Here is a 115,343-nt window from a genome sequence, read left to right as displayed (position 1 = left end):
AAAGTCTTTTGAGTAGAACGGCCATGAAGGCCAGATGAATGAACTGCAAGCTGGTGTTAAGTTTGCGCTCACAGTTCTTCCACAGCCGTCGATTCTTCTCCAGCCAGGCAAAGCTGCGCTCGACGATCCAGCGTTTGGGGATAACCTTGAACGTGTGCAATTCACTACGCTTGGCAATCTGCACTGTCATGTGCTCGCCCAGGATGTCCTTGACGCTCTGGACAAAAGGCTGACCGACGTAGCCGCTATTACACAGCAGACTTTGGATTTGTTTCAAGCTCGGTTTGCAGCGCTTGAGAGCCTGCAGCGCTCCTTTGCGATCAGTCACTTCTGCCGTGGTTACTGCAACCGCATGCGGCAAACCCTGGGTATCGACCGCGATAGACGCTTGATGCCCGATACTTTCTTGCCTGCGTCATAGCCCTTCTGGCCCGCCGTGTCCGTGTTCTTCACGCTCTGCGCGTCCACGATCAGGAACGTGCTGCAAGCGTTGCGCCCCAACTTCTCTCGGGCCGCGCCAACCTGATTTTTTTAACGCCCGCCCCAACAGGCTGACGCCATCCTAGTCGGGCTCGCTCCATTTACGCCAATAGGCATATACGCTTTGCCACCTGGGAAACTTGTCGGGCAGGTATCTCCATTGACAGCCAGTGCGCAGCAGATACAACACCGCGCAGTAATGGCTCTATCTCTCGGCTGATGTCGCTGGCGTATTTTGGTCTCTTCATCCATCTATTATCAGGGGTGAGAAACAGATTGCAAACAGGTTCTTAGAACAATGCGAGCGCCCGGCCAGTTTGTGCTGGTATGGTGATCACGTCCCAATCATGCCTATTGTATATAAAATCTTTGGCAAACCTGACCGGGATGTGGAGTACGTATGCTGGAGCAACCAGAACAAGATGCAACCCCGGCATAATAATCTCGATGTAAATGATTTGGCGGTGCATTGGCTTAGGGAAATTGGCCTTGTCAAGTCTGATCATCACTGATCTGATAATTTCCAATTCATGTTTTTTACAGCTAGCCGCAGATAAGGTAGAAAAAGCATGATTTTGACATGCCGGGATTTAAGCGTAAAATTAAATTATTGAAGTTTAATTGGATGATATGCTTTACGGGCTGGACGAATCCTGAAAACAAAATAAAATGATTTGTTTATACCGGAGCAGTCGCAACAAGTTTATTCCCTGCGGTGTTTGTTAAGGTTTGCGTTCTTTGAACCAATTCTTTGTATCTGGCTGCCAGCCAATGGTCGCTGTTGTGCGCACCCTGTTTACAGAGCGCGCCTGATGCGGCCGGCGGGCGGCCACTCTTGAACCTGTGGTTCAAGATAGCAGCCTGACGGCACTCGCGGGGATCCTCTTAGTCAGAAGTTTTGATTCTCTTCAAGTTTTACCTGTAAAAGCATGCGTTTCTGGCTGATGAAATCCGAACCATCGGAAATGAGTATCGATGGACTGGCTGCAAGGCCGGAACAAACCGTTGCTTGGGATGGCGTACGCAATTATCAGGCACGTAATTTCATGCGTAACCAGATGCAGGTTGGTGATCTGGTTCTTTTCTATCATTCGAGCTGCCCCGAGCCGGGGATTGCCGGTATCGTGAAAGTTTCCCAGCTTGCCTACCCTGATGAAACACAGTTCGATCCCGTCAGTAAGTATTTCGATCCGAAAGCTACACGCGAAAATCCACGCTGGTTCAATGTTGAAATCCGGTTTGTCAGAAAAACCCGGCTGCTTTCCCTTAAAGAGTTAAGAAGCTACCCTGAACTGGCAGGAATGCGCATCCTGCAAAAGGGCAATCGGCTGTCCATTACCCCTGTTGATCCGGCGGAATGGAAGTTCATCGAGGCAAAGCTGTAAGCAGTGATGCTGCCATATATTTGCCTGTTCCCGACATTTTCAAGCTTGCTTAAAATCACCGACGAGGCATCCCTGGCATGGAAGCATGGCCGGTTTACCTGCTGACAGGAGGGATAGTCGGTTTTCTTGCCGGGTTGCTGGGTATTGGCGGTGGCTTAGTGATGGTGCCGGTGCTAGCTTCTATTTTCATAGCTTTGGATTTCCCGGATGACCGTGTTTTGCACATGGCGCTGGGAACGACAACAGCAATTATTACCCTGACCTCAATTTCCAGTTTGCGCGCCCATCATGCCCGTGGTGCAGTGAACTGGTGGGTTGTGCGCTATATTTCTCCTGGAATTATCGTTGGCGCACTGACTGGCTCGACTGTGGCCAGCCAGCTTTCAAACCAGATATTGAGTGTTGTCCTTGTTTTCTTTATCAGTTTTGCTGCTACACAGATGTGGTTTAACCTCAAACCGGGCTCGAGTTATGCATTGCCGGGAAAAATCGGCATGTTTGCAGCAGGCAGTGTAATCGGTGCAATATCCGGCCTGGTGTCTATTGGGGGAGGGATGCTGACAGTACCTTTTCTTGTGACTTGTCAGACGAGGTTACATCATGCTATTGGAACGGCTGCTGCAGTCGGGTTTCCGGTAGCGTTGGCTAGTGCAGCAGGTTACGCTGCCAATGGTTTGTTACAAAAACAGCCACTGCCGGATTATTCATTAGGATATATTTATCTGCCCGCGCTAATTATGGTGGCGTTGGCGAGTATGGTAACTGCACCGCTGGGAGCCAGAACAGCACATATTCTTCCTGCGGCATTACTTAGGAAAGTTTTTGCAGGGCTGCTTTATTTGCTGGGCATTAAACTTTTACTGGATTTCTGGAATTAACGGATTTTTAATCATCAGAAAATTTTTCAGACTATGACTGACACTTTGATAAAAAGCTGGCTATTGGATATCCCTGAATATTTTGAGCGGAAGATGTTGCATGATGAACTGAATGCGGATGTATATGAGTTGGTCAATATTCCGTTACAGCTTTCTCACCTGGTTTTACTCTCAGATCGACAGTGGGTAAGTAGGGAACGCGGATTGGTTATTGAGTTGTGTAAACATTTCAACATCAGGATTCTCAATGGTGCTTTTGATCAATTGAGCGTTGAGCTGGGTGATTTTCATCTGCGCTGGGAGCGGCATACAGAATACTCTACCTATACGTTCTACAGAGAGGGTTCATTTGATGAACCTTTTGCCCAACCAGCTATTGCGTATGTTCCACAGGGATGGCTGGCGAAATTACCTGGAGAATTGCTGGTTGCAACGCATATTGTGTTGGAAGATCGCAGGTGCCCCGGTCGTAGCATGAGTGAGCTGGCCACTCTGTTTTCGTCCAATACCGTCATCGGCTCTAAAGTTTCTGCGGGCAGTGCCAGTGTCTGGAGCGATAACCAGATCCATCCGGACGGGTTTACTCGTTTTCTGGTGCATGATGATAATTTGCGCAGTCGCCAGGTTGGCAGGCTGGTACAGCGGCTGCTGGAGATTGAGACTTATCGCATGCTTACCATTTTGCCATTGTCTATGACGCGCGAAATTATTCCTCAGCTGGAGCAATACGGAGATCAGCTGATAGGATTGATGACGGCCAACAATACACCCAACTCGATTGAAGATGAACAGCAGTTGCTGGTGAAATTGACCGCTCTGGCCACAGAGATCGAAAAGATATCAGCTCAATCCAGCCACCGTTTTAGCGCATCACATACTTATCACATCATCATGCAGCAACGAATTACCGAGTTGCGTGAGGAGCGCATTGAAGGCCTGCAAATGCTGTATGAATTCAGGAAGCAGCGGGTTACTTCAGCCATGAGCACCTTTGATCTGGTGCGATCCAAACTTGATACGCTGTCATTACGGGTGGAGCGGGCCACTTCCATGCTGCGTACGCGGGTGGATATTTCGATGGAATCGCAGATTCGTGACCTGCTCAAATCGATGGACGCCCGGGCGCATCTGCAACTGCGTTTGCAGGAAACCGTGGAGGGGTTGTCAGTGGTTGTGTTGAGCTATTATCTGCTGGGCATCACGGGATATGGTCTGCGGGCCGCTAAAGCAGCAGGGTTAGATATCGATATAGAACTGATGACTGGTATTGCGATTCCAATTGTTTTGACAATCGTGTTTCTTGCTATCCGGAGATTTCGTCGGATAGTGAGTAAATCTGCCTCAAGATCTGCTTCCAGTAGCGGAAAAAAAGGTGCTTGATGTAAAACTTCCGGAAGGAGAGAACAAATGGATGATAGCAAAAGGAAATTGACGACCAGTGCCGGTGCACCAGTGCCGGATAATCAGAATGTCATGACTGCCGGACCACGTGGCCCGATGTTGCTGCAGGATATCTGGTTTCTGGAAAAACTTGCACATTTTGATCGTGAGGTAATTCCCGAGCGCCGGATGCACGCCAAGGGCTCCGGTGCTTACGGCACCTTCACCGTGACACACGATATTACCTGTTACACACAGGCAAAAATCTTTTCACAAATTGGTAAGAAAACTGAATTGTTTGTCCGCTTTTCCACGGTGGCGGGGGAGCGTGGCGCTGCTGATGCAGAGCGGGATATTCGCGGTTTTGCCATCAAATTTTATACCGAAGAAGGTAATTGGGACTTGGTGGGGAACAATACGCCGGTATTCTTTCTGCGTGATCCGCTAAAGTTTCCGGATCTCAACCATGCGGTGAAACGGGATCCCCGTACCAATCTGCGCAGTGCGCGTAATAACTGGGATTTTTGGACATTACTACCGGAAGCGCTGCACCAGATTACCATTGTGATGAGTGATCGCGGTATTCCTGCGACATATCGGCATATGCATGGTTTTGGCAGCCATACTTTCAGCTTCTTCAATGCTCGGCGGGAACGATACTGGGTGAAGTTTCATTTCAGAACACAGCAGGGCATCAAAAATCTGACGGATGCCGAGGCGGAAACACTGATCGGCAAGGATCGGGAAAGCCATCAGCGTGATCTGTATGAAAGCATTGAACGTGGCGAATTTCCACGCTGGACATTATTTGTGCAAATCATGCCGGAAAGTGATGCGGCTGGTCTTTCCTGCAACCCGTTTGATCTGACCAAGATCTGGCCGCACAAGGATTATCCGTTGATCGAAGTGGGTGTGATGGAGTTAAATCGTAATCCGGAAAATTATTTTGCCGAAGTCGAACAAGCGGCGTTCAATCCGGCGAATGTCGTACCGGGAATCGGCTTTTCACCAGATAAAATGTTACAGGGACGACTGTTTTCTTATGGCGATGCGCAGCGCTATCGCTTGGGCGTCAATCATTATCAGATTCCGGTCAATGCGCCGCGTTGTCCTTTTCATAACTATCATCGTGACGGCGCTATGCGCACTGATGGTAATTACGGCAGTACGCTGGGATATGAGCCGAACAGTTATCAGGAATGGCAGCAACAGCCCGGGTATACAGAACCTCCTCTGGCACTGGAAGGTGCAGCCGCTCACTGGAATCATCATGAGGATGAAGATTATTATACCCAGCCGGGCAATCTGTTCCGGCTCATGAGTCCCGCGCAACAGCAGATACTGTTCGATAACACTGCGCGTGCTATCGGTGAAGCCTCCCGTGAAAGCCAGCTCCGGCATATTATCCATTGCCTGAATGCGGATAGAGCTTATGCTGAAGGCGTTGCCAGAGCGTTGGAAATTCCGATGGGTGAAGTGGGGTAGATCTACAATAGATCTGCGATTGGTACCGTGAGGATACTCGTGCTGTTCAATATAAACGCCACAGCCAGAGCGCCAATGCCAGTATCAGCCCGAGTAGGGCGACTGCCAGATTGACCAGAAGCCCCCATTTCGCTGTATAGCCCGGTGGGAATTCATCCGGTGTAAGTGTTCGAAGGACAACTGCATACTGGCGAGCAGAATGGGCAGAGGTAATTGCGCCTAGAACAATAAAGGCCAGACCCAGCCATAACATGCCTACCAACTGGCCGGGGCTGATAATTCCCGGTGAAATGGCAAGTGTAAGCTTGCCTGCACGCTCCACCACGAAACCAAATGCAATTAGTGACAGGCTGGTACGGTTCCAGGCAAGCAGGGTGCGCTCGGCAGCAAATAATACTCTCGGATCTTTCAGATTTGACATGATTTTCTCCCCGGCAGCCTGATTCTGTTACCAGTTATCACATGGCTGTTCATGATGTAGTATATTTTGCTGATCTGGCATTCACTAGATTCCATTCAATTGCCCGGCTGCGCCAGTGATCTTCGATTGCCTGGACAAATTCCCGATTAACCAGCTTGGCCCGGTTTTTGCACCAGAGCGGCGAATCACAGCGGATAACAATACCTTCAACCTTACCGCTGCGGTAGCGGCTTTCTGCATTCTCCAGCAATTGAATCAGCTGATCTTGCGTTACCCTCGCACTTTTTAGCAGTGGTACCGTGGTGAAATTTAATTGCCGGGCCAACTGATTACGTCGTTCAACGCTCCAGAATTTGCCTGCTTCTCGATCATAAACATCAAACAGCAGGAACCAGTCCGGTAGCTTGTTGTAATCGAGTGAATGCCGGGCTGCACACCATTCCCCAAACAGGATCAGTTCCGGTGTCAGAGTTTGTTTAAGGACTTCTCCATGCTGACCAAGCCAGCTGTTCAGACGAGAAAACTGGCCAGCGAAAGGTTGTGGCAGATACTGACCACGGTTCTGCGCGCGCAGTTTGCCACGCTCATCCAGAGAAATACCCAGATTGGCGCCATCCAATTTTTCCTCAATCAGCACCTCATCCTGTAGCAGCATGGCAACTTCGGAATCGGATAATAGTTTGTCATCCCTTGGTTGGCCTTTCCCCAGCCAGAGCAGGTGAGGGGTATTAGGGAAACGGAAGAATTCGGTCATGGTTATCTCCTGTTTGCCTTTTCCGTGTGTTTGGCGCGAGACCAGTCTTCAATAATGGGTTCCAGTGACAGACCAGCACGTATCAACGCATGTTCCCAGTCATGCCAGTCGGTATCACCGGCGAAGGCGATAGCGCTTTCTCCATAGTGCTTCATGGCTTCCAGTGCGGCGGCGACCATTTTTCGATCAGCCAGGTCGTGTACCACTGAGTCCAGTGGTGGTTGCAATATGGCATGGCCGTCAGCATCATATTGAATATCCACATTATCCACGGCCAGTGTGCTCCATTTATGGATGACAACCTGAATCCCGTAATCGTTGAATCCGAGCTTGTTGTCATATTCCTCCTTGATCTTTCCGGCTGAATCCAGCACCAGTCTCGCCGGGCTGTTTTCAAATTCAACCAGCCATTGCCATACCCGGAACCGCAGTGCGGGATCTTCCGGTGTCGTATCGATATCTTTCGGCATAACAGGATTCACCACACTGGCAAGGATCAATATATTGGTATCAACCACATAACGCTGCTTCATTGATTAATTTTGCTCCTGCTGGCGGGCAAGCATTAATCGGGCCTGTTCGCGTGTTTCGCCCAGTGCATCGCCAAAGAAGTGTTGTGGCCAGTTATTTACCCGGCCAAATTCATCAACTTTCAATTTTCGTAATATTGCGTTATCTGCCACTCTTTCCACAAACAACATGGCAATCTGTTCTGCTGATGTTTCTTTCCGTGCAATCAGCGTTTGCATTCGGCGAAACAGATGTTCCGAGTGTGTTTCCACGATAAATTGAATATGGCGTGACCGGCTCAGCGCTACAAAGAATTCTGCCAGTACGGATTGTGCCAATGGGTGCAGATGGATTTCAGGTTCTTCCAGGATCACGGTGCTGCCTGAAGGCGCAAAATAGCCTGCGGTCAGCACAGGGAGGATCAGTGGGATACCAATGCCGACATCGCGCAGATTAGCGGCAATGCCATCCTTATGCACTACAATTTCGTAACGGGAAGAACGACCTAGCTGTTTGATGGCCAGTTTTTCTGCTACTTTCATTCGGGCCAGCCAGTAAGAAATCCCATCCAGAATTTCATTGTGTTTGCCATCCTTGCTCAGTGTGCCGGACAGCAGGACATCGATAGTGCGATGGCCGTCACTTTCAATTTGGCCGGGCGTTGTTTTGTTCCAGACGTAATCGCGTTCTGGTTTACGCCGTAGTGGACCCAGATAACAAATATTTTCCAGCTCACGCCGGATGACAAGGCTCAGATCTTCAGCAATAGCGCCATTGCTGCCCAGTGTGGCGATCGCCTCGGCAGGAAGTGCAATAGAGCGTTCAGGGGCGAAATTCCTGTCTTTAGCGCATGCTCGGGTTTCATCTGCAATAAAAATGGCATAGTTTTCTTTTTCCCTCCGTACTGCACGAAAACGGTGCGCACCGGTGGAGAGTGCCAGCTCTTGAATGGCGGCGGCGCCTGCTGCAGTTTGCCGATAGCTGCAGGAAAATCGCCCCTCGTTTACCCGCGACTGTTCATGTGTCTCAAAAGCAAATGTAATTGAAAATTCGCGTGGAGATTGCGTGCCACGTTTCAATACATCATCGAAGCTGCCAAAGTTAAACAAATCGCTGGTTTCATCACCTCCCAGGTTGAGGTGAACCGAGCGATCCGGGGATTGTATCGTTTGCTTCAATAGCAGCAGACTTTGAATCAGCGAAGATTTTCCGGATGAATTGGTGCCCAGTAGTACAGTCACCGGTTTTAGTGCGATCGTCCCGGTGTCTTCCCAGGCTTTGAAATTGATTAACCTTAAAGAAGTAAACATAGATTGAATTTATTTCCTGTCGTCATATTATGTTGATTTTATCGGATCCTGCACAGCCTGCTTATGGCTGCTGTTTTTAAAGTTTCTAAAACTGCCGAGTGATTCAGTAAAGTATCAGCCAAGTCTATAATGCAGCAATTGAATAACAGCGTACAGGTGGATTGAAAAATGGAACGTGGAAAACTGGAACTGCCGGAAAACGGTAAAAAATTGCTGCTGCATTCCTGCTGTGCACCTTGTTCAGGCGAGGTAATGGAGGCAATCATGGCTTCTGGGATTGATTTCTCTATCTTTTTTTACAATCCAAACATCCATCCACGCAAAGAATACGATTTACGCAAGGATGAGAATATCCGTTTTGCGGAAGAACATAGCATCCCGTTTATCGATGCTGATTATGACCGGGATGAGTGGTTCAAGCGGGCAAAAGGCATGGAAATGGAGCCGGAGCGGGGCGTCCGCTGCACTATGTGTTTTGACATGCGGTTTGTACGCACAGCACTGTATGCCTATGAAAACGGATTTGATGTTATTTCCAGTTCACTGGGTATTTCGCGCTGGAAGAATATGGAACAGATTAACGACAGCGGCGTAAGGGCCGCCGCGCAGTACCCCGGGGTTACCTACTGGACCTATAACTGGCGCAAGCAAGGGGGTTCCGCACGCATGCTGGAAATCAGTAAACGGGAGAAATTTTACATGCAGGAATACTGTGGCTGTGCTTATTCACTGCGCGATACCAATAATTGGCGAGAAAAAAACGGCAGGGAACGGATTCGGATTGGAGAGAAGTATTACGGGGATGTTACCGAGTAAATCCGCATTACCAGATAGCCGCTGGCAGATGCGGGACAATCCAATAATACATGGCCGATATGTGGTTTTTGTTTTGTAGCCTGGGTGTGGGCTGTGTGGTGATTAAGGGATCTCCGATCATGGCAGAACTTGATCAGAGCCCCTTAAAGTCTATTTTTTGCCAGAGCTGCTTTTCTGGCGCATTCTTTTATCCAGTTTCTGCATTTGCTCAGGCGTGAGCACCGCTTGCAAGCTGGTATGGGTTTCTTCCTGAATTACCTGTAATTTCATTTTTTCCTCCTTGAACACCGCTTCAACTTTCTTTTTCTCATTGTTGAGAATAGTTTCAACCTGAGAGCGCTGTGTGTCACTGAGCCCCAGCTCTTTTGCCATGCGATTGACCATTGAATGACTGTCAGCGGGCTGTGCTGCCAATATGGTCGTGGATGACAACAAAGCCACTAAAGCCAGCGTGATGATCGTGGTGTTTATGGTCATGTGAATCTCCTTGATAAGTTGCCACCCGGATGCTGTGCCGGGCGACAGGCAGAATGTCAGAATAATCCGGAAATAGTGCGTGCCAGACCATTCGTTAACTCAGGCGCAGCTTCTTCATATTCAAGATTAGCTTTATTAGCGATGCTGACGACGCGGGTGCGATATTTGTTCATTTCGCTGACTTTGGAAGAAGTCTGTCTTTTGGAACCCCCAACCCCCTGTTTTAGATCCTGCTGACGATCTTCGCGCACGATGACGCCATCTTCAGCGCGCTCAGCGATCTCAACATCGGTGATGGCCATAAAGGTAACGTCTTTTACTGCAGCCCCGGCGATGGTATCCACCAGGCCAAATGCCGCAGCCCCGGCGAGCCCACCAATCCCGGCACCACCCCAGCCACTAATAGCTGCGCCAGTTGCCGCACCTGCTGCTGCACCCAGTGCCGCACCACCCAGCCCGCCGTAGCCGGCTTTCAGTGCGGCTTCAGCCGCAGTCGGGCTGGCTTTCTCAACGCTCAGCACGTTGACTTGCAGCCAGTAATGCGCCGCTTTCGGGTTTTCTGTAATACGGTAACCTTTGCTTTGTAATGAATTGATAACAGATGGAGCAATATCGAAATTGGTTTTGTCAGAAGTATTGCGAATGTTCAAGTAGACAACTTTTTGTCCTGGCTCGATCGGATCCAGAAAAATAGTGTCGCTCATCTTGGTTTGCACATCCAGATCCTTTTTTGCAATGGATGTATGAACCGCAGCACAACCGCCCAATGTCAAAGAAAGAGCCATGATTCCGGCCAGAGTCCAGGCCGGTTTGCTGATGGAATAACCCATTTCATCTCCTAGTATTTAGTATTTGTGTGAAAGATTAAAGAGCAAACAAATAAACTGTTTTTATATATGGTTGAGATATGTGATTGCCACTTGCATATACTTTGCAATTAAACAATTTACCAGCCGTAATAAAAGGGAAGGTAGCGATTAAGGCCGTAATAGCCGCCATAATAGGGGCGGGCGTATCCGCCAAAATAGCTTCCATAACCATAATTTCCACCTGTCGTACAACCAGGTCCGACGCAAGCTGGTGCATGACTGGGCGCGATGCTGGATTTACCCTTTTGTGTGGCCTCTTTCAATGCGGAGGTCAGTTCTGCATCGCTGGGGACACTAAATGGCTTATTGAGAATTTCAGCATTGAATTGTCGTTGAATTTCACTGATATCTTGCGCCCATCCCGTAGTACTGCTGGTCAAAAGAAACAGCAATCCCACGTAAACAGCAAAATTTGATTGTCTTGTGCCCATTCTGCTATCTCCTTACGATAAAGTTGTCCTTAAAACGGAACTTGTTTCAGGTTCTTAAACGATTCTGGCTTTCCGGAATATCGAATATGGATTTTTAAGTACGAATTATGCAATTGTTGTTGCTTGATCAGTGATTTTTTTCGTTGTCAGCGGCGAGCTGATTTGAAAGGGGTAGAGTTGAGAATCGCCGATTTTTCTGTGGCAAGCAATCTGTTTACGAATTTTCATCCGGTTCCGGATCTTCAGCCCGACGTACGTCGGGTTGTGTTGTTGCCGGATTTGTTGGATTGATGGTATTTCCAGGAACTTTGGGAGTGGTACAAACCACATCCTCATTCTGCCCTCGATGACGCAGGGCATGATCCATCAAGACAATAGCCAGCATCGCTTCTACGATAGGCGTTGCCCGGATGCCGACGCAGGGATCATGTCTGCCGTGGGTTTCGACGATTGCGGGATTGCCAGCCTTGTCAATAGAACGCCGCCCGAGCCGGATGCTGGAGGTGGGCTTGATCGCCACGCTGACGGTAATCGGCTGTCCGCTGGAAATGCCGCCCAGAATTCCACCGGCATTGTTGCTCAGAAATCCTTCGGGCGTGATTTCATCCGAATGTTCCGTTCCTTTTTGCGTCACACTGTTGAATCCGGCACCAATTTCCACCCCTTTGGCTGCATTGATACTCATCATGGCATGAGCAATATCAGCATCCAGTCGGTCGTAAACCGGTTCACCCCAGCCAACGGGTACACCTTCCGCTATCACATTGATCCGGGCACCCGCTGAATCGCCTGATTTGCGCAAAGCATCCATAAATGTTTCCAGTTTGGGAACGTAGTCATCGTCCGCAACAAAAAACGGATTCTGGTTGATGGCCTCCCAGTTTTTAAAGGGAATGGTGATTGGACCAAGCTGCGCCATATAGCCCCGAATGACAATGCCATAGCGTTCATGCAGCCATTTTTTGGCAATAGCGCCAGCTGCCACCCGCACAGCCGTTTCCCGCGCGGATGAACGACCACCACCACGATAATCGCGAATGCCGTATTTTTGCCAGTAGGTGTAATCTGCATGGCCAGGACGGAACACATCCATGATCTTGCTGTAATCCTTGCTGCGCTGATCTTCATTACGAATCAGCAGAGCGATGGGTGTCCCCGTTGTGATGTTGTTAAATACGCCCGAGAGTATCTCCACCCGATCTCCCTCATGCCGCTGGGTGACATGTCGGGATGTACCAGGTTTGCGTCGATCCAGCTCCAGTTGAATATCCCCGGTGGATAACACCAACCCGGGTGGACATCCATCCACGATACAGCCGATCGCCGGGCCGTGGGATTCACCAAATGAAGTGACGCAAAACAGCTTTCCGATGATATTGCCAGACATGACAGATCCTTGGTTAAACAGGAAAATCATGAAGTCTAACACAAGCTAAAACGGAAAGATGAGATGACAATTGAGTGGTGGCGCGGTATCAGCGTGCCAATTCAGGGATGTGCAGGTAGAATTGCCCGAAAAGCCGATTGACAAATATCAGCATCACATATTGGGAGAGGGTATGGACTTTGCACAAGTCAAGGATTATCTGGTTAATTTACAGAACAGCATTGTGGCCGGATTGGAACAGGCTGATGGTGGCTCATTTCGTCGCGATTCATGGGATCGTCCGGAAGGTGGGGGGGGAACCAGTTGTGTGATTGAAGAAGGCAATGTGCTGGAGCGTGGTGGTGTCAATTTTTCACATGTGTATGGGAAAGGTTTGCCTGCCTCGGCCACGGCAGCCCGGCCAGAACTTGCGGGCAGGGCGTTTGAGGCAGCGGGGGTTTCACTAGTGCTGCATCCGCGCAATCCTTATGCGCCGACTGTCCACATGAATGTCCGTTTTTTTGCCGCCATCAAAGAAGGGGTTGAACCGGTCTGGTGGTTTGGTGGGGGTATGGATCTTACGCCGTACTATGGTTTTGAAGAGGATGCTATTCATTTCCACCAGATCTGCAAGCATGCACTTCAGCCTTCGGGTAGCGAGTATTACCCGCGTTTCAAGAAATGGTGTGATGAATACTTTTACCTGAAACATCGCAAAGAGCCGCGTGGAATAGGCGGTATATTTTTTGACGATCTCAACCAGCCGGATTTTGCTACCTGCTTCAACCTGACCAAAAGTGTGGGGGATCAGTTTCTGGCAGCGTATGTCCCAATCCTGCAAAAACGCTGCAATCTTCCTTATGGCGAACGCGAACGGGATTTTCAAGCCTATCGCCGTGGTCGTTATGTGGAATTTAATCTGGTATGGGATCGTGGAACGCTGTTTGGTCTGCAGTCAGGAGGGCGCACCGAATCTATCCTGATGTCACTGCCACCTGTTGTCAAATGGCGCTATGACTGGTCACCCAAAGCGGGCAGTCCGGAAGCAAAACTCTATACTGATTTTCTGATTGGCAAGGACTGGCTACCGCTTGACTGATGGGCAACTTCAAAAAAACAATATAATCTGACGGGATGTGACAATTGGCGCTGACCAGTTGATTGTCAAGATCGTAGCTATACGTCCATACGCCGTCTCCGGTCAGATTGCCCTTGGTGTCATGCGTGAGGGTGGCCCCTGCTGCTGTGGTGTACTGGTTGAGGCCGTTGGCGGTGTAGCTCTTGGTGCCGTTGGCATAACCCGTCCACTGGTACAGATCATTGGTCCAGCTTTGGCTTGCGATTTCCTGCGCCTGGTTACGGGTGTAGCTGTAGGTCTGATCCTGCGCGGTCCCTGTCAGGTTGTGAGTGAGGCTGGAAAGTGCACTCTGGGTGCTGTAGGCATAGCTGGTGGTAGTACTGTTACCCAGCGTTACCGTGGTACGACGGCTGAGGTCATCCCAGGCGTAAGTGGCCAGGTTTACGGTGCCGGTTTCCTTGATCGCCGTTGGGCGATTCAATGCATCGAATGTGGTCGTGACGTAGAACGCGGTCTCCGGCCAACTGAGTCAAGAAAAATAGAGGACAAACCACGTTTCTCTAGGGCTTGCCGCTACAGCCGTGGGAACCCAAAATCGTGGTCTATCCCCTTTTTATGAATAGTTCAGCCCCTTTTGCCCTGGAGGTGTCAGCGGGTCGATACACGGTCGTTCCTTGAAATTTCCATCGACTACCTCGCCACAGCTGCCGAAGCAATGCGGATTTCGAACAAAACCCTCGGGAATCTGGTGCTTAGCCCCAGGAAGAAGAGCACCACCGCTCTTCGTAACCTGGATCGCCTCGCCTGCTCCCTTTGCAGCATCTATTCACCAGAAGCCTCTTGTCGATGGTAGACCCAAACTCCAGCATCACTAATGACGCCAGGAGAATCCAGCCTTATACACTCAACAGTAACCGTATCCTCTGCTTGGTAATCAGCAAGAATCTCCGTTTCGACACAAGAAGCAGACTCAAAATCAGATTCCTCAATCAAGCCATCAAAATAAAAACGCACATTTATCTGCCGATCCTCGATAGAGAAGACCACAGCACGGAGATTCGCTGAAACCGCTCCTAACAAAGCTCTCTGTATGGATAAGCGCGCGTCAATTATCGCTTCTTGCATTGACGTCATGACTATGGCCTTGCTGGAACGATGTGAATTCCATCTTTAGAGTAATGAATCATTCCATTAGTTGTTGGAGAAGCATTACCAGCCTTGTCTATGTAGGTTCCGATGTTTTCACCAAAATTAACTCTTTCTTTTGAGCCGGGAGTACCCACAGGAATTTTCCCAACTTGTTGACCTGTTCCTGCCTGCTTCGCAAGTTTCGTAGGGTCACTCGTTAAGATATTTTTTCCTGGCTCGTAAGAGTTATGTCCAGGAAAATGCTTCTCTTGTGCGCTCCACTTAACCAGCGGTGCCGCACTTACCGCACTTACCGCCCTTCCTGCATTTCTGATTTCAGAGACGCCTGAGATCAGTATCGCAACCCGTTCCCAACCGGAGAGAGAATCACCGGTTATCGGTGATCTGCCTGTTGTTGCAGTGTAGATGTCAGCATAGACGCCTGCAGGTGTCAATCCTATCCCTATTTCTGCGAGTGTACCGGCATTCTCCCTTCCCCAGGAACCCAGTTTACCCATCAGCATACTGGCTTCGGCAGCAATTAATCCGCTTGGATCACTGAAGTTGATCGGATTATTCCCCACATAGGCGTAGAGGTTCAGATCATCCGCGGTGCCGATCGGATCGGTCTGCAGGAATCTGCCCAGTGCGGGGAGTAGAAGCGTGCCTTGTAGTAGTACAGGTTGAGTGAACCGAGGAACTGCTGGCCGGTGTAGCGGAAGCGGATACCGGTAGTGGTATTGGGTTCACCAAATGGGCCATAGCTGTGGATAGCGGTACTGGTGCCGGCACTGTTGGCAGTACCGATAACACTGCCCAGCTGATCCTGGTACAGCCAGGTCTTGGCAGTGGTAGTCGTTCCTTCATACCACACCAGCGGTTCATCAATGCCGGGGCCATGCACATAGCGGCGCAGGAGTGTACCGCCGCTGTTGTATTCAGCTACCAGCTCCACCCCATCGTAAGTGAGATCAGTAACGGTGCCCGCCAGGGTGGTTTGCCGCAGCCGGCCGGCACCATCATACGCCAGGCTGTTGCTTGAGCCGGTTTTATTGGCACTGATCAGCTGGTTGTCAAGATCGTAGGTATAGGTCTATACCCCATCCCCGGTCAGGTTGCCCTTGGTGTCATGCGTGAGCGTAGCGCCGGCAGCGATGGTGTACTGGTTGAGGCCGTTGGCGGTGTAGCTCTTGGTGCCGTTGGCATAACCCGTCCACTGGTACAGATCATTGGCCCAGCTTTGGCTTGCGATTTCCTGCGCCTGGTTACGGGTGTAGCTGTAGGTCTGATCCTGCGCGGTCCCTGTCAGGTTGTGAGTGAGGCTGGAAAGTGCACTCTGGGTGCTGTAGGCATAGCTGGTGGTAGTACTGTTACCCAGCGTTACTGTGGTACGACGGCTGAGGTCATCCCAGGCGTAGGTGGCCAGGTTGACCGTGCCGGTTTCCTTGATCGCGGTCGGACGGTTGAGCGCGTCATAGGTGCTGGTGACGTAGAACGCAGTCTCCGGCCAGGTGAGCCGGGTGCGGTTGCCTGCCGGATTATACTGGTAGGCGAGCGTCTTGCCGCCGGCAGTGGTGCTGGTCAGCCGTCCAGCATTGTCATAGACATAGCCGATGGTATAGCCGGTTTTGTTGGCAGCCGTCGTGCGGCCGAGCAAGTCGTAGGCGTAGGTGATATTGTCCGCAGTGGTCGGATCATGTTGGATCACTACACCGCTTCTATCCCAATTTTCTCCGAGTTGGCCCCACCTTGTCTTAATATCCCAAGCTAGAGTATAGTTCGACCTGCTAATATTTCATCCAGGCAGGAGAGTGCGCTGTGTCTGCACAAAACACGGCGTCACCGAAGGCGAACCCCCCGGAATCGCTCAGGTGTGGCTGTAAGGCTTGAGTAACTGCTTGTGATCGGCAATCTGGAGAGCGCTGAAACAGTTTCAGCCACCGAAGGGGCATGCGGAGGATTATCCGTAAAACTCTCAGGTAAAAGGACAGAGGGGGTAGTTGATATCTGTTGGCCGCTGCGATCATGAGTAGTATTGCGTGGATGCGGAAATAGTACAGGTAAAAACTTTCCTTTTACTTTTGAGAGAGAATAAATGCTGAAGACAACCCCTCTGAATGCGGCACACCGTGCCATGCACGCAAAAATGGTGGATTTTGGTGGCTGGGATATGCCCTTGCATTATGGTTCCCAGCTGGATGAGCACCATTTTGTCAGGCGTGATGCTGGCATGTTTGATGTCTCCCATATGCTAACAGTCGATCTTCGCGGCGAAAATGTTCGTCAGTTTCTGCGAGGATTGGTAGCAAACAATATCGATAAGCTTACTGTCCCTGGTAAGGCGCTCTATACCTGTATGTTGAATCCTGCTGGCGGGATTATCGATGATTTGATCATTTATTTCCTATCCGAATCCTGGTTCCGTCTGGTGGTTAATGCTGGTACGGCGGATAAGGATATTGACTGGATTACCTTACAGTCCAGTCAGCATGCCCCTGATTTAACCATTACTCCACGTCGCGACCTTGCCATGATCGCTGTGCAGGGGCCGAATGCTCGTGCGAAAGTATGGGCTGTTATCCCAGATTCCAAAGCAGCTTCAGAAGACCTGAAGCCATTCCAGTCAATAACGTTTGGCAGCTATTTCATCGCACGTACCGGCTATACCGGTGAGGATGGCTTTGAAATTACATTACCAGCTGATGAAGCTGCAGCTTTCTGGCAAGGGCTGCACGCGGCGGGTGTGGCCCCGGCCGGTTTGGGTGCGCGCGACACTTTGCGTCTGGAAGCAGGTATGAATCTTTACGGCCAGGATATGGACGAAACAGCCAATCCGCTCGAATCCGGGCTGGCTTGGACTGTAGACTTGAAAAGTGAGCGTAATTTTATCGGTAGACAGGCCCTGCTTGAAAGACCGGTTAATCAACAATTGGTAGGGCTGGTTCTGCTGGATAAAGGAGTGCTACGTAATCATCAGAAAATCATTACTCAGCATGAGGGAGCTGTTGGCGAAGGGGAAATTACCAGTGGTGGATTTTCGCCCACCTTAAATCAGTCGATTGCACTGGCGCGTATTCCGGTGGGAATTACTACAGGAGAGCAGGTACATGTTGTCGTACGGGATAAGCAGCTTGCGGCAAAGGTCGTTAAATACCCGTTTGTACGCAATGGCCAGGCACTGATCTGATTTTTTTGTAAAAGTATCAGCAGATAAAGCATCTTGAATTTTTAAACCTAAATTTTGGGGAGTGACGGATAAATGAGCGTTCCAGCAGAGCTGAAATATGCAAAATCACATGAATGGATCAAGTTGGAGGCGGATGGTACGGTAATAGTAGGTATCACTCAACATGCCCAGGAATTACTGGGGGATATGGTATTCGTTGAATTACCCAAAGTAGGGCGTACCTTGGCACAAAATGAAGATTGTGCGGTGGTGGAATCTGTTAAGGCGGCTTCAGATATTTATGCTCCACTCAGCGGAGAAGTTATTGCTGCCAATGCCGAGGTGGAATCATCCCCGGAAAAAATAAATGAAGACAGTTATTCAGCCTGGCTGTTTAAACTTAAGCCGGCCAATACTGCTGAAATTGATGAATTACTTGATGCCAGCGGATATGAAAAACTGCTGGAAAGTGATGCACATTAACAGGATGGTGAGAAACGTTGACGACGATGCGGTCAGGACAAGGTAAAAACAGGCAGAAAAGCGCAATTTATGTACGATAAATGGGCTTTGAGCTTGTTTCAACACGACCATGGCGATACAGATAGTTTTTCACTGCTCTGTTAAAGCTGTTTGCAGTAAATAGACAAGCAGACATAATCATTTAAGTTTTTTGGATAATACAGTTAATCATGCCATTTATTCCCCATACAGAAGAAGATGTAACAGAAATGCTTGCCAGCATTGGCGCTGCATCTATCGATGAATTATTCGATGAAATCCCCGCCGAGCTGAAAAACGGAAAATTAACCCGGGTACCGACCGGCATGAGCGAAATGGAGATTTCGCGCCTCATGTACGAACGTGCGCAGAAAGACGGGTTCTATCTCAGCTTTATCGGTGCAGGTGCTTATGAACACCATATTCCAGCAGCAGTTTGGCAGATAACAACCCGGGGAGAATTTTATTCTTCCTACACTCCTTATCAGGCAGAGGCCAGCCAAGGTACATTGCAGTTGTTGTATGAATACCAGACCATGATGGCATCATTGGTCGGAATGGATGTGTCCAATGCCAGTTTGTATGACGGGGCATCTGCTCTGGCCGAGGCTGCTCTGATGGCTGTGCGCCAGCACAAATCATCCAGACGTATTCTGATTCCTCAGACTGTGCACCCGATTTATCGCAGTGTGGTTCGTACTATTGTCAGAAATCAGGCGATCGAAGTAGTTGAGGTTCCATACGATCCTGCCACCGGACAGGTAGCTATTGATCAGCTTGACCAGTTTGCACAGGAAGAATTTGCTGCACTGATTATTCCTCAGCCCAATTTTTTTGGTGTGCTCGAACAGGTTGATATGCTGGCAGATTGGGCGCACGACAAGCAATCTCTGGCTATTGCAGTGGTTAATCCGACTGCACTTGCCATGTTGAAACCACCAGGAGAATGGGGGCGTCAGGGAGCGGATATCGCTGTTGGAGAAGGGCAACCTCTGGGAATTCCACTTTCCAGTGGCGGGCCATACTTTGGCTTTATGGCCTGCAAACAGGAATTGGTTCGGCAAATGCCGGGGCGGATCATTGGGCGGACTACCGATCTGGAAGGAAAAGAAGGGTTTGCCTTGACATTGCAGGCAAGGGAGCAGCATATCCGTCGTTCGAAAGCAACTTCCAATATTTGTACCAATCAGGGATTGATGGTAACAGCAGCGACAATTTACATGTCGTTACTGGGGCCTGAAGGATTGTATCGGGTTGCCGCCCAATCTCATGCAAATACTTTAGCGCTGGTAGAACAACTGGAAACACTTCCCGGTGTGAAGAAGGCATTCCACAGCCCGTTCTTCCACGAAGCAGTGCTTCAGTTATCTGTTCCGGCTGATAAGGTCTTGAGCAAGCTCAAGGCGCAAGGTGTACTGGGAGGTGTACTTCTTGAGAATCACTATCCGGATCTGAAGAACACGCTGCTGGTCTGTGCAACGGAAACCAAAATAGCGGAAGATTTGGATAAGTATACTGAAATGTTGCGACAGGTACTGAAGGCCTGAAATTAGAAGAAAACCAGAAGAGAGCAGCGTTGCTTGTTCTGTATTGAATCAATCTCACCCACATAAGATAAAACATGCTGATATTTGAACATTCCCGCAAAAATCGCCGGAATTATTCCCAGGCTCCGGCAACTCGGCCAATCAAGAACAATATTCCAGATAATCTGAAGCGCAAATCCGCTCCCTTGTTGCCTGAAGTTTCCGAGATGGACACGGTGCGCCACTATACTCGTCTATCCCAGAAAAATTTTTCGATAGATACGGAGTTTTATCCACTTGGTTCCTGCACCATGAAGTACAACCCGCGTGCCTGTAATGCACTGGCCATGCTGCCACAATTTTTGTCACGCCACCCGCTGGCACCTGAAGATACCGGTCAGGGATTCCTGGCTTGTATGTATGAGCTGCAGGAAATCCTAAAAGACGTTACGGGCATGTCTGCAGTCAGCCTGACTTCCATGGCGGGTGCACAGGGCGAACTGATCGGTATTACGATGATTCGTGCTTATCATGAAGCACGTGGGGATACCGAGCGCACCGAGATCATCATCCCGGATGCTGCGCATGGCACCAATCCGGCTACTGCTGTCATGTGCGGTTATAAAGTGATCGAGATTCCTACGGATCGCGATGGTGACGTGGATATGGAAGCCTTGAAAGCGGCAGTGGGCCCCAGAACGGCTGGTTTAATGCTGACAAACCCTTCCACCCTGGGCGTATTTGAGAAAAAAGTGGCAGAAATGAGCCGGGTTGTGCATGAGGCCGGTGGTTTGCTGTACTACGATGGGGCCAATCTTAATGCAGTACTGGGTAAAGTCAAACCGGGTGACATGGGATTTGATGTGATCCATATGAATCTGCATAAAACTTTCTCGACCCCGCATGGCGGTGGAGGGCCGGGTGCGGCTCCGGTAGGCGTGGCAGACTGTTTGTTGCCTTATTTACCGATCCCCATCGTGGCGCATGAGCAGGGCGTTTATCGCTGGTTGACGGAGAAAGATCGTCCTCAATCCATCGGACGCTTATCCGCACACATGGGTAATGCCGGAGTGTTGTTGCGTGCTTACATCTATGTCAGGTTACTGGGTGCAGAAGGAATGTTTCGGATTGCAGAATATGCAACACTTAATGCTAATTATCTGCTGGCTGAGTTACGTAAGCTGGGCTTTGAGATTGCTTATCCCAGCCGGCGTGCCAGTCACGAATTCATTGTCACTATGAAGGAAATCAAAGATAAAACCGGAGTGACCGCAATGCACCTGGCCAAGCGCCTGCTGGACAAGGGTTTTCACGCGCCAACCGTCTATTTTCCGCTGCTGGTGCCGGAATGTTTGCTGATTGAGCCGGCCGAAACTGAATCCAAAGAAACACTGGATCGCTTTGTTGTTGCGATGAAGGAGATTCTGGATGAGATAGACACGCAACCGGAAATGGTCAAGGCGGCACCTCATAACATGCCGTTGCGGAAAATAGATGATGTCAAGGCTGCTCGTGAACTTGATCTGGTATGGAATCCAGCGGGCTGATTGACCTCTTGCGCGTGATAACTTTGAATTGATATGCATACACTGATTTGTGGCTCTATCGCCTATGACACAATCATGGTGTTTGAAGACCGTTTCAAACGCCATATTCTTCCGGACAAAATCCATGTTTTGAATGTGGCGTTTCTGGTGCCTGAGATGCGCCGGGAATTTGGAGGATGTGCGGCAAATATTGCTTACAATCTGCAGATGCTGGATGGCAAGGCTTTGATTATGGCGACGGTTGGAGATGATTTTCAGCCCTATGCCTACAGGCTGGGAAAGCTCGGGCTGGCGCAGACTCATATCCGTCAGGTACAGGATACTTTTACAGCGCAGGCGTTCATCACTACTGACCTGGATGATAACCAGATCACCGCCTTTCATCCGGGAGCAATGAATTTTTCGCACCAGAATAGTGTGAAAGACGCTGCAGATATAATTCTTGGTATTGTCGCTCCGGATGGCCGGGAGGGAATGTTGGCTCATGCCCGGGAGTTTCATGAGGCGGGTATTCCATTCATGTTTGATCCTGGCCAGGGAATGCCGATGTTCAACGGGGACGAGCTGCTCGATTTTGTTGAAAAAGCAGATTATATTGCGGTTAATGATTATGAAGCTCAGTTGTTGCAGTCACTTACTGGCTATACATTGAACAAGCTGGCTACCCGGGTCAATGCACTCATCGAGACAAAAGGAGCAGAAGGCTCGGTGATTTATGCGCAAGGTAAGCAATTCCGGATACCGGCTGTTCGTCCGAAGAAAGTAGTTGATCCAACGGGCTGCGGAGATGCCTATCGCGCCGGGCTACTCTACGGCATTGCTCAGGGTATGGATTGGCAGGAAACCGGGCAACTTGCCTCACTCATGGGCACGCTGAAGATCGCTTATCGTGGCGGCCAGAATCATCGCTATGAGCGTGATGAAATCGGCCAGCACTATTTTGAATCTTTTGGCAGTCGCATATTTTAGCGGCTTGCCCAAGGCTGAAAAATACATTTATCAACCTGGTTCTTCCCGGATCAATTTGACTTATTATTTGCCATGGCCGTAACCAGGGTAAATAAGCTGGTCAAAAGTATCCGGTTTATCAGGTTGATGTTGCATATTGCTTCCGGGTTGCTGCAATCGCTATTTCTTCCGTATACCAGTACGGCCCGGCAGAATCATATGATCTGTAAATGGGCACAGAAATTTCTTCATATCCTTAATGTGAAGTTGTCTTCCGGTGGCTCTCTGCCTGCCTGTAATCAGCAAGGGGTGCTCTTTGTAGCGAATCATACCTCGTGGCTGGATATCATCGTTATTCTGGCTTTGTATCCCGTGCGCTTCGTTGCAAAGGCAGAAATCAGCACCTGGCCAGTGCTGGGCTGGTTATGCCGGAGTGTCGGGACACTGTTTATTGAACGTAAAAAACGTGGAGATACGTTACGAATCAATCAGCAAATAGATAGCATTCTGAAAGCTGGATACTCTGTGGCTATATTTCCCGAAGGTGCGACCTGTAACGGCGATGTGCTTCTGCATTTTCACGCCTCCTTGTTGCAACCAGCTGTAACAGCAGAAGCATTGCTTTGTCCGGTTGCGATTCGTTACAGGAACCGCGATGGTTCACGGAATACAAGCGTGGTCTATGTTACCGTAACGATATTGCAATCCCTGATGTTGGTATTGAATGAACCAGAAATTCTGGCCGAATTAAATTTCATGAACCCCATTTCCGGAGTTGATAAAAACCGCCGCGAACTTGCGCGTCTGGCGGAAAAGGCCATTGCTCAAGCGTTATCACTCAAGGTTATGCACACGGTACCTGAAATACCTTCCTGTCTTCCAACCGAATAGCTGTCAGGCAGCCTTGCCAGACGCATCCCGTATCCAGAGCAATCAGATTAGGCATTAGATGTAATCCTAGTGCAGACCAGTGCCCAAATACAATCGTTGTATCTTTGCTGGCGCGCCAGGGAATGTCAAACCAGGGCAACAGGCCTTTCGGAATAGCTGAAAGACTACCTTTGTAGGAAAAGTTCATGTTTCCTTCCGGTGAGCAGACGCGCATACGAGTCATGGCATTAATGATGACTCGCCAGCGATTCTCTCCCCGTAGCGTATCCTGCCAGCAATCAGGCGCATTACCATACATCGATCGGGAAAACTCCTGAAATTGATCGCTGTGGATGATTGCTTCAACCTCCTGTGCCAGTATTGCCGCTTGCTCAGTATGCCAGGCAGGTAACAGCCCGGCATGAACCAGAGCGTATTCATCTTCGTGATAGAACAGTCGCTGGTGCCTTAGCCAGTCAAGCAGTGTTGTTCTGTCCGGAGCATCCAGAACCGGTTGCAGGGTATCCCCGTGTTTCTGTTGGGCAGAACCCGCAGCAATTGCCAAAAGGTGAAGATCATGGTTGCCGAGCACTATCACGACAGCCTCGCCTAACGCTCTTAACATACGCAATAATGAAAGAGAATCCGGCCCACGATTGACGATATCACCCACCAGCCATAGTTTGTCCCGGGTGGAATTGAAGCCAGTCAAGTCGAGTAGTTCGAGGAAATGCTGGTAGCAACCCTGCAGGTCACCAATCGCGTAAGTTGCCATTGAGATCAGGAAAATATAGATTAATTAGCAGTACTTTATTCTACTTGATTGAAATTAAGCTAAATTTTTCCACCAACACCTTTGAATTTTTCAACACAAGTAGCAATTTTCTGGAAAAAACTTTGCTTTTTCGTGAGGTATTGCGGGTTCAGTGGGCTCATCTTGGGTAAGATGGCATTAAGCTCAGTTTCATTATCGCTGGCAAACTCACGCTTTAACGATGTTGCGATATAGCGACGAGCCGCCTCTGCATTCAGCTCCTCATCGCTGATCAGTTCTTACGCCTCACGCTGCTGCTGCGCTTGGGTAAACGTGAAGAAGGCATCAATCACACTGGCCTTGTCGCCAATCTGGTCCAGATCGATCTGATTGATGAAATCCACCAGCAGGCTTTCTTTAGCGCGGTTACCCAAAGCTGGCGCGAATCACCCGGCGCACTTCATCCACCAGGCCAGACTTACTCTTGGTCTTCTTGTTGTGCTCGAAAATCAGCTTCAGGATGTAATCCAGGTTGGTTTCCTGCGATTTGAGCAGGTCCATCTCAGTTGAAAAATGTTGCTTAACTGGGTTGTACGGTTTTACTTGAGCAGGTCAAACTGGCACGAGCCAGCGAAGCGGCGCATTTGCCGCTGCTGCTGGCCGTCTGGCCGAAGTTCGTATTTAAAGGCTTGGAGGCGTTGCATGGAGATAGTATAGTTTGGCCTATGAGCAATAACAATGACATTCGCCACGGAAGGCATTGCGTATTTCTGATGCATGTGCATTTGGTCTTTTTGACCAAATATCGCCGTGAAGTGTTCACTAAACAAATCCTCGACGATCTGCGCGACATCTTTGCCAGCGTTTGCGTAGCCTTTGAGGCTGAATTGGTGGAGTTCATAAAAGGCGTATCCAGCCGGATGATCCGCAAAAAGAACTATCCTGGCGTCCGCAAGAAACTATGGGGCGGAGCGCTGTGGCCGCCGTCCTACTTCGCCGGTAGCTGTGGTGGTACGCCCATCGAGATCGTGCGCCAGTACATCGAGCAGCAGCAAACGCCACATTGAAAAACCAGGGACGGCAACAAAGTCCTCGCTATCCTTTCCACCCTGAAATGGCGAGGTTTGCCGCGCACTTGATCAATACAAGGCTGGTGTAAATCAGCGTAGCCCCAGCACATCCTGCATATCGAACAACCCAAATTTTTGGGTAGCGAGAAAACGGGCTGCGTGCACGGCACCGGCAGCAAATGTTTTACGGCTGCTGGCTTTATGGGTGATTTCTAGGCGTTCGCCGATTCCGGCGAATAGTGCTGTGTGGTCGCCCACAATATCTCCACCGCGTATGGTTGAAAATCCGATGGTACTTGCCGCACGTTCACCAGTATGGCCTTCACGCCCGTAAATTGCTACTTTCTCAAGATCTTTTCCCTGAGTTTGTGCAATCACTTCCCCCATACGCAGGGCAGTTCCGGAAGGTGCATCCACTTTGTGACGGTGATGTGCCTCAATGATTTCCACATCGTAACCAGCAGGTAACGCCTGTGCGGCGACTTCAAGCAACCTGAACAGTATGTTGATACCCACACTCATATTGGGAGCAAATACGATGGCGATGTCTTTTGCTGCATCGCGAATGATTTCTTTTTCTTCTGCTGAAAATCCGGTAGTGCCGATTACCATGTGGATGCCTGATTGACGGCACACGGCAAGATGTGCCAATGTTCCGGCGGGGCGAGTGAAGTCGATCAGCACATCGCTGCCTGTCAGTGTGGAGGCGTAATCACTATTGATGACAACTCCACAGGGTGTTCCGGTTAAACCACCTGCATCTTGCGACAGATATGGACTGTCGGGTTGTTCAAGTGCTGCAGATAACCGCAGATCTTGCGCTTCGGCAATAGTTTCCATGATAGTCCGACCCATGCGGCCGGTACTTCCGGCAACGGCTATGTTTAACAGTGTCATTGATTATCCCTGTAAAAATTTGTCTGATTTTCTTTGAGGAAATCGATTGTTTCTTTTTTGTCAGATCCCTCGTTTTCTATGCCATCAACACCAGGAGGGGATCCAAATGTTTTTTCGGGGATGGAAAAAACCGGAGAAGGCTCGCTGAAGGCAGGGGGTTGCGGAAAATCTCCTTGAATATGGGATAGTCGGTCATTCTTAAAAAAAACAATCAGTTTCCGTTCTTCGGTTATACGGCCACCTGGCGCGAGACGATAGATGTAATCCCAACGGTCACCATGGAATACATCTACCACCAGCGGCGTGCCCAATGTGAATCGGACCTGTGAACGGGTCATTCCTGGTTTTAGCCTGGCTACCATTTCCTCAGTGACAACATTACCCTGCTGGATATCAATTTTGTAAGGGAATGGAGGAAGATAAGTGCAGTGTGGCAGGAAGGGAAGCAATAACAGCAATAACAGTCGTGGGAAGAATGCGTACATACCAGGCCAATATTTTTCAATCCATCCGGGATAGGATATTATGAACGGTTGGCTCCCCCCGGGGCAACGTAAAGTGTAAATAAAAAGTGACTGTAATACGTATTTTTGTAGTGCGTCAGGGAATTTCTCCTGACTAAAAAGAAATTATGATGAAGGTTTACGCTTTTCAATTGTCTCACAAATACAGTAATTTTTTGGGTAAATAACTTATGAGTAAATCAGAAAATTTGAAAGGTATAGATCTTAAGACAATGGGATTGAAGACAACACTCCCGCGTTTGAAGATATTGAATTTGTTTGAGAACAGCCCGATTCGGCATCTCTCGGCAGAAGATGTCTATAAAGAATTGCTGGGTGAAGGAGAAGATATCGGTCTGGCAACGGTTTATCGTGTTCTGACCCAGTTTGAGCAGGCCGGATTGCTTGAGCGTCATCATTTTGAAAGTGGCAAGGCAGTTTTTGAACTGGCCAGTGGCAATCATCATGACCACTTAGTATGCCTGCAATGTGGTCACGTTGAAGAATTCTTTGATCCCGAAATCGAAAAACGCCAGGTGAAAATTGCTAAGGAGCGGGGATTTGTGCTGCAGGATCATTCTTTGTCATTATATGCGGACTGTATCAAGGAAAACTGCCCGCATAACAAATAGACAGTAGCATTGCTTTGTATATTCCTAAATCTGTAAACCAAGGTAACGAGTAATCGCCCGCAGCGCTCAGGAAATTTTCATATCTGGTGCATGCCCGGTTCGTCACCGGCATCGCGATCGGTATTTTTGCCAGGTTTGATCACATGCTGATTGATTCATGGTGTAGAAAATCCATTTGCGCACTTTCTCTTGGCAACACAACCACATATCATATTTTTAATGTGAGGGGCTGTCAGTACTGCGCCCTTCTCCTGCTTCTTCATGGGTCACGCCGTCGCGAATATGGTAGATACGCTTGAAGGTCGGGATAATTTTTTCATCGTGTGTCACAACAATGATGGCAGTTTCAAATTGCCTAGCCATTGTGTTAAGTATACGGATTACTGCTAGTGCACGTTGTGAATCCAGGGGAGCGGTGGGCTCGTCAGCTAGAATGACAGGAGGGCGATTGACCAGCCCTCGTGCAATGGCTACGCGCTGTTGCTCACCACCGGACAGTTGTGCTGGCATGGCACGAGCACGATGCTGCACATCCAGTGCAGCGAGCAGTTCCAGTGCGCGTTTACGTGCCTCGTCATCGCTCACACCAGCTAGCATCGGCAAAAGCGCAACATTGTCAGTCGCATCCAGAAACGGGATCAGATAGGGTGCCTGGAACACGAAGCCAATTTTGTCACGACGCAAAGCGCGCAAATCACGTAGTTTCCAGCCATTATCGAAGATGGTTTCATTATCCAGGGTCGTGCGTCCGGATGTAGGGTCAATCACCGCGCCGAGACATTTAAGCAGCGTACTTTTGCCTGAGCCGGACGGACCAATCAGTCCGACCACTTCGCCAGGGGCGACTTGCATGTTGACGTTCTTGAGTGCGAATACAGCGGCTTCACCTTTACCAAAGCGCTTGCTCAAATTTTCGATGCGGATTCCTCTATTGCTCATGTCAGGTTTACCCGATTGCTTCTGCCGGATCAATCTTAAGTGCCATGCGGATGGCAACGATACTGGAAAGGATACAAATCACCAGTACAGCGAGGAATCCCAGCATGGAGTCAATTGGTATCAGCAGCACATATTTGGGAAATAAGGGGGCGGCGAAGGTGGCTGAAATTTTGCCGACGACAAACCCGATCACACCCAGCATCAGGGATTGTTGCAGAATCATACCGGCGATGGTGCGATTGCGTGTACCGATCAGCTTGAGTACAGCGATTTCGCGGATTTTATCCATGGTCAGGGTATAAATGATGAAGGCTACGATAGCCGCACTGACGATGGCCAGGATGATCAGAAATAAACCGATCTGTTCGGCAGAGGTGGCAATCAGCTTGCCGACCAGAATATCTTCCATTTGTACCCGGTCGTATACCGTCAGCCGTTTCCAGCGTCGGATTGGTTCAGCTACTTCTTCCAGTGTGAACTCCGGTCTAATGCGTATTAGTATTGCATTGACGTAGTTATTGGCAGTTTGCAAGGTAATAATTGCATCCGGCAAATCTGGTTTTCCGGGAAAGGAAAACGTCGGATTGGCTCTGGTACGGCGCCTTTGCATCAGGATGGCATCGTTATCTTTGAGAAATTGTGCTTCCTGTGCGTCCTTGAGCGGAATGAAAACCATCGGATCACCACTGGATGAGACCATTCGGCGTGTCAGGCCAACTACGGTGTAGTGGTTGCGACGGATTTTAAGGCGATCCCCCAGCCTGAAGCCGGTAGCAATATCTGCCACGGCCTCATAATGGCTGCGTGTAATCTGCCTGCCCGCAACAAGATGAGGTGGCCACCCTGGTGTTCCGGGGCCGCCTGCTGCGATGCCTGCAACCATTACTCTGACATCTTCATCCTCTTTTCTGACTTGCATGGTCAGATATGTGACATTGGCTGCCTGTGCCACACCAGGAATGGTACGGACACTGCGCCATAAATCATCGGGGACACTGGAAGGCTCGGCATAGGGGCCAAGGGTATCCTGCTGTACCACCCACAGATCTGCACCACTGGTGTCGATCAAAACTCTGCCATCATCCACCAAGCCACGATATACACCTGCCATGGTCAGTGTTACACCGATGAGGAGGCCGAGGCCAATGCCGGTAAAAATGAACTTGCCCCAATTGTGCAGAATATCGCGTACAGCCAGATTGATCATGGCGATACACCGGGAATCCGTTTTGCTATGCTGACCCGGCTGAAAGCGGTGAGTGTTTTTTCACTGTAGACGATAAATTGATCGCCTGCCGCCAATCCGTGTTTGATCTGGACATGGCCATTGAGATCAGCGCGTCCCAGTTTTATCCGGGTAAACTCAGGTTTACCATCAACCAGCTTCCAGACACCTGGTACGCCATCCTCGTTGCGAATGGCAGCATTGGGGATTGTTGGTGTGATGGGCAGTTTCGACAGGTAGACCGTCACCTCAGCCAATTCGCCCACTGGCGGCAATTGCGAGGGTGGCATGGCGAAGGTGATCTTTGCCAGTGTTTCTTCTGTGACCGTATCAGCCAGCGGTTCAACCCGCAGTACCTGTCCCGTAATGCTTCCAGTTTGCTGCGAACGCAGTATGAATTGAGCGGGCAGTCCCGGGGTTAATCCTTCGGCGTTGATCTGATCGAAGCGGGTATCAATCCACAAGTGTGCAGTATCAATGATTTCAACCGCAGGCTGGCCTGTCACCAGCGTAGTACCGGGATCTACGGCACGTATGGTTACCAGACCTGTCACAGGCGCTATCAGCTTGAGATCGTTGCGTTGTGTGTGCAGTGCCTGCAAATTGGCACGTGTACGACCAAGATTTTCGCGTGCTGCCACGGTTGCTGCTTTGGTGACTGCCAGTTCTTCCCGTTTGATGGCAACACTTTCCTCGCTGGTGCCATGAGCGGGTAACAGTTTTTCATAGCGTTTGAGCTGCGCTTGTGCATGGTGTTGTCTGGCTTGTGCCTGATGCAAATCAGCTTCGGCGCTTTTGATGGCGGCCTCCTGTGCATGGATACGATCATTCAGATCAACCGGATCCATCTCACCCAAAACCTGTCCAGCCTTGACTACATCTCCCACGTCTACATTCAGATGTTTAACACGCCCTGGCAAAATCGGTCCGATCTTGTAAGTGTAGCGTGCCTGCACCGTTCCAATACCGGACAGGGCAGGGACGATACTTCGTGATTCCACCGTGGTTACAGTGACCACAATGGGGGCCAGTGGCCCGGATTGCAGGGCAATATATGTAAACAGCGTCAGGAGTAATGTGATGACTGCGAGCAATGCTAGCGTGCGCCGCTGCAAGTGTGGGAATTTCATAGAGCCTTCCTGATGCCACGGCAATAGATGGCGAAAACACCCGGGGCATCACGGCGGATTCGTGCAACTTCACCCGCCAGCATGGATTGTATGACAAGTCCCTGGATTGTTCCGATGAACAGCATGGTTGCAGCCTCACTCTCCAGGGAGGGTGATAATTCACCGCAGGCCTTACCGTTTTCAATCAGCCGTTGCAAACGTTCTCTGTACCGTTTGATCAGGAGTTGTACAAGCTGTTTGGCTGGAGTCGCTTCTGCACGTTGTAGCTCGCCAAACATCATCCTTGGAACCCCGGGATACTCTGCCACAAACTCAATATGACTCATGAACATGGCTTCCATGGCGGCCAGAGGTGATGTAATGCTCTGAATAGAGTGATCAATCCGTTTTAACAGTCGCTCGACAACCCACTTCATGACTGCTTCCCAGATAGCTTCCTTGTTTGGGAAATGCCGGAACAATGCTCCTTGCGTCAGGTTCATGTGTTTGGCGATTGCTGCAGTAGTGATCTCACTGGGATTTTGCGAGCTTGCAAGCTCAACGACAGCTTCTACAGTAACTTCCCGTCGTTCATCAGCTGAGAGATATTTGGGATGAGGATTCATAAATATATAACCACATAAAAGATAGTAACTAATTACTATCTTAAATTGAGGCGTGAAAAAGTCAACCTGCTTTTGATCTGCATATTTCGATCATCCAGGGCTGCTGCGACAATTTGCCACATTTCCTTCATTTACTGAAACTGGCAGAATCCGCGTTCAATTACACACCAGAACAGGAGATTCGGAAGAGTTATGAACTATCGTGTCACTCCATTCGCATCAGCTATAGCTGTTGCTTTATCTTCCTTTGTTGTACAACAAGCACTGGCACAGACTACCTTGAATGAAGTTGTCGTTAAAACCGGCAAGATTCGTGATGCTGCTGCGTCAGTTGAAATCGGTTCAACCGAAATTGCTGCGCAGCATGCCGTTACCCGTGATACCGCTTCTTTGTTGCGGGATGTACCGGGTGTGCATCTCTATGGAGCGGGGGGTGTTTCCAGCTTGCCGGTGATTCATGGCCTGGCAGATGATCGTCTGCGTATCACAATTGATGGTATGGATTTCATTTCTTCCTGTGCCAATCATATGAATCCGCCACTGTCCTACCTTGATCCGGGTAACGTTGCAAAAATTCGGGTGTATGCCGGCATCTCGCCAGTCAGCGTGGGAGGTGACAGTATTGGCGGAACGATTGTCGCGGAAACAGCCGCGCCGCAATTTGCTGCACCCGGCCAGCGCTCACTCATCAAGGGTGAAGTTGGCTCTTTTTATCGCAGCAACAACAATGCCTTTGGAGGCAATCTGTCCGCAACACTGGCCAATGAATTTTTCAGCATCAATTATTCAGGCGCAATTACCACAGCAGATAACTACAAGGCAGGCGGCAATTTCAAGACAACAACGGCCACAGGGCGGCCAGGGCACACGCTTCCACTGGATGAGGTCGGCTCCACCGCCTACAAAAGCTTGACGCATACTTTGGGACTTGCATTGCGGGCAGATAATCATCTGCTGGAGGCGAAATTCGGTTATCAGAATGTGCCGTACCAGTTCTACCCCAATCAGCGCATGGATATGCTGGACAATGAACAAAAACGGATCAACGCGCGCTACCTGGGCGAGTACAACTGGGGAACGCTCGATGGTCGTGTTTATTACGAAGCAGTTGATCATTACATGAATTTCAGCGATGACAAGCAACTGGTTTACGGTACAGCATTGAACGGTATGCCGATGTCCAGCCGTGGCCGTACCCTTGGCCTCAACCTGAAAGGAGATGTTTACCTCACCGATGACGATTTGCTGCGTGTCGGCGCACTGTATCAGCACTACACTCTGCGTGACTGGTGGCCGCCATCCGGAACCGGTGCCATGTCACCTCTGAATTTTCAGAATATTAATCATGGCAAGCGTGATCGGCTGGGATTCTTTGCTGAATGGGAACGGCATTTCAATCCACAATGGACCACGTTGCTGGGTGCTCGTTACGAGCATCTGGAAACGGATGCGGACAATGTTCATGGCTACGGGAACATGATGGGTAACCAGATTCCCGATTCAGCTGCCTTTAATGCGCGTGGCCATAAACGTAATGACAACAACGTTGATTTGACAGCGCTGGCGCGTTACACACCGGGCAATATGGTTGATCTTGAGTTGGGCCTGGCGCGCAAGGTGCGCACACCGAATCTGTATGAGCGCTACACCTGGTCTACCTGGAGCATGGCCGCTATCATGAATAATTTTGTCGGCGATGGTAACGGTTACGTTGGCAACATGGACCTCAAGCCGGAGAAAGCCTATACCGCCTCCCTTACCATAGATCTGCACGCGGCTGATCGAGAATGGGAAATCAAGGCCACACCTTACTTCACTTATGTAAATAATTACGTTGATGCAATCCGGATTCCGGCAGTCACCACGAATAATCAATTCGTCGTCCTGCAATATGCCAATCACTCCGCCCATCTTTATGGAGTGGATCTTTCCGGCCGCACGGTATTGGTAAAAACCAGTCTCGGCGAGTTTGGTCTGCGCGGCCTGATGAACTACACGCGGGGAGAAAACAAGAAAACGGGTGACGATCTCTACAATATCATGCCGCTCAACGGCAAGCTGACGCTTACCCATCAGTACAGTAACTGGAGCAACGCCATCGAACTGGTTGGCGCCACTCGCAAAAATGATGTTTCCTCGGTACGCAACGAAATTCATACCAAAGGCTATTTTCTGACAAATCTGCGTACCAGTTACACATGGAAAAACGTCCGTGTTGATTTGGGCGTGGAAAATCTGTTTGACCGCCTCTACTATCTGCCGCTGGGCGGAGCGTATACCGGGCAGGGAATGACCATGGGAATTAATGGTATCCCTTACGGTATTGCTGTTCCCGGCATGGGGCGCTCAGTTTATGCAGGGCTTAACATCAAGTTCTGATTATATTTTCAGAGGTTCCAGGAAATATACATAATAAGCTGATTGCTGTGTCTGCTCTATGATCAAGTTTCTGGGGTTTGTTCCGTAGAAGAAAAGGAAATAATTACTTTTATGGAGAAAATAATATGGATTTGATTGATCAACTCAAAGAGCTATCAATTCGCGTCAGAAAGATAAAAGATACGGTACAAACTGAAGAAGCAACAAAGAATGCATTAATCATGCCATTCATACAAATACTTGGCTACAACGTATTTGACCCGAATGAAGTAACACCAGAATTAGTAGCTGATGTAGGGATGAAAAAAGGAGAAAAAGTTGATTATGCCATTCTGAAGGATGGCAAGCCGATTATGCTTTTTGAATGTAAGAAAAGCGGGAGTGATCTGAATATTGGTCATGCATCGCAATTGTTCAGATATTTTCATGCAACGGAAGCACGTTTTGGAGTGCTTACAAATGGTATTTTGTACCGCTTCTTCACTGACCTGGAACAAGCAAATAAGATGGATGAAAAGCCATTTCTTGAATTCAATATTCTTGACTTCAAGGATCAGTATGTAGAGGAGCTTAAAAAATTTGCCAAGCCTGCGTTCAATGTTGAGTTGATATTAAATACGGCAAGTGATCTGAAATATACAAGAGCGATCCACAATGTTCTAGCTGATTGGATGGTTGCCCCATCTGAGGATTTTGTCAGATTGGCATGCTCCGAAGTCATTAATGGAAAACGTATAACTCCTGCAATAAAGGAGCAATTTACTTTGATAACCAAGAATGCATTTCAACAACTTATTTCGGACAAAATCAATGAGAGACTCAAGCTGGCTATGGAACCATCAGAAGAGTTGAAGAAAGACAACATAATCTCTGATCAGGATTCAGATGGGATTATTACAACTGAAGAAGAATTTGAGGGGTATCGTATTGTCCGTGCAATTCTTCGGGAAACTGTCGATCCGAAGCGAGTGGTTATGCGAGATTCTAAAAGCTACTGTGCAATATTGCTTGATGACAATAATCGCAAGCCGATCTGTCGTTTGCGATTCAATAATCCTTCCAGGATGACGCTGGGGCTATTTGAAGAAAAAGAGGAGAGGATAGTGTCCGTAACAGATCTTTCAGATATTTATCAGTATGCTGATCACTTCAAGAAAACCGTTTTGGGGTATGACAAACCGGCTGAGTTATTACTTGAGGAGGGAGTAGCTACATAATCATAGATTGTTCATGCGTGCGGTGACGGTGAGCCTGGGGATAATGAAGATCGTGCAGGGAGCGTCTGCGTTGGAAATATTGGCCGTGGAATAGCTTTTCCGCTCACTGGATTGCTTTACGCCGCTGGCGTTTGCGAAGACAGTATTTTTTATTATCCCAGAGATAAATTTCTCTTTCATCAATAAATTCAGTTCTTTAGTCGCGAATGGAATGTGGCGAATAGTGACCCAGCCTCCGCCGTTTCTGCCTGTCTGGATAGCTTTATCCTTGCCGGATTTACTATATGGCTGTGGGGAAAGGAAAGCCAGGAAGTATTGAAGATTTGTCTGTTTTAATGGTGTGCTGAAAAGCTATGAAGCTATGTAATAAGCTCAACAATGGGCAAAATCTGCAATCTTCTCAATCGCTTTCTTAGCGTATCTTGCTTGTCTTTTTGTGGGAGAATCTGAATATGTATGTTTGGATCCTTTCTTTTACTTGGATAAACAGTGTTATTTCAGGAATTTTTAGAAGTGCTAACATTAATTGCGATTGGATCAGTAATATTAATGCTGCTGTTGGTTTTGCCAAGAAGGGCGAAAAGATACTTACTGAAATTACTTCTGATAATTTTTGTAGCTTCCTTATCCGCAATCGTAATAATCAGATTTTTAGCTTATTTCTTTAGAATATTGTGAATACAGTTCTTGTCACGATTATCCCGATTGCAATGTTTGGCATCCTCCGTTATCTATAGAAATTTTGTAGTTCACTGTTTATTTCCTGGTGCACTCTGCTCGCTATCACCACTGCTACTAGAGGTTACACTTCTTGCGATGAGTAAGTTTCTAATCTTTGGCTGTCAATGAAACGAAGTGAGTGTGCCGGATAATGAATTTCTCCAGTTCGATCGCGTAGAACACCATCAATCCGGCAGCGATGGATTTACACCATTCCAGCACTGACAAATCGGTTGATTTGAATATGGTCTGCATGGCGGGCAGGTGGGTATAAGCAATCTGCAGCAGCGTGCAAACAATAATGGTCAGCAGGATATAACGATTGCCAGTCAAACCTTTGATAAGCGTAATCGGGGCAAAAATATGGCGGCTGTTAAGCAAATAGAACATCTCTGCCATTACGATCGTGTTAACAGCGATCGTATGCGCTGTTTCAATCCGAGTGCCATTACCCAGCTCCCACAGAAAAAGGCCAAGTGCACCGATCATCATCAGCACGGATACCATTAGAATGCGCCACACGAAAAAACCAGACAGAAATGCCTCAGTCGGCGGGCGTGGGCGGCGACTCATGAGATTACGTTCTGCCGGTTCAAAAGCCAGTGCTAGTCCCAGGGTGCTGGCCGTTACCATATTGATCCACAATACCTGTGCTGGTGTAAGTGGCAGTGTGAGTTCGAACAAAATGGCGGCAATGATTACCAACGTCTGACCACCACTGGCCGGTAACATGAATAGTACGAATTTTTTCAGGTTGTCGTAAACGGCCCGGCCTTCGCGTACTGCAGAAACAATAGTGGCAAAGTTGTCATCCGCCAACACGATATCGGATGCTTCCTTGGCGACTTCAGTCCCCTTCATACCCATTGCCACGCCGATATCCGCACGTTTGAGTGCTGGTGCATCGTTCACGCCGTCACCGGTCATGGCCACTACCTGCCCGCTGGTCTGCAAAGCTTCTACCAGGCGCAGTTTGTGTTCAGGGCTGGCGCGGGCGAATATATCGATATTCATGACTACCTTACGCAAGGCATTATCGTCCATGGCAGCGATTTCTACTCCGGTAAGAGCCGGTTTGCCGGTGCCGATAGCCAATTGTGCTCCGATAGCGCAAGCCGTTTCTGCATGATCACCGGTAATCATTTTGACCCGGATGCCGGCGCGATGGCATTCCGCTACTGCCCGGATAGCTTCTTCACGCGGCGGATCAATGATGCCAACTAGAGCCAGTAGTGTGAATCCTGTTTCCATGTCGGCCATTTTTAGATTGTTTTCCTGTGGCGCCATACGTTTACAAGCTAATGCCAGCAAGCGTAATCCTTGAGCCGCCGTGGCGGTTGCCATTCGCTGCCAGTAGCCGGCGTCAAGCGGCTGTTCACCATTCTGCTGCAACTGGGTTGTACACATCTCCAGAATACGTTCCGGCGCCCCTTTGACGAAGATCCAGGGCTCATCATCACTGTCGCGGTGATAGGTGGCCATGAAGGCATATTGTGATTCAAACGGAATGATATCCAGGCGCGGCCAGGCAGTATTGGCAAGATGGCTGGAAAAACCGGTTTTCTCACCCAGCACCAGTAGAGCGCCTTCGGTGGGATCTCCTTCCACATGCCACTGATTGTGCTCCTTTTGTAACCGTGCATCATTGCACAACACGCCCGTGCGAATTGCCAGGGTAAGCGCCGGATAATGGGCGGGATCAATAACTTGTCCGTCAATGCTGCATTCGCCTGCTGGCGTATAGCCAACACCGCTGATATTGAATACATGGTCGGCGCAGATCACGTGCTGCACGGTCATTTCGTTGCGGGTCAACGTGCCGGTCTTGTCAGAGCAGATGACGGTTACCGATCCCAGTGCCTCGACAGCGGGCAGTTGCCGGATGATGGCGTTACGTCGTGCCATACGTTGAACCCCCAGTGCCAGTGTTACGGTCATGATGGCCGGTAACCCTTCTGGTATCGCCGAAGCGATCAACGCGATCGCCATCATGAACATCTCCTCTGGAGCATGGCCGCGCCAAATGGTGCCCAGTACGAAAGTCGCGACAGAAGCTGCAAGAATGGCGATGGCCAGTATGCGGCCAAAGTTATCAATCTGACGTAATAACGGAGTGGACAGACTCTTGATATCCGTGAGCATCTGATTGATTTTGCCCAGCTCGGTTGCACTGCCGGTAGAGACAACAATTCCACTGGCCTGGCCGAATACGACAAGGGTGCCGGAATAGACCATATCGGAGCGATCACCCAGCGGGGTATCGGGCAGGCTTGCTTCAATGTGTTTCTTTACTGGTATGGATTCCCCGGTCAGTGTCGCTTCATCAATCTGTAATTCCCTGATTGAAGTCAGACGAATATCCGCCGGCACTCGATCGCCGGAAGCTAGCAATACCATATCACCCGGTACTAGTTCAGTAGCGTCGATTTCATGGCGGGAATCATCCCTGATGACGGTTGCGCGGGGTGATAGCATGGCCCGGATGGAATCGAGCGCCGTTTCAGCTTTTCCTTCCTGAATGAAACCAATGAGGACATTGACTATGATTACAGCCAGCAGTACGCCACTATCCACCCAGTGATCCAGTAGAGCGGTGATGAGCGCTGCAGCAATCATGATATACAACAGGATGTTGTGGAATTGCATCAGCAGACGAATCAACGGCCCGCGTCGTTTGGGTGGGGGCAGGCGATTCGATCCGAATCGGGCAAGGCGCTCCCGGATTTCAGCAGCTTTCAGGCCATTGGGCCCGGTTTGCAGAATCTGCTCGATCTTTGATTGAGTCAGTGTATACCACTGCGTTTGTCGCAGCGCTTCGATATTCTTATCTGTAAATTGATTTTTCATAGCAGGGGAGAGAAGGGGCAGATCAGCAGAATGGACAAGTGTGCCCGCCGTGGGATGCTGGAAATTATAGTTGTCATCATGCCTCCTGTGCCTTGCAATCTGTAGACTGGTAACAGATTTTCTCCATAAAAATTGTAAATCCAACTCTTGGAACAAACAAACAGTACTCTTTTTCTCAGCAATATGATGCTTTCAGGTGATTGAATGATCTGGCTTCTGGAAAAATGGCGGCGGCGCCGGATTCTCAAACGCAAGCTGATTCCCGAATCTATCTGGCAGCCGGTAGTGGATCAGTTACCGTTCCTGTATGGATTAACTCGGGATGAACTCCATTGGTTGCGGGAATGGTCAACAATTTTTTTGCATGACAAAAAAATTAATGGCGTGCAGGGACTGGTCATGACAGAAGCGATGCGTGTGATGATCGCGGCACAAGCTTGTCTGCTGATTTTGAAACTGGATCCGGAATATTACGATGACTGGGTGGAAGTAATCGTCTATCCCGGCAAATTTATTCTCAATCGCGCCTATCGGGATGAAATTGGGATTGTACATACCAGGCGGATGGTGGCTGCGGGCGAATCCTGGCTGGCCGGGCCGGTGATTCTGTCATGGGAGGATGTGGCCCATGTTCATGATAAACACGGGCATAACGTGGTAATCCACGAGTTTGCACACAAGCTGGATATGCTGAATGGTTCTGCCAACGGTTATCCACCCCTGCACAGTGGGATGGATCCGCGCAGCTGGGCTGAGGTTTTCAGCCAGGCTTATGAAATTTTCTGCAGGCAGGTGGAACAGGCTGAGGAAACGGCTATCAATCCTTACGCAGCAACGGATCCGGCAGAATTTTTTGCGGTATTGAGTGAAGTTTTTTTTATCAGGCCGCATCAGCTGAAGCACCATTTTCCAGCGGTATATCAGCAACTGACCTGGTTTTATCGTCAGGATCCGGCAGCGCGGCAGACAGAACCGGCCTGAATGGGCCATTATTATTCAGATTTATCACTCAAGCTAGATGCCTATTTTAATTTGATCAGGGGAATTGAAGCGTATGGGTATATACAAATTGCTGGATTTAATCAACCGGCAAAAGGAATCGGGAGATACCTATCTGGAGTTCTTGCGGACGCCATCACTCAGTATGGGGATTTACACTCTGCCTGCGGGATCGTCTGATCTGCAGGAACCGCATGCCGAGGATGAAGTTTATTATGTGACACGGGGCCAGGCGAGTATGCGGGTGGGTAGCGACCATCGGCAGATTTCAGCTGGGAACATTATTTTTGTAGCTGCCAATGTTGATCACTGTTTTTATGACATAACAGAAGATCTGACCGTGCTAGTATTTTTTGCTCCAGCCGAATACACTAACCAAAAAACTGAATAGTGGATAGTTGGCTCTGTTGCTTGTTATGAAGTATCAGGAGCAGGGCAGGAGGAGCTGGTTGGAAGTACCTTTTGGTATTTCTCAAACCTATATTTTTGGTAACGTCACCCCTTGCTGAAACTGGTATTTACCCTTGCGATCCTTGTAGGAGGTTTCACATACTTCATCCGCTTCAAAAAAGATGACCTGGGCAACGCCTTCATTGGCATAAATCTTGGCGGGCAGGGGGGTTGTGTTGGAGAACTCCAGTGTGACATAACCCTCCCACTCTGGCTCAAATGGTGTGACATTGACAATGATGCCGCAGCGGGCGTACGTGGATTTTCCGAGGCAGATGGTCAGCACATTGCGCGGGATACGGAAATATTCAACTGTGCGTGCCAGCGCGAAGGAATTGGGCGGGATGATACAAATATCATTTTTTACATCAACAAACGAGTTTGAATCGAAACGTTTCGGGTCAACAATGGTTGAATTTAGATTGGTGAATAGCTTGAATTCATCCGAACAGCGGATATCGTAACCATAGCTGGATGTACCGTAGGAGACGATGCTGTGCCCATCTCTTTGTTTAACCTGACCGGGCTCGAATGGCTCAATCATACCGTATTCGGCAGCCATCCTGCGGATCCATTTATCTGATTTGATCGACATGCGTGGCCTTGATTAATCGTCTTCCATGATAATTTGTGTAAATACATCCGTGTAATCACGCGCCATGTCCGATATTTTGGCGGCGACCCGGCGTGCAATCGTGCGGTAGATGGCGGCAATTTGTCCATCCGGTTCAGCCACGACACTGGGTGTGCCGGCATCCGTGTGCTCGCGGATACGGATGTCCAGCGGCAGGGCACCCAGCAGTTCGACGTTGTAATCCTTGCTCATTTTTTCACCGCCCCCCGTTCCGAAAATTGGCTCGGTATGCCCGCAGTTCGAACAGGTGTGCAGGCTCATGTTTTCCACGATTCCTAAAATGGGAATGCCGACCTTCTCAAACATTTTCAGACCCTTGCGGGCATCCAATAGGGCAATATCCTGCGGTGTAGTGACGATGACCGCGCCAGTTACCGGAATTTTCTGGGCGAGTGTCAGTTGAATATCGCCCGTGCCAGGTGGCAGATCAATCAGCAGATAATCCAGATCTTGCCAGAGAGTGTCATTCAATAGTTGCTGCAAAGCCTGCGTTACCATCGGGCCACGCCAGACCATCGGAGATTCCACATCAATGAGGAGTCCAATTGACATCATCTGGACACCATAGGCCATCTTTGGCTCAATGGTTTTGCCATCCGGTGAATGTGGCTGCCCACTGACGCCGAGCATTTGCGGTTGTGACGGGCCATAGATATCGGCATCCAAGAGGCCTACCGTTGCCCCTTCGGCTGCCAGCGCCAGTGCCAGATTGACGGCAGTAGCGGATTTACCCACCCCCCCTTTACCAGAAGCGATTGCAATCACATTCTTGACACCAGGTAAAAGTTTGAGTTTGCGCTGTGCGCCATGGGCAATGATATTGCTGGTGACATTAACTGTGATTGATCCGATTCCGGGCAGGGTACGCAAGGCGTATTCAATCTGCTGACGGATGGTATCCAGCACACTTTTAGCCGGATAGCCAAGTTCAATATCTATTGCTACGCCGGTCTGATTGATCTGAATATTGTTGACAGTTTTGCTGGTAAGGTAATCTTTACCGGTCGTGGGATCAATGGTTTGCCCCAGCACCGTTTCAATTTGTTGTTGTGTGATCATTGATGAGCGTGCTCCCGCCACAAAAGTATTGATGTTAGCAAATATCGCGCCAGCTGGTTTGTTACAATCTTCTCTTATTATATGTTTTGAATAGATGAGTAACTGATGACCGCACGCAATATTCTGGTAACTTCCGCGCTGCCTTATGCCAATGGCAGCATTCATCTGGGGCATCTGGTTGAATATATCCAGACCGATATCTGGGTACGTTTCCAGAAAATGCAGGGGCACACTGTCTATTATGTCTGTGCGGATGATACGCATGGTACGCCGATCATGCTGCGTGCTGAGAAAGAGGGTATCTCACCGGAAGCATTGATTGCGCGGGTCCATGCAGAACATTTGCGTGATTTCACCGGTTTTTATATTGTTTTCGACCAGTATTACAGCACGCATTCCGATGAAACACGCCACTACGCCGAGGATATTTACCAGAAACTGAAAGCAGCGGGGCTGATTGCAATCCGTTCGATAGAACAATTGTATGATCCAGTCAAGAACCTGTTTCTGCCAGACCGCTTTGTTAAGGGTGAATGCCCAAAATGTGGAGCGGCTGATCAATACGGGGATTCTTGTGAAGCCTGCGGTGCGGCCTATACACCACCAGAGCTGAAAAATCCCTATTCCGCTGTTTCCGGCGCAACGCCTGTCCGAAAAGCATCAGAGCATTTCTTCTTTAAGCTGTCTGATGCACGTTGCAGTAATTTTTTGCGCAAGTGGACACGCACAGGCAACCACTTGCAGGCAGAAGCTGCTAATAAAATGGACGAATGGCTGGGGGAAGAGGGTGAGAATAAATTATCTGATTGGGATATTTCACGCGATGCACCTTACTTTGGCTTTGAAATTCCTGGTGAGACCGGCAAATATTTTTATGTGTGGCTGGATGCGCCGATCGGCTATATGGGCAGCTTCAAAAAGCTCTGCACCGAGCAGGGGATTGATTTTGATCAATACTGGAAGAAGGGCGCCACCACGGAGTTGTATCATTTCATTGGCAAAGATATTCTTTATTTCCACGCACTGTTCTGGCCGGCAATGCTGGAAAATGCCGGCTACCGCACGCCCACGCAAATTTTTGCGCATGGTTTTCTGACCGTGAATGGCGAGAAAATGAGCAAATCACGCGGCACGTTTATTACGGCGGAGAGCTATCTGCAACAGGGATTGAATCCGGAATGGTTACGTTACTACTATGCCGCCAAGCTCAACGGCAGCATGGAGGATATCGACCTTAACCTGGAAGATTTTGTTGCGCGTGTTAATGCGGATCTGGTCGGCAAGTACATCAACATTGCCAGCCGTTGCGCCGGATTTATCAGCAAACGTTTCGACGGCAAGCTGGTGACGGGTGAAGATTATCAACTGCTGCAACAAACGGTAGATGAACATTTCTCCGGCTGGCAGCCGGGCATCATCGAAGTGGCCTACGAGGCACGTGATTTTTCTGCCGCGATACGCCATATCATGAAGCGCACGGATGAAGTCAATGAACTGATTCACACGCTTGCTCCTTGGGAAATAGCCAAGGATGAAACGCGCGAACGTGAGTTGCACCGTGCCTGTAGCTTGGGGATTCAGATGTTCTACCTGCTCTCCTGCTATCTGAAACCGGTTTTGCCCTATACCGCAGAACGTATCGAGCATTTTCTCAATTGGCCAGCACTAAGCTGGCCCAAGCGGCAAGCTGAACAACCTTTATCCGTTATGCTGCTGCCGGCAGGCCACACTATTAATGCTTATCAACACCTTATCACCCGTATTGATCCCAAACAAATTGCTGCATTAACGGAAGCCAACCGACAAACCATGACAACCAGTAACGACACTCATTCACCCACGCGGCATGCTGAAGCACAACAACATGTAGCTCCCATTGCCGAAACAATTTTAATTGAGGATTTCAGCAAGATCGATCTGCGCATTGCCCGGATTCTCGACGCACAGCACGTTCCCGGTGCGGACAAACTACTGCAACTGACGCTGGATATAGGCTCTGAACAGCGTATCGTTTTCGCAGGTATCAAATCTGCCTATGACCCGGAACAACTCAAAGGGCGGTTGACTGTAATGGTCGCCAACCTTGCCCCGCGTAAAATGAAATTTGGGCTCTCAGAAGGCATGGTACTGGCTGCAAGCGGTGAAAGTGGCGGGCCTTTCCTGCTCGCCCCGGACAGTGGCGCACAACCAGGTATGCAGGTGAAGTAAGCGTTTCTGAGAAATGCCAATTGATTGTATGGTTATTAATACTCTCGTCTGCGACGTGTGACGATGCTCAGTAACCCCAAGCCTGTTAACAGTAAAGTGTATGTCTCTGGTTCGGGAACTTGTTGCATTATGCTAAAGGAAGCGTTTAAACCATAACGGGCTGCGAGGCTTGGGTTGCCTTCCAGCTGATCCCCGTAATTTGAGCCACCTGCGAAGACAGAGTAATCACCAGGATCAAGCTGGAATGTCTTCGACACAAAATGATTCGCTATTCCATCCCCACCTGGGATGAGGCCATTACCATAATCCACGGCCCCATCATAAGCGTGCCCGATATAGGTGAGGTAGCTTGGATCCAGCGCCTGCGGATCATCTTCACTAGTGATGCTCCAGTCAGCCAGTGCCACGAATGAGCCTTCGCTGCTTGCAGGGCGCAGGAGTTTGGAGCCTTCAGTGTTGTCATGATCAAGTTCGTGAGGTGAAACGTGAGCTAATCCTCGATATAGTGAGAATCCAGGCGTCAATCCCAGCATTGAAAGGGCTGCTTCACCTTTGTAGTTGGTGGTCATCGCGCTATCTTCCCGGAAACTGAGCATTACGCTGGCCGAGCTGGTAAGCGTAAACCGGAAAGGCAGTACTCCGTGACTATTCCCCTGATCGGAATCAGTCCCATCTATCCAGCCGTAGTTCCCTGTTACGAATTGATGAAGAATGGTGCTTGATCCGCCAGTGGTCGAATCGTAGATTCCAAAATCACGGCTGCTATAGCTGATATGAGCAGTGGCAGGTAGTGAGGTTATACCGGCGGCTAAAAGCAATGCATATTTGATTGTCTTGTTCATCTAAATTTTTCTTGATATTTGAATGATTGGCAAAAGAGGCTATACCCGGATATTTCATGCCTTGCATAGCCCGGCACCCAGTATCAAATAATCATTTGGAATAAACAATGTGGCATATTGTCGCACGTGACAAGTACAAAACACTGGATGAGCTGAAGATCTGTTTGAATGGAGGAAAAGTCAATGGCAACTGATTCCTTCCAGCCGTTGACAGATGGCTAACTGGACGAGTTCGACCAGTTTTTGCTGTATGAAGTCGATTCCGATAAAGTCATGATGCCTGGAGCTGCTCGACATCAGGGGAACGGGAAACATCATGCATGAATCCTGCCTCTGCCCTTACGGAAGTGGCGAAAAATACAAGGAATGCTGCGGAGCACCGAAGACATTGAGTTGAACAAATAATCCATTAATCAGATGCTTCGCATCTATGTGGGTGCTAATGGATGATTTGTGGCGTCCTGGCGTGAGTGCTCAACCCACTCGTAAACCATCTAATAAATTATTTGGGTTGAATCTTGAAAGTTAATGATCATTCAAGAGAATACTTCTGATTTGGTCAGCGAGACTGTGGTGCGCAATGTCCTGTTACTTTATTTCAATCTTCTCGTTCTGGTACTGCGCACATTGGGCAGGGTTGAGTTTTGTAACCCTGTCTGTCCATAAACGTTTTTAAAGTCTGATACGCTTCAAGTCCGTAGGAATTTGCCAGCATAAGCGCTATCCGTGTCTGGATTACAAACACCCTCAGACCTTCATGCTTCTCCTGATTGGGATTCGTAACCTCCGTTATGCTTCTGGCGGCGTCTTCGGGGCAGCTTCTTTGATACTTCAGTAGCAGTTCTTCAATATCTTGATAGTTGATTCTGGCCTTTTCAGCGACTATGAGCGTGTTTATCGTCTCTTTTGGCCCTTTTTCTCGTATAAGTTTAAGCATGATTATTTTCAGTAACTCCAGGAATGCGTGTGTGTTCTACGGGAGCGTTTGCATGTAGTTGAGTTTCTGTTCAGGCCGTACCACGCGCGAAGCTCCGCCGCCACATTTTCCAGTTTCTGTAATATCGTTTCATGTGACATACCAATATGTTTGACCACTCCATAACGATCGATAAGCCTGCTGCTATAGCATCGTTTTATACTTATTTTTTTCTATATGCCACTTGTGTCGTTAAACAGTCTGACGTGTATATATCCTGGAAATTTTACTGTTTTTATGCATTCTGGACAAAATTTTATTGTTTAAGGGAATTTTGAATCATTGAAACCATAGCTGCGAGCGTAATTAGCGTTTCTCTGATGAATCCTGGGTAGTGTAAGGCTTCTTTTGCTGGTACGCTTCGGAGTAGTGTTATCAGTAATCAATCCCTATTTGTGCCTGGATTCCGGATTGGAAGGCGTGCTTGATATCACGCATTTCCGTGACGGTATCGGCTGTCTGGCATAAAGCATCCGGTGCGGCCCGACCGGTAATGACAACATGCTGCATAACCGGGCGGTTCTGTAGATCAGTTAATACGGCACTAATGTCTAGCCAGCCAAACTTGAGCGGGTAGGTGAGCTCATCCAGTATCAGCAGATCAATGGAGGGATCATGCAGCATGGTTTGTACGACTGCCCATCCGCGTCGGGCAGTTTCCTTATCGCGCTCAAGATCTTGTGTATCCCAGGTAAAGCCTTCCCCCAGCACATGCCAGATGATATTTTTCTGTTGCTGGAAGAAAGCTTCTTCGCCGGTGTCGGAGCGTCCCTTGATGAACTGTGCGACGCCAACGCGCATACCATGCCCCAATGCGCGGGCAGCCATGCCGAAAGCGGAGCTTGATTTGCCCTTGCCGTTGCCGGTCAATACCAGCAGTAAGCCTTTGCTTTTGTCGGCACGGGCAATTGCGGCATCGACAACTGTCTTTTGGCGCTGCATCCGGGTGCGGTGGCGCTGCGCCTGATCTGCTTCAGAGTTCATTATTGGCTGATTGCATTAATTCGGGAATAACGTGATTGATGGATCAGCGCAAGAGGGATGTGTACTGCTGCTGCCGTACCGGCGTAAAACAGTAAAGATTGGAGATAAAGCGGGAAATAGTACAGTTCACGTTGCCAGAATTCAGTAAAAGTAGTTTCTGTAAACTGACCAGAGAAGAAATAGAATCCGCCGCTGGAGAATAATTCACATAGTATTGCACCGGTCAGAAGACTGAAGGATAGTGGCATCCATGCCCGCCATGAGAATTGATAGTGTGTGGCAAACCAGCGACCGGCTGCCCAGAGTGCGCCATAGGCAGGCAGCAGGAAAGTGTAAGCTGTGGTCAGACAGAATTCGCTTTCTGCAACAGTGAAGTAAGCTGAGGAATCGAGTATCCAGGTTAATGCGAGAAAACCGGGCAATGACCAGTTTGAACGAAGGTAGAAGCCAGCCAAAAAGAAGACGGCCCAGGAAGCTCCCGGCAGGTTGTGCAATGAGGCGAAGTGATATTCACGGGTGGCAATCATTAATATGATCAGGATGGATCCGATCAGGTACTGGTAGCGTAATGGTAGTGTCAGCATGTTTTATCCTAAGTTTTAATTGGATTCTGGTGGCGGTAAAAGTAACTTTTCAAAATTCGCTGAGTTGCTTCACGCCGCCGGTGTTCGTAATGACGATTTTGTTATTCTATGGTTGATAGCGCAGGGTGGCAAAGAAGCTGCGCCCCGGTTGGTTGAAGAATGCAGCGGTTTCATAGTCCTTGTCAAACAGGTTTTCAACTCGCCCTTGTATGCGCCACTGTGAATTGATCAGATATTCTGCCCGTAAATCGACTTTGACGTAATCATCCAGTTTTTGCTTATTTGCCAGATCATCGTAACGATTGGCTTCCGCAAGAAACAGTGCCCCCACCACAAAATTACCAAGCTGGCGACTGGCATCAATCCGGAAAGCCTGTTTGCTGCGTCGTGGTAGGATATTGCCTCGATTAGCACCTTTGGAGCGATTTTCCGGATCAAGAAAAGTGAGGTTGGTTTGAATCAGCCAGCCTTTGATTTCAGTGTTGAGGATGGCCTCCAATCCTTGTATGCGCGCTTTGTCTATATTATCTGGAGCGAATGTTGCCGCATTATATGAGACCAGGTTATCAATCCAGGTTTCATACAGATTGAGCGACCAATTACCCCAGTTGAACCGGCCGGTTGCACCCAGTTCCACCGTGCGGGCATCTTCCGGCTTAAGATGAGGGTTGCCAAATCCAGGGAAATACAGTTCATTGAAGGTAGGCGCTTTGAACGCACTGCCGAAGCCAGCGGTTAGCCTGACCCGTTCGGTCAGTGAGTAGCCCCAGGAAGCACCACCGGTTACCTGACTGCCAAACTGCTGGTTATCATCATGGCGTAAAGAAAGCTGCAGTTTATGCGCTGCAAATGAAAGCTGGTGCTGTGCAAATACCCCCCAGTTATAGCGTGAAGTGGTAGTAAATTTTTCCGAGCTGTTAATATGATCGTACAGATAATCCGTACCGATGGTCAGAAGCTGATTCGGGGTAATGGTTATGTCATTTTGCCAGGAGATCGTATCGCGCCGGGCATGGTAGCGCGTCCTGAACATTTTTCCCTTGAAATTATCAGAATCTTCATTACTGCGTCCTGCTGTTAATGTGATGCGCCAAGGCTCAAAAGGCGAATAACGTGCAGTTCCTCCAATCATCTGTTGTGCCAGTTTCGTTCTGTTTTGAAAGCTGCCATCGTATTCGATATGCCCGTCAGCATGTAAAAAACTGGCTTCAATATCCAATCCATTATCGAAATGGTAACCGGCGCGGGCCGAGCCGGAGATATTGCGGTAGCCATCCTTGTCCGGCTCAACAGTGAAGCATCCTGCGCTAAAAGAACCTTTGCAAGCATTGAAGCCATTGGTGTCCGATCCACTAATGCCGAGATTAAACCAGGCGCGTTCGCTACCACCGGAGAGGGTGGCTGAACCATTGATGGTTCCGTAGCTGCCCCCCCCAAAACTGAGAGTGGGTTTTAATCCTTTTTTTCCACCTTTGCGCGTGAAGATCTGGATAACGCCACCTACTGCTTCCGGACCGTACAGGCTGGAACGTGGTCCCCGGACGATCTCAATATGATCAATCAGCTCTACCGGGTAATTCTGGATTTCACTAAAACCGGAGGTGGCAGAGCCCATTCTGATGCCATCAACCAGAACCAGTACGTGGTCGGACTCTGTCCCTCGCAGGAGAAGTGTGGTCAATTTTCCAGGGCCACCGGTATTGGCGATGTTGATACCCGCGATGCCGTGCAGCAGATCTTGCATGGAACGTGCCTGCTGACGCTCAATATCGGTTCGTGTAATGACGGTAACCGAGGCAAGTGTATCTTCTGCAGCTTGATCAGTACGGCTGGCGGTAACAACAACCGGGTTTTCGAGATAGCTGATTTCTTCTGCCCATGAGACAGCGGAAAGACTGACTCCCAGCCATAGAGCCAGTACAAATGGAGCATAATTTCTGGACATTGTTTCCTTCGCGCACACCCGCGCGATGATCGGGTTATAAACAGATTGCGGAGAAACAGCAAGGAGCCTGGCATGATTGAATGCCAGGAATAAGATCCGGTGCCATGTATCGCCCTCCGCAATAACGTGATATTGCTTCAGGCCGGTCTCCGGACTTATGAGTGGATTTATTTCCTGATTCTGCGCCTTCCCGTGCCGGATGGCATAGTGGCGTGTGCAGAATATTAACTCATTTACCGTTGCGGGGGCAGTGTCGGCATGGCACTGGTTGATTCCAGCGCGCACCGGCTTCCCGTTTCATCCCTCGTGCAAATGCATCTGGGACACCTCAAGCAAGGGAGTGGAGACTATAGCAGCGCTATGGCCATGTCAAGAATGATCCTGGAGGATGGTTCCGGAACTGGCTGGTAATTTTTCTGCAGTGTGGGGAGAATTTTGCTGTTGGCATGCGGTTGATCAACTGGTTTTTGTTATTCATTTTTTCCAGTATTGTCACGTTGATGCTGCATGGTGGATGATACTGATTCCCGAGTGGATTGTTTCATCAACAGGGCAGCAAAGAGGATACCCAGTTCATAAAGCAGATATAAAGGAATTGCCAGCAAGATCTGCGACATGACATCAGGCGGGGTGAAAATCGCGCCGATGACAAATGCACCAACCAGAACGAAGCGGCGGATGGATCTCATTTTTTCTATTGAAACGAGACCGGTACGGATGAGGATCAGTACGAAAACCGGTACTTCAAATGTGATGCCGAAAGCCAGAAACATTGATAATACAAAGTTGAGGTATTCGCTGATGTCGGTCATGACAGCGACACCTTCTGGCGCGAAATAGACGATGAATTCAAATACCAGCGGTAGCACGGCGAAGTAGGCGAATGCCATGCCTGTGAAGAACAGGAGGCTGCTGATAAATACCAGCGGCAAAAACAGGCGTTTTTCGTGGCTGTACAGACCAGGTGCGACAAATGCCCAAATCTGATAGAGCGTGTGCGGCAAGGTGACGAGAAATGCTACCATTAGTGCAACTTTCATCGGGATGAAGAATGGAGTCACCACTTCTGTGGCAATCATTTGCCCGCCTTGCGGCAGTTTTTCCAACAGAGGAAAGGCCAGGAAACTGTACAGCTCTCGCGCGAAAAAGGCGCAGGGGAGAAAACCCAGAAACAGTACTAGCAGTGCCCGAATCAGCCGGGCACGTAATTCCACCAGATGCGAAATAAAAGTATTGTCATCATCCATCTGTTGCTGTGGTTTATCCTGTGATTAAATTGAGTGGCTTGATAAAAAAGAGGCTGTTGGCGGCTTGCAGTGGTTGAATCTCTGCAAAAACTAACTGCCCGGTTGCCGGGGTTCTTTAGGGGTTGATGAAGCAGCTGCCTCGGTATTTTCGGGCTCGATTTTCCCCCCTGATTCAACTGTATGAGATTCTTTTTCAGGCACGGCTGCGGGCCGGGTATCTGCTGTTTCCTGTATTTTGTTTATTTCGCTGCGCACCGAGTTCTCAAATGAATCGACGGTTTCGTGCATGGAATCCCTGAGTTTTCTCAGGCTGTCCAGCTCCACTTCTTCATTCAGATCACGTTTTACCTGCTCGACATAACGTCGGGCTCGCCCCAGAAAATAACCTGCTGTGCGTGCAACCGCCGGCAATCGCTCCGGCCCGATGACCACAAGGGCTACAATTCCAATGACGATAAGTTCAGTGAAGCTGATATCAAACATTTGTGGGTTCGAATATCGTTGAATGCTGCTTCGGGATTACCTGGAAAACCCTGTTTCGGTGATTGCGCAGAGCCATATTGTCAGATCACACTTTTGTCTGATCTTTTTCTTCTATTTCACTTTTGATCGAATGGCCGGTTACCTGTTGCTGTGAAGGAGGTGGCTGGGTATTTTCCTCTTCAGCACCCTTCATACCTTCCTTGAATCCACGGACAGCTCCTCCCAGATCGCTGCCAAGGTTGCGCAGTTTTTTGGTCCCGAATACCAGCACAACGATCGCCAGAACAACCAGCCAGTGCCAAATACTAAAACTTCCCATTATTTGCTCCTTAAGCGGATTAGCCGTGATGAATCATGGCGGGCAAGCGATCCTTTCCCCCGATAACGTGAAAGTGGAGATGGAAAATTTCCTGTCCTCCTACCCGTCCGGTATTGATAATGGTTCGGAATCCATCTGTGCATCCCTGGTCTGACGCCAAGCGGGGAGCTAGCCACAGCATCTTCCCGAGTAGCTGCTGATGACTCAGGCCAACCTCATTTAACGATGCGATATGTTGTTTGGGGATCAGCATAAAATGCACAGGCGCTGCCGGATGAATATCATGAAACGCTACGGTATCGTCATCTTCATGGATTTTAGTGGCTGGGATTTTGCCGTGTACGATTTTGCAGAATATACAGTCTTCCATATTATTCAGCCTTGGTTAACAGGTTGGTTTTGAGATCGTGATAATTTCTCTTCAATACCGGATACTCCTTCTCTTCGTTCCAGTTCCAACAGTATAGCTTCCGGCGAGATGTCGTGCCGGGCAAGCATGATCAAGCAATGAAACCACAAGTCCGCTGTTTCATAAATAATCTGTTTTTTGTCATTGTCCTTACAAGCCATGATAGTTTCAGCGGCTTCTTCGGCAATTTTTTTTAGCACCTTGTCCTCGTTACTGTTTAGCAGCTTTGCAACGTAGGAATGAGCAGGGTCGGCGCTTTTGCGTGCTTCAATCGTCTGAGTCAATCGCTGCAATATCGTTGAAGAGGTCATTGGGTATAAATTTGTGATGGGTCTTTAATAACCGGCTCTGTAACAATCCACTCCCCATTTTTCAATCGGCGGAAAAAGCAGCTTTGCCTGCCTGTGTGGCAAGCAATTCCCCCCTTTTGTTCCACACTGAGGAGGAGGACATCTTCATCACAATCCAGATGTATTGCCTTGATTGTCTGGGTATGACCAGATTCCTCACCTTTGTGCCACAGCTTCTTTCTGGAGCGCGACCAGTAAATCGCTTCACCAGTTTCGACAGTACGTTTGAGCGCTTCGCGGTTCATCCAGGCCACCATCAGAATCTTGCCGCCATTTTCATCTTGTGCAATTACCGGGATGAGGCCGTCAACTGACCAGTTTATTGTGTCAAGCCACTCGTCTGTCATTGGCTGCTCCTTGTGCGCCGCTGTTTTCAGGGCGATCTTAACAGTTTCAGGAATACTTGCAAAATGTGGGGGTGCCGTAGGAAAAATAGCATCCCTGGTAATTGTAGTGGCTTAGGAGTAAAGACTGTGTTCCATTTTCTCAGAACCTGTTCAATATCTCACTGAAGGGCGCATTACGGCGTTGAAATTGAACTCAAAATGCTCACATATACTTCAAGTATGCTCCGCTTGCTCATTCAATTTTGCCTTGTACTGCATCCCTTGATTGAGATCTTGAACAGGTTCTTACAAGCGGACTTCTATACCGTGTGATAACAGATATTCCTTGGCCTGGCGGATACTGAATTCGCCATAATGAAAAATACTGGCTGCCAGCACTGCATCGGCATGACCTTGCAAGATACCATCCACCAGGTGATCCAGGTTGCCTACGCCACCGCTGGCAATAACAGGCAAGTCCACTGCATCGGAGATCGCGCGTGTCAGAACAAGATCAAATCCAGAACGGGTGCCATCACGATCCATGCTGGTTAGCAGGATTTCTCCGGCACCCAGGGATTGTATCTTTTGAGCCCATTCAATCGCATCAGTCCCGGTTGGCTTGCGCCCGCCATGGGTAAATACTTCCCAGCGTGGAGATTCAGGGTTTCCGTCAGGCGCTTGCCTGGCGTCAATGGCGATTACGATACACTGAGAGCCGTAATGATCTGCTGATTCCTCGATCAGCTCCGGATTCAATATTGCGGAAGTGTTGATGCTGACCTTGTCAGCCCCCGCGTTCAGTAGCCTGCGCACATCTTCAGCCTTGCGGACGCCTCCTCCCACCGTTAGCGGGATAAAAACTTGTGAGGCGACCTTTTCCACAATATGCAGGATTAAATCGCGATTTTCCACACTTGCAGTAATATCGAGAAAGACGAGTTCATCCGCTCCCTGTTCGTTATAGCTGCGGGCAATTTCAACCGGATCTCCTGCATCCCGCAGAGAGACAAAATTGACACCTTTGACGACGCGCCCGTCCTTAATATCAAGACAGGGAATAATACGTTTGGCTAATCCCATTGGTCAAAATTATCAGAGATAAATTAGATAAAAAAGAAGGGGATAAAAAGTACAAAACCGGTAGATCTCTGTGAGTTATGTCAATCACTTTGCTGAATCCAGCTGATCTGCCAGGGCTTGTGCTTCCTTGAAATCAAGGGAGCCCTGATAAATTGCCCGGCCGGTGATGACGCCAGTGATTCCCTCGGACTGGACTTGGCACAATTTCCTGATGTCATCCAGGTTGGTCACGCCGCCACTTGCAATGACGGGAATTGTCAGCGCCTGAGCGAGCTCCACAGTAGCCTCGATATTGAGGCCGCTGAGCATGCCATCACGACCAATGTCGGTGTGAATAATTGCTTCGACACCGTAATCCTGAAATTTTTTTGCAAGATCAATAACGTCATGGCCGGTTACTTTGGACCAGCCGTCAACAGCCACCTTTCCGCCTTTGGCATCCAGTCCGACCATAATCTGGCCTGGAAACGCATAGCAGGCATCGTGCAGGAAACCAGGTATCTTGACCGCAGCCGTTCCAATAATTACGTAGCTGATGCCATTATCCAGATAGTATTCAACAGTTTCCAGATCGCGGATTCCTCCACCCAACTGGATTGGAATTCTTCCATCAATGGCTTCGACTATCGCGCGGATAGCTTCGCCATTTTTAGGTTTTCCGGCAAAAGCACCGTTCAGGTCAACCAGATGCAGCTGACGGGCTCCGTTATCCAGCCAGTGCAGTGCAACTGTTTCAGGGGTTTCTGAAAATACTGTGGCATCTTCCATGATGCCTTGCTTCAGGCGGACGCATTGTCCGTCTTTCAGATCTATAGCAGGAATAATCAGCATACGAAGTTATCGAAGTTAATGATCAGACTTGAAAAAATTGATAATACGATGGAAATGCTGGATAGGATGATGCTGAAACGTTGTTATGGTATCCATTTCAGAAAATTACTCAATAATGCCAATCCTGCGGAATGACTTTTCTCTGGGTGAAACTGGGTGGCAAAAATATTATCCCTGGCGACTGCACATGTGAATGGGGCTAGATAATTGGTACTGCCCGCCACAATTCTCGGTTCATCTGTAGCTACGTAATAGCTGTGAACAAAGTAAAAGCGTGTGCCAGTATCAATTCCATTCCACAGTGGATGCGCCATAGTCTGGTGAACCTGGTTCCAGCCCATGTGAGGAATCTTGAGTTTTGGCGTGTTGTTACCGGCAACCTCAAGCACACCTAATTTTTTCACACTGCCTGGCAAAATACCCAGTGCTGAGGTATCACCTTCCGCGCTTTCCTTAAACAACATTTGCAGTCCGAGGCAAATGCCGAGAAAAGGTTTATTTTGGGCTGCTTCGACTACTACTTCACGCAAGCCCTGATCATCCAGAGCCTGCATGCAATGAGGCATCGCACCCTGGCCAGGAACAACAACGCGTGAGGCAGATCGGATAACATCCGGATCATTGGTTACCGTGACAACCGCAGATGAATCGACATATTCCAGTGCTTTGGATACCGATCTCAGGTTGCCCATCCCGTAATCTACAACGGCAATCGAGTTCATGTTCGTGTCAGAATGTTTTGAGTGTTTTTTACCTACAGCACGCCTTTGGTGGATGGAATGAGGTCATCACAGCGCGGATCAATTGTTACAGCCATACGCAGTGCACGGCCAAATGCCTTGAAAATGGATTCAGCCTGGTGATGTGCGTTTTTACCAGCAAGGTTATCTATGTGCAGTGTCATCATGGCATGATTGACAAAGCCCTGAAAGAATTCCCGGATCAGATCGACGTCAAAAGAGCCGATAACCGCGCGTGTGAATATGGTGTTGAACTGTAGGCCAGGCCTTCCGGATAAGTCGATGACTACTCTTGACAAGGTTTCGTCCAGAGGCACATATGCATGACCGTAGCGAAATATTCCTTTTTTGTTACCAACGGCGCGATTCAGTGCCTGACCCAGTGCAATGCCAATATCTTCCACAGTATGGTGGGCATCGATATGAAGGTCACCTTTAGCTGCAACATTCAAGTCAATCATTCCATGGCGGGCAATCTGATCTAGCATGTGATCAAGAAAAGGAACGCCGCTATCTAATTCCGCTTTACCCTGGCCGTCCAGGTTGATTGCTACGGTAATTTGTGTTTCCTGGGTGTTACGAGTAACTTGAGCTTTGCGCATGAGTATTTAAATTTGAACGGGGTATTTTGCTCGGTCTTCCGGTTAATTTTCAGCGATCAAATCTTGCAGTGTATCGCAGAAATAATCATTTTCTTCGGGCGTGCCAACTGTTACACGGAGGCAATTTTTTAATAAGGGGTGGCTGTTGTCAAGGTTCTTCACCAAAATACGGCGCTGCTGAAGTTGCTTGAAAACATGGCTGGCGTTGTTGAGCCGAAATAAAATGAAATTGGCATCAGAGGGATAGGGTTCAACACCTTCCAGATTTTCAAGAAAGATTCTTAATTTGGCTCGAGTTTGTTTAATTATGTCAGCCTGATGCTGTAGCGTATCGTAATGTTGCATAATTTTTTCTGCGACAAGCTGAGTAATTACATTGACATTGTAAGGCAGGCGCAATTTCTCTAGATGATACAGCCAGTTCGACCTGCCGACCAGGAACCCGAGGCGAAGCCCGGCCAATCCCAATTTTGAAAGCGTTCGCATAACCAGTAAATTCGGATAGTCTGGGAGTTTTTCAATAAAACTTTTTCCTGCAAATGGATGATAAGCTTCGTCTATTACAACCAGGCCTTTGGATGCTTGAATTATTTTATTCAGGGCGATCTCATCAAACAGATTGCCGCTGGGGTTGTTCGGGTAGGCCAAAAACAGAATAGCTGGCTGGTGGTGTGAAATTGCCGTGAGCATCATGTCAATATCCAGCGAAAAATCTGGTTTTAACGGAATACCGACATATTCCATATTTGTGAATGTGGCAATCATTTTGAACATGGCAAATCCGGGTTCAACAGTCAGTAGCTTTGCTCCTGGTTTTGCAGCTGCCAGCATGATGATTTGAATGATTTCATCTGAACCATTTCCCAGCATGATTTCCATTCCATCTGGAATAGCTAGCGATGTTCGAAGCATTTCTTTGAGTGCTGCGGCATGCGGATCAGGGTAGCGGTTGATAGGCGCATCTGCTGTAATCCGGGTAATCTCTTCACCTAAAAAGGAGGGGAGCCGATAGGGATTTTCCATTGCATCCAGTTTGATCATATTCCCTGCAGGCGGGACATGATAGGCTGATAGCGCAAGAACTTCCTGGCGGATAATCTGGTCAGGTGACAAAGAGGTCATGTATCAAAAAGAAGGAGAGATGTCGTACAATCCTGTCATTTATTTGGGATTGTTATCATCTTTATCTTTTCCACCCAAATAAAAGAGAACTGCGCTGATGACCACCACCGGGAAAACGACGAAATAACTTATCGCATACAGCGTATCTTCATCGTGGCCAGTACTGTTGATAATTTTGTAACCATGCATTATTGCTACCAGGATTACACCAATCAGGCCGACCAAGCGGTGGTTGAGTAGTTTTTTGTTTGCAATTATGTTCAGCCCGAGCGCAGCAAAATGCCCGGCGAAATAGATGAAAGTATAAAAAATCAGTGCGCCCATCAGGAATACTCAAATAAAACCATCAAGTTTTGAAGTTGGTTAAACATTTCATGATCAATCGCATGTCGTGAAATATTTTGAAAGTATACAGCCAGAGAGAAAGGATTTTAAGAAGTTTATATGCAACGAGGGTTTGGGGGTTAATTGTCGCCCTGTTTATAGCCTTATTGAATCGGGCGAAACGGGATGAAGATGAATAACGAGTATGTGTTAATGGGATAGAAGTGACTTCAGAGATGAAAACTGAAAACCTCTTCAGGATTATTTTATAATCAAACCTACGCATAAATCATGGAGAAATAGGCTGATGATCAAGGTATTACTTGCAAATCCGAGAGGGTTCTGTGCTGGTGTTGACCGGGCCATTGAAATTGTTGAACGTGCATTGACGATGTATGGTGCCCCTATTTATGTAAGGCATGAAGTTGTTCACAATCGTTTCGTGGTTGAAGATCTGGAGAAAAAAGGAGCAGTATTTGTAGAAAATCTGGAGGAGGTGCCGGAAGGGAGCATGCTTATCTTCAGTGCTCATGGTGTTTCCCACGAAGTAAGAAGAGATGCAGCTGCTCGCAATCTGCAGATATTTGATGCTACCTGCCCGCTTGTTACCAAGGTGCACGTGGAAGTGGCCAAAATGGATCGAGAGGGCAAGGAGATCGTCATGATCGGCCATCAGGGTCACCCTGAGGTTGAGGGAACCATGGGGCAGGTCGAGAAGGAAAAAGGGAAGATGTACCTTGTGGAAACAGCGGAAGACGTGTCCGGACTACAGGTCGAGGATGAGGATAATCTGGCATATGTCACCCAGACAACATTGTCTGTTGATGATGCAGCGCGCGTGATTGAGGCGCTGAAACGACGCTTTCCAAAGATTGTTGGTCCGAAGAAAGATGATATTTGCTACGCCACGCAAAATCGACAGGATGCTGTCAAAAAGCTGGTTAAGCTCTGTGATCTGGTGATTGTGGTGGGTTCGCCAAACAGTTCAAATTCAAATCGCCTTTGTGAGGTGGCCAGAAACGAGAATGTAGAAGCATATATGGTTGATCAGGCAGCACAGTTGCAGGAGAGCTGGCTGGCCAACAAACAGTGTATTGGAATTACTGCGGGTGCATCTGCTCCGGAGATACTGGTTCAGCAGGTACTGGAGCGTCTTGAGCAGATTGCGACGGAGCAGTCGAATCAGAGTGTGGTGGTGGAAGAACTGGCGGGAGTCCTTGAATCCGTAACATTTCCATTACCAAAGGCTGAGCCAGCCGGTTTCAATAAGCGTGTCTGATTGAAATTATCCAGACAGATTCCATCCTTGCTGATAGGGCGTGGTGTCAAAAGGTTGAGCTCGTTGCATGATCTCGTTCGTTAATATTTCTGCACTGCCGGGGGCCATCGTGACGCCATAGCGAAAATGTCCACTGTTGACATAAAGATTTTTAAGGAATGGATGTGCCCCGATTACTGGAATATTACCAGGTGTGGCGGGGCGCAAGCCTGACCAGTGCCTTAGCGGCAGCATACTACTCAGCTTTGGTAATATTTTTCTTGCCCATTTGGATAATTTATCTTTCGCTTCCAGTGTAATGCACTTATCGAATCCGACATCTTCGATTGTACTGCCGACGAGTAAATGTCCATCACGCCGGGGGATGAGATAAAGGTCTTCTTGCAGTACAACAGAATGCAAAGGCTTTTCCGAAAATTTGTATAACAGCATCTGTCCCTGGATTGGTTTTATTTCAATATTCAACGCATACTCTCCAAGAATTTGTCTGCTCCATGCACCGGCTGACAGGATGTATCGATCGGCTGAGAGGTTTTTATGTGGAATCCGGATAGATCTGACTTCCTGTCTGGTTACATTCAACTTCTGAACCTCACAGTGTTCAATAATATTTCCACCGAGCTGTTTGACGCGTTTGCATAACGCTTGTGACAGACGTGGATTTCGAACCTGGGCAACGTCAGGAAGCAACAGTGCCTGATCAGTCTGCTGTTGGGTACAGATTTGGATCCGGGATGTCCAGGTATGGGTTGAAGGTGGAAATATCTGGTATGTCAACGGTGTCGCATGAGCGGCGCACCAGCTGACAGCTTCATCCAGATCATAGGGTGGAAGAACGAGAAGTCCGCATACGTGATATTCCGGGTTAATTCCTGTGGCCGTACCCAGTGCAGCAGTCCATTCCGGATAGAGTGATATGCTGAAAGTAACAAGTCGGTTTACAGTGTCCGGGTAGTTCCACGGGCACAAAGGAGACAGAATGCCCCCGCCCGCCCATGATGCCTCGCAGCCAACTTTGTGACGTTCAATGAGCGTGACTGATGCTCCTTCTTCAAGTAATCGGAGCGCAGTGGAAAGACCAATAATCCCAGCTCCAATCACTATGAAATCACTCATTATTCCTATTGCCAGGTGTTGTTTTATGAGAGATGAATAACGTGACCCTTGAATTGCTTGTTTCGTGATTTAATGAAGTTAAATATTCTTCAACTTCGGCGAAAACACATAAAAAACTGTACAACAGTACGATAACACGCCATAATTAATCCATAGAAACGGATGGTTGATATAGTTGCAATGGTTGCGAAAATCCTGGTTGTTCACGGTCCCAATTTGAATCTTTTAGGTAGAAGAGAGCCGTCTATTTACGGGCACACAACACTGGAAGATATTAACAGGAATCTGGTCGCAAGGGCGCAGGCAGCTTCTGTGGTGTTAGATACCTTTCAAAGCAACGCCGAGCATGAATTGATCGATCGTGTACAAGAAGCCATGAATGATGGTACTGGCTTTATTATCATCAATCCCGCCGCTTTAACACATACCAGCATAGCCCTGCGTGATGCCCTGGCTGCCGCAGATCTGCCTTTTGTCGAAATTCATCTTTCCAATATCTATACTCGCGAACATTTCCGCCGTACATCCTATTTTTCGGATATTGCTGTTGGGGTTATCAGTGGATTGGGTGCTGCAGGATATGAGCTGGCACTGCAATTTGCTTTGGCCAGACAGTAGTGTAAACGGGACATTACTCAAATATATTTGTCCTAAATCAGTTAAATTATTTTTTACCCGGTGATCAGTACAAATGACAAAGCAGACTTGATCAATTGATTTACAAGCCAAATCAGTTACCAGCCATCATCACAAGACGTAAAACTTCTATCCCTGAAGATAGATCAGGGCACTTATGAAAGGGACCTGCCCCGGAGGACAAAATGGATTTGAGAAAACTCAAAAAATTAATTGAATTAGTAGAGGAATACAGTATTACAGAGCTGGAAGTAACAGAGGGGGAAGAGAAGGTTCGTATCAGCAAATCCGTAACCCTGACACAATCGGCGGCAACGGTTATGCCGCAATATCAGATCCCTGTTCCGATAGAGCCGGCAGCGTCCATAGCCAGTGAGAGCGATGTACCAGAGAAGCCAGGTCTGCCGGAAGGACATATTGTCAAATCTCCCATGGTAGGTACCTTTTATCGTGCTTCAGCTCCGGGGGCAAAACCATTTGCTGAAGTAGGTCAGCAAGTAAAGGCCGGAGATACGCTGTGTATCATTGAGGCCATGAAACTGCTTAATGAAATCGAAACCGATCGGGGAGGAAAAATCAAAGCCATTTTGCCGGAGAATGGCCAGCCTGTTGAATACGGCGAGCCGCTATTTGTTATCGAATAATAATCTTTCGAGAAACAATTCTCTGAATTTTCAGGAATCTATCCGGATCTGATTTTCATCGTTTAATTTATATGTTTGAAAAAATATTAATCGCAAATCGTGGAGAAATAGCATTGCGCGTCCAGCGAGCGTGCCGGACTATGGGTATCAAGACCGTAGCGGTTCATTCGGAAGCGGATGCCGAGGCTAAATATGTCAAGCTGGCCGATGAATCAGTCTGTATCGGCCCGGCAGCTTCTGCGCAAAGTTACCTGAATATCCCCGCCATCATTAGTGCTGCTGAAGTAACGGATGCGGAAGCCATTCATCCAGGTTACGGCTTTTTATCCGAGAACGCGGATTTTGCAGAGAGGGTGGAAAAGAGCGGTTTTTTCTTCATCGGCCCTCGGCCGGATACAATCCGGTTGATGGGAGATAAGGTCTCTGCAAAACATGCAATGCTGCAGGCGGGTGTTCCCTGTGTACCGGGTTCAGAGGGTGCGTTGCCGGATTCACTTGATGAAGTAAGGAAAATCGTCAAGGAAATCGGTTATCCGGTCATTATCAAGGCGGCTGGAGGGGGCGGGGGGCGCGGGATGCGCGTCGTGTACACTGAAGCAGCGCTCTCGAATGCAGTGATTACAACGCGTAATGAGGCGCAGGCTGCGTTTGGTAACCCGGTGGTTTACGCAGAAAAATACTTGGAAAACCCGCGTCATATTGAATTCCAGATCCTGGCTGACGAATACGGCAATACCGTTCATTTGGGAGAGAGGGATTGCTCCATGCAACGCCGTCATCAGAAGATTATTGAAGAGGCACCGGCACGAGGTATTTCGGTCAAGTTGCGTAATCAAATCGGTGAGCGATGTGTCGAGGCTTGCAAGCGCATCAATTACAGAGGGGTGGGAACTTTTGAGTTTCTTTATGAGAACAATGAATTTTATTTCATTGAAATGAATACCCGGCTTCAGGTCGAGCATCCGGTGACAGAAGCCGTCACTGGTATTGACCTGGTTCAAGCACAAATTCGTGTGGCGGCAGGAGAAAAGCTGTCAGTACAGCAAAAAGATATTGTGACCAGAGGACATGCCATAGAATGCCGCATCAATGCGGAAGATCCCTATAAACTGACTCCTTCAGCCGGACGTATTACACAGTACCATGCTCCAGGCGGCCCCGGGATCAGAGTCGATTCCCATATTTATCATAATTATCGCGTGCCACCTTACTATGATTCCATGATTGCCAAGGTAATTGCCTATGGTGACAATCGCGACCTCGCTATTGCACGTATGCGTATTGCGCTTACTGAAATGATCATTGAAGGAATCAAAACCAATATCCCGTTACATCTGGATCTTTTGGCGGATTGTAACTTTGTATCCGATTCTGTTTCCATTCACTATCTCGAAAACAAGCTTGCACTGTATAACAAAAAAATAACTTGATGTGATCGTGAGAAAACCTGTTACACAGATCAGCTATGTCCTGGCTTTCTCTGACTTTTAAAGTTGGATCCGATTACGTTGATTCGGTAAGTGACCAGTTGCTGGAGCAGGGCGCGCTGTCAGTTGATGTACATGATGCGGGTGAAGGAACTGATCAGGAGCAGCCTCTGTTTGGTGAACCAGGTGCTTTCCCGGAGCAATTCTGGCGACAGGCAGAGGTGACAGTATTGCTTGAAGAGAATACGGATGTTGATGAAATTGTGCAGGCAGTAGCTCGGGTAATGGGGATATCTGCACTGCCAGATTATCAATTGACGCAAGTGGTGGAACAGGATTGGGTCAGATTGACACAGGCACAATTCGAGCCAATCAAAATTTCCTCACGATTGTGGGTTGTTCCATCCTGGCATGATTTACCCGATCCTGCAGCGATTAATTTGCGACTGGATCCAGGTCTGGCTTTTGGTACGGGCAGTCATCCGACCACACAGTTGTGCCTGGGCTGGCTGGATGAATTTCTTCAACCTGGTGACAGCGTGCTTGATTATGGCTGTGGCTCCGGGATCTTGGCAATCGCAGCGTTAAAACTGGGGGCTGACCGGGTAATGGGCGTAGATATTGATCCGAATGCCATTACTGCCAGCCTCGAAAATTCCCGGAATAATCTCTGTGATCCGGATAAATTATTGTTTACCACTGCACTATCCTTTTCTGGAGGTAGTGATCATGCTGATACCAGGCAACGTCCTGTTTCCGTAGTGGTCGCTAACATTCTGGCTAATCCCCTGATTGTGCTGGCCCCTGTTCTGATGAATGCTTTGCAACCAGGCGGACGTATCGTACTTTCAGGAATACTGGAAACCCAGGCTGATGAAGTTTTGCAGATTTACAGTGAGTGGTTTGATATGCAGATTGCTGCAAAAGATCAGGGATGGGTACTACTTGCAGGTCGGAAATCAGTCAATAGGACATTATGACGCTGGTTACACGCTGCCCCGGCTGTCATACGATTTTTTGCCTGACGGGGGGGCAGCTGCATTCGCATAACGGTGATGTGCGCTGCGGACAGTGTAAGCAGGTATTCAACGGTTTTGCAGCACTGATAGCTGTTCCAGGGGTGTGTATTCAACCGGTTGTGATATTACCTCCACCAGATTCGGATCAATCCGGTTCTGATAATGTTACTGCAATGCCGATTGCCGAAACATCGCCCCCTGTCGATCATTTTGATATTCAACCGTCTGCGTCAAGAATTTCCCGGCGTTGGCTGGTGCCCAATGCAGTATTGCTGGTATTGCTCCTGAGCCAGCTTATGCATGCCTATCGCACTGAAATATTTATTGCTTTTCCTGCATTTCGACCGGTACTGGATAAATATTGCACGCTGATGCAATGCGAGGTTGATTTACCGCGTCATCTCCATTTATTGAGCCTGGAATCATCAGATTTGCGTGTCAGTTCTTCCGCTGATCCTGACGTGGTGGAGCTTTCTGCAATCATCCGCAATCATGCGCCTTTCCCGCAAGCGTTACCGGCATTACTGCTAACGCTAACAGATACGGATGAAAAACCGCTTGCAAATCGTATTTTTACGGCAAAGGATTATCTGGATTCAGCAGCTGATCAGTCAGTATTTGTGGGGGGAAGTGAAATACAGGTTCAATGTTTCTTGAATACGAATCAGCTCAATGCTATGGGCTACAAACTAGAGCTGCTTTACCCATAACCAGACATCTCGGAGAAACGATATGGTCAGAGAGAATCGGTAAAGGTTGATATTTCTTATCTGGTATCGGCAACATCCATCCGTGTCTGCCAGGATCCGCTGCTGAAATAGCGTTTAAGTCCGACTGATATCGCATCAACCAATTTGTTCTGGTGAATCTCTGAATTAAGTTTGGCTTCTTCAGTTCGGTTGCTGATGAATGCAGTTTCAACCAGCACAGATGGAATGTCAGGTGATTTGAGTACCGCAAAACCAGCTTGCTCTACATTTTTTTTGTGCAGATGGCTGATCGTCCCGATTTCATTCAGCACGTGATTGGCCAGCCGGATACTGTCATTAATCGTGGCATTCATGGACAGATCAATTAGTGTTTGCTTTAGGTAGCGATCTTTGTCATCCAGTTTAACTCCGCCGATCAGATCCACCTCGTTTTCCTTCCTGGCCAGCCAGCTCGCTGTAGTGGAGGTGGCGCCATTTTCTGATAATGCATAAATTGAAGCGCCATGCGCCTCTCTCCGTGGAGCAGCATCTGCATGAATAGACACGAATAGGTCGGCATTGGCTTGTCTTGCCTTGATACGGCGTCCCGGCAGCGATATGAAGTGATCTCCATCACGAATCAGTACGGCGCGCATACCGGGCTCCTTGTCAATTCGGGCCTTGAGTTTTCTGGCAATGGACAGGGTTATATTTTTTTCCATGGTGCCTTGCGGACCAATTGCTCCTGGATCTTTGCCGCCATGTCCGGCATCAATGGCGATAGTAATAATCCGGTTTTTTTCAGGTTTGCGGCGGGTTGCTGTCAGGACAGCTTTTGGAGTTGTAGCGGGGGTCACATTGCGTGAATGAGCAGTCGGTTCAGGTTTCTTGTTTTTTTGTATTAATGCTATGAGTGGATCCTGTTCATGCGGTTCTATTGCTGATTTTTTTGATGGATAAAGATCCAGCACCAGCCGATGCCCGAATTGATCCACAGGATCAAGCGCGAATGCTTTGGGTACAGCATCCGTTTTTAATTCCACGACCAGTCTGACAGTCCGTGAATTGAAATTACCGACTCTTAATGCACCAACCAAGGGATCCTGTGATTCAGTCTTTGCTGGCAAGCTCTTTAGTACATCGGACAATGAAATATTCTCTATGTCCATCACGATTCTTTTGGGTGATTGGAGTGTGCTGACCGCGTATTTGACCGGCTTACTCGATTCCAGTGTCAACCGGGTATACTCAGGCCCGGCCCAGTAGCGTGCTGCCGTGATTTGAGTACCGGCTGATGTAGCGTTGCTATACAAAGCCAGTTGCAGGAAGATAGCTATAATGAAAAATAGAAATGGAGAGCATTGCCTGGTTCCGGATTGATTCATTCGGATACCTGTTTTTGCCAGTGTGATAAGCATTGTTCCCCTGCCTCCGTTTCCGCCTTGAACTCGGCGATTCTTCCTGTTCCAGAATAACTGATCCATATTTTCAGATCAGCTGCATGCAGAAATTCCCCTGCTTTTTCAGGCCATTCAACCAGACAGATGGAATTCTGGTTGAAATATTCCCGAAAGCCTGCTTCTTCCCATTCCAATGGGTCATTGAATCTATAAAAATCAAAGTGATACAAGTATAACGCTGAAAGTTTGTAGATTTCAACCAGGTTATAGGTGGGACTTCTTACCTTGCCGTGATGCCCCAGCCCTTTCAATATTCCACGTGCGAGCGTGGTTTTGCCGGCCCCCAGATCACCATAAAGGAATACGGTCAAACCAGGGCAAAGTATAGCCGCAAGCTGCTCTCCCAGGAACAGGGTTGCTGCTTCATCGTCGAGTTGTACCACATAAGATGAGCGCATTTGGTTACAGGTAAAAGCTTATTGCTTGAGCGGCTGGCAAAAAAAGACTACCAGGGGATATGCTGTCCATCGTAGGCAAGAAATTTGCCTGTATCCGTATGGGTGATTTTATCCAGAATGTCTTTCATGCCGGTCACACTCTGCTTTGCTGTGATTAACGCGCCATGTCCACCCATATCGGTCTGTACCCAGCCCGGGTGCAGCAGCACTGAAATAATGCCGCGAGGCTGCAGGTCAATGGCAAGATTTTTTACCACCATGTTTACGGCAGTTTTGCTGGATCGGTAAATATAACTGCCGCCACGCTGGTTATCGTCGATACTGCCCATTTTGCTGGTGATGGTGGCGATAACTTTCAATTTGCTGCGAGCAACCTGCTTAACCAGGGCTTCTGCCATTCTGAGGGGAGCAAATGTATTGACCCTGAAGGCCTCCATCCAGTCACCATAGTTAATATGACCGAACTCTCCATTTTGTGCAGGTGGATAAACGCCTGCATTATTAATCAGCACATCAATAGACAAATCGTGCAGCTTTTGTGACAACTGATCTATTTCGGTAGGCTCTCGTATATCAAGCTGGTAAATGAAAAAATGATCTTTGTACTGCTCAGCCAGCTGGTTGAGCGCCACAGCCTGTTGCGGTTGCCGGCAGCAGGCTACTACCTGCCACCCGTTTGCCGCGTATTGTGTGGCAAATTCCAGTCCGATTCCCCGATTGGCACCGGTAATCAAAACAGTATTCATGGAAAACTCCTGTAGATAGTCAAGATAATCTGCATTTTCGGGGAGCATTGAGATGAAAAAATGACAGATTATTGCATCCGCATTGCCTGGCCCAAGCAGGGATCGGTAAAAAGAACAATGATTTTCCTACGGATTTCTGGAATAATCCGATTGCTCAACAAACAGTGTTTTAAGGTAGTTTTTGCACGGTGCCTTAATAAATAACCGCAGTCTTTGGCTTCAAATCCAGAATTGGTTTTACTCTCGCCTGCGTATTATCTCATTCATATCCAAATTTAATTAACAAAACAAACTATGAGTAACTATCTTTTTACTTCTGAATCCGTATCTGAAGGTCACCCTGACAAGGTGGCTGACCAGATATCGGATGCAATTCTAGATGCAATCCTGCAACAGGATCCTCATGCGCGCGTAGCCTGTGAAACTATGTGCAGTACAGGACTGATCGTTTTGTCAGGTGAAATAACGACTCATGCTACCATTGATTACAATGTCATCCCGCGCGATACCGTACGCGAAATTGGCTATACCAGTTCTGAAATTGGTTTTGATGCCAGCACTTGTGCGGTACTGACCGCTTTTAACAAGCAGTCTCCCGATATTGCCCAAGGGGTGAATCGCAGCAAAGAGGAGGAAATGGATCAAGGGGCGGGGGATCAGGGGCTGATGTTCGGTTATGCCTGTGACGAAACACCGCAACTGATGCCGTTGCCGATTTACTATGCACATCGTTTGGTTGAACAGCAGGCAAAACTGAGAAAAAGCGGCCAGCTGTCATGGCTACGCCCGGATGCTAAATCCCAGGTTTCTGTTCGTTACGAGAACGGATTCCCGAAAAATATTGAAACAGTCGTTATTTCGACTCAGCATGCTCCGGATATTTCCAATGGTGATCTACGCGAGGGCGTTATCGAGGAAATCATCAAACCTGTGTTACCGGCAGAAATGCTGAGTAGTGATATTCGGTATCTGGTTAATCCTACCGGTCGTTTCGTGGTGGGCGGGCCGATGGGAGATTGCGGACTGACCGGGCGCAAGATCATCGTGGATACTTACGGCGGTACGGCTCATCATGGTGGCGGTGCTTTTTCCGGCAAGGATCCTTCCAAGGTGGATCGCTCCGCTGCTTATGCTGCCCGTTATGTCGCCAAAAATATTGTAGCTGCCGGCCTGGCACGCAAATGTGAAGTTCAGGTGGCCTATGCAATTGGCGTGGCCAAGCCGGTTTCATTAATGGTAGAAACCTTTGGTACCGGTAAAGTTTCAGATGAAAAACTTGCCGAGCTGATCACCCGAAATTTTGACTTGCGCCCCAGAGCGATCATTCATGAACTGGATCTGCTGCGCCCGATTTATGGCAGAACGGCTGCGTATGGCCATTTTGGTCGGGAAGAATCCAGCTTTACCTGGGAAAAAACCGACATCGTAGAGCAGCTTAAAGCAGATGCAGGTATTTGAAATTTTTCATCAACATCATTCAGCGTGAATGATGTTCCATTTGTACTGAGGAGCGCTGCAACGGTCTATTTCGTGAGGCTCGGACAAATGAACAACCCGACAACGGCGCTCTTTCACTTCTCAGGAGATGTGTTATGAGTGCAACAATCAACCCCGTAGCGGGCAATCCTGCTTTTACCGACTGCAAGGTGGCTGATTTGTCATTGGCAGACTGGGGCAGAAAGGAAATCGCCATTGCCGAAACTGAGATGCCTGGTTTGATGGCGCTGCGCGAACAATATGCCGGCAAGAAGCCGCTGGCAGGCGCCAGAATTGCCGGTTCCCTGCACATGACTATCCAGACTGCCGTGTTAATTGAAACACTGGTGGCGTTGGGTGCAGAAGTCCGCTGGGCTTCCTGCAACATTTTTTCCACCCAGGATCATGCTGCTGCTGCGATTGCCGCTCGCGATATTCCAGTATTTGCCTACAAGGGAGAATCGCTGGAGGAATACTGGGATTACGCTCACCGGATCTTTGAATGGGCCAGTGATGGCTCGTATACTGCCAACATGATTTTGGATGATGGTGGGGATGCAACCTTGCTGCTCATCCTTGGCAGCAGGGCTGAACGCGATCCTTCCGTAATTGCTAATCCATCCAATGAGGAAGAACAGGTACTGTTTGCTTCCATCCGCAGCCGCCTTGCCAGCCATCCAGGCTGGTATTCGCGTAACCTTGCTGCAATTCGTGGTGTGACTGAAGAAACCACGACTGGCGTTCATCGCCTGTATGAAATGGAAAAGAAAGGCGAACTTCCATTCCCGGCGATCAATGTCAATGATTCAGTCACCAAATCCAAATTCGACAATCTTTATGGCTGTCGTGAATCACTGGTAGATGGCATCAAACGCGCAACCGATGTAATGATCGCCGGAAAAATCGCCGTGATCTGCGGTTATGGCGATGTCGGTAAAGGCTGTGCGCAGTCATTGCGTGGCCTGGGAGCAACTGTCTGGATTACCGAGATTGATCCAATCTGTGCGTTGCAGGCAGCAATGGAAGGATACCGCGTGGTGACCATGGATGATGCCTGTGATAAAGCAGATATTTTTGTCACCGCCACCGGCAATCTGCGTGTGATCACCCATGACCACATGCTGAAAATGAAGAATCAGGCGATCGTATGCAATATCGGCCACTTTGATTCTGAAATCGATATTGCCTCGGTGCAGAAATACCAGTGGGAAAACATCAAGCCGCAGGTCGATCACATTATTTTCCCGACCGGTCGCCGTATCATCGTGCTGGCACAAGGGCGTCTCGTTAATCTGGGGTGTGCCACCGGCCATCCATCTTTTGTCATGTCCAGCTCCTTTACTAATCAAGTACTGGCGCAGATGGAGCTCTGGCAAAATGGTAAAAACTACCAGAAGAAGGTGTATGTACTGCCCAAACAGCTGGATGAAATGGTGGCGCGTCTGCATCTGGGCAAACTGGGTGTAAATTTGACCGAACTGACCGACGAACAGGCGAGTTACCTCAACCTTGATAAGAACGGACCTTATAAACCCGAGATGTACCGTTATTAAAGAGGGTTCTGAAAAAATAGCTTCAGCGGTTTGAGCATTTTTCAGGAACCACCGTCGCAGTTTTTCAATAATCTGTTAAAGCCGGGAAACAGTGATAGGGTTTCCCGGCTTTACTTCATTGATTTTCACCGTTGCCTTTTTTACAGGGCCGCAGCTCATGGAAGTGAATCCCGATGCAATCCCAGAAAAAATTTACCCCCACATTCAGTTTTGAATTTTTCCCGCCGCAGACACCGGAAGGCATGGAAAAGCTGCGGGCCACGCGCCTACAGCTTGCCCAGTTTAATCCAAAGTTTTTTTCAGTGACATTTGGTGCCGGCGGCTCTACACGCGAACGCACGCTTGAAACCGTGCTGGAAATCCAGGCAGAGGGTTACCCGGTAGCGCCGCATCTTTCCTGTATCGGTTCCACTCGCGACAATATCCGCTCCATTCTTGAAAAATATTACAGCCACGATATTCGTCATATTATTGCGCTGCGCGGTGATTTGCCCTCAGGCATGGCACAGGCGGGGGAATTCCGCTATGCCAACGAATTGGTAGCGTTTATTCGCGAAGAATTCGGCGATACGTTCTGGATAGAAGTAGCGGCCTATCCGGAGTACCACCCGCAGGCACGTTCCGCACTGGAGGATTTCACTAACTTCAGACGAAAAGTCGAAGCGGGTGCCAATGCTGCCATCACTCAGTTTTTTTATAATGTGGATGCCTATCTGCACTTCGTAGAAATGTGTGAGGCTGCGAACATCAGCGTCCCGATTGTTCCCGGCATCATGCCGATCAGCAAGTTTTCCCAACTGGCAAGATTTTCGGATGGCTGTGGAGCAGAAATCCCGCGCTGGATTCGCAGAAAACTGGAGAGTTTTGGTGATGACATCCCATCCATCCAGGCATTCGGGCTGGATGTCGTCACCGCACTTTGCGCGCGCTTACTGGAAGCGGGTGCACCCGGCCTGCATTTCTACACACTTAACTCGGCCGTACTACCCACAAAAATATGGCAGCGGTTGGGATTATAGATATGAAAAACTCATATTTGCTTCCTTTAGATCATTACTGAATAGTTGAGTTTTGATACGCGTCTGGTTCCGGTTGGGTTAATACATAAAGTAGTTAATTTTTGGATATATCTGATTTGTGGAGCGGCTGCCTACAATAGAAAAATGGCTGATGTCACAGTATTTATGATGCAGTGTTATTGCGATTTTCTTGTGAAATACGCTGGTTATAGCACTTACTATGCGTACATAAGCCATGAGACCAAATTTGTACTGAAGAAATAATCAATCGCGTAGAGCAATGGGTAGATAGCGGCCTGAAACACATTAAACTGTGTAGCATTCTCAATGATTAAGGGGGCTACCATTATTCTAAATATTAATGAATATACCAGTAAAAGAACAATCACTATAAATACGATTGATGTCACCTTTTTTATAACTATATTAGTTGTTCTGCGGGAAATTGTAGATGCTATGGATGATGCAGATGCTCCCCAAAAATTATTTAATATTCTAATAACAATATTTTTTTCACTAATTTGATAGTGTGCTTCTTTATATGCTTCTATATAAATTTCACTATGAACATATTCCTTTAGATTTAATTTATGATCAAAAAAAATTTTTAATACTAGAGGCATATTCTTAATTACGCTGTATAAAGAATAAAATATAGAGCCAAGATACACGCTACAAATTATGTAAATGACTATTTCTTTACTTGTAATAAATGGTAAAAGATATACAGAGGAAGTTAGCAATGTAACATTAATGGAAATATTGGAAAATGTAGAGAAAAGTGCTCTCCATATATTTCTTTCTACTTCATATTTAGCTGTAATAATACCATCAGCAATACCATCTTCGATCTGCTTTTTAAATACAGCTTTAACTAAGAAGATAGTAGCTGGGGCGATAACGGGCAAAAATTGAAGCATTCTATTATCTCGCTTTAAGTCATAATAAAAGATGAGGAAAAATTTATTTTTGGCAGTTGAAGGATCGTAAGAATTTTGTTTGTCGTAGTTTAACTTGCCCTATTTCAGCTTTTTCTAAAGCCTCTAGTATTGAAATCGTTTTATTTCTATGGTTAACAGCTTTGTTATAAACCTGTCAGCAATTATTAACGGGGGTTTGGTACGAAGCTTTAATCGGGATACAGATGTTCTTCTGTGTTTATTTGGAGAATTGCATTCCAAAATATTGCTCCCTGTCTGAATCGATCCAGTGAATCTTTATCAAAATCTGATCATTCCGGGATCAGCTGGAAAAATGAACTCATATATTTAACGATCTGAACAGGCTTACTACTACGATGCAGACAGGTAATTCAACACTCTACTGGCATGATTATGAAACTTCCGGTGCGAATCCTCGCCAGGATCGGCCGGTTCAGTTTGCAGGGTTACGGACGGATGAAGCGCTCAATGAAATTGGCGATCCGCTGGTGATCTATTGCAAGCCGGCACGTGATCGTCTGCCGCATCCGGAAGCCTGTCTGTTGACTGGTATTACGCCACAAATGGCAGCAACCCGGGGGGGGCCGGAGCCGGAATTCATCGCACTGATCCATGCGCAACTGGCGCAACCGGGTACCTGCGGGGTGGGCTATAACACGCTACGGTTTGATGATGAAGTCACCCGCTTTGCGCTGTATCGCAATTTCTACGACCCCTATGCACGCGAATGGCAATCCGGCAATTCGCGATGGGATGTGATCGATCTCGCCCGTATGGTCTTTGCCCTGCGCCCGGAAGGCATCAACTGGCCGATCAACGGGGAAGGGAAACCCAGCTTTCGGCTGGAGGATATTACCGCTGCCAACGGGTTAATGCATGATAGTGCGCACGATGCGTTATCTGATGTTCGCGCTACCATCGCACTGGCTCGTTTGCTGCGTGAGAAGCAACCACGCTTATATGACTGGCTGTTCCGTTTGCGGGACAAACGTGAAGCATCTCGCCTGCTCAATCTGACAGTGCGTACTCCGGTATTGCATACCTCACGTATGTATCCATCTGAACAGGGTTGCACCACGCTAGTGATGCCGTTGTTGCCCGAAACGGGCAATACCAACAGTATTCTGGTTTACGACTTGCGGCATGATCCTGCTGAATTTATACAACTGGATGTTGATGCGCTGGCGGAACATCTATTCACGCCCAAATTGGAATTGGCAGAAGGGCAGCAGCGCCTGCCGGTCAAGGCAGTCAGGCTAAATAAATGCCCGGCACTGGCGCCACAGAAAGTTCTGAAGGATGAAGTCGCCAATCGAATCGGATTGAATATTGAACAGTGCCAACAGCATTGGCAGCAGTTGTTGCAAAACCCTGATTTTATGCAGCGGATCAGACAAGCGTATTCAAATGGCAAGATTTTTCCAGAAAATGATGCCGATCTGGCACTGTACGATGGATTTGCAAATGATCACGACCGTAACCTGTTCCCGCTCGTGCGCGATTCGGAGCCGGAAAGATTGATTGATCTCTCAGAAGAGTTTCAGGATGGGCGTTACGCCGAACTGCTGTTTCGCTATCGTGCTCGCAACTTTCCCAATACCTTGTCGGCCCAGGAAAAACACCGTTGGCAAGTTCATTGCCGCAGACAGCTTGGTGAAGATGCTATCAACGGTAGTCTGACATTAAACGGATATCATCAGAAAATTTTACAACTGCGAGCCAATTGCCCACAGCAAGCGCAGCAGGAAATCCTGAACGAACTGGAAGCATGGGGCAGGGCGTTGGCACAGGAAAATGATCTATCATGGCCATCTGATTGTTCCGATCCAGAAAGATCAACCTGATTATGGCTCACTGCAGCCTTTCTGATTTTTGATACATATACCTTATGACCACAGCAATTTTGAGTGCTTTGCCAGAAGAACAGGGCGGTTTGGTACAGGCGCTGGAGCAACGGGAGCAGTTTCAGTATGCGGGGCGTGTATTTTGGCGCGGTCGTCTGCATGGCCAGACAGTGGTGCTGGGATTATCTGGCATTGGCAAGGTGGCAGCGGCGACAACAGCTGTTGTGCTATTTGAACGATTGGGTGCACAGCGCATCGTGTTTACGGGTGTGGCTGGTGGTATGGGGGAAGGTGTGCAGGTGGGTGATGTGGTCGTCGCTACGCAATTTCTGCAGCACGATATGGATGCATCGCCTATTTTCCCTCGTTGGGAAGTACCAGGTTATGGCTGTACACGATTTGCTTGCGATCCGGAACTGTCTACTACATTATTTGCAGCGGCGCACGCTTATCTGACAAATACCCAAGCTGATATACCTCGAAGCAGTGGTGTCGCGCGCATTCATTTAGCGCGGGTGCACCAGGGTTTGATTGTCAGTGGGGATCGCTTTGTCAGCACCTTGGCTGAATCAATTGCGCTGCGTACCACGCTCGCCGCAGCCGGCCACCAGGCGCTCGCTGTCGAGATGGAAGGCGCTGCAGTAGCACAGGTGTGCAGTGACTTTGGCAAACCGTTCGCTGCCGTGCGCACCATTTCTGATCGTGCCGATGACAGCGCTCACATCGATTTCCCGCGCTTCATCTGTGAGGTTGCACGACCTTATGCGGATCACATCATCGCAGGTTTTTTGCAGCGGCAATTGGCCGGGACTGCATAGAATCAAAGATTAGCGGGGTGACTGGTGAGCGAGCAGATCAAGCTGGGAGATCTTACGATTTTCATGCAGCGCAAGAGAGTGAAACATATTTACTTGAGGGTGCTTGTGCCAGATGGACGAGTAACACTGGTTGCCCCAATTGGTATTCAGCTGGCGGTAATACACGCTTTCGCTGTTTCAAAACTCCCCTGGATTCAAAAGCAGCAGACAAAACTGCAATTGCAGGTTAGAGAAGCACCCCGGCAGTTGGTTGAGCATGAAAGCCACATGTTGTGGGGGTGCCATTATGTGTTGCAGGTGGTGGAGAAACCGGCCAAACCCTGCGTGCTGCTGGATCAGCAGTCCATCATCCTGCAGGTGCGTCCAGGCAGTGATGTATCCAAACGCACAGCGGTGATGCACGCCTGGCATAAATCCTTGCTGCATGGTGTTGTGCCAGATCTGATTGGGGAATGGCAGGAACGGCTGGATGTAAGCGTATCAGCCTATTTTTTGCAGCAGATGAAAACCCGCTGGGGCAGTTGTACTCCGCGTGCCCGCCATATCCGGCTGAATACCGATCTGGTGAGAAAACCGAAGAACCTGCTGGAATATGTTGTCGTGCACGAGATGGTTCATTTACTTGAAGCATCGCATAACAAACGGTTTGTTGCATTAATGGATCGGCATTATCCGGCCTGGCGTGAAGCTGCGGCGGAGCTGAACCAGATCCCCCTATCGGCGGTGCGGCCGCGTGGATAAAGCGCGCTTCCAGAAAGTGCTGATTATCTGGATTGCTTTGCTGGCTGCGCCGTCTCGCAAAGGTGAGGTGGAGGGCAGATGTATCGCAGTGACAACGGGTGGATTGCTTTGATCTGCGAGTTGTGTAGTGATACAGATTTTGCATAACTGTGACAACAAGGAATACCGTCTTTGCGAGCACAGTAGTGCGAAGCAATCCAGTAGCAATATTGGCAGATATACCCGATTGCTGCCATGCTGAGTCACCACGTCACTGCCCGTTATCCCCTGTTTGTGGTAGACGGTTTTTTCTCGTGATAACGGAATAAATCAGCGTTTCTCTGATGTTTGGGGATTTATTCACCCAGGGTTTCATCCAGCAGTTCAATCCAGTGGCGTATAGGCAGCTGAGTGCCACCTTGCAGGTGCATCTGGCAGCCGATATTGGCGGTAACTACCAGATCAGGGTTTTCCATGGTCAATGCAGTAATCTTGTTATCACGTAGCTGACGAGAAAGTTTGGGTTGCAGGATGGAATAAGTGCCCGCTGAACCGCAGCAGAGATGGGGATCAGCGACTCTGGTCAGGTTAAAGCCTGCCGCTTGCAGAATTGGCTCGACTTTTCCTTTCAGTTTCATGCCATGTTGTAAGGTACAGGGAGCATGAAAGGCAATATTGCGCGGGAGAGAGGATTTTGATGTGGCTTTCGTGGCTTCCAGCAGCGGGATCAGTGTGGAGGCTTCAGCCGTAATGACTTCACTGATATCGCGGGTCAGGCTGGAAACTCGTGCTGCTTTCTCAGTGTAAATTGGGTCGTGTTGCAGCAAATGCCCGTAATCCTTGACGGTGACGCCGCAGCCGCTGGCCGTGACGATAATAGCCTCTGCCGGATGTTCAGCTTGGGTGATAAAAGGCCACCAGGCATCAATATTGCGGCGCATGGCGTTCAATCCTTCTTCCTGCGCATTGAGGTGATAAGCCAGCGCCCCGCAGCAACCGGCCTGTTCTGCGGTGATGACCGAGATGCCGAGCCTGTCGAGCACGCGCGTGGTAGCGTGGTTGGTGTTGGGCGTCATGGCCGGCTGTACGCAACCAGCGAGTATCAGCATGGAGCGTGTGTGGGTTTTGCCGGAGAGGCTGCGTGCGGTTACCGGTTTCGGTAAGATCGTTCTTTTCAGCCGGGCGGGGAGCAGCGGGCGACTCAAGCGGGCAACACCCATGAAAAAGCTGGAGAGAGTACGGTTGGGCAACAGTTTTCGCAAGGTGTAGCGCTTGAATGTTGCATAAGGCGTGCGCTGGATTTGCTGTTCGACCATGCCCCGGCCGATATCAAGCAGACGTCCGTACTGCACCCCGGATGGACAGGTGGTTTCGCAGGCGCGGCAGGTCAGGCAGCGATCGAGATGCAGCTGCGTTTTTTCTGTTACCTCCTGGCCTTCCAGCATCTGCTTGATCAGATAAATTCGCCCGCGCGGGCTGTCCAGCTCATTCCCCAGCAGTTGATAGGTGGGGCAGGTGGCAAGACAGAAGCCGCAATGCACGCAGCTGCGCAGAATGGCGTCGGCTTCCTTTCCTTCTGGGGTATCTTTGATCAGATCGGTCAGACGGGTTTGCATGATTTAAAACTCGGTATACAGTCGTTGCGGATTCAGAATACCTGTCGGATCAAACTGCTGCTTCAGACGCTGGTGGATTTTAAGCAGGGCAGGGGAAAGCGGGTGAAATACTGGAGTTATGGTTTTATTGCCATGAAATAGAGTGGCATGGCCGCCGGCATCTGCGGCGTGTGTGCGGATTACAGCAGCATCAGTATCTTTATCTGTTACCAGCCAGCGCAGTGCACCACCCCATTCAATCAGTTGTTCACCTGGCAGTGAGAGTGGGGAAGTGGTTGATTTTACTGACAGACGCCATAGCGATTTGCCATTTAATTTTCCTTGCTGGAAAAACGGGTGAGTGTGATTCCTGATGGATTCCCATAAATTTTCCTCGTGGCTTTCCTTATCTTTGATTTGATCTCCACCCAGTCTGGCATGTGCCGTGCGCACGGCGGATTCGGCACCAGAAAGTCGGACATAAAGCTGATTCTCATGAAAACAGGTGGCGGAAACTGGCAGTGGTTCAGCCGCACAGCGGCGCATAGTTTCGATCGCCTGGAGCATGTCAGTCTGAATACACAGAGTGCGTTCTACAGCCGGTCTGGGAAGTACCTTAAGTGATACTTCGAGCAATACCCCGAGCGTACCCATGGCACCTGCCATCAGGCGGGAAACATCATAACCGGCTACGTTTTTCATGACGCGCCCGCCAAAAGACAGGATTCTGCCCTGGCCATCCAGCAGTTTGATACCTAATACATAATCACGCACAGCACCGGTGTAGGCGCGTCTGGGGCCAGATAATCCAGCAGCGATACAACCGCCCAGCGTGGCGGATGCATTGAAGTAGGGAGGCTCAAAAGCCAGCATCTGGCCGTGATCATGCAGCAGCTTTTCCAGCTCGGCCAGCGGTGTTCCGGCGCGAGCAGTGACAACCAGCTCACTGGGTTCATAATCGACGATTCCCTGCCACGTGGCTGTGTTGAGCGCGGGAAGTTGCAGCGCTTGCGGGTTGCCGTAAAAATCCTTGCTGCCGCTTCCCCGGATGCATAACGCCTGTTTATGTTCGGCTGCTGCCGTAACAGCCTGAATGAGTTGATCGAGGATAGCTTGATCTTGCATGAATTAGAACCTGGGTATGTCTGGAAATTTTTCAGCGCCCTGATGGACATGCATCGCTCCGAATTCTGCGCAGCGGTGCAGCTCGGGAATGGCTTTGCCCGGATTGAGCAGAGATTGCGGATCGAATGCCGCCTTGACCGCATGGAACAGATCACGTTCGGCATCATTGAATTGCAGGCACATCTGGTTGAGTTTTTCGATGCCTACACCGTGTTCGCCGGTCAATGATCCGCCGGATTGAATGCAGATTTCCAGTATGCGTGCGCCAAAAGCTTCTGCTTTCTCCAGCTCGCCCGGCTGGTTGGCATCGTACAGAATCAGTGGGTGCAGATTACCGTCTCCTGCGTGAAACACATTCATGCAGCGCAGGCCGTATTCAGCTGAAAGTTGCTCAATCTGTTCCAGCACATGTGCCAGATGCTTGCGTGGAATGGTGCCGTCCATGCAGTAATAATCCGGTGAAACCCGGCCGGCTGCCGGAAAGGCGGCTTTGCGCCCGGCCCAGAAAAGTTGCCGTTCGGCTTCATCTCGCGCAAGGCTGATCCGGACAGCACCACTGGCTTGCAGAATGGTCTGGATCTGTTTGATTTCATCGGCTACTTCTTCCGCCATGCCGTCGGATTCGCACAGCAAAATCGCTGCACCTTCAAGATCGTAGCCTGCGTGTACGAAATCCTCGACGGCGTGGATGGTGATTTTATCCATCATTTCCATACCGGCCGGAATAATACCTGCCTGAATGACGTTGGCGACAGCATCCCCGGCTTTGCTGATATCGTCGAACACGGCCATGACCAGTTTCACTGTTTCCGGTTTGGGAAGCAGTTTTACCGTGATTTCGGTGACAATGCCCAGCATGCCTTCGCTGCCGGTCATCAGTGCAAGCAGATCAAAACCGGGGCTATCGAGTGCATCTGCACCGATTTCCAGCACGTCACCTTCAATTGTCAGTACACGCAAGCGCAAAATGTTATGAACGGTGAGCCCATACTTGAGGCAGTGCACTCCTCCGGAGTTTTCTGCCACATTTCCGCCAATGCTACAGGCGATCTGTGAGGAAGGATCGGGTGCGTAATACATTCCATAACTTGCAGCGGCTTCGCTGATGGCCAGGTTACGCACGCCAGGTTGAACACGCGCACTGCAGGCAGCAGGATCGATATCCAGAATGCGGTTCAGTCTGGCCAATGACAGTAAAACGCCTTCTGCGTGAGGTAGTGCTCCACCGGCCAGACCGGTGCCGGAGCCGCGTGCCACGACCGGAACCTGTCCGGCATGACAGACTTGCAGGATGGTGGCAATTTCAGCTTCTGTGCGCGGCAGTACGACAATCATCGGTAGCTGCCGGTAAGCGGACAGGGCATCGCATTCATATGGCCTTAAATCTTCCACCTCGTAAAGTACCGCTTCTTCAGGCAGAAACTTCAGGAAGGCTGTAATCAGCTGCTTACGATTCATGAGAGGTTGCTGTGGATGGATTGATAGTATGTCCGGCCAGTTTTTCGAGGATACGCACGATGACTGAGCTGTCCAGCATCGTGTCTTCCTGTGCAACGCAGGCGTTATAAAGCGATTGAGTCAGCGCAGTACCCGGCAGGCTGACGCCCAGCTCCGTAGCGCAATCCAGCGCAATCCCCAGATCCTTCATGTGCAGATCAACGCGAAAACCAGGTGTGAAGACGTGCTTGAGCATACGTTCTCCATGTACTTCCAGAATACGCGAAGCAGCAAATCCACCCAACAATGCTTGTCTGACCTTGTTTGGATCTGCGCCGGCCTTGGAAGCAAATACCAGTGCCTCGGCCACCGCTTCAAGCGTCAAGGCGGCGATAATCTGGTTGGCTGCCTTGCAGATCTGGCCAGTACCTGGTTCGCCGATGCGGGTGATAGTTTTCCCCATTAGCACCAGGATGGGTTCGATTCTTGCAAAAACCGGTTCAGTTGCGCCGACCATAATGGTTAGCGTGGCATTCCGGGCGCCGATATCGCCACCTGATACGGGGGCATCTGCATAATCATGCCCGGATTGGTTGATTCGTCTGACAAAATCACGGGTTCTGATTGGTGAAATCGTACTCATGTCGATGATAATTTTCGATCGGGCTGGATCTGCGGACAGGCCCGACATGATACCGTTTTCAGCAAACAGCACTTTTTCGACATCCGATGTATCCGGTAACATCAGAATAATAATATCCGTCTGCTCCGCGACAGCCTTGGGTGTAGGGCAGGCAATTCCACCCAGAGCTGTCAGCTCATCAGGCACGCCACTGCGGGAATGGAGATAAGTCGGGTAGCCCCCCTGAACAAGATGGCTGGCCATAGGTTTTCCCATGATACCCAGACCAATAAAACCGATATTTTTCATGTTGAACAGTGTTACTGAGAAAATGGGTCTTTATCTGCGATTAAGTGATTCCGACAAAACAGGTAAACTGCTTGCCGGCTAGTTCATCCGGATTTGTCTGCATCCGCATGATCAGCCACAGGTCTTGTAGTATAACAGTCCGTATTTTGTGGACTAGCTCTATCTGCAAGAATTCACATGTTCCCTGATTCTTCAATTTCATTTTTCTGCAGATGGCCAGAAAATCATTATGATAAATAGAAAAGGTATTATTCTTGCTGGCGGTTCCGGTACACGGCTGCACCCGGCCACGCTGGCGCTGAGCAAACAATTATTGCCGGTATTCGATAAACCGATGATCTATTACCCGCTCAGCACCCTGATGCTGGCAGGTATCCGCGACATACTCATCATCAGCACGCCGCAGGATACTCCTCGCTTTCAGCAATTGCTGGGCAGCGGTGAGCAATGGGGATTGAATCTGCAATATGCGGTCCAGCCCTCGCCTGATGGTCTCGCGCAAGCTTTTCTGATTGGAGAAGCGTTTATTGGCAACCATCCTTCTGCACTGGTGCTGGGTGACAATATTTTCTACGGTCATGATTTGCAGCAGTTACTGGCCAATGCCATGGCGCGCACCGAGGGAGCCAGTGTGTTTGCTTACCATGTGCTTGATCCTGAGCGCTACGGCGTGGTTGAGTTTGATACGCACGGTAAAGCGTTATCGCTGGAAGAAAAACCTAAACAGCCTAAATCTAACTATGCTGTGACCGGCCTGTATTTCTACGATGATCGGGTTACCGATTTTGCTAAAGCGCTTAAACCCTCAGCACGTGGAGAGCTGGAAATTACCGACCTGAATCGCCTTTATCTGGAACGAGATCGGTTAAGTGTGGAAATCATGGGTCGGGGCTACGCCTGGCTGGATACAGGAACGCATGCAACCTTGCTCGACGCCAGTCAGTTCATCGCTACCTTGGAAAACCGACAAGGGCTCAAGGTAGCCTGTCCGGAAGAAATTGCGTATCGGCAACAATGGATTGATGCCACGCAGCTGGAAATGCTGGCTCAATCATTAGCCAAAAATGGTTATGGCCAGTATCTGCTTAAAATACTCAGGGAAAACGTATTCTGATGAAAGCAAGCTTTGCTTGCGCGGCAGCGGCGGTGGTTGCTTAACCTGGTATTTATTCAGATTTGATGAGGTGTTGATATGAAGGTTCTTGTTACTGGAGGGGCTGGTTACATTGGTTCACACACTTGTGTCGAATTACTGACAGCCGGATATGAGGTTATCGTGTTCGATAATTTTTGCAACAGCCATCCGGAGGCGTTGTGCCGGGTAGAAAAAATTACCGGAAAGAAACTTACTGTAGTCAGGGGTGATGTGCGAGATCAGGCGGCCATTGAAAAGGCTCTGAAAGATTACCATTGTGAGGCTGTCATTCACTTTGCCGGGCTCAAGGCTGTAGGGGAGTCGGTAGAAAAGCCACTTGATTATTATGACAATAACGTTGTCAGTACCCTCCGGTTGCTGGCTGCAATGCAGAATTGTGGTGTATACACACTGGTTTTCAGTTCCTCAGCAACCGTTTATGGTGAACCACAACGTTTACCCCTGATGGAAGATCATCCGTTATCTGCCACCAATCCTTATGGCCGCAGCAAACTTGTTATTGAAGAAATGTTGCGTGATGTGTATCAGGCCAATCCTCAATTTCGTATTGCCATCCTGCGTTATTTCAATCCTGTTGGTGCGCATGATAGCGGACTGATTGGCGAGGATCCGCAAGGGATTCCCAATAACCTGATGCCTTTCGTCGCACAAGTTGCGGTGGGGCGGCGTGAACATCTGAGTGTGTGGGGAAGTGATTACCCGACGTATGATGGAACCGGCGTGCGGGATTACATTCATGTGGTGGATCTGGCGTTGGGGCATCTCAGTGCGCTGGGGCACCTTACCACACCGCAGTGTCTTGCAGTCAATCTCGGCACTGGCATCGGTTACAGCGTGCTGGATGTGGTCAAGGCGTTTGAGAATGCAAGTGACCAGCCTGTTCCATATCAGCTATCACCCAGACGGGCAGGGGATGTGGCAGCTTGTTATGCCGATCCTGCGCTGGCTGAAAAAGTTCTGGGGTGGAGTGCACAACGCGATCTGGCTGCGATGTGCCGGGATCACTGGCGCTGGCAGAAAAACAATCCAGAGGGATATGTATAAGCCCGCACCAAACTGACCCAACCGATCTGCTTTTGTTCTGCAGATACCGGTACTTTTTAGCGTAGTTTGCGCTAACAATTACGCAAAATATTGTCCTCTTCATCCTCGTTGAGGATAGCCGTAACCTGCTAAATATACATCACTATTTTTCTTGCTGACTGCCTTAAGTTATGACAGAATCCTCGCCCGCTGTGCAGACAATCACAGCATTACTGTTGTAATTTCCTCAATCAGTCTACCTAAAGAGAATATGAAAGAATCTGAACAACCTTCGATCGTTTCGCATGAACGAGTCATTCAGTCGAGCATTGTTGCGGAAACCATGTCGGCTGGCGGTTATGCAAGTAGCGCGACCCCGGTTAAGGCAAGTAATGATCCGACCGCAATTATTGATAGTGTCCTGCCTGTACAGATGGGACATGATCTCGTCGAAGATGCAGTCAAGAAAAGCAAGTTCAATGTTACACAGATTCTGACGCGGGGATTTTTATGCACCCCGTTTCTTGCCTATGGCGCGGCATTGTGTGCGTTGCTGGTTGCACAGGGATGGCCGACGGCAGCAGCAGGCCTGCTCTTTCCGGTTGGCTATGTCATGTTGGCGATACTGGGTTTGGAGATGGCGACTGGCAGTTTCTCCGTAATGCCCATGGCACTGTTTGCAGGGCGAATTGGATTGGGAAGCGTGGTGCGCAATTGGTTCTGGACGTTTGTAGCCAATCTGGTCGGCGGTATTTTCTTTGCCTGTTTGCTCTGGTTTTCGCTGACCAAGGGAGGGGCAGTAGAACCACCGGGGGTTCTTACTACATTGGCCCATCTTGCAGAGAAAAAAGTTTCGTATGCAGGGTATGGGATGAATGGCTGGATCGCCGCTGTTGGTATGGGAATACTGTGTAACTGGCTGGTCAGTCTCGGTCCAGTTTTTGCCAAGGGATCGCGCAGTGTGCCAGGTAAAGTCATGCTGATCTGGCTGCCGATTGCTACCTTCTTTGCGCTTGGTTTTGAGCACGCGGTGGTGAATATGTTTGTCTTCCCGATTGGGATACTGTCAGGCGCTGATGTGACGATTTCTGAGTGGTGGCTGTGGAATCAGATTCCCGTAACGATCGGCAATATTCTGGGGGCGGTAATATTTAATTCAACCTTATGGTACCGCACACATAGTATCTGAACCTGAAGCCTGAGTGATCCGTCTTCCTGCAGATCACTACAGGCTTCAGGTGTTGACGATTCTTATTCCAAACATGATTCTAAGTGTCCAGGCGACTGCCCAGATACTTCCCGCCAGCAACAATAGTTGTCCAAAGACACGCTGATCACTCAAAAGATAATTTGCACAGAGGCGATCGGGCAGGTCAAGATACAGCCATCCCAAGCGCATGAAAGTAGCCCAGAATTCCAGCTTTAAAACACCTTGTGCAATAGGGTTAAGTTGAGGCCAACTTATTCCCAATGCCATGCCCATTATCGGTACAGTGATAAATTTTGTCAGTTCGACAGGCCATTCGGATATAGCAGCATCCTGTACGCGTGGCAACATCCAGTAGGTCATGATAATAATGGCGAGAGCTATGCCCGTTATTCCCCATCGATTCCATGGGGCTATATTATCTTTCCAGTTTTCAGGCAGTATCTTACCGGTTATCCATCCTATGATTACCAGTGCCGGAATCTGAACAAGCATGTGCATTACCATGCTTTGTTCCAGAAATCGCTGCATCGGAGGGAGAGCCAGTATGACTAGTGCCGCCAGGAGCAACCATGCCTGTTTAGCTTTTGGATACATTTTCTTTTTCCTTCAGAACCTGATTCAGGTAAGTATGAAGTTCAGCTGTCTGTTCAATCCCAAATATGGCGACCAGTTTTCCATCTGGATTAATGATATGGTAGCCGGCGGAGTGAGTGTAACCGCCGTATTCATCAGGGATTACGATGACTTTAAAGAAATCCAGGATGGCTTTTTTCTGGGAAGGGTTAATCGGCCGGGCAGCCATCCAATATCTGAAGTCAGCAGAGAAATGACTCAAATGTTCTTTCAGTCGCTGAGGAGTATCCTTTTCAGGATCGAAACTAATGCTGAGGAAGCGCAGTTTGTCTGATTTCTCTTCAGTGGAGAAATCTTTCTGTAGAGTTTTAAGATTGCCGCTAAGTATCAGGCATACGTCAGGGCAGCTTGTGTAGATAAAATCTACTACAATGAAATGTCCGTGCCAGTCCTGGATCCTGAAAGTTTCAGCATCCTGATTCTGCAGGTGCCAGTCTGGTACAGGTCGGGGGGTTTCACGAATTTCAAGGCGACGCGCCTCTTCTGCTGTAAAAGCACGCCCTTCGTCGGTACTTACCCAAAGAATAAGAGATCCTGCGATAACTACGAGAAACGTTGCCAGAAAAGTTCTCATCCCTTATTTCCTGTGTGCAGTGTATCGAGTGCTTGCTATTAGATTCCCCGACAACTCTCCATTTCTATTTGGAAAAATTGCCGGGGTATCTATGTTTTAGCGGGGGTTATTTGCACCTGGCAGGCTAATTAAAGCGCGCATGATGAATAACAACATTCCCAGCACAACCAGTGAAGCGGCGATTGTCCCTGCCTGAGCAAAGCCGATCCATTCCGGCAAATGAGCGGCCCAGCGACGAGGGATACTGTTTGCGCCACTGGCAAGGAAAACCATGGATGTCATGAATGCACCGATCAGATAGGCATAGAATCCAAAGCTATCAACTGCTTTAGGTCGTTCTTTGCTGTCACCTTCGCCTGCCAGAAAGTAGGCAAACCCGATGAGCATGGGAAGTAATCCAAGCAACAAGTAGAAATGAAAATGGCCCGGCACCCACAGGGTGTTGTGGAATGTACGATTCACGGTAACCATTGCATCCAGGATAGCCGGGATTACGCCTGCAGCCCAGCCGAACATTGATAGAAACAGCAACTTGGCAGAAGTGCTCCATTTGATGCCTGAACGATATACGATCATTAACGCACCGTAACCGGTAACCACTAAAACCGGGATACCGCTACCAAAGGAGAGTACCTGTGCGACGATAAGTCCCCAGGCTGGCATTGGGAAATCCATCAGTAGATGGTGTGGATATACCCCCATCACCATGAATACAATGGCGAACCAGGCTGCATAGAATGGTTTGTTGGTTTTCCATGGACGGCCGGTATAGCGTGGTAGGAGCTCATAAACCGCGATAACTGATGCGTACATGGTGGCATTGATGACAACGTGACCAAAGAAATAGATCAGGTTCTTCATCAGCAGGGCATCCGGTTTGAATTCAGGGTAGAACAGATTGATCAGACCCATCACCAGCACTACAGCACCTGCGGCAATACCCATGAAGTTGACAATAAGCACCATCGTACTGGCAACAACTGCTGCCGGGTGCTTGTAATCCACCGGTTCTTTACCAAAAAGCTGGGTAAGCCCCAGAGCACGTGACAGACTGCCATAGCGTGCCAGGATGGCGCGACCGAAATCCAGATAGAGGATCAGGAAACCCACTCCGATAACGAGCAAACCCAGCTGAAAGACAGCTGCAGCGCCCGTGGACCAGGCTCCCATTGAAATGGCGGGTAACGGAAAGAGAAACGTCCATGCACCACCATACTTTCCTACGAAAATAGAACCAAGGATCAGCACGACACCCGTCAGGAAAATAAAGAAATTTGTCCAGAAAACTCCGTTGCTCAGTTTTACGTATTGGCGCAGAAAATACCACTGTACCCCAGTCGAGGTTATCATTGCGGCCCCCACAACCCCTACGCCATGCACTGTCATTATTTGATAAAACAGATCAGCACCAATTTCCAGCCAGGTGCCTTGTGCTGCCCGCATGGCCAGTCCTGCGAGCATCATCAATAAAAATACCAGTAACCCCGCTATCAGGTGAGACTTTACGGCGATCAGTGCATTCCGATCTTCTGAATCGGAATACTCAATCTTGCTGCTTACTTCTGTTGTACTCATTGTATTCTCCAATAAGTTATTGTTAATGCCGGGTTATTTATTCAACCGTTAATTCGGTGATCATCGCATGATGCGCCAGACCGCAATATTCCAGGCAAAGAATCTTGAATTTTCCAGGTTTATCAAATGTGTGAATAAGTTTGTTGGTGTAGCCCGGCATAGCCTGGGTCTGAGCAACCAATATCAAGTTTTCGTCATAGATACCGAACCCGTGATTCACGTCCGCAGCAGATACCTGAAATTCAACCGGCTGGCCTGATTTCACGGTGGCAGGTGTCATTGTCCAGTACCATTGATGACCATTTACCGCAACGACCTGGTAATCATTGCTTGAATACTCCTTGTGCTGATCAGGAATTGGAAATGGATTCAGTGAGGCGAAGGTGATGATGGTTCCTAGTGCCAGCAAAAAAATAAACCACTTGCTGCGCACGCTGTACCATTTTTTTGTAATGGATTGATAATCCGCTTCAGTTTTTTTAGAATTAATTATCACAAAATAAAAGACTGCTATGACCAAGCCTATCCCTACGAGTGTAATGGCGTAAACTGTTGAGATCATTCTGTATTTCCCCTTCCGTTTATTAAAAATCGGGTCGCGAATTTACCTTTGATAATGATTCGTGTCAACTTATTTATTTTTATTTAAAAATATTTTTGTGATAAATGGCAGTGACAGGTTTTTTCATCCTTAAATTTATGCATTTATGTTGTGGCGCGTGGACGTCTGCACCGGGAGAAGATCGTGAGACAACGGGAGATGATCTGTTGGATGGGGTAGTTGCCAGACTGGTTAACGGGGATGTTTGATGTAACGGATGTGGATTTGCTTATTTCACGCTGGCACCCTGAAAAATTCGTGGGGTGAAAGACTGTTCAGGATGGGTTATTCCCACTGTTGCAAGTATACAGTGGAAAGAGGTCATGTCCCCACGGTTTGCGAGGGGACATGGCTTACATTTGTTTACTTATTCCTCATTTTTACTGGTTTTTCTTCCGGAAATGATTTTCCTGAGCAGTGGAATGCTGAATAACCCTATTAGTGCCCCGATCAGAAGTATGAGGTAGTTTTGTGTATCACTTTTGGCAAGTGATTTGGTAATTTCCCTTACCACTTTGCTTTTATCTTCTTTGTTCTCGGTTGCGCTTATTTTTGGCAGATCTTCAGCATCATAAATATCATTGATGTTGTAAGGCGTCAGTCCGGGGATGCTGGGAATATCCTGGCCGCCCTTGCCAATTACGAGCTGGGCTTTCATCCCTTTTTCCATGTGCTGTGCAATATCGCAGTGCACCAGCAAAGTATCATCCGATCCCGGTACGATAATTGTGCCGGAGACAGTTTTGGGACCTGTCACTTCCAGATGGAACATGCCGTATTGATATATATATTTAGGCAGGCCATGCATCATAAATTGATGACGGACATTGTCTTCATTAGTGAAATGAAAAGTAACCTTTGAGCAAGGTTTGACGTGCCACTGTTGCTGATCAAAAGCAAAAACGGTTCCAGGAAACCTTTCTGCGTATTTTCTGCCCGCCCGAACTGTGATTTCTACTTCTCCGGAGATGCTTTTACAGCCACTGGGTAGTTTGTCAAGATTCTGGCCCATGATCATCGTGCCTTCATGATCCATGATGTGGCTATCATCCACATGGTGGTGGTGATGCATGTCGCCGTGATCAGCTGCTCCGCCCAGATGCTCGCTATGCTCGGACTCGGACGAGTGCTGGTGTGATTCAGCATCAATACTGTGATCCTCATGGACATGATCGTGAACGGATTCTTCCTGATGCGATTCGGCGTCAATGCTGTGCTCTTTGTGAGCGTGTTCATGTTCAGCCACCGCTTCGCTGCCTGTATTTATGCCGTGTCCGTTATGATCATGTTTGGACTGCGTGGCTTCTGCCTGCTTTGATTCACTCTGCTCATGCCCGCTATGCTGTTCGTGCTGGGCATGTTGATCGTGTTCATCAGATGTGGCCTGCTGTTGTGCCACTGCATCGAAACAGAATGGCAAAGCGGCAGCCAGCAGAAAAATGATCTTGAATCTTGCGTTCATTACTCTTTACCCCCTTTTTCGCCTCTGATTCGTGAAATTACTGCTGCAGCACATTGTTTGATATGGCTGCGTCCGGCAAAGATCGTATACAGGAACAGTCCAGCCAGTAAACCACCTAAAGCATAGAGCAAAGTGTTACGGGTGGCAGCGTCAAGATTGATTGTTCTTCCTGCGGCTGCCCCAAAGGTGGCAGCTTCATCCAGATTTTGCCAGACAGGGACCTTTCTTTCCCAATACTCTTTGGTAAAAAAATTATCGAGGTTGACACCAAAGTGACTCGTATTCGGCAAGCCATTTTCACCAAGATAAGAGGTATATACGATGGAACTCATGCTGCCGCCTTCGGCCATGCCGTTTGTGGTAATGCCTTTTTCGCGATGATCATGAATTAGCCAGTCACCTTCACCAGTGTTACGCAGGCCGTCATCAATGGTTTCTATCTCCAGATCCAGGCGCTGTGCCGGGGCAATATCGAACACATCACGCCTGATCTGTGCCAGGGGATTTTGTTCTATACCGTCATAATGTGTAATCTTGGCAGTATGGCCATGTGGATGGATTGCAATGGATTCGTTACCACTGTTGAGTAAACGTAATTTAATTTTTTCATTCGGTTCAACAATGACAAGCGATTCTCTGAGCGAATAAGGAAATGATAATCCGTTGATTGTGAAGTAATCTTCGGTAGCGTTATTGATCTCATAGCGCCGATTCATATCACGGGCAGTCAGACGCGGATCATTGTATTGCTTGATAATGTCACCCAGTTCTTTATCCATTGAGTGGTAATGCAGATCGTACTCCCGGTCGTACCCTTGCTCCTTGATTGCTTCTGACCGATGTCGCACATGGCCACCACCGATATTCAATGTTTGTAACCAATTATTGGGTTTGTTTTCTTCAACGATAATTATTCCTCCCAATCCCATCGATAAATGGGTATGCGTTTGTATGTGGCAGTGATAGAACATGGTTCCCGGTTGACGAGCCTGGAATTGATAAATTCGACGTTCGCCAGGCATCAGCTCCATTTCACTGGTCTGAGATACGCCATCGTTACCGTTGAGCTCGTGATGGAATGGGTGATCCACACCGTGTAAATGGATGGTGTGTGGAAAGTAATGTGTATTTTCCAGCACGATTTGTACGATATCTCCCTGCTCAACCCGGATGACCGGTGATGGCAATCTGATTAGCGGATTGGCCCGTACGCTTTCAAAGTTTTCAGTTGACATACCACTGGTCTTTGGGGCAAAAACCCAGGCACCGGGTTGTACACCAGGAGCAATATCAAAAGTGGGAACCTGGCCAGGAAAATCGGGTGATTTTCCATTTAACTCCATGATCTCCAGCTTGATAACGATACGGTCGGGATCACCATCTCCATCCAGATCATCTGTCTTGATGATGGCATCTGGAGAAAAGTGCGTTTGCATGAGCGTATCCATGGAAACGTTGTTGGTTCCCTTGACAGCGACGGCAATCCAGGTGGGGTTGTCCGGACTGCAACCCAGATCTGCTTCAATTTCCACGCCGTCAATAACCTGTGCATCACGCCAGGCGGGTGGAATTTTAGGATCGCAAGGTGGTTCGGATGTGAGTGCGGCGGGTTCAACTCGGATTGTTTCGGGTAATTTTAAGGATGCATAAGTACCGCCAGAGGCACACACCAGATAAGCAATTACTATGATAGTGCGAATAAAATTAGACATGTCTCTCGTCTCTCTCAATCTATCCTTTATGGAATTTAACAAAAGAGCGCTCTCGCTTGGATCGTATGGTAATTTTTTCAGTTTTACGCAAGCCATGGCGATTTTCAATCAAGGCTGTATCCTGAATAACAGGCCCAGATTCGCCGAGCGTCCTCAACATTGCATTTTTAGGTAATGGAAGTTATGCAGAATACCCTTATCCTGGCAATATTTCTACATAACTCATTGTACAACGCGCGGGGTTTTTACATCTTCCTGCATCTTTTATGACAAGCATATAACGGGCTCATGCTGATCGGTTCACTGGACTTTGTCTTTTTGTCAGATATAAAGTGGATTATCAACCGGGAAGAGAATTTATCAGTAATGATATATGCATGATACGAATTATTGCTGCAGACAGCGACTCCATTCTGATAGAGAATTCGAGTTTATCTTGTGGAATTTTATTGGCAAATGTCAAAACTGCTATTTAAATTGAGAAATGTGCCAGATGATGAGGCGGAAGAGGTGCGGGTGCTGCTGAGTGAGCACCAGATTGATTTTTACGAAACCACGGCAGGTAACTGGGGGATTTCCATGCCAGCGTTATGGGTACGTGAAGAATCCCAATACGAGCAGGCACGGGAGCTGCTGGATACCTACCAGGTTGAGCGCAGTGCGCGAGTACGTACGGAATATGATCGCCTCAAGCGGGAAGGCAAGCATAAAACGATTATTGACAGTTTCCGGGAAAATCCTTTTACCTTCATTGCCTACCTTTTTGTGGTGTACGCCTTGTTATACCTCCCTTTCAAATTCATCTCCGAACTGGGAAAACAGTAAAAATTGAGTCTTGTTTTCCTTTTTCTTCCTGTGATTCAACCGGAGCGTCGATAAATTGAACGGTTTTTATAGGCTGAGTGCTGCCTTGCTGCTGGGTGGGGTGACGGTAACCGGTTTTGCTCCTTTTTATTTTTATCCGGTACCTGTTGTCACACTGGCACTACTTGCCTTGCTCTGGCGTACAAGCAGAGCACCCATGCAGGCAGCATCAACCGGGTTTGCATTTGGTATGGGTTTGTTTGGCGCAGGGGTGACCTGGCTTTACGTCAGTCTGCATGATTTTGGTCATATGGCACCCGCGCTGGCAGTGCTGGCACTGATCGTGTTATGTGCCTATCTTTCGCTATTTCCTGCACTGGCTGGCTGGATCGCGGCACTGCGGTGTTTTCGTGCCTCCTGGGCGTGGCCGGGAGTAGTGGCAGCACTCTGGGCATTGATGGAATGGCTGCGCGGCACTCTGTTCACCGGCTTTCCATGGCTGACAGTTGGTTATTCGCAAGCACCGGATAGTCCTCTGGCAGGCTTTGCGCCGATTGTGGGCGTGTATGGCATATCGCTGTTGCTGATGCTGAGCGCCGCCTGGCTGGCCTGCTGGCTGGAAAACAGACAAAACCGCCGTTTCTGGCTATGGCTGGGCAGTGTCTGGATTATTGGTTTCAGTTTGCAACAAATACACTGGACTCAACCGGAAGGGGAGCCGGTGACCGTCAGCTTGTTGCAAGGCAACATTCCACAGAACAGGAAATGGGAGCCGGAGCATCTGTCCGCCACCATGCGAACGTATGTCCGGCTGGTGCAGGAAAGCCCGAGCAGGTTGATTGTAACCCCGGAAATCTCGTTTCCCCTGTATTACGAACAGGCACCACGGGATTATCTGGAATTGCTGACCGAACACGCCCGTTCCCGTCAAGGCGATGTGTTGATCGGCCTGGTGGAACGCTCTCCGGCGGATGATAGTTATTACAACACTATGTTCAGTTTTGGTGCTTCACCCGAGCAAAGTTATCGTAAGTATCATTTGGTTCCGTTTGGTGAATATATTCCACTGAAAGCAGTATTTGGCTGGGTGATCGACGTGCTGCATATCCCATTATCGGATTTCTCACGCGGCGGGCTGGATCAGCAGCCACTGAATCTGGCCGGGCAGCGCGTGGCTGTCAATATTTGCTATGAGGATGTGTTTGGTGAAGAAATTATCATGCAATTGCCACAGGCTAGTCTACTGGTCAATGTCAGTAATGACGCCTGGTTCGGTCATTCCATCGGCCCGCGCCAACATTTGCAGATTTCGCAGATGCGTGCGTTGGAAACCGGCCGCTACATGCTGCGTGCCACCAATACCGGAGTCACTGCCATCATCAATGAACGGGGCAGGATACTGGAGCAGCTGGAGATGTTTACCACCGCCGGTTTACACAGCACCGCACAGGGTTTTGGTGGTGCTACACCTTATGTGCGCCTGGGTAACAGTCTCTTATTCGGGCTGATTGGCTTGTTGCTGCTTGCCGGTTGCCTGGCGACATTTTCCGGCAGGCGCAAAACTCTGTAAAATAACCCGATTCATTATCAGCTACTATGACATGCCTACCCCCACTTTCCAGGAAATTATTCTTACCCTTCAACAATACTGGGGACAGCAGGGATGCGCCTTGCTGCAACCCTACGATATGGAAGTTGGTGCCGGTACCAGCCATACTGCAACTTTTCTGCGAGCCTTGGGGCCGGAGCCGTGGCGTGCTGCTTATGTGCAGCCTTCCCGCCGTCCCAAGGACGGTCGCTATGGCGACAACCCCAACCGTCTGCAGCATTACTACCAGTTTCAGGTTGTTCTGAAACCCGCACCACGGGATATTCTGGCGCTGTATTTTCGCTCACTGCAGATGCTGGGGCTGGATTTGCAGCAAAATGATGTGCGTCTGGTGGAAGATGACTGGGAGAATCCCACGCTCGGTGCCTGGGGGCTAGGCTGGGAAGTTTGGCTGAATGGCATGGAAGTTACCCAGTTCACCTATTTTCAACAGGTGGGCGGTATCAATTGCCGTCCGATCACAGGTGAAATTACCTATGGCCTGGAGCGCCTCGCCATGTATTTGCAAGGTGTGGAAAACGTATTTGATCTGGTCTGGACGGAGGGGTTGACTTACGGCGATGTCTATCATCAGAACGAGGTGGAGCAGTCCACCTATAACTTTGAGCATAGCGATATTGAATTTTTGCTGCTTTCCTTCGACAGACTGGAAACACAGACCAACCGATTGATTGATGCACAACTAGCGCTGCCTGCTTATGAGCAAGTACTGAAGGCTGCGCATACTTTCAATCTGCTGGATGCGCGTGGTGCGATTTCAGTGACCGAGCGCGCGGCCTGTATTGGCCGCATTCGCAATCTGTCGCGGCGAGTGGCACAAGCCTACTACGACAGTCGCTTGCGTTTGCAGCCGCCGTTTCCATTGGCACCGCGTGAATGGGTTGCCCAAACTCTGGATCAGGTGGCGTCAGCATGACGACTGAAAGCCTGCTAATTGAGTTGCTGACCGAGGAACTACCTCCCAAATCACTCGCAAAACTGGGCAATGCATTTGCCACATTAATTGCTGATAGTCTGAAACAACAGTATTTGACTACACCGGGCACGGTGCCGGCTGTTTTTGCCTCACCACGTCGGCTGGCGGTACATTTGACTGCTATTCCTGCCCAGGCACTAGATCAGATCGTAACCCTCAAACTGATGCCGGTTGCGGTCGGGCTGGATGCGCAAGGGCGGCCCACTCCGGCGCTGCATAAAAAACTGGCTGCATTAGGAATGGAAAATGTTGCTGTCTCCGCGCTCAAGCGGGTACAGGAAAGTAAGGCAGAGATGTTGTTCCTGGAACAGAGCGTTACCGGAACCCTGCTGGCAGCAGGATTGCAAAAGGCCGTGGATGAAGCCATTCGCCAGTTACCGGTTCCCAAGATGATGACCTATCAGCTGGAGGATGGCTGGGAGAATGTGCACTTTATCCGTCCGGCACATGGGCTGATTGCCTTGCATGGCCAGCAGATTGTGCCGATCAGCGCTTTAGGGTTCACTGCTGGGAACACCACTCGGGGGCATCGCTTTGAAGCAAAGCAAGCGGAACTGGTGATTGATCATGCGGATCACTATGAACAAATCCTGGAAACAGAAGGAATCGTTATTCCGGGATTTGATCGCCGTCGCAGCCGCATCAGAGAGGGGCTGGAAACTGCCGCGCGTGCAGCACAATTGCAGTGTGTTGAGGATGCCGCTTTGCTGGATGAGGTGACCGCGCTGGTTGAGCACCCCAATGTTCTGACGGGAACATTTTCAGCAGATTTTCTGGAAGTGCCGCAGGAATGTCTGATCTCCACTATGAAAATTAACCAGAAATATTTCCCTCTGCTGGATGCTGGTGGAAAATTGACCAATCGCTTTTTGATTGTTTCCAATATCACGCCGGCTGATCCAGGGCAGATTATTGCGGGTAACGAGCGCGTTATCCGTTCCAGACTGGCGGATGCAAAATTTTTCTTTGATCACGATCGCAAGCGAACATTGGCCTCACGTCTGCCCGATCTGGACAAGGTGATCTACCATCATCAACTGGGTTCCCAGGGCGAACGTACCCGGTATGTACGTGCCTTGGCGCGAATTGTCGGGCAGTTGCTGGGTGACAGTGACTTGTCTGCGCAGGCGGATCAGGCCGCGATGCTGGCCAAGGCTGATCTGCTGACTGATATGGTCGGGGAATTTCCCGAGTTGCAAGGCATTATGGGGCGTTATTACGCTCAGTTCGAGGGGATGGATGAGACCATTGCCTTCGCCATTGAGGATCATTACAAACCACGCTTTGCCGGGGATGCATTACCACGCAGCATGACGGGTATCTGTGTGGCACTGGCTGACAAACTCGAAACGCTGATCAGCCTGTTCAGTATTGGCCAATCTCCGACTGGCGATAAGGATCCCTATGCCCTGCGGCGGCATGCACTGGGCGTAATCCGCATCCTGATCGAGAAAGATCTGCCGGTCGGGCTGGATGTGATGATTTCACGCGCGGCTGATGTGCTGCGGGATGAAATCAGCGGGGAACAAGGCCCAGGATCAAGCCATGCCCGTCCGGTAACCCCACAACTGACAGAACAGCTGCAGGATTTCTTTTATGATCGCCTCGCTAGCAGCCTGCGTGATCAAGGCTACACTGTTCAAGAGGTGGAATCTGTCCTGAATCTTCGGCCCTCCCTGTTGTGTGAAATCCCCAGGCGCCTGGCGGCGGTGCGGGCATTTACTGCCCTGCCTGAAGCAGCCAGTCTGGCGGCTGCCAACAAGCGCGTCGGTAATATCCTCAAAAAATCAGAGTTTGATGCCACTGTCAGTATTGACAAGGCCTGCTTGCAGGCGCCGGCTGAAATTGCCCTGTATCGTGCGTTGTCTGAAATCGAATCCGATGCCCACCACGCCTTCCAGAAAGGTGATTATGTCACTGCCCTGCAAATACTTGCTGCCTTGAAAGCGCCGATTGATGCCTTCTTCGACCAGGTAATGGTGAATGATGAAAACGAAGTATTGCGACGTAACCGTCTGGCTCTGCTGGCAACCTTACAGGTAACGATGAATCGCGTGGCGGATATTTCCCGGCTGGCTGCCTGAATGGTTTGAGGGCGCACTGCAAATGAAGCTGATTATTCTCGATCAGAACGGTGTCATCAATCAGCGGGGGGATACGCTTATCAAGACTCCTGATGAATGGAAACCGATTACAGGCAGCTTGCAAGCGATTGCGCGGCTGACTCACGCCGGTTATCGAGTAGTGACTGCTACCAATCAATCCGGCATCGGGCGTGGTTTGCTCAATATGACTTCCTTCAATGCAATCAATGACAAGATGTTTCGTGCTGTGCAGCAGGAGGGCGGGCGGCTGGATGCCCTGTTTTTCTGCCCACATACCCAGCATGATAAATGTGTCTGTCGCAAGCCGGGCATCGGTATGTTCAAGGAAATCCGGCAACGTTACAGCGTTGAACTCAGCCATGTGCCCGTTGTGGGCGATTCCCTGCGCGATCTGCAGGCTGCGGCCAAAGCGGGTGCTGTGCCGGTACTGGTGTTGACCGGCAAGGGCCAAACCACGCTGGCGAACGGTGATCTGCCTGCAGGAACACAAATTTACCCGGATCTTTCGGCAGTGGTGGACAGTCTCGAAATACAGGCACTGTAATGGCTGGTTTGCGTTCCCTGATTTATATGCTGCTGCAGGCGATCATCACGCCGCCGTATGCGCTGTTTGCCTTGGCCTGTTTTCCGCTACCTCCTCATCGTCGCTATCAGGTCACTTATGGCTGGACTAGACTGATGTTGTTCATGCTGCGCACCATTTGTGGTCTGCGTTATGAAGTGCTGGGGCGGGAAAATATTCCGGAGCAGCCGTCAATTATTCTTTCTAAACATCAATCTGCCTGGGAAACACTGGCCTTACAGCAGATTTTCCCGCCGCAGGTATGGGTACTGAAAAAAGAACTGTTGCGTATTCCATTCTTTGGCTGGGGATTGGCCATGACGAGCCCGATTGCAATCGACCGCAGTGCCGGTAAAGCGGCGCTGGAGCAGATCGTGGAGCAGGGGAGGGAACGGTTGCAGCAGAATTTCTGGATCGTTGTTTTTCCTGAAGGTACGCGTATCCCGCCTGGTAAAAAAGGCAAGTACCGTATCGGCGGCGCCTGGCTGGCGGTGCATACCGGCGCATTGGCTGTGCCGGTAGCGCATAACGCCGGAGAATTCTGGGGCAGAAATTCCTTCATCAAATATCCCGGTACCATTACTCTGAGCATCGGCAGACCAATCGATCCAAACGGAATCGAAGCTGGTGAGCTGATGGCCCGGGCGGAAGCATGGATCGAAGCCGAAACCACGCGCATCAGCCAATCGGCAAAGCAATCAATCAAGTAACCGGGATGCTGAGAACCTGTTCAAGGTCTCGATCAAGGGATGTAGTGCAAGGCAAAATTGAACGAGAAAATGGAGCATACTTGAAGTACGTGAGCATTCTGAGTCCAATTTCAACGCTATAATGCGCCCTTCAGTAAGATATTGAACAGGTTCTGACAGCAGCAGCCTGATCCCCTGGAACCTTTGATCAAATCCTCCGTGCGTCGCATTGCAGGCAAAAATCAGTGATTCCCTTCCCCAATACAAATCAAATCAAAATAGATTCCTGTCTGTCACAGACAGGGCGTATTATTTGATTAGCATTATTTCGACCAGACGGCTCTGACAGCAATCAGGGCGATTCAGACAGGGAGAAAAGACCATGGCCACAGAAAAACGAGGTTCCCGTTCCAGTAAAGCAGCTAGTAGTAAATCATCCAGCCCCTTCACGGTACTTTCCCGCTCTGCGGCCAGCTCAACCATAGAGTTTCCATCAATATTGAACAAGGAAGGCAGCTCACCGGAAATCGGTACGGTGGTCTATATCCATGGTATTGACAACAAACCGATAGCCTCAGTCCTGAAGTGCCAATGGGATACAGCTTTGTTTGGTGCACCAATGGGGGATCGCACCCGCATGGCATACTGGGTGGATCGCAATCGTTATCCCGAACCTGAGAAAGGCAGTTGTGCTGACAAAGACACGCTCTCGGGGAATACGGATGGAATGAGCGCACAAGCTCTGCGGGAAACCGGGCTGGAACCGGAAATCAAGCTGAGTGCTGCCGAGCGCAAGATCATGGCAGCCTTGGAAGAGCGCTTGCGCGAAGGGGAGAAACAACCCGGTGGAGTTGATGTGAAGGTGCTGCCACTGCCCGAGAATATGCGGCTGTGGATTACTCATCGCTTAACCAGGTTGTTTCTCAAGGATGTGCAGGACTTCTTTTTTGATGAGAGCAAACGCGGTCTGATGGAACAATCGTTGCGCGACCGTCTGGACGTGGGCGGCGGTCCCTTTATTGTGATTGGCCACAGCCAGGGTTCAATGATCGCCTACCACGTATTGCGCCAGTTAAAGAAGGCTGACTGTGATGTGCGCCTGTTCATCACTATCGGCTCGCCGCTGGGCATTCAGGAAGTGCAGGATGTGCTGGGCAAAATCGGCCCCGGCAAGCCGCTTGCGGTGCCGGAATGTGTTGATCGCTGGCTGAATGTTGCCGAGCGTCTTGATCCGGTCGCACTCGATTCACATCTGGAAAATGATTATCGGCCCAACAGCCGTGACGTGAAAGTTGAAGATCACGCCGGGCTGATGATTAACCCGGACTGGGAATCCAATCCGCATTCGGGTACGGGCTATCTTTCGCTTGATATTGTTCGCCAGACTGTGCGCGAGACCGCCGGACCTACTTTCAGTAACCCGGTGGGCCGCAATATCCTGATGAAGGATCTGGTTGACAACATTGAAGATGGCCGCCGCGAACAAAGACACCCAACACTGATTCAACTGGTTTCGGATGATAACGATGGCACGCCGCTGGACGAGGTACGCAGCCGCCTTGAAACCTTGATCAATGAAGTGCTGGAATTCAATGGCGCTAAACGTGAAGATGGCCGCATCCAGTGCATGCAGCGCTTTATTTCGGCTGATCTGACCCGCAGTGAAATCGAGCAGTTGCGTTCACATTGCGGCACACTGAAAATTGATCGCGTCTGGCGCAATGCTGTCAAACGTGCACTGCTTTACCAGTCGGTACATACCATTCAGGTACGTCCGGCCAATCTCAGTTATGGTGCTTGTGGCCGAAATATCGCCTGGGCGGTGCTCGATACCGGAATCGCTGCCAACCACCCGCATTTCAAGGCACACAGCAACGTCATTGCACAGTGGGATTGCACAGGCAGTGGCAGTCCCAGACAACTGAAACCAGGAGATAGTGGTTTTGGCACGCTGGATGGCAATGGTCATGGTACCCACGTCGCTGCAATCATCGCCGGTGGATTGACACTGCCGCGTGACACAAAAGACCCGACCCCCATCGATCTGCAGGGTATGGCACCCGAGGCAAAACTGTATGGTTTCAAGGTACTCAAGGACAGTGGCAACGGGGAAGATGCTTTTATCATCAAAGCGCTCGATACCATTGCAGAGCTGAATGAACGCGCCGGTAAGCTGATGATTCACGGCGTGAATCTCAGTCTGGGCGGTAGTTTTGATCCCAGTGTATTTGGCTGTGGTCATACCCCGTTGTGTCAGGAACTGCGGCGATTATGGCAGCAAGGAGTGCTGGTATGTCTCGCGGCTGGTAACGAAGGCTATGCACTGCTTGATTCGGCTAATGGTGTGATACCGGCCAACATGGATCTTTCCATCGGTGATCCGGCCAACCTTGAGGAAGCCATTGCCGTCGGCTCGGTGCACAAAACCAATCCACATACCTATGGTATTTCCTACTTTTCCTCACGTGGGCCGACAGCGGATGGGCGCATGAAGCCAGACCTGGTTGCACCGGGCGAAAATATTCTTTCAGCAAGGCATCAATGGCCGAAGAACAAGATCACCGTGCGCAATGCCTATGTGGAAATGAGCGGAACCAGCATGGCCACCCCGCATGTCTCCGGACTGCTTGCCGCCTTTCTTTCTGTTCGCCGGGAGTTCATCGGCTATCCGGATCAGGTCAAAGCACTGTTACTAAAGCATTGTACCGATCTGGATCGCGATCCTTATATTCAAGGCAAGGGCATGCCTAATCTGGTCAGAATGGTAATGAATACCTGATCGGTTTATATTGCTGCCGGGCTCAATCAAGTGTAGTTACGGGATACGCAGACACAACATCGCAAAGCGATATTACCCGCATTGGGTGGATATTTCGGTTTTGGAGGATTACTCCAGTATCTCTATATGCTGGCGGGTCGTTCCCCGTTCACCCAGGCGGATTATTTTATTAATGAAAGAAGCGGTAAAACCAGGGTGAGAAATCACGCTGGAAAACAGGGCAATCGCTTCATCCTTATCCGTAATTTCCTGTTGGCGCTGTTCCGTAGTTAAGGGCGACAGGGTCTCGGCAAATGACCAGGCAGCATCACGCGCTTTTACCATACTGAAATTGATCAGGGAGGTTTCCACACTGCCCAGATAACGGTTTAACCATCGTAGCATTGGCCATATTTCGGCCAGTTCATTTTGCACGCCGCCTACCAGGCTGGCTAGGATCTGATTGATTTTGTCAAAATCATTTTTCAGGCCAGGTAATTCTTCGGGCGGCACTGTTTCCGCAACGGCAATACCCAGATCAAGGTTGATATGGGCATTCATGCCCAGTAATAAATGCTGCAGGACGATGGGCCACCAATGCCTGGTTTCATCAAAGGCGCGCACCCAGGATTGAGTTGGCGTTTGCCCCGTCTGGTACTGATAACAGGCTTGAAGATAGCGATTGGCGAAAATCACATCCAGACGCTCCATGCGCGGCCCATCATCGAACAAGCCTTCCTCGATTCCTTTTTTAGCCTGGAGGATGACCTTGCGATAGAGCGCTGCAAAATAACCGGTACGGGAATTATTCTGCTTTGACCATTCAATAATGGCAGTTAGTTGATGAGCAACCTCATCAATCGTTCTTGCAGGTGTTGCGATTAAGGCGGGAAAGCGTGTGGCGGACATATTCTCTCCTGTTGATTTTCATCAGGTACCGGTTTTAGAACCTGTTCAATATCTTACTGAAGGGCGCATTACGGCGTTAAAACTGAACTCAAAATGCTCACATACTTCAAGTATGCTCCACTTTCTCGTTCAATTTTGCCTTGCACTGCCTCCCTTGATCGAGATCTTGAACAGATTCTTAGAAATTAACTGGCTGACTGCATAGTGGAATCTATCCGATTTTTCTGCCGGAATCTGTTTGACTTGATCGATTGTAATCATCATTTTCTTAATGAATTATGCATTATTTAGAATTGATTTATGGTGTTCAATGCCGGGAGAGCCTTGCGCATCATGGGCATTGCAACGAACAGGCAGCAGATAAAGGCATTCAGCGAGCACAATGGTTTATGCGTAATAAATTTTAAAAAAGCATTTGTTTTTCCTATATGCTGATGTGGATGCAATGCTGCGCATGGTCGATGCTTTGCAATTTCATGAAAGTTGTGGTGAGGTATCTGATGCAGCAAACCGGTGCATACTTCCCTGAATGCTCATAACCATAAAGGAGAAACACATGGATTTCGATAAAGACAAGGCAATCGCGCTGCTGAACGAGATCATGGAGCTTGAGCTTGCCGGCGTGGTGCGATATACGCACTATTCATTGATGGTGTTTGGCTACAACCGTATTCCAGTAGTGGAATGGCTCAAGCAGCAGGCCGAAGAAGGTCTGCTCCACGCGCATAAAGCCGGTGAACTCGTCACGCTGCTGGGCGGCTATCCCTCGCTTGGGATCGGCCCTCTGCTGGAAACGCACGTGCATGATATTGGTGATATTCTGCGAGAATCGCTGGCGCATGAAAACCAGTCACTCACCGCCTACTATGCGCTGCTGGAGCTGGCTCGGGACAAATCAGTGCTGCTGGAGGATTATGCGCGCAGTCTCATTGTCGAAGAAGAGATGCACGTGGATCAGGTTAACAAGATGTTGCGGCGAACGGGTAAAACAGACGTGTACGAAACGCCAAAGAGTTGATTCATTTCAGAATCGTCCGCGCATTACGTCGTACTGCACCCCGAATGCTTGCGCTCAACTTTCCCATCGCGCCGGTCTGCCCAATGTAAGACGATGCCCACCGTGGACATACCTCAGCATCTTGCACATAAAAAGCGACTGATATTCATCATCGTCATTGCGATCGTTAGCGCGATGGGCGTCTTTACGCAAGAAGCGATTCCGCAAGATCCGCACTACAACAATTTCGCGGATACCAGGTACTTTTTGGGCATCCCTAACTTCTACAACGTTGCCTCCAGTGTTGCGTTTGTTCTGGTTGGGGTTACGGGACTGGTAATGCTGAGGTCCAGCAAGTCGCAAGGAGTGCTGCAGGCTTTGCGGCCGGGTTACACGGTATTTTTTATCGCCACGATGTTCATAGGGCTGGGCTCAGCTTATTACCATCTGGAACCTAATAACGCTACGCTGGTTTGGGATCGTCTGCCTATGGCTGCGGCATTCATGGCATTTTTCTGCATCATCGTTGGAGAGCATATCAGCGAGCATTACGGCCGAACTTTGTTGATCCCGTTACTTTTATTGGGATCAGTGTCGGTTTTTTACTGGTACTTCACGGAGTTATATGGGCGGGGAGATCTGCGTCTCTACGTGCTGATCCAGTACCTGCCTGTTGTTCTGGTTCCATTGATTATGCTGCTGTTTCCCTCACGCCTAAAGCCGTCAATGTTCATGTGGGCACCGCTTGCAGCTTACGTACTGGCGAAGATATTTGAACTCGACGACATGCCTGTCTACGATGCTGTCGGCATCAGCGGGCACACGCTGAAACATTTAATCTCTTGCATTGGTATTTTGTTCGTGGCGGTGGCGATTTGCGTTCGCGTACCTCGCGTATCTCCGGATTGCTTGCCGCCATCCTTTCCACCTGACGTGAATTCATAAACTCCCCGAATCATGTCAGGGTGCTGTTATTACAGTACTGCACCGATAAACCAGGCAGGTTAATTCTCGTCTAATATATTTTATACATTGCCATTATTTGACATTGTCATCATGAGAAAAAGCGCAGTAGAATAACTTTCCGCCAACTATCTGGAAGGGGGCTGCAATGAAGAATCCAGGCTTTTTTACTTCCACCATGATTCGCTGCGCAATGACTCTGTTCATCCTTGCAGCGCTCATTTCATGCAAAGATTCCCAAAAAGGAGACGTTCAGCCACCCGACCAGCAGGCTCGCAGCTGGGAGGAGGAGCGCGCGCAGCGCGAACAGCAACAGGCTGCCTATTTGAGCGATGCCGCCATCAAACGAATCGCGACCGACAGCGAAGCGCGTACACCCTGGTACAGCAATCGGTTAGGCCGTGAATGGTTTAATACTCGTCCACTGGCTTTCAACGGCGTGCCTTATGTGCTGCTGCGCGCCGTAATCGAAGTTTATCCTGATATCTGGAAAGGGCAGGGCTCGCTGGGTAATCTGGGGTTCGGCCCCCATCCGGATGACTATGATCCCGAATCGGGCAAGCTGCTTCCACCAGAACAGCGCTATCCCTTGCCTTACGGACTTTTCACGGCACAGGATCCGGCGGTTCCGGAGGACAAGCGCACAGATAACGTCTTTTTCTCTTGTGGCGCTTGTCATACCGGCCGGATCTACGTTAAAGATCGTATCCGCCATTTAATCGGTGCACCTAATACCGAAATCGAGTCGTCGGGATACGTCGGCCTGCTCTACGATACAGGCAAGAAACTGATTAAGGTGGATAGTCCTGACCCAAGCAAAATTCAGGTTAATTTTGATCAGGTTGCCAGAATTGCTGCATTCCTTAACAACAGGATTGAGACTGATCCTGCCTGGTTTTACGGCGGCAAAACGCCTGAGGAGCGATTAGCCAGTGCTGAGTACGCCAAGGTTCAGGTTGCGCGCGTATTGGGTAACCTTGAAGAAGCAGTCAAATTTCTGATTGGCCTGGCCAAGACGACGGAGCTCATGTATCTGGCCCAGGCCTCGAATCCGATAGATGCGGATAAAGCGGGACAAAAAGCACCAAGTGCATTTGGTCCAACTCCCGGGCGCATGGATGCGTTTGGTACCGCTACCGGACTGGTCGCGGTGCATGCCAGACGTGACAGCTACCTGGCACGCTTGCCGGATGATCATCCTTTCTTTGCAGGGCTGGAAAATCTGCCACGGGAAGAACGTCTTCAAAAGGCTGGTGAGCGCCTGTTCAATACGGCATATGAATGGATGTCTCACCTTCCAGGCATTTCCGATATCAAGAGTCTGTGGTATTCGCGTGACCATGGTCTGGCTAACTGGGATGCAAATCAGGCAGCCGAGGCACGGGTACTCGCCTCAGGGGTTTCCTCGGGAGGTGATCCCTCTAAAGTAAATGTCCGCATCCATGAGGCAATGAATCCGTTTATCGATGATTTGCCACCTTCTCCTTACCCCTTTTCAGTGGATCTTGATCTGGCGGCTAAAGGTAAACCCCTTTTCGAGCAGCAGTGCGCTTCTGCCTGTCATTATGCTCAGAATAAGAAGGTCTATAACGTCGGCACTGATATGAACCGGGCAATGCAGATCACGCCGACGGCTCGTCTGGGGTTGCTTGAATTGATCCGTGAGACTTGTGAACTTTATGTCGAGCGGGGCGGCAGTGATTGGTGCCGCCCCAAACGAGGCAGCCGCGCAGCCGATGACGAGGCGTATTTCGTCACGCCGCGCGGTGAAGCATCGGGTTACAAGCCGGATGTGCTTCATGGTATCTGGGCCCAGGCCCCTTATCTTCACAACGGCTCTGTGCCAACTTTGTGGCACCTCTTGCGACCTGCTGAACGGCCGGTGAAATTTATTCGCGGCAATATCAAATATGATGAAGCAAAAATTGGTTTTGTTTGGGACAAGGCTCCTGCGCTGGATGAATACGGCCCCGGCGATGCCGTGCACTTTGCCGAGCACGATACAACGGTGCGCGGTAACTCGAATGCCGGTCATACCTACGGCAGCGAGTGGACGGACGAGCAGGTGTGGGCAGTCATTGAATACATGAAAACGTTGTAACCGTTGTAAAAAAGGGAGGCGATATGGCCAGGCAGAATGGGACGACAATAAAGGATCAGCTGTATGGCATAGCTTGCGGTTTTATCAAGCTGATCCAAATGACATCGGGAAAAAAGCAGGGCAACCCATCACCGGGTAAAGAGGAAGTGCCCAATTCTCCATCACCGGTTGTAAGTTTTCTGAGCGATATTGCGAATGCCGAGGCGAGCTCACCATTACCTCCTCCGCCGCCCGGTCCGCCTAATCCGGATGATCCTAAGTACGCCAACGATCCTGAAGCTTATCGCCGGGATAAGCAAGCGGCAGAAGCTGCCGTTGCAGCCTTCACCGCAGCCGCACAAATACGCGGTGCTGCGGTTGCGCAGGTGATCACCCAATGGCTGGCCACTTCACCTGATGCGATGTTCCAGGAACTCCTGGCGCAACCAAGAAGCACCATGCCGATCTTCAAGCCAGCAATTGGTCCCGTAATAGTTATGCGTCATCCGGAAGTCATTCGGTGTCTGGAGCGCACGGATCTCTTCACGGTAGATCTGTATGCAGCCGAGATGGCGCGTGCCACGGATGATAAAACCAAGCATCCCGATGCTTACACACATTTCATGCTCGGTACCGATCGCGACGATCTTTATCGACTTGATGACGTAATATTGCGGCGGGCCGTATCACGTAGCGACAAGGAAACGCTCATCCGCCTGGCTCGCGAGGAAGCTGAACGCTGGACACATCAGGCACAAGCCGAAGGCACAGGTGAAATTGATGTGGTGGCAACGATCGCCAAATTCGTACCGTTGCGTATCGTTGGCGATTATCTGGGCGTCCACTATTGCGAGGCAGGAGCGCCCTCAGCATTACCGGGATTACGGGGAGGAGATCATTTTGCCCTCGATGAAAATCTGCAGAAATTTTTTACTTTTACCAGAATAAAAGAAGGCATCGTGCCGACCGGGGATGATCTGTTTGACTGGGTAAAAGATGCTTTCCGTAATATTTTCAATAATATTAATCCGGCTTATCCTAAATTTACCGAATACCGTGAGCGTGGCATTATCGCGACCGAATATCTCAGCGCCTACATTTTCGCACTGCTTCAGCACTATAAGGCAAGGTTACAGCACGGTGAAACGGTGCCTGACACCATGCTGACGAGATTGCTGCGGATGCAGCTTGAACTGGCACAAAATACTGGCAAGCTGGAAAAGGAGTTCACCAGGTTGCTCGGTGCACCGCTTCCGCAAGGTGAACTGGCGCGGCGTCTCTCGGATTCAATGATCAGGTCGAATGTGTTTGGTACAGCTGTCGGTGCGGTAGTCAATCCCCAGGAAGCAACGGCGCGTATTCTGGATTCCATGCTTCGCTTGAAGGAGGATAAATACGAAGTATTAAACGATTCCGGCTTCGAACAGGCACGCCATTGGGCCAATGTGGAGCCGGACGAGTCGGATGAGTCGGATTACACGGAAAGCCTGGAAAGGCTTCGCAAGTATGCCCTGGAAGCTTTGCGTCTCGAACCGCAAGGTGAGGTTTTATTGCGAATGTGCGTACAAGACAACGATGTACTTGGTGGTGTCTCCCTCGGTAAAGGAACAGTTGTGTTTGTAGCCTATGCCGCAGCCATGCTGGATCCGGAAGTAGTACCAAATCCAACGGCCTTTGATGTCACACGAGATGAACGGCTAACGCCTTACTTGTGCAATCAGGAACGCGCCAGCGAGGCGCCTCAAAGCCTGATTTATTTACAACACGGCTACGGGCGGCATAAATGTCTGGGCCGCTATGCCTCAGAAATCACCATGCAGGAATCGCTGCGTGCGATGCTCAGAATCGGTTCCCTGAAACGGCGTGGTGAGCTTGAAATGGATGAAGAAAACTGGTTTGCCATGCACTTTAAGATTGGCTTCTGATGATAGATGGGCCATGGATTATTGGTGCACCAATGAAGTAGAAAGGGAAAGGGAATGAGAATCTGAAAACAGACGAAAAAATGCAGTTTGCAGCTAGCAAATGAGTATTTTGAGATTGTTTTTAACGTAGTGATGGTAACGCAGATAGTTTTTCAGAAGATCCTTAGAACCTGTTCAATTTCAACGCCGTAATGCGCACCTCAGTGAGATATTGAACAGGTTCTTAGAAAAAGCGCATTTATTTTTCCTATACACCAGATGCGCTCGATTTTTTTCTTGCGGGGCGACCATGCTGAAAAAAACGAAAGACCATGAACAGATGCGGGTGGAGATGGGCAAGCTCATCGAGGTATTGGAGTTGCCGGAGCTGAATAAGCAGTTTCTCCGGGCACGGTGGCTAGAGCAAGTGATCTGGATGGATGAGAGGGCATGGAATTCCATCTTGTGGCATAACATTCTGCGCCTCACGACTATTATCGGGGGCGTAATCGTTCCGGCGCTGGTCAGCTTGAACGTCGGTGATGGTGCTGCGGCCGCAATCAAGACGCTTACGTTTATCGTCAGTCTCGTGGTGGCGCTGAGTGCCGCCGTGGAGGAGTTTTTTCACTATGGCGAACGATGGCGCCATTACCGGCGCACTGTCGAGTCACTGAAGAGCGAGGGCTGGCAGTTTTTTCAGCTCAGCGGGCCTTATGCCGGCCAAACCCATGTCCAGGTCTATCCGGCCTTCGCCGCTCGTGTCGAGGAGCTTAGCCGTGAGGAAGTGGAGACCTACATGACGCAGGTAGTGGAAGAAAAAAAGGAGAAGGACGAGCATCCGTCCGAGGCGAAACAGTAGATTGACCGGACAGGTTAATGGTCGTTTAGCAGGATATCTGATACAGCTTGTGAATCTGATTGAGCCAGATATTCAGGAGTAATCCAATGCGCGGATGCCTGCCGACTTATTCAAGCAGAAACCACATGGCAGTGAGGTATCAACATGCCACAGCACCTTTCATCCATAAGCAGGCTCCATCCAGCTCGCCTCCCGTCAGGCGTTATCACAACCAACCTTCGAAAGGAGAGTCTCATGAAACGCAATCAAAGCAATCCCGTCGTCTGGTTTGAAATTTATGTTCAAGATTAAAGAATAACCAGAGTGCCGGTTTCCGTTCAACCGCCACCATGATGGCATACGGCATTCTGGACAGCATGCGGGCCAACCGGGTTTCAGCGGGGGAAGGTAGCTACAGCCATTCACTCACATCAGATACTCCTGTCGAGACAGGGACAGAGAGCTTGACGTTTTCAGAACAAAATGTAAAAACCTGGTTGGAAGAGCTCGCTCTGCGTCTACCGGATGGTACCGGCGCTGTTGACGTGGATGCCGATAATAAAGTGACTATCACCATTCAGTGGGATGACAGCCGTGGTGTATTGGCCGCGCAGCAGTTTGTCATGACTACTCGGCTGTAACAGGTGACATGAAAAGCATGCGGGTAAATCAGGCATTCCGTCGAAGTCAGCAAGGCCTGACCTTGGTAGAAATGATGGTGGCCATGACCATCGGGTTGGTGTTATTGGGTGGCGTGATCACCGTGCTGACTTCCAGCCAGCAGACTTATCGCGTCAATGAAGCACTGGCAAGAATGCAGGAAAACGCGCGCTATGCCTTCCAGTTTTTGTCTCGCGATATTCGTATGGCGGGGTATCGGGGCTGTGTGGGTGATGGTGTTGCAATGACTAATATGCTCAACAATAAGACTGATTTTCTATGGAGGCTTGATCAACCTCTGGAAGGATTTGAAGCAACCAGCGCAAACGGCTGGACACCCGCTCTGCCATCTGAAGTGACTTCTCCACTAGGAAGGCGGGATGTCATAGTGGTGCGAGGGGTAGAGGGTAGTGATACCACCATACTTTCGCATGCATCTGAGTCCGCTGATTTGAGTATTGCGTCGGGTAGTGAGTTACTGGCTGGCGATACCGTGTTGGTGAGCGATTGTCAGGCTGCCGCCGTCTTTCAGGCTACCAATGTCAGCACGGATACCATTAAGCATAATGTCGATAGTGGTGTGCCTGGAAATAATTCAACTTCACTGGGTCGGGTATTTACCGGTGGAGAAGCAGTACGAATCAACACTAGGATTTATTACATTCGGACTAATCCCGGCGGAATCCCCGCTCTTTACTGGAAAAGGGGCTCGGAAAAAGCTGAAGAACTGGTCGAGGGCATAGAAAACATGCAGATTCAGTATGGTGAGGATACCGATGGAGACAGAGCCGTAGATACTTACCGCACAGCGGATCTGGTGGCAGATTGGGAGAATGTTGTCAGTGTACGCATCGATCTGCTGGTGCAATCGGTGGAAGATAATGTTACCAGCCAGCCACAGACTTATACCTTTAACGGTGAGACAGTAACACCCATTGACCGGCGGTTGCGACAGGCATTTTCCACCGTAATTTCGCTGCGCAACCGCGCTCCCTGATGATTCTTTCTGAAGAGCAGAAAATATGGATGTGAATTTTTCGGCAGATTCCAGCAGCAATAAAGATCAGTTTTTTAAACCCCGACAAGTTGCTTCACCGGCAGTTAGTCACGTTTCGTTCACGGTTAAAATCCGGTTTCTTCGCGATCATTCAGGTGGATCATCGCGAGTGGTGCCAGAGCCAGCCGTGATCACGCCGTACACCAAATCCTGCCATCATCGCAATCTGCGCAACAGCGGGGGGATCCAGCACTTTGGTACCTGGTTGTCTGGATTATTTTCTTCAACTCCTCTGGTTCGCCACAATCCAAAGGGTCGCGCAATGACAAGTCAGTTCGCAAAGATGGTTAATAAACTACTGCGGCGGCGTATGCCAACAATCAATTCTTCTGTAACGCATAAAAACGCCGTCATTGCGAGCTGTGCAGCAGCGTGGCGATCCAGTATTTCTGCTACTTCAGCTACTGGATTACCTCCCGCGCCATTGCTTGGCGGTCACAATGACAGAATAAATGCTGCTTCCACGCAACGGGGCGCTGTACTGATAACCGGGTTAATCTTTTTGGTCATCCTGACGCTACTGGGGACAACTGCTCTACAAGGCACGATTCTGGAAGAGAAAATGGCAGGCAATCTGCGTGATGAAACACTGGCTTTCCAGGCGGCGGAAGCGGCGCTGCGATCGGGAGAACGATTTCTTGAACAAGTCACCATTCCGGAATTTAATGGCTCAAACGGGTTGTATCACCACGCATGCTCTTCAGCGCCAAATCCTGATACAGAGGGCGAAGAGGTAGATGAACCCCATTCATGCTCACCAACACCAGATCCTGTCACTGGAATGGCTTGGGATGTTGATGACAGTAGAGAGATTGATGTCACCATGGATGGTGTGGCCAATCAGTCACGCTATTTTATCGAGCAGCTTCCCAGTGTTCCACAGATGGGGGATGGAGGGAGTGCGCAGCAATCCGGTGCATCACTTAATGCAAGTATGTTTCGTATCGTAGCGCGTGGGGTTGGTGGTTCAGAGACGGCTACTGTTTTGTTACAAAGCACTTACCGGCGGTAGAAAAGGAATTGATGATGAAAACTGTTCGTGGCGTGATAAGAGCCTGGATGTTCATGGCATGCTTCCTTTGCATGCTGATTCGCGCCGGGAGTGCAGGTGCAGCACTATCGCTATCAGATGTACCGCTGTTTCTGACGACCGCAGTTGATCCCAACGTTATTTTTACCCTGGATGACTCTGGCTCCATGCAATGGGAGATCATGCCAGATGATTTAATAAAAAGTAGTGCATATTTTGTATTTCCAGTGAAATCACGAGTATATGGAGGAAGTGGCTATACAAACAGAGTAGTGGGTTTTAATGGTGGTGATTTTGATTCTGATAACAAATATACAGCTTCCCTGCGCTCTAGCCACGTCAATACGATTTATTACAATCCAGCCATGCGCTATCTACCGTGGAGTAATTCGGATGGATCGTTAATGGCAAATGCGGATATTACTTGTGCGTTACATAATCCTACAAGAGTTGGTACTAATATTGACTACTGTCGTAACCTGACAGTAAACAACACAGAAGAAGCAGGTTGGTTGACAAAAACTGGCGGTATTACTGCTGATCGGAGTCGTACTTTTTATCCGGCTGTCTATTTTCACTACAACGGCAGTGGCGAAACCAATTCAGCCAGCAGTTTTACACGGGTTGAAATCAAGCCGGAAAATGCTCCTTTTACCGGAGGGGCTGGCCGTACTGATTGTACAGCTGCACCGACCTGTACTTATACTGAAGAAATCCAAAATTTCGCGAACTGGTATACCTATTACCGTTCACGTATTCTGCTGGCGCGTGCTGGGGTAGGGCGGGCTTTTGCCGTACAGGGCAATAATATGCGTGTGGCTTTCGGTGCGATCAATAAAGGTAGCAGTAGTAATAAGGTTGATGGAGTATCGACGAGCACACTGATCACTGGAGTCAGGCAGTTTGCCGGACAGGAGCGTGAGGATTTCTTCAACAGTTTGTATAACCATATTATTCCAGCTGCTAATACACCATTGCGTAAAGCAATGCAGAGTGTTGGTGAATATCTGACGCGTGCCGACGATAAAGGTCCATGGAGCACTACACCGGGGAAGAGTGGGGGGGAGCAGCTGGTATGTCGGCAGAATTACCATATCCTGATGACGGATGGTTATTGGAATGATTCAACCCCTTCCGGAATCGGCAACTCGGACAATACTACGGGCAGCATCATCACAAATCATTTTCCCAATGTATCGCCAGCCACTTATCAGTACAGCCCGGCATTACCGTACTCTGACAGTTACAGTAGTACCCTGGCTGATGTGGCGATGCATTACTGGAAAAATGATTTGCGCCCTGATCTGGCCAATAAGGTGCCAACCAATGTTAATGATCCAGCATTCTGGCAGCATATGGTCAATTTCACTGTCGGACTGGGAGTTGAGGGTACGTTAGGTGATCTGTTACCAGGTAGTTCCGGTGGGCCAGCGGCCTGGCCGGATCCAACTGACGCCGATGTTTATAAGATCGACGATCTCCGGCATGCTGCGGTCAACAGCCGGGGTGAGTTTTTCAGTGCACAGGATCCAGCCACTTTTGCCGCTGGACTGACGAATGCGCTGACCAATATTACCGCCAGAGTCAGTTCAGCTGCTGCGGTGACAACCAATACCAGCCGGCTTAATACTGGCGCACAGATTTATCAGGCAAAGTTCAACAGTGCTGACTGGAGCGGGCAACTGCTGGCATTCAATCTGGAATCCGATGCTTCACTGGGCCCACTGCAATGGGAGGCTTCTGAACAATTGCCGGAACATGCCAGTCGCAAGATTTTTACCCATAACGGTACTGCCGGTCTGGCGTTTACTGCTGCTAATTTTTCTTCATTTTCAGCAGTACAGCAAGCTGCATTGGATACAAATACAAATGGAGTCAATGATGGTCAGGGATTACAACGATTAGCCTGGTTGCGTGGGGATCAAACAACAGAAGTTGGACAGGGTGGCATGTTCCGCAAACGTAACAGTGGAGTGCTGGGCGATATCGTCAATTCCGATCTATTGTTCGTTAAGGCTCTGGATTTTGGTTACGATGCATTCCTGGACGGAACACCAGGCAAGATTTCCTACTATGCCTATGTGCAATCAAGCAACAGTCGTACTCCAGTGGTTTATACCGGGGCGAATGATGGCATGTTGCATGCTTTTAACGCTCAAACTGGTAAGGAGCTGTTCGCTTATATTCCCGCTGCTGTTTATCCTCAACTAAGTAAACTGACTGATTCCGGTTATGTGCATCGCTATTTTGTCGATGGCAACGCCTATGCCGGAGATGCCTACATTGGTGCAACACCCGCCTGGAAAACAGTGCTGCTGGGCACACTGGGGGGAGGCGGTAAAAGTATATTTGCGTTGAATATTACCGATCCGGTTAATTTCTCTGCATCGGATGTGATGTGGGAATTTACCGATGCTGATCTGGGTTTCGTTCATGGTCAGGCGAAGATTGCACGATTGAATGATGGTTCCTGGGCAGCGATCATCAGTAACGGCTACAACAGTACCAGTGATAAGGCGTACTTGCTGATTGTTGATCTACAAACAGGCGCACTGATCAAAAAAATTCCAACCAATAGCAGTACAAATAATGGCCTTTCCAGCCCGGCACTGGTGGATACCAATGGCGACAAAATCATTGATATTGTTTACGCAGGTGATCTGCAGGGAAATGTCTGGAAATTTGATCTGTCACAAACAGATTCTGCACAGTGGGGTGTGGCGTATAAATCTGGCAGTATCGGTGTACCCTTGTTCGCAGCCAGGAATACCGGCAATCAGGTGCAACCGATTACTTCTCCCTTAGAAGTGGGTTACCACAAACAGGGTGGGTATATGATTTTCTTTGGCACTGGCCAGTTCATCGCCTCTGGTGATGCTACCGATAAAAAGGTGCAAAGTCTTTATGGTATCTGGGATAAGGGTAGCTCGATTCCAGAAATGAATCGCAGCGTATTGCAGTCGCAAACTATTTTGGCAGAAACCGTTATTCCTCCTTTTGAGCGTACCATATCTGATAACGGAATAGACTGGTCAGCCAAGCGTGGCTGGTATATCGACCTGCTACAACCTCCGGGAGCAACAAAACAAGGGGAGCGCTCGGTCGTTATGCCGATGCTGAATTTCGGGCGGATTATTTTTACCACGCTGATTCCGTCAGTAGATCCATGCGAAGCGGGCGGGCGTAACTGGCTGGTATTACTCAATGCTGAAAATGGGGGAATGATGTCTCCACCGCAGTTTGATACCAATAATGATGGCAAACTGGACAGCGGCGACCGGGTAATTGCTGCCGTGGGTTCAGACGGTATTCGTAGTGAATCGGTTGCTATCAGCGCCGGTAGCCTGACGCATCTGATTGCGGCAACTACCACGGGAGCTGTGGAAAAAGTGACGATCAGCAACGGTGCACCACCACCGCGCCGTTCCTGGAAACAGATACAGTAAACGGGAGTATCAGTTAAATGAATTGGATTCAAACCTGTACAAAGAATCGTGGCTTTACGCTGATTGAGACGATGATCGTGGTGGCTATTATCGGTATTCTGGCGGCAATTGCCTATCCTTCCTACCAGGAGCATGTACACCGCTCCAACCGGGTGGAGGCTAAGGGTATTCTGCTGGAAATGGCACAGTTGCTGGAGCGGAATTTTACTGAGGCTAATCGTTATGATCAGACTAGCGCGGGAGGCGATTTTGCATTGCCGGTGACGCAATCACCCCGAACGGGTACGGCAAAATATACCATACGGTTTGCAGAAGGCACTCCAACACAAAATACTTATACACTGGAGGCGGTACCAATAGGCTCTATGGCAAGTGATACCTGCGGTACATTAACATTGACACATACAGGCGTTAGGGGAGCGGGTGGCAATGTCACCGAATGCTGGCGCTGATCATCAGGCTGCACCCGATCGGGTGCGATGATGTTCAGTCAGATTTTCAATACGCAGGTCAACATCAATTTTTGCCCAAGTCTTGATTTCATTATTCAGTAGCGTATCGGTCAGCGGATAGCGTTCCAGCCAGGTTTGCGGAATGCGTAATATGCAACGTCTTCCACTCATGGATAGTATCAAGGCAGGCAAATCAACCTGGGTGCGGCTGCGGTAAAAAATTGCAGCGATACGCAAGGCAACCGAACGAGCAAGGTTGATGGGATGACTAAGGAAATCCTCAGTTTTGGCAAGCGAGCCATGGTGCGAGAGCACCAGCTGACCTAACTGGGACTGCTCCATTCTGGAAAAACCGGGCATATCGGCATTATCGAGAATATAGGCAGAATGCTTGTGGTAACCGGTATGCGCTACCGAAATGCCGATTTCATGTAAACGCGCTGCCCAGGAAAGCAATTTCAGCGCATTTTCAGCTTTTTCCTGATCGGGGTAATTGGCCAGGAGCTGTTTGCCAAACAAAATTGCAAGTGATTCAATCCGGGTTGCCTGCTGCAGATCTACCCGGTAGCGCTGCATGAATTCCTGTACGGAGACTTCACGCATGTCTTCTTTGTGAAAGCGCCCCAGCATATCGTAGAGTACTCCCTGGCGCAGTGCACCGCTGGCAATTTCCATGCGCTCGATCTTCAGCTCTGTAAAAACAGCGTTCATGATGGCAAATCCACCTGCAATAATTATTCTGCGGCTGGGGTTTAAGCCTGGAATTGTCAGCTTTTTGAGATCACCTGTTTTAAGCAGGAATTCACGCAGTTTTTCTAACCCTGCGAGTGTGATGATTTCTGCATCATCGCTATCGTTATAGCCGTTCATTGCGAGGATATGCGCCAGTGCGCGCGCGGTGCCAGAAGAGCCGTAGGCTTTTTGCCAGTGTGATGAGGAGAATTCGGCGGTGGCAGCCTGTATTTCGGAGCGCGCGGCCAGTTCAGCCTGTTTCAGTGATGCCTTGGTGATCTTTCCATCAGGAAAGAAATACTGGCTGTGGCTGATACAACCGATGGGAAGACTTTCCAGTTTGCTGGATTTTAGTTGGCTGCCAATGATCAGTTCGGTGGAGCCACCGCCAATATCAACGACGAGCAGAGCGTCATTGGAGGGAGGCAGGCTGTGCGCCACGCCAAGAAAAATCAACCGGGCTTCTTCGTAGCCTGCAATGATTTCGATCGGAAAGCCCAGTGCATTTTCAGCTTTTTGCAAAAAACCTGCTGCATTTCTGGCAACGCGCAGCGAGTTTGTTCCCACCACTCTGACTGCATGATACGGCAATCCCCGTAAACGCTCACCAAACCGCTCCAGGCAGGCGAGTGCACGGTTTTGCGATGCCTCGTCCAGCGTCTGATCTTCGGATAATCCTGCTGCAAGCTGGACCATTTCCTTCAGGTTATCCAGCAGGTAGAGTTGCTTTTCTTCTACCCTGGCTACCTGCAGATGAAAACTGTTGGAGCCCAGATCAACGGCAGCGAGCGTCGAGTATTCGTGCATGATACGGGATCCAGTTTTGAACGGTTTATTTACTGACTTCGCGTTCAATTTCATCCGCAGATACATGGCGGACATCCTTGCCTTTAACCAGGTAGACAATATATTCCGACATGTTTTTGGCATGATCACCGATCCGTTCGACTGCCTTGGCGGCAAATAGTATTTCGATCGCAGTAGATATTTTACGTGGATCTTCCATCATAAACGTTACCAGATGGCGGATGATCGAGCGAAATTCCTCATCCACCTGTTCATCCTGGCGCACGATTTCTGCGGAGGCGTTCGGATCCAGTCGGGCAAAAGCATCAAGCGCCTTGCGCAACATATCGATGGCAATGGCGGCAATATGGCGTATCTCAACAAAACGCGGCATGTGCATGCGATC

General features: G+C 49.2%; 113 protein-coding genes, 1 other RNA gene, 2 pseudogenes and 3 riboswitches (2 of these 119 cut by a window edge). Of the genes and pseudogenes, 53 read left to right on the top strand and 63 right to left on the bottom strand.

The features are described 5' to 3' along the window. Positions 1-679 (bottom strand): annotated as a pseudogene (locus BM331_RS12330) (IS5 family transposase) (its annotated part extends 2 nt beyond the left edge of the window); the annotation flags it as partial. A gap of 505 nt (positions 680-1,184) precedes the next feature. Here BM331_RS12330 and ssrS point away from each other — a divergent pair. The 5 genes from ssrS (at position 1,185) to BM331_RS01135 (ending at position 5,608) form a co-directional block, all read left to right on the top strand. After that, positions 1,185-1,364: non-coding RNA, 6S RNA (gene ssrS, locus BM331_RS01155), on the top strand. 45 nt (positions 1,365-1,409) lie between these two features. Next, the gene (locus tag BM331_RS01150) at positions 1,410-1,865 is read left to right on the top strand and encodes an EVE domain-containing protein (protein WP_074926201.1); all 456 of its coding nucleotides are present in this window, start codon (positions 1,410-1,412) and stop codon (positions 1,863-1,865) included. 77 nt (positions 1,866-1,942) lie between these two features. Next, positions 1,943-2,743 carry a sulfite exporter TauE/SafE family protein gene (locus BM331_RS01145; RefSeq protein ID WP_074926199.1) on the top strand — a complete coding sequence of 267 codons (801 nt, stop codon included), beginning with the start codon at positions 1,943-1,945 and terminating at the stop codon, positions 2,741-2,743. Between the two features lie 33 nt (positions 2,744-2,776). Beyond that, a complete protein-coding gene (locus BM331_RS01140) occupies positions 2,777-4,123 on the top strand; it encodes a DUF3422 family protein (RefSeq protein WP_074926196.1) in 1,347 nt (448 codons plus the stop codon). 27 nt (positions 4,124-4,150) lie between these two features. Continuing rightward, entirely contained in the window at positions 4,151-5,608 is a 1,458-nt protein-coding gene (locus tag BM331_RS01135) for a catalase (protein WP_074926194.1), read from the top strand. A 46-nt stretch (positions 5,609-5,654) separates the two neighbouring features. Here BM331_RS01135 and BM331_RS01130 read toward each other — a convergent pair whose 3' ends face one another. The 4 genes from BM331_RS01130 to BM331_RS01115 are packed head-to-tail and all read right to left on the bottom strand — an operon-like array spanning position 5,655 to position 8,603. Beyond that, entirely contained in the window at positions 5,655-6,029 is a 375-nt protein-coding gene (locus tag BM331_RS01130) for a YidH family protein (RefSeq protein ID WP_074926191.1), read from the bottom strand. Positions 6,030-6,078: 49 nt separating this feature from the next. Continuing rightward, positions 6,079-6,783, bottom strand: a complete 705-nt coding sequence (locus BM331_RS01125; protein ID WP_074926189.1) for an RNA ligase family protein — start codon at positions 6,781-6,783, stop codon at positions 6,079-6,081. 2 nt (positions 6,784-6,785) lie between these two features. Continuing rightward, on the bottom strand, positions 6,786-7,316 hold the full coding sequence (locus BM331_RS01120; protein ID WP_074926186.1) for a hypothetical protein: 531 nt from the start codon (positions 7,314-7,316) through the stop codon (positions 6,786-6,788). Positions 7,317-7,319: 3 nt separating this feature from the next. Then, positions 7,320-8,603 (bottom strand): AAA family ATPase, encoded by a 1,284-nt coding sequence (locus BM331_RS01115; RefSeq protein WP_074926184.1) that lies wholly within the window; start codon positions 8,601-8,603, stop codon positions 7,320-7,322. A gap of 168 nt (positions 8,604-8,771) precedes the next feature. On the opposite strand from BM331_RS01115, the gene BM331_RS01110 reads away from it, so the two are divergent. Next, positions 8,772-9,419 (top strand): epoxyqueuosine reductase QueH, encoded by a 648-nt coding sequence (locus BM331_RS01110; RefSeq protein ID WP_074926182.1) that lies wholly within the window; start codon positions 8,772-8,774, stop codon positions 9,417-9,419. 150 nt (positions 9,420-9,569) lie between these two features. On the opposite strand, the gene BM331_RS01105 is transcribed toward BM331_RS01110, so the two are convergent. The 4 genes from BM331_RS01105 to aroC all read right to left on the bottom strand — a co-directional run bounded on the left by BM331_RS01105 (position 9,570) and on the right by aroC (position 12,583). Beyond that, positions 9,570-9,896: a Spy/CpxP family protein refolding chaperone gene (locus BM331_RS01105; protein WP_074926180.1), complete on the bottom strand. Its 327-nt coding sequence runs from the start codon at positions 9,894-9,896 to the stop codon at positions 9,570-9,572. Between the two features lie 56 nt (positions 9,897-9,952). After that, entirely contained in the window at positions 9,953-10,726 is a 774-nt protein-coding gene (locus tag BM331_RS01100) for a complement resistance protein TraT (protein WP_074926177.1), read from the bottom strand. Positions 10,727-10,842: 116 nt separating this feature from the next. Continuing rightward, entirely contained in the window at positions 10,843-11,196 is a 354-nt protein-coding gene (locus BM331_RS01095; RefSeq protein WP_074926174.1) for a hypothetical protein, read from the bottom strand. Between the two features lie 214 nt (positions 11,197-11,410). Further along, positions 11,411-12,583 (bottom strand): chorismate synthase, encoded by a 1,173-nt coding sequence (gene aroC / locus BM331_RS01090; RefSeq protein WP_074926170.1) that lies wholly within the window; start codon positions 12,581-12,583, stop codon positions 11,411-11,413. Positions 12,584-12,755: 172 nt separating this feature from the next. Here aroC and hemF point away from each other — a divergent pair, with 172 nt between their 5' ends. After that, entirely contained in the window at positions 12,756-13,661 is a 906-nt protein-coding gene (gene hemF, locus BM331_RS01085) for an oxygen-dependent coproporphyrinogen oxidase (protein WP_074926787.1), read from the top strand. A gap of 37 nt (positions 13,662-13,698) precedes the next feature. Beyond that, positions 13,699-14,259, top strand: coding sequence for a hypothetical protein (locus tag BM331_RS11760; RefSeq protein ID WP_074926169.1), 561 nt, complete (start codon positions 13,699-13,701; stop codon positions 14,257-14,259). Positions 14,260-14,462: 203 nt separating this feature from the next. Here BM331_RS11760 and BM331_RS01075 read toward each other — a convergent pair whose 3' ends face one another. The 4 genes from BM331_RS01075 to BM331_RS11940 all read right to left on the bottom strand — a co-directional run bounded on the left by BM331_RS01075 (position 14,463) and on the right by BM331_RS11940 (position 16,476). Continuing rightward, a complete protein-coding gene (locus BM331_RS01075; RefSeq protein ID WP_083414642.1) occupies positions 14,463-14,774 on the bottom strand; it encodes a MafI2 family immunity protein in 312 nt (103 codons plus the stop codon). A 2-nt stretch (positions 14,775-14,776) separates the two neighbouring features. After that, on the bottom strand, positions 14,777-15,370 hold the full coding sequence (locus BM331_RS11950; protein ID WP_371265324.1) for a polymorphic toxin type 50 domain-containing protein: 594 nt from the start codon (positions 15,368-15,370) through the stop codon (positions 14,777-14,779). Further along, complete coding sequence (locus BM331_RS11945; protein WP_074926164.1) at positions 15,367-15,723, bottom strand: RHS repeat-associated core domain-containing protein; 357 nt, start codon at positions 15,721-15,723, stop codon at positions 15,367-15,369. The genes BM331_RS11950 and BM331_RS11945 overlap by 4 nt, the downstream gene beginning before the upstream one ends. Positions 15,724-15,861: 138 nt before the next feature. Continuing rightward, positions 15,862-16,476, bottom strand: coding sequence for a hypothetical protein (locus BM331_RS11940; protein ID WP_074926161.1), 615 nt, complete (start codon positions 16,474-16,476; stop codon positions 15,862-15,864). Positions 16,477-16,670: 194 nt separating this feature from the next. Then, positions 16,671-16,769, top strand: a riboswitch (glycine riboswitch). Between the two features lie 94 nt (positions 16,770-16,863). Here BM331_RS11940 and gcvT point away from each other — a divergent pair. The 6 genes from gcvT to BM331_RS01030 all read left to right on the top strand — a co-directional run bounded on the left by gcvT (position 16,864) and on the right by BM331_RS01030 (position 23,347). Continuing rightward, on the top strand, positions 16,864-17,955 hold the full coding sequence (gene gcvT / locus BM331_RS01055; RefSeq protein ID WP_074926158.1) for a glycine cleavage system aminomethyltransferase GcvT: 1,092 nt from the start codon (positions 16,864-16,866) through the stop codon (positions 17,953-17,955). Positions 17,956-18,027: 72 nt separating this feature from the next. Next, positions 18,028-18,417 carry a glycine cleavage system protein GcvH gene (gene gcvH, locus BM331_RS01050; RefSeq protein ID WP_074926156.1) on the top strand — a complete coding sequence of 130 codons (390 nt, stop codon included), beginning with the start codon at positions 18,028-18,030 and terminating at the stop codon, positions 18,415-18,417. Positions 18,418-18,626: 209 nt separating this feature from the next. Next, the gene (gene gcvPA / locus BM331_RS01045; RefSeq protein ID WP_074926155.1) at positions 18,627-19,982 is read left to right on the top strand and encodes an aminomethyl-transferring glycine dehydrogenase subunit GcvPA; all 1,356 of its coding nucleotides are present in this window, start codon (positions 18,627-18,629) and stop codon (positions 19,980-19,982) included. Positions 19,983-20,056: 74 nt separating this feature from the next. Continuing rightward, entirely contained in the window at positions 20,057-21,508 is a 1,452-nt protein-coding gene (gcvPB, locus tag BM331_RS01040; RefSeq protein WP_074926153.1) for an aminomethyl-transferring glycine dehydrogenase subunit GcvPB, read from the top strand. Positions 21,509-21,541: 33 nt separating this feature from the next. Beyond that, positions 21,542-22,477 carry a carbohydrate kinase family protein gene (locus BM331_RS01035; RefSeq protein ID WP_074926152.1) on the top strand — a complete coding sequence of 312 codons (936 nt, stop codon included), beginning with the start codon at positions 21,542-21,544 and terminating at the stop codon, positions 22,475-22,477. Positions 22,478-22,549: 72 nt separating this feature from the next. Then, complete coding sequence (locus tag BM331_RS01030; protein WP_074926150.1) at positions 22,550-23,347, top strand: lysophospholipid acyltransferase family protein; 798 nt, start codon at positions 22,550-22,552, stop codon at positions 23,345-23,347. Here BM331_RS01030 and BM331_RS01025 read toward each other — a convergent pair. Genes BM331_RS01025 through BM331_RS12325 form a run of 5 tightly spaced genes read right to left on the bottom strand, consistent with a single transcriptional unit; the run spans position 23,301 to position 24,784 of the window. Continuing rightward, complete coding sequence (locus BM331_RS01025) at positions 23,301-24,101, bottom strand: symmetrical bis(5'-nucleosyl)-tetraphosphatase (protein ID WP_074926149.1); 801 nt, start codon at positions 24,099-24,101, stop codon at positions 23,301-23,303. The genes BM331_RS01030 and BM331_RS01025 overlap by 47 nt on opposite strands. Positions 24,102-24,160: 59 nt before the next feature. Further along, the gene (locus BM331_RS11935) at positions 24,161-24,331 is read right to left on the bottom strand and encodes a hypothetical protein (protein ID WP_256214788.1); all 171 of its coding nucleotides are present in this window, start codon (positions 24,329-24,331) and stop codon (positions 24,161-24,163) included. A 48-nt stretch (positions 24,332-24,379) separates the two neighbouring features. Then, positions 24,380-24,514 carry a hypothetical protein gene (locus BM331_RS12090; RefSeq protein WP_256214758.1) on the bottom strand — a complete coding sequence of 45 codons (135 nt, stop codon included), beginning with the start codon at positions 24,512-24,514 and terminating at the stop codon, positions 24,380-24,382. Beyond that, positions 24,507-24,641 carry a type I restriction endonuclease subunit R, EcoR124 family gene (locus tag BM331_RS11930; RefSeq protein WP_083414641.1) on the bottom strand — a complete coding sequence of 45 codons (135 nt, stop codon included), beginning with the start codon at positions 24,639-24,641 and terminating at the stop codon, positions 24,507-24,509. Before BM331_RS11930 ends, BM331_RS12090 begins: the two co-directional genes overlap by 8 nt. A 38-nt stretch (positions 24,642-24,679) precedes the next feature. Then, a complete protein-coding gene (locus tag BM331_RS12325; protein WP_218154522.1) occupies positions 24,680-24,784 on the bottom strand; it encodes a helix-turn-helix domain-containing protein in 105 nt (34 codons plus the stop codon). A gap of 21 nt (positions 24,785-24,805) precedes the next feature. Here BM331_RS12325 and BM331_RS01005 point away from each other — a divergent pair, with 21 nt between their 5' ends. Beyond that, positions 24,806-25,147 (top strand): IS200/IS605 family transposase, encoded by a 342-nt coding sequence (locus BM331_RS01005; protein ID WP_074926143.1) that lies wholly within the window; start codon positions 24,806-24,808, stop codon positions 25,145-25,147. A 93-nt stretch (positions 25,148-25,240) separates the two neighbouring features. On the opposite strand, the gene dapB is transcribed toward BM331_RS01005, so the two are convergent. Next, entirely contained in the window at positions 25,241-26,047 is an 807-nt protein-coding gene (gene dapB, locus BM331_RS01000) for a 4-hydroxy-tetrahydrodipicolinate reductase (protein ID WP_074926141.1), read from the bottom strand. Continuing rightward, the gene (locus BM331_RS00995) at positions 26,044-26,532 is read right to left on the bottom strand and encodes an outer membrane protein assembly factor BamE (RefSeq protein ID WP_074926138.1); all 489 of its coding nucleotides are present in this window, start codon (positions 26,530-26,532) and stop codon (positions 26,044-26,046) included. Before BM331_RS00995 ends, dapB begins: the two co-directional genes overlap by 4 nt. Before the next feature lie 209 nt (positions 26,533-26,741). On the opposite strand from BM331_RS00995, the gene fur reads away from it, so the two are divergent. Further along, positions 26,742-27,182, top strand: coding sequence for a ferric iron uptake transcriptional regulator (fur, locus tag BM331_RS00990; protein ID WP_074926135.1), 441 nt, complete (start codon positions 26,742-26,744; stop codon positions 27,180-27,182). A gap of 216 nt (positions 27,183-27,398) precedes the next feature. Here fur and BM331_RS00980 read toward each other — a convergent pair whose 3' ends face one another. The 4 genes from BM331_RS00980 to BM331_RS00965 are packed head-to-tail and all read right to left on the bottom strand — an operon-like array spanning position 27,399 to position 31,081. Then, positions 27,399-28,121, bottom strand: a complete 723-nt coding sequence (locus BM331_RS00980; protein ID WP_074926130.1) for an ABC transporter ATP-binding protein — start codon at positions 28,119-28,121, stop codon at positions 27,399-27,401. A 7-nt stretch (positions 28,122-28,128) separates the two neighbouring features. Next, positions 28,129-29,328 (bottom strand): ABC transporter permease, encoded by a 1,200-nt coding sequence (locus BM331_RS00975; RefSeq protein ID WP_074926127.1) that lies wholly within the window; start codon positions 29,326-29,328, stop codon positions 28,129-28,131. Beyond that, the gene (locus BM331_RS00970) at positions 29,325-30,476 is read right to left on the bottom strand and encodes an efflux RND transporter periplasmic adaptor subunit (protein WP_074455806.1); all 1,152 of its coding nucleotides are present in this window, start codon (positions 30,474-30,476) and stop codon (positions 29,325-29,327) included. Before BM331_RS00970 ends, BM331_RS00975 begins: the two co-directional genes overlap by 4 nt. Then, positions 30,473-31,081 carry a TetR/AcrR family transcriptional regulator gene (locus BM331_RS00965; protein WP_011634965.1) on the bottom strand — a complete coding sequence of 203 codons (609 nt, stop codon included), beginning with the start codon at positions 31,079-31,081 and terminating at the stop codon, positions 30,473-30,475. The genes BM331_RS00970 and BM331_RS00965 overlap by 4 nt, the downstream gene beginning before the upstream one ends. Positions 31,082-31,273: 192 nt before the next feature. Between BM331_RS00965 and BM331_RS00960 the strand changes: the two genes are divergently transcribed. Both BM331_RS00960 and BM331_RS00955 read left to right on the top strand, forming a co-directional pair. Then, a complete protein-coding gene (locus BM331_RS00960) occupies positions 31,274-33,460 on the top strand; it encodes a TonB-dependent receptor (RefSeq protein WP_011634964.1) in 2,187 nt (728 codons plus the stop codon). Between the two features lie 125 nt (positions 33,461-33,585). Continuing rightward, on the top strand, positions 33,586-34,677 hold the full coding sequence (locus BM331_RS00955) for a type I restriction endonuclease (protein ID WP_074926124.1): 1,092 nt from the start codon (positions 33,586-33,588) through the stop codon (positions 34,675-34,677). 828 nt (positions 34,678-35,505) lie between these two features. Here BM331_RS00955 and BM331_RS00945 read toward each other — a convergent pair. Next, on the bottom strand, positions 35,506-38,244 hold the full coding sequence (locus BM331_RS00945; protein ID WP_074926118.1) for a cation-transporting P-type ATPase: 2,739 nt from the start codon (positions 38,242-38,244) through the stop codon (positions 35,506-35,508). Positions 38,245-38,448: 204 nt separating this feature from the next. On the opposite strand from BM331_RS00945, the gene BM331_RS00940 reads away from it, so the two are divergent. Further along, on the top strand, positions 38,449-39,225 hold the full coding sequence (locus tag BM331_RS00940; RefSeq protein WP_074926115.1) for a M90 family metallopeptidase: 777 nt from the start codon (positions 38,449-38,451) through the stop codon (positions 39,223-39,225). Positions 39,226-39,298: 73 nt separating this feature from the next. Next, positions 39,299-39,634 (top strand): cupin domain-containing protein, encoded by a 336-nt coding sequence (locus tag BM331_RS00935; RefSeq protein ID WP_074926113.1) that lies wholly within the window; start codon positions 39,299-39,301, stop codon positions 39,632-39,634. 87 nt (positions 39,635-39,721) lie between these two features. Here the strand turns inward: BM331_RS00935 and dcd are convergent, their stop codons facing one another. After that, on the bottom strand, positions 39,722-40,288 hold the full coding sequence (gene dcd, locus BM331_RS00930; protein ID WP_074926110.1) for a dCTP deaminase: 567 nt from the start codon (positions 40,286-40,288) through the stop codon (positions 39,722-39,724). A 12-nt stretch (positions 40,289-40,300) separates the two neighbouring features. Continuing rightward, positions 40,301-41,386: an iron-sulfur cluster carrier protein ApbC gene (apbC, locus tag BM331_RS00925; protein ID WP_074926108.1), complete on the bottom strand. Its 1,086-nt coding sequence runs from the start codon at positions 41,384-41,386 to the stop codon at positions 40,301-40,303. 105 nt (positions 41,387-41,491) lie between these two features. Here apbC and metG point away from each other — a divergent pair, with 105 nt between their 5' ends. Further along, positions 41,492-43,594: a methionine--tRNA ligase gene (gene metG, locus BM331_RS00920; RefSeq protein WP_177217811.1), complete on the top strand. Its 2,103-nt coding sequence runs from the start codon at positions 41,492-41,494 to the stop codon at positions 43,592-43,594. Positions 43,595-43,629: 35 nt separating this feature from the next. Here metG and BM331_RS00915 read toward each other — a convergent pair whose 3' ends face one another. The 18 genes from BM331_RS00915 to BM331_RS00835 form a co-directional block, all read right to left on the bottom strand. Beyond that, entirely contained in the window at positions 43,630-44,436 is an 807-nt protein-coding gene (locus BM331_RS00915) for a PEP-CTERM sorting domain-containing protein (RefSeq protein ID WP_074926101.1), read from the bottom strand. Between the two features lie 180 nt (positions 44,437-44,616). Further along, positions 44,617-44,754, bottom strand: coding sequence for a hypothetical protein (locus BM331_RS11750; protein WP_177217810.1), 138 nt, complete (start codon positions 44,752-44,754; stop codon positions 44,617-44,619). A gap of 280 nt (positions 44,755-45,034) precedes the next feature. Further along, positions 45,035-45,373, bottom strand: a complete 339-nt coding sequence (locus BM331_RS00910) for a hypothetical protein (protein ID WP_074926099.1) — start codon at positions 45,371-45,373, stop codon at positions 45,035-45,037. A gap of 414 nt (positions 45,374-45,787) precedes the next feature. Next, a complete protein-coding gene (gene cobO / locus BM331_RS00905; protein WP_074926096.1) occupies positions 45,788-46,396 on the bottom strand; it encodes a cob(I)yrinic acid a,c-diamide adenosyltransferase in 609 nt (202 codons plus the stop codon). Further along, entirely contained in the window at positions 46,396-46,980 is a 585-nt protein-coding gene (locus tag BM331_RS00900) for a hypothetical protein (protein ID WP_074926094.1), read from the bottom strand. Before BM331_RS00900 ends, cobO begins: the two co-directional genes overlap by 1 nt. Positions 46,981-47,086: 106 nt before the next feature. Continuing rightward, positions 47,087-48,925, bottom strand: a complete 1,839-nt coding sequence (gene btuB / locus BM331_RS00895) for a TonB-dependent vitamin B12 receptor (RefSeq protein ID WP_074926783.1) — start codon at positions 48,923-48,925, stop codon at positions 47,087-47,089. 123 nt (positions 48,926-49,048) lie between these two features. After that, positions 49,049-49,271: riboswitch (cobalamin riboswitch) on the bottom strand. A gap of 124 nt (positions 49,272-49,395) precedes the next feature. After that, positions 49,396-50,172, bottom strand: coding sequence for a twin-arginine translocase subunit TatC (gene tatC / locus BM331_RS00890; protein ID WP_074926091.1), 777 nt, complete (start codon positions 50,170-50,172; stop codon positions 49,396-49,398). A gap of 90 nt (positions 50,173-50,262) precedes the next feature. Further along, positions 50,263-50,655, bottom strand: a complete 393-nt coding sequence (gene tatB / locus BM331_RS00885) for a Sec-independent protein translocase protein TatB (RefSeq protein ID WP_074926088.1) — start codon at positions 50,653-50,655, stop codon at positions 50,263-50,265. 85 nt (positions 50,656-50,740) lie between these two features. Continuing rightward, on the bottom strand, positions 50,741-50,974 hold the full coding sequence (tatA, locus tag BM331_RS00880) for a Sec-independent protein translocase subunit TatA (RefSeq protein WP_074926086.1): 234 nt from the start codon (positions 50,972-50,974) through the stop codon (positions 50,741-50,743). A 19-nt stretch (positions 50,975-50,993) separates the two neighbouring features. Further along, on the bottom strand, positions 50,994-51,344 hold the full coding sequence (locus tag BM331_RS00875; RefSeq protein WP_074926083.1) for a histidine triad nucleotide-binding protein: 351 nt from the start codon (positions 51,342-51,344) through the stop codon (positions 50,994-50,996). A gap of 5 nt (positions 51,345-51,349) precedes the next feature. Next, positions 51,350-51,694 (bottom strand): phosphoribosyl-ATP diphosphatase, encoded by a 345-nt coding sequence (locus tag BM331_RS00870; protein ID WP_074926080.1) that lies wholly within the window; start codon positions 51,692-51,694, stop codon positions 51,350-51,352. Further along, on the bottom strand, positions 51,691-52,080 hold the full coding sequence (gene hisI, locus BM331_RS00865) for a phosphoribosyl-AMP cyclohydrolase (protein WP_074926079.1): 390 nt from the start codon (positions 52,078-52,080) through the stop codon (positions 51,691-51,693). The genes BM331_RS00870 and hisI overlap by 4 nt, the downstream gene beginning before the upstream one ends. Positions 52,081-52,365: 285 nt before the next feature. Next, on the bottom strand, positions 52,366-53,142 hold the full coding sequence (gene hisF, locus BM331_RS00860; RefSeq protein ID WP_074926075.1) for an imidazole glycerol phosphate synthase subunit HisF: 777 nt from the start codon (positions 53,140-53,142) through the stop codon (positions 52,366-52,368). 84 nt (positions 53,143-53,226) lie between these two features. Continuing rightward, on the bottom strand, positions 53,227-53,973 hold the full coding sequence (gene hisA, locus BM331_RS00855) for a 1-(5-phosphoribosyl)-5-[(5-phosphoribosylamino)methylideneamino]imidazole-4-carboxamide isomerase (RefSeq protein WP_074926072.1): 747 nt from the start codon (positions 53,971-53,973) through the stop codon (positions 53,227-53,229). An 83-nt stretch (positions 53,974-54,056) separates the two neighbouring features. Further along, positions 54,057-54,695, bottom strand: coding sequence for an imidazole glycerol phosphate synthase subunit HisH (hisH, locus tag BM331_RS00850; protein ID WP_074926070.1), 639 nt, complete (start codon positions 54,693-54,695; stop codon positions 54,057-54,059). Positions 54,696-54,727: 32 nt separating this feature from the next. Then, positions 54,728-55,315, bottom strand: coding sequence for an imidazoleglycerol-phosphate dehydratase HisB (gene hisB / locus BM331_RS00845; protein ID WP_074926067.1), 588 nt, complete (start codon positions 55,313-55,315; stop codon positions 54,728-54,730). A 42-nt stretch (positions 55,316-55,357) separates the two neighbouring features. Continuing rightward, positions 55,358-56,437: a histidinol-phosphate transaminase gene (hisC, locus tag BM331_RS00840; protein WP_074926063.1), complete on the bottom strand. Its 1,080-nt coding sequence runs from the start codon at positions 56,435-56,437 to the stop codon at positions 55,358-55,360. Positions 56,438-56,476: 39 nt separating this feature from the next. Then, positions 56,477-56,761 (bottom strand): hypothetical protein, encoded by a 285-nt coding sequence (locus BM331_RS00835; RefSeq protein ID WP_074926061.1) that lies wholly within the window; start codon positions 56,759-56,761, stop codon positions 56,477-56,479. A gap of 307 nt (positions 56,762-57,068) precedes the next feature. Here BM331_RS00835 and ispH point away from each other — a divergent pair, with 307 nt between their 5' ends. Next, positions 57,069-58,040, top strand: a complete 972-nt coding sequence (gene ispH / locus BM331_RS00830; protein WP_074926059.1) for a 4-hydroxy-3-methylbut-2-enyl diphosphate reductase — start codon at positions 57,069-57,071, stop codon at positions 58,038-58,040. Positions 58,041-58,046: 6 nt separating this feature from the next. Here ispH and thiO read toward each other — a convergent pair whose 3' ends face one another. After that, positions 58,047-59,156 (bottom strand): glycine oxidase ThiO, encoded by a 1,110-nt coding sequence (thiO, locus tag BM331_RS00825; protein ID WP_074926057.1) that lies wholly within the window; start codon positions 59,154-59,156, stop codon positions 58,047-58,049. Between the two features lie 180 nt (positions 59,157-59,336). Here thiO and aroQ point away from each other — a divergent pair, with 180 nt between their 5' ends. The 5 genes from aroQ (at position 59,337) to BM331_RS00800 (ending at position 63,592) form a co-directional block, all read left to right on the top strand. Continuing rightward, positions 59,337-59,774 carry a type II 3-dehydroquinate dehydratase gene (gene aroQ / locus BM331_RS00820; RefSeq protein WP_074926054.1) on the top strand — a complete coding sequence of 146 codons (438 nt, stop codon included), beginning with the start codon at positions 59,337-59,339 and terminating at the stop codon, positions 59,772-59,774. Between the two features lie 203 nt (positions 59,775-59,977). Then, positions 59,978-60,436 (top strand): acetyl-CoA carboxylase biotin carboxyl carrier protein, encoded by a 459-nt coding sequence (accB, locus tag BM331_RS00815; protein ID WP_074926052.1) that lies wholly within the window; start codon positions 59,978-59,980, stop codon positions 60,434-60,436. Positions 60,437-60,507: 71 nt separating this feature from the next. Next, positions 60,508-61,866 carry an acetyl-CoA carboxylase biotin carboxylase subunit gene (accC, locus tag BM331_RS00810; RefSeq protein WP_074926049.1) on the top strand — a complete coding sequence of 453 codons (1,359 nt, stop codon included), beginning with the start codon at positions 60,508-60,510 and terminating at the stop codon, positions 61,864-61,866. A gap of 35 nt (positions 61,867-61,901) precedes the next feature. After that, positions 61,902-62,843, top strand: a complete 942-nt coding sequence (gene prmA, locus BM331_RS00805; RefSeq protein ID WP_074926046.1) for a 50S ribosomal protein L11 methyltransferase — start codon at positions 61,902-61,904, stop codon at positions 62,841-62,843. Further along, entirely contained in the window at positions 62,840-63,592 is a 753-nt protein-coding gene (locus tag BM331_RS00800) for a zinc-ribbon and DUF3426 domain-containing protein (RefSeq protein ID WP_074926043.1), read from the top strand. Before prmA ends, BM331_RS00800 begins: the two co-directional genes overlap by 4 nt. Positions 63,593-63,648: 56 nt before the next feature. Here the strand turns inward: BM331_RS00800 and BM331_RS00795 are convergent, their stop codons facing one another. Genes BM331_RS00795 through BM331_RS00785 form a run of 3 tightly spaced genes read right to left on the bottom strand, consistent with a single transcriptional unit; the run spans position 63,649 to position 66,175 of the window. Then, positions 63,649-64,989 carry an N-acetylmuramoyl-L-alanine amidase gene (locus BM331_RS00795; protein ID WP_256214756.1) on the bottom strand — a complete coding sequence of 447 codons (1,341 nt, stop codon included), beginning with the start codon at positions 64,987-64,989 and terminating at the stop codon, positions 63,649-63,651. Then, entirely contained in the window at positions 64,953-65,429 is a 477-nt protein-coding gene (gene tsaE / locus BM331_RS00790; RefSeq protein ID WP_074926038.1) for a tRNA (adenosine(37)-N6)-threonylcarbamoyltransferase complex ATPase subunit type 1 TsaE, read from the bottom strand. The genes BM331_RS00795 and tsaE overlap by 37 nt, the downstream gene beginning before the upstream one ends. A gap of 47 nt (positions 65,430-65,476) precedes the next feature. After that, positions 65,477-66,175, bottom strand: coding sequence for an SDR family oxidoreductase (locus tag BM331_RS00785; protein ID WP_074926036.1), 699 nt, complete (start codon positions 66,173-66,175; stop codon positions 65,477-65,479). 294 nt (positions 66,176-66,469) lie between these two features. On the opposite strand from BM331_RS00785, the gene metK reads away from it, so the two are divergent. From metK to metF, 3 genes are all read left to right on the top strand, one after another. After that, the gene (gene metK, locus BM331_RS00780; RefSeq protein WP_074926034.1) at positions 66,470-67,633 is read left to right on the top strand and encodes a methionine adenosyltransferase; all 1,164 of its coding nucleotides are present in this window, start codon (positions 66,470-66,472) and stop codon (positions 67,631-67,633) included. Positions 67,634-67,673: 40 nt separating this feature from the next. Next, a riboswitch (S-adenosyl-L-homocysteine riboswitch) is annotated at positions 67,674-67,751 on the top strand. Between the two features lie 16 nt (positions 67,752-67,767). Next, entirely contained in the window at positions 67,768-69,204 is a 1,437-nt protein-coding gene (gene ahcY / locus BM331_RS00775) for an adenosylhomocysteinase (protein WP_074926030.1), read from the top strand. A gap of 173 nt (positions 69,205-69,377) precedes the next feature. Continuing rightward, entirely contained in the window at positions 69,378-70,223 is an 846-nt protein-coding gene (gene metF / locus BM331_RS00770) for a methylenetetrahydrofolate reductase [NAD(P)H] (protein ID WP_074926027.1), read from the top strand. A gap of 218 nt (positions 70,224-70,441) precedes the next feature. Here the strand turns inward: metF and BM331_RS00765 are convergent, their stop codons facing one another. Then, positions 70,442-71,143 carry a hypothetical protein gene (locus BM331_RS00765; RefSeq protein ID WP_074926025.1) on the bottom strand — a complete coding sequence of 234 codons (702 nt, stop codon included), beginning with the start codon at positions 71,141-71,143 and terminating at the stop codon, positions 70,442-70,444. Positions 71,144-71,520: 377 nt separating this feature from the next. On the opposite strand from BM331_RS00765, the gene sbcB reads away from it, so the two are divergent. The 3 genes from sbcB (at position 71,521) to BM331_RS00750 (ending at position 74,567) form a co-directional block, all read left to right on the top strand. Next, on the top strand, positions 71,521-73,008 hold the full coding sequence (gene sbcB / locus BM331_RS00760; protein WP_074926023.1) for an exodeoxyribonuclease I: 1,488 nt from the start codon (positions 71,521-71,523) through the stop codon (positions 73,006-73,008). A gap of 44 nt (positions 73,009-73,052) precedes the next feature. Then, on the top strand, positions 73,053-73,826 hold the full coding sequence (locus tag BM331_RS00755) for a 5'-methylthioadenosine/adenosylhomocysteine nucleosidase (RefSeq protein ID WP_074926020.1): 774 nt from the start codon (positions 73,053-73,055) through the stop codon (positions 73,824-73,826). Positions 73,827-73,904: 78 nt separating this feature from the next. Further along, positions 73,905-74,567: a M48 family metallopeptidase gene (locus BM331_RS00750; RefSeq protein ID WP_256214755.1), complete on the top strand. Its 663-nt coding sequence runs from the start codon at positions 73,905-73,907 to the stop codon at positions 74,565-74,567. A gap of 335 nt (positions 74,568-74,902) precedes the next feature. On the opposite strand, the gene glcF is transcribed toward BM331_RS00750, so the two are convergent. From glcF to BM331_RS00730, 4 genes are read right to left on the bottom strand one after another with little or no spacing between them, the layout of a single operon-like run. Beyond that, positions 74,903-76,162 (bottom strand): glycolate oxidase subunit GlcF, encoded by a 1,260-nt coding sequence (gene glcF / locus BM331_RS00745; RefSeq protein WP_074926015.1) that lies wholly within the window; start codon positions 76,160-76,162, stop codon positions 74,903-74,905. 3 nt (positions 76,163-76,165) lie between these two features. Beyond that, positions 76,166-77,266 (bottom strand): glycolate oxidase subunit GlcE, encoded by a 1,101-nt coding sequence (glcE, locus tag BM331_RS00740; RefSeq protein WP_074926012.1) that lies wholly within the window; start codon positions 77,264-77,266, stop codon positions 76,166-76,168. 3 nt (positions 77,267-77,269) lie between these two features. Continuing rightward, the gene (locus BM331_RS00735; protein WP_074926010.1) at positions 77,270-78,724 is read right to left on the bottom strand and encodes an FAD-linked oxidase C-terminal domain-containing protein; all 1,455 of its coding nucleotides are present in this window, start codon (positions 78,722-78,724) and stop codon (positions 77,270-77,272) included. Next, positions 78,714-79,634, bottom strand: coding sequence for a 2-hydroxy-3-oxopropionate reductase (locus BM331_RS00730; protein ID WP_074926008.1), 921 nt, complete (start codon positions 79,632-79,634; stop codon positions 78,714-78,716). Before BM331_RS00730 ends, BM331_RS00735 begins: the two co-directional genes overlap by 11 nt. Positions 79,635-79,863: 229 nt before the next feature. On the opposite strand from BM331_RS00730, the gene rfbA reads away from it, so the two are divergent. From rfbA to BM331_RS00715, 3 genes are all read left to right on the top strand, one after another. Continuing rightward, a complete protein-coding gene (gene rfbA / locus BM331_RS00725; RefSeq protein WP_074926006.1) occupies positions 79,864-80,748 on the top strand; it encodes a glucose-1-phosphate thymidylyltransferase RfbA in 885 nt (294 codons plus the stop codon). A gap of 78 nt (positions 80,749-80,826) precedes the next feature. After that, complete coding sequence (gene galE, locus BM331_RS00720; protein ID WP_074926003.1) at positions 80,827-81,834, top strand: UDP-glucose 4-epimerase GalE; 1,008 nt, start codon at positions 80,827-80,829, stop codon at positions 81,832-81,834. 250 nt (positions 81,835-82,084) lie between these two features. Then, positions 82,085-83,002, top strand: coding sequence for a formate/nitrite transporter family protein (locus BM331_RS00715; RefSeq protein ID WP_177217809.1), 918 nt, complete (start codon positions 82,085-82,087; stop codon positions 83,000-83,002). A 45-nt stretch (positions 83,003-83,047) separates the two neighbouring features. Here the strand turns inward: BM331_RS00715 and BM331_RS00710 are convergent, their stop codons facing one another. The 6 genes from BM331_RS00710 to BM331_RS00685 form a co-directional block, all read right to left on the bottom strand. Beyond that, a complete protein-coding gene (locus tag BM331_RS00710) occupies positions 83,048-83,617 on the bottom strand; it encodes a hypothetical protein (protein WP_074926001.1) in 570 nt (189 codons plus the stop codon). Further along, complete coding sequence (locus BM331_RS00705) at positions 83,601-84,230, bottom strand: SCO family protein (protein WP_074925998.1); 630 nt, start codon at positions 84,228-84,230, stop codon at positions 83,601-83,603. The genes BM331_RS00710 and BM331_RS00705 overlap by 17 nt, the downstream gene beginning before the upstream one ends. Before the next feature lie 96 nt (positions 84,231-84,326). Further along, positions 84,327-85,805, bottom strand: coding sequence for a cbb3-type cytochrome c oxidase subunit I (locus BM331_RS00700; RefSeq protein ID WP_074925996.1), 1,479 nt, complete (start codon positions 85,803-85,805; stop codon positions 84,327-84,329). Positions 85,806-85,842: 37 nt separating this feature from the next. Next, entirely contained in the window at positions 85,843-86,367 is a 525-nt protein-coding gene (locus BM331_RS00695) for a cupredoxin domain-containing protein (RefSeq protein WP_074925993.1), read from the bottom strand. A 406-nt stretch (positions 86,368-86,773) separates the two neighbouring features. Continuing rightward, positions 86,774-87,868, bottom strand: coding sequence for a cupredoxin domain-containing protein (locus BM331_RS00690; RefSeq protein ID WP_074925990.1), 1,095 nt, complete (start codon positions 87,866-87,868; stop codon positions 86,774-86,776). After that, a complete protein-coding gene (locus tag BM331_RS00685; RefSeq protein ID WP_074925988.1) occupies positions 87,868-89,580 on the bottom strand; it encodes a multicopper oxidase domain-containing protein in 1,713 nt (570 codons plus the stop codon). The genes BM331_RS00690 and BM331_RS00685 overlap by 1 nt, the downstream gene beginning before the upstream one ends. 456 nt (positions 89,581-90,036) lie before the next feature. On the opposite strand from BM331_RS00685, the gene BM331_RS00680 reads away from it, so the two are divergent. The 7 genes from BM331_RS00680 to BM331_RS00650 all read left to right on the top strand — a co-directional run bounded on the left by BM331_RS00680 (position 90,037) and on the right by BM331_RS00650 (position 99,104). After that, positions 90,037-90,405, top strand: a complete 369-nt coding sequence (locus BM331_RS00680; protein WP_074925985.1) for a DUF6164 family protein — start codon at positions 90,037-90,039, stop codon at positions 90,403-90,405. A 55-nt stretch (positions 90,406-90,460) separates the two neighbouring features. Next, positions 90,461-91,954 (top strand): apolipoprotein N-acyltransferase, encoded by a 1,494-nt coding sequence (lnt, locus tag BM331_RS00675; RefSeq protein WP_074925982.1) that lies wholly within the window; start codon positions 90,461-90,463, stop codon positions 91,952-91,954. Between the two features lie 31 nt (positions 91,955-91,985). Beyond that, positions 91,986-92,909 carry a glycine--tRNA ligase subunit alpha gene (locus BM331_RS00670; protein ID WP_074925980.1) on the top strand — a complete coding sequence of 308 codons (924 nt, stop codon included), beginning with the start codon at positions 91,986-91,988 and terminating at the stop codon, positions 92,907-92,909. Beyond that, positions 92,906-95,053 carry a glycine--tRNA ligase subunit beta gene (gene glyS, locus BM331_RS00665; protein ID WP_074925975.1) on the top strand — a complete coding sequence of 716 codons (2,148 nt, stop codon included), beginning with the start codon at positions 92,906-92,908 and terminating at the stop codon, positions 95,051-95,053. Before BM331_RS00670 ends, glyS begins: the two co-directional genes overlap by 4 nt. 22 nt (positions 95,054-95,075) lie before the next feature. Then, entirely contained in the window at positions 95,076-95,618 is a 543-nt protein-coding gene (gmhB, locus tag BM331_RS00660) for a D-glycero-beta-D-manno-heptose 1,7-bisphosphate 7-phosphatase (protein WP_074925973.1), read from the top strand. Next, positions 95,618-96,346 (top strand): lysophospholipid acyltransferase family protein, encoded by a 729-nt coding sequence (locus tag BM331_RS00655; protein ID WP_074925970.1) that lies wholly within the window; start codon positions 95,618-95,620, stop codon positions 96,344-96,346. The genes gmhB and BM331_RS00655 overlap by 1 nt, the downstream gene beginning before the upstream one ends. Positions 96,347-96,707: 361 nt before the next feature. After that, positions 96,708-99,104: a S8 family peptidase gene (locus BM331_RS00650; RefSeq protein WP_074925968.1), complete on the top strand. Its 2,397-nt coding sequence runs from the start codon at positions 96,708-96,710 to the stop codon at positions 99,102-99,104. A gap of 108 nt (positions 99,105-99,212) precedes the next feature. Here BM331_RS00650 and BM331_RS00645 read toward each other — a convergent pair whose 3' ends face one another. Then, entirely contained in the window at positions 99,213-99,992 is a 780-nt protein-coding gene (locus BM331_RS00645; protein ID WP_074925965.1) for a DUF5995 family protein, read from the bottom strand. Positions 99,993-100,548: 556 nt separating this feature from the next. Between BM331_RS00645 and BM331_RS00640 the strand changes: the two genes are divergently transcribed. The 10 genes and pseudogenes from BM331_RS00640 to BM331_RS00595 all read left to right on the top strand — a co-directional run bounded on the left by BM331_RS00640 (position 100,549) and on the right by BM331_RS00595 (position 113,419). Beyond that, positions 100,549-101,010: a ferritin-like domain-containing protein gene (locus BM331_RS00640; protein WP_074925963.1), complete on the top strand. Its 462-nt coding sequence runs from the start codon at positions 100,549-100,551 to the stop codon at positions 101,008-101,010. A gap of 93 nt (positions 101,011-101,103) precedes the next feature. After that, on the top strand, positions 101,104-101,934 hold the full coding sequence (locus BM331_RS00635; protein WP_074925960.1) for a ceramidase domain-containing protein: 831 nt from the start codon (positions 101,104-101,106) through the stop codon (positions 101,932-101,934). A gap of 166 nt (positions 101,935-102,100) precedes the next feature. After that, the gene (locus tag BM331_RS00630; RefSeq protein WP_074925958.1) at positions 102,101-104,053 is read left to right on the top strand and encodes a c-type cytochrome; all 1,953 of its coding nucleotides are present in this window, start codon (positions 102,101-102,103) and stop codon (positions 104,051-104,053) included. Between the two features lie 23 nt (positions 104,054-104,076). Then, the gene (locus BM331_RS00625) at positions 104,077-105,957 is read left to right on the top strand and encodes a cytochrome P450 (RefSeq protein ID WP_074925955.1); all 1,881 of its coding nucleotides are present in this window, start codon (positions 104,077-104,079) and stop codon (positions 105,955-105,957) included. Positions 105,958-106,246: 289 nt separating this feature from the next. Then, positions 106,247-106,795, top strand: a complete 549-nt coding sequence (locus BM331_RS00620) for a DUF4231 domain-containing protein (protein ID WP_074925953.1) — start codon at positions 106,247-106,249, stop codon at positions 106,793-106,795. Between the two features lie 299 nt (positions 106,796-107,094). Next, a pseudogene (locus BM331_RS00615) lies at positions 107,095-107,415 on the top strand (type IV pilus modification protein PilV); the annotation flags it as partial. A gap of 8 nt (positions 107,416-107,423) precedes the next feature. Next, entirely contained in the window at positions 107,424-108,431 is a 1,008-nt protein-coding gene (locus BM331_RS00610) for a PilW family protein (RefSeq protein ID WP_256214749.1), read from the top strand. A 25-nt stretch (positions 108,432-108,456) separates the two neighbouring features. Then, positions 108,457-109,503, top strand: a complete 1,047-nt coding sequence (locus BM331_RS00605; RefSeq protein ID WP_074925951.1) for a pilus assembly PilX family protein — start codon at positions 108,457-108,459, stop codon at positions 109,501-109,503. 14 nt (positions 109,504-109,517) lie between these two features. After that, the gene (locus BM331_RS00600) at positions 109,518-112,967 is read left to right on the top strand and encodes a pilus assembly protein (RefSeq protein WP_256214748.1); all 3,450 of its coding nucleotides are present in this window, start codon (positions 109,518-109,520) and stop codon (positions 112,965-112,967) included. A 17-nt stretch (positions 112,968-112,984) separates the two neighbouring features. Continuing rightward, the gene (locus BM331_RS00595) at positions 112,985-113,419 is read left to right on the top strand and encodes a type IV pilin protein (protein WP_074925949.1); all 435 of its coding nucleotides are present in this window, start codon (positions 112,985-112,987) and stop codon (positions 113,417-113,419) included. 3 nt (positions 113,420-113,422) lie between these two features. Here the strand turns inward: BM331_RS00595 and ppx are convergent, their stop codons facing one another. Both ppx and phoU read right to left on the bottom strand, forming a co-directional pair. Further along, positions 113,423-114,958 (bottom strand): exopolyphosphatase, encoded by a 1,536-nt coding sequence (gene ppx, locus BM331_RS00590; RefSeq protein WP_074926776.1) that lies wholly within the window; start codon positions 114,956-114,958, stop codon positions 113,423-113,425. A 25-nt stretch (positions 114,959-114,983) separates the two neighbouring features. Further along, positions 114,984-115,343, bottom strand: partial view of a phosphate signaling complex protein PhoU gene (gene phoU, locus BM331_RS00585; RefSeq protein ID WP_371265314.1) — the final stretch only. Its footprint extends 360 nt past the window's final position; 360 of the gene's 720 nt are visible here — the last part of the coding sequence; its start codon lies off the right edge, out of view; the stop codon is at positions 114,984-114,986.

Source organism: Nitrosomonas eutropha, from assembly GCF_900116685.1.
Taxonomy (GTDB): domain Bacteria; phylum Pseudomonadota; class Gammaproteobacteria; order Burkholderiales; family Nitrosomonadaceae; genus Nitrosomonas; species Nitrosomonas eutropha_A.
Note: the sequence above shows the minus strand (reverse complement) of the source record. Positions and strands in the feature narration are given on the sequence as shown.

Bases quoted from the DNA above. Each gene is read 5' to 3' on its own strand.
- aroC (WP_074926170.1), bottom strand. From the start codon at position 12,583: ATGTCTGGCAATATCATCGGAAAGCTGTTTTGCGTCACTTCATTTGGT.
- rfbA (WP_074926006.1), top strand. From the start codon at position 79,864: ATGATAAATAGAAAAGGTATTATTCTTGCTGGCGGTTCCGGTACACGG.
- BM331_RS00915 (WP_074926101.1), bottom strand. From the start codon at position 44,436: ATGAACAAGACAATCAAATATGCATTGCTTTTAGCCGCCGGTATAACC.
- gcvH (WP_074926156.1), top strand. From the start codon at position 18,028: ATGAGCGTTCCAGCAGAGCTGAAATATGCAAAATCACATGAATGGATC.
- BM331_RS00995 (WP_074926138.1), bottom strand. From the start codon at position 26,532: ATGTACGCATTCTTCCCACGACTGTTATTGCTGTTATTGCTTCCCTTC.
- BM331_RS00620 (WP_074925953.1), top strand. From the start codon at position 106,247: ATGCTGAAAAAAACGAAAGACCATGAACAGATGCGGGTGGAGATGGGC.
- hemF (WP_074926787.1), top strand. From the start codon at position 12,756: ATGGACTTTGCACAAGTCAAGGATTATCTGGTTAATTTACAGAACAGC.
- fur (WP_074926135.1), top strand. From the start codon at position 26,742: ATGAGTAAATCAGAAAATTTGAAAGGTATAGATCTTAAGACAATGGGA.
- accB (WP_074926052.1), top strand. From the start codon at position 59,978: ATGGATTTGAGAAAACTCAAAAAATTAATTGAATTAGTAGAGGAATAC.
- BM331_RS00800 (WP_074926043.1), top strand. From the start codon at position 62,840: ATGACGCTGGTTACACGCTGCCCCGGCTGTCATACGATTTTTTGCCTG.
- gmhB (WP_074925973.1), top strand. From the start codon at position 95,076: ATGAAGCTGATTATTCTCGATCAGAACGGTGTCATCAATCAGCGGGGG.
- metK (WP_074926034.1), top strand. From the start codon at position 66,470: ATGAGTAACTATCTTTTTACTTCTGAATCCGTATCTGAAGGTCACCCT.
- glyS (WP_074925975.1), top strand. From the start codon at position 92,906: ATGACGACTGAAAGCCTGCTAATTGAGTTGCTGACCGAGGAACTACCT.
- cobO (WP_074926096.1), bottom strand. From the start codon at position 46,396: ATGAACTCTGAAGCAGATCAGGCGCAGCGCCACCGCACCCGGATGCAG.
- BM331_RS00945 (WP_074926118.1), bottom strand. From the start codon at position 38,244: ATGAAAAATCAATTTACAGATAAGAATATCGAAGCGCTGCGACAAACG.
- BM331_RS00610 (WP_256214749.1), top strand. From the start codon at position 107,424: ATGAAAAGCATGCGGGTAAATCAGGCATTCCGTCGAAGTCAGCAAGGC.
- tatA (WP_074926086.1), bottom strand. From the start codon at position 50,974: ATGGGAAGTTTTAGTATTTGGCACTGGCTGGTTGTTCTGGCGATCGTT.
- BM331_RS00705 (WP_074925998.1), bottom strand. From the start codon at position 84,230: ATGAGAACTTTTCTGGCAACGTTTCTCGTAGTTATCGCAGGATCTCTT.
- BM331_RS00970 (WP_074455806.1), bottom strand. From the start codon at position 30,476: ATGAAATTCCCACACTTGCAGCGGCGCACGCTAGCATTGCTCGCAGTC.
- BM331_RS00965 (WP_011634965.1), bottom strand. From the start codon at position 31,081: ATGAATCCTCATCCCAAATATCTCTCAGCTGATGAACGACGGGAAGTT.
- BM331_RS00785 (WP_074926036.1), bottom strand. From the start codon at position 66,175: ATGAATACTGTTTTGATTACCGGTGCCAATCGGGGAATCGGACTGGAA.
- hisC (WP_074926063.1), bottom strand. From the start codon at position 56,437: ATGACCTCTTTGTCACCTGACCAGATTATCCGCCAGGAAGTTCTTGCG.
- aroQ (WP_074926054.1), top strand. From the start codon at position 59,337: ATGGTTGCGAAAATCCTGGTTGTTCACGGTCCCAATTTGAATCTTTTA.
- hisB (WP_074926067.1), bottom strand. From the start codon at position 55,315: ATGCGCAAAGCTCAAGTTACTCGTAACACCCAGGAAACACAAATTACC.
- BM331_RS00795 (WP_256214756.1), bottom strand. From the start codon at position 64,989: ATGCTTATCACACTGGCAAAAACAGGTATCCGAATGAATCAATCCGGA.
- sbcB (WP_074926023.1), top strand. From the start codon at position 71,521: ATGCAGACAGGTAATTCAACACTCTACTGGCATGATTATGAAACTTCC.
- BM331_RS01035 (WP_074926152.1), top strand. From the start codon at position 21,542: ATGCATACACTGATTTGTGGCTCTATCGCCTATGACACAATCATGGTG.
- BM331_RS00650 (WP_074925968.1), top strand. From the start codon at position 96,708: ATGGCCACAGAAAAACGAGGTTCCCGTTCCAGTAAAGCAGCTAGTAGT.
- BM331_RS00690 (WP_074925990.1), bottom strand. From the start codon at position 87,868: ATGAACGCAAGATTCAAGATCATTTTTCTGCTGGCTGCCGCTTTGCCA.
- glcF (WP_074926015.1), bottom strand. From the start codon at position 76,162: ATGCAAACCCGTCTGACCGATCTGATCAAAGATACCCCAGAAGGAAAG.
- BM331_RS00655 (WP_074925970.1), top strand. From the start codon at position 95,618: ATGGCTGGTTTGCGTTCCCTGATTTATATGCTGCTGCAGGCGATCATC.
- ppx (WP_074926776.1), bottom strand. From the start codon at position 114,958: ATGCACGAATACTCGACGCTCGCTGCCGTTGATCTGGGCTCCAACAGT.
- BM331_RS01150 (WP_074926201.1), top strand. From the start codon at position 1,410: ATGCGTTTCTGGCTGATGAAATCCGAACCATCGGAAATGAGTATCGAT.
- btuB (WP_074926783.1), bottom strand. From the start codon at position 48,925: ATGTCCAGAAATTATGCTCCATTTGTACTGGCTCTATGGCTGGGAGTC.
- BM331_RS00870 (WP_074926080.1), bottom strand. From the start codon at position 51,694: ATGACCTCTTCAACGATATTGCAGCGATTGACTCAGACGATTGAAGCA.
- BM331_RS00900 (WP_074926094.1), bottom strand. From the start codon at position 46,980: ATGCTGACACTACCATTACGCTACCAGTACCTGATCGGATCCATCCTG.
- tatC (WP_074926091.1), bottom strand. From the start codon at position 50,172: ATGGATGATGACAATACTTTTATTTCGCATCTGGTGGAATTACGTGCC.
- ispH (WP_074926059.1), top strand. From the start codon at position 57,069: ATGATCAAGGTATTACTTGCAAATCCGAGAGGGTTCTGTGCTGGTGTT.
- dcd (WP_074926110.1), bottom strand. From the start codon at position 40,288: ATGTCGATCAAATCAGATAAATGGATCCGCAGGATGGCTGCCGAATAC.
- BM331_RS00595 (WP_074925949.1), top strand. From the start codon at position 112,985: ATGAATTGGATTCAAACCTGTACAAAGAATCGTGGCTTTACGCTGATT.
- BM331_RS00645 (WP_074925965.1), bottom strand. From the start codon at position 99,992: ATGTCCGCCACACGCTTTCCCGCCTTAATCGCAACACCTGCAAGAACG.
- BM331_RS00715 (WP_177217809.1), top strand. From the start codon at position 82,085: ATGAAAGAATCTGAACAACCTTCGATCGTTTCGCATGAACGAGTCATT.
- BM331_RS00700 (WP_074925996.1), bottom strand. From the start codon at position 85,805: ATGAGTACAACAGAAGTAAGCAGCAAGATTGAGTATTCCGATTCAGAA.
- BM331_RS00605 (WP_074925951.1), top strand. From the start codon at position 108,457: ATGGATGTGAATTTTTCGGCAGATTCCAGCAGCAATAAAGATCAGTTT.
- BM331_RS01130 (WP_074926191.1), bottom strand. From the start codon at position 6,029: ATGTCAAATCTGAAAGATCCGAGAGTATTATTTGCTGCCGAGCGCACC.
- hisF (WP_074926075.1), bottom strand. From the start codon at position 53,142: ATGGGATTAGCCAAACGTATTATTCCCTGTCTTGATATTAAGGACGGG.
- BM331_RS00695 (WP_074925993.1), bottom strand. From the start codon at position 86,367: ATGATCTCAACAGTTTACGCCATTACACTCGTAGGGATAGGCTTGGTC.
- BM331_RS00935 (WP_074926113.1), top strand. From the start codon at position 39,299: ATGGGTATATACAAATTGCTGGATTTAATCAACCGGCAAAAGGAATCG.
- glcE (WP_074926012.1), bottom strand. From the start codon at position 77,266: ATGCAAGATCAAGCTATCCTCGATCAACTCATTCAGGCTGTTACGGCA.
- BM331_RS00910 (WP_074926099.1), bottom strand. From the start codon at position 45,373: ATGCTTAAACTTATACGAGAAAAAGGGCCAAAAGAGACGATAAACACG.
- gcvPB (WP_074926153.1), top strand. From the start codon at position 20,057: ATGCTGATATTTGAACATTCCCGCAAAAATCGCCGGAATTATTCCCAG.
- BM331_RS00730 (WP_074926008.1), bottom strand. From the start codon at position 79,634: ATGAAAAATATCGGTTTTATTGGTCTGGGTATCATGGGAAAACCTATG.
- BM331_RS01135 (WP_074926194.1), top strand. From the start codon at position 4,151: ATGGATGATAGCAAAAGGAAATTGACGACCAGTGCCGGTGCACCAGTG.
- BM331_RS01120 (WP_074926186.1), bottom strand. From the start codon at position 7,316: ATGAAGCAGCGTTATGTGGTTGATACCAATATATTGATCCTTGCCAGT.
- BM331_RS00975 (WP_074926127.1), bottom strand. From the start codon at position 29,328: ATGATCAATCTGGCTGTACGCGATATTCTGCACAATTGGGGCAAGTTC.
- BM331_RS01105 (WP_074926180.1), bottom strand. From the start codon at position 9,896: ATGACCATAAACACCACGATCATCACGCTGGCTTTAGTGGCTTTGTTG.
- BM331_RS00685 (WP_074925988.1), bottom strand. From the start codon at position 89,580: ATGTCTAATTTTATTCGCACTATCATAGTAATTGCTTATCTGGTGTGT.
- BM331_RS11930 (WP_083414641.1), bottom strand. From the start codon at position 24,641: ATGGACCTGCTCAAATCGCAGGAAACCAACCTGGATTACATCCTGAAG.
- ahcY (WP_074926030.1), top strand. From the start codon at position 67,768: ATGAGTGCAACAATCAACCCCGTAGCGGGCAATCCTGCTTTTACCGAC.
- BM331_RS00765 (WP_074926025.1), bottom strand. From the start codon at position 71,143: ATGCTTCAATTTTTGCCCGTTATCGCCCCAGCTACTATCTTCTTAGTT.
- BM331_RS00710 (WP_074926001.1), bottom strand. From the start codon at position 83,617: ATGTATCCAAAAGCTAAACAGGCATGGTTGCTCCTGGCGGCACTAGTC.
- BM331_RS12325 (WP_218154522.1), bottom strand. From the start codon at position 24,784: ATGCAACGCCTCCAAGCCTTTAAATACGAACTTCGGCCAGACGGCCAG.
- BM331_RS01095 (WP_074926174.1), bottom strand. From the start codon at position 11,196: ATGGGCACAAGACAATCAAATTTTGCTGTTTACGTGGGATTGCTGTTT.
- tatB (WP_074926088.1), bottom strand. From the start codon at position 50,655: ATGTTTGATATCAGCTTCACTGAACTTATCGTCATTGGAATTGTAGCC.
- BM331_RS01115 (WP_074926184.1), bottom strand. From the start codon at position 8,603: ATGTTTACTTCTTTAAGGTTAATCAATTTCAAAGCCTGGGAAGACACC.
- BM331_RS01030 (WP_074926150.1), top strand. From the start codon at position 22,550: ATGGCCGTAACCAGGGTAAATAAGCTGGTCAAAAGTATCCGGTTTATC.
- BM331_RS00875 (WP_074926083.1), bottom strand. From the start codon at position 51,344: ATGGAAGACTGTATATTCTGCAAAATCGTACACGGCAAAATCCCAGCC.
- thiO (WP_074926057.1), bottom strand. From the start codon at position 59,156: ATGAGTGATTTCATAGTGATTGGAGCTGGGATTATTGGTCTTTCCACT.
- BM331_RS11750 (WP_177217810.1), bottom strand. From the start codon at position 44,754: ATGATGTTTCCCGTTCCCCTGATGTCGAGCAGCTCCAGGCATCATGAC.
- BM331_RS00670 (WP_074925980.1), top strand. From the start codon at position 91,986: ATGCCTACCCCCACTTTCCAGGAAATTATTCTTACCCTTCAACAATAC.
- hisH (WP_074926070.1), bottom strand. From the start codon at position 54,695: ATGAACTCGATTGCCGTTGTAGATTACGGGATGGGCAACCTGAGATCG.
- prmA (WP_074926046.1), top strand. From the start codon at position 61,902: ATGTCCTGGCTTTCTCTGACTTTTAAAGTTGGATCCGATTACGTTGAT.
- BM331_RS01125 (WP_074926189.1), bottom strand. From the start codon at position 6,783: ATGACCGAATTCTTCCGTTTCCCTAATACCCCTCACCTGCTCTGGCTG.
- hisI (WP_074926079.1), bottom strand. From the start codon at position 52,080: ATGACAGACGAGTGGCTTGACACAATAAACTGGTCAGTTGACGGCCTC.
- galE (WP_074926003.1), top strand. From the start codon at position 80,827: ATGAAGGTTCTTGTTACTGGAGGGGCTGGTTACATTGGTTCACACACT.
- BM331_RS00635 (WP_074925960.1), top strand. From the start codon at position 101,104: ATGCCCACCGTGGACATACCTCAGCATCTTGCACATAAAAAGCGACTG.
- BM331_RS00680 (WP_074925985.1), top strand. From the start codon at position 90,037: ATGTCAAAACTGCTATTTAAATTGAGAAATGTGCCAGATGATGAGGCG.
- BM331_RS00755 (WP_074926020.1), top strand. From the start codon at position 73,053: ATGACCACAGCAATTTTGAGTGCTTTGCCAGAAGAACAGGGCGGTTTG.
- BM331_RS00960 (WP_011634964.1), top strand. From the start codon at position 31,274: ATGAACTATCGTGTCACTCCATTCGCATCAGCTATAGCTGTTGCTTTA.
- BM331_RS01100 (WP_074926177.1), bottom strand. From the start codon at position 10,726: ATGGGTTATTCCATCAGCAAACCGGCCTGGACTCTGGCCGGAATCATG.
- metF (WP_074926027.1), top strand. From the start codon at position 69,378: ATGCAATCCCAGAAAAAATTTACCCCCACATTCAGTTTTGAATTTTTC.
- BM331_RS01110 (WP_074926182.1), top strand. From the start codon at position 8,772: ATGGAACGTGGAAAACTGGAACTGCCGGAAAACGGTAAAAAATTGCTG.
- BM331_RS00735 (WP_074926010.1), bottom strand. From the start codon at position 78,724: ATGAATCGTAAGCAGCTGATTACAGCCTTCCTGAAGTTTCTGCCTGAA.
- BM331_RS01140 (WP_074926196.1), top strand. From the start codon at position 2,777: ATGACTGACACTTTGATAAAAAGCTGGCTATTGGATATCCCTGAATAT.
- apbC (WP_074926108.1), bottom strand. From the start codon at position 41,386: ATGATCACACAACAACAAATTGAAACGGTGCTGGGGCAAACCATTGAT.
- BM331_RS00625 (WP_074925955.1), top strand. From the start codon at position 104,077: ATGGCCAGGCAGAATGGGACGACAATAAAGGATCAGCTGTATGGCATA.
- accC (WP_074926049.1), top strand. From the start codon at position 60,508: ATGTTTGAAAAAATATTAATCGCAAATCGTGGAGAAATAGCATTGCGC.
- BM331_RS00955 (WP_074926124.1), top strand. From the start codon at position 33,586: ATGGATTTGATTGATCAACTCAAAGAGCTATCAATTCGCGTCAGAAAG.
- BM331_RS01005 (WP_074926143.1), top strand. From the start codon at position 24,806: ATGAGCAATAACAATGACATTCGCCACGGAAGGCATTGCGTATTTCTG.
- hisA (WP_074926072.1), bottom strand. From the start codon at position 53,973: ATGCTGATTATTCCTGCTATAGATCTGAAAGACGGACAATGCGTCCGC.
- BM331_RS01145 (WP_074926199.1), top strand. From the start codon at position 1,943: ATGGAAGCATGGCCGGTTTACCTGCTGACAGGAGGGATAGTCGGTTTT.
- gcvT (WP_074926158.1), top strand. From the start codon at position 16,864: ATGCTGAAGACAACCCCTCTGAATGCGGCACACCGTGCCATGCACGCA.
- BM331_RS00640 (WP_074925963.1), top strand. From the start codon at position 100,549: ATGGATTTCGATAAAGACAAGGCAATCGCGCTGCTGAACGAGATCATG.
- gcvPA (WP_074926155.1), top strand. From the start codon at position 18,627: ATGCCATTTATTCCCCATACAGAAGAAGATGTAACAGAAATGCTTGCC.
- BM331_RS00940 (WP_074926115.1), top strand. From the start codon at position 38,449: ATGATCTGGCTTCTGGAAAAATGGCGGCGGCGCCGGATTCTCAAACGC.
- dapB (WP_074926141.1), bottom strand. From the start codon at position 26,047: ATGACACTGTTAAACATAGCCGTTGCCGGAAGTACCGGCCGCATGGGT.
- tsaE (WP_074926038.1), bottom strand. From the start codon at position 65,429: ATGCGCTCATCTTATGTGGTACAACTCGACGATGAAGCAGCAACCCTG.
- BM331_RS00630 (WP_074925958.1), top strand. From the start codon at position 102,101: ATGAAGAATCCAGGCTTTTTTACTTCCACCATGATTCGCTGCGCAATG.
- BM331_RS00980 (WP_074926130.1), bottom strand. From the start codon at position 28,121: ATGAGCAATAGAGGAATCCGCATCGAAAATTTGAGCAAGCGCTTTGGT.
- metG (WP_177217811.1), top strand. From the start codon at position 41,492: ATGACCGCACGCAATATTCTGGTAACTTCCGCGCTGCCTTATGCCAAT.
- BM331_RS00835 (WP_074926061.1), bottom strand. From the start codon at position 56,761: ATGGGCGCACTGATTTTTTATACTTTCATCTATTTCGCCGGGCATTTT.
- BM331_RS01075 (WP_083414642.1), bottom strand. From the start codon at position 14,774: ATGACGTCAATGCAAGAAGCGATAATTGACGCGCGCTTATCCATACAG.
- BM331_RS01025 (WP_074926149.1), bottom strand. From the start codon at position 24,101: ATGGCAACTTACGCGATTGGTGACCTGCAGGGTTGCTACCAGCATTTC.
- BM331_RS00600 (WP_256214748.1), top strand. From the start codon at position 109,518: ATGAAAACTGTTCGTGGCGTGATAAGAGCCTGGATGTTCATGGCATGC.